Source organism: Kitasatospora sp. GP30, from assembly GCF_029892145.1.
Taxonomy (GTDB): Bacteria; Actinomycetota; Actinomycetes; order Streptomycetales; family Streptomycetaceae; genus Kitasatospora; species Kitasatospora acidiphila.
The window spans coordinates 1-112,587 of record NZ_JARZAH010000018.1; the positions used below are offsets into that span (position 1 = coordinate 1).

106 protein-coding genes, 1 pseudogene and 2 riboswitches (1 of these 109 only partly in view) are annotated in these 112,587 nt (G+C 71.9%); of the genes and pseudogenes, 53 read left to right on the plus strand and 54 right to left on the minus strand.

Going from position 1 to position 112,587, the window contains the following annotated elements; genetic code table 11:
• Positions 1–180 precede the first annotated feature (180 nt).
• Positions 181–1,068 (plus strand): cupin domain-containing protein, encoded by an 888-nt coding sequence (locus tag P3T35_RS23190; protein ID WP_101384190.1) that lies wholly within the window; start codon positions 181–183, stop codon positions 1,066–1,068.
• 74 nt (positions 1,069–1,142) lie between these two features.
• Positions 1,143–1,610 carry a hypothetical protein gene (locus P3T35_RS23195; RefSeq protein WP_101384189.1) on the plus strand — a complete coding sequence of 156 codons (468 nt, stop codon included), beginning with the start codon at positions 1,143–1,145 and terminating at the stop codon, positions 1,608–1,610.
• 199 nt (positions 1,611–1,809) lie between these two features.
• Here P3T35_RS23195 and P3T35_RS23200 read toward each other — a convergent pair whose 3' ends face one another.
• Both P3T35_RS23200 and P3T35_RS23205 read right to left on the minus strand, forming a co-directional pair.
• The gene (locus P3T35_RS23200; RefSeq protein ID WP_180356787.1) at positions 1,810–3,105 is read right to left on the minus strand and encodes a GNAT family N-acetyltransferase; all 1,296 of its coding nucleotides are present in this window, start codon (positions 3,103–3,105) and stop codon (positions 1,810–1,812) included.
• 148 nt (positions 3,106–3,253) lie between these two features.
• A complete protein-coding gene (locus P3T35_RS23205) occupies positions 3,254–3,688 on the minus strand; it encodes a VOC family protein (RefSeq protein WP_101384187.1) in 435 nt (144 codons plus the stop codon).
• 229 nt (positions 3,689–3,917) lie between these two features.
• Here P3T35_RS23205 and P3T35_RS23210 point away from each other — a divergent pair, with 229 nt between their 5' ends.
• Together P3T35_RS23210 and P3T35_RS23215 are read left to right on the plus strand one after the other, a co-directional pair.
• Entirely contained in the window at positions 3,918–4,358 is a 441-nt protein-coding gene (locus P3T35_RS23210) for an AraC family transcriptional regulator (RefSeq protein WP_101384186.1), read from the plus strand.
• A gap of 75 nt (positions 4,359–4,433) precedes the next feature.
• Complete coding sequence (locus P3T35_RS23215; RefSeq protein WP_280707549.1) at positions 4,434–4,865, plus strand: VOC family protein; 432 nt, start codon at positions 4,434–4,436, stop codon at positions 4,863–4,865.
• 51 nt (positions 4,866–4,916) lie between these two features.
• On the opposite strand, the gene P3T35_RS23220 is transcribed toward P3T35_RS23215, so the two are convergent.
• A complete protein-coding gene (locus tag P3T35_RS23220; RefSeq protein ID WP_101384184.1) occupies positions 4,917–5,579 on the minus strand; it encodes an NAD(P)H-binding protein in 663 nt (220 codons plus the stop codon).
• A 128-nt stretch (positions 5,580–5,707) separates the two neighbouring features.
• Here P3T35_RS23220 and P3T35_RS23225 point away from each other — a divergent pair, with 128 nt between their 5' ends.
• Both P3T35_RS23225 and P3T35_RS23230 read left to right on the plus strand, forming a co-directional pair.
• A complete protein-coding gene (locus P3T35_RS23225; RefSeq protein WP_101384183.1) occupies positions 5,708–6,427 on the plus strand; it encodes a Mut7-C RNAse domain-containing protein in 720 nt (239 codons plus the stop codon).
• Between the two features lie 56 nt (positions 6,428–6,483).
• Positions 6,484–7,383 (plus strand): S41 family peptidase, encoded by a 900-nt coding sequence (locus P3T35_RS23230; RefSeq protein ID WP_101384182.1) that lies wholly within the window; start codon positions 6,484–6,486, stop codon positions 7,381–7,383.
• On the opposite strand, the gene P3T35_RS23235 is transcribed toward P3T35_RS23230, so the two are convergent.
• Together P3T35_RS23235 and P3T35_RS23240 are read right to left on the minus strand one after the other, a co-directional pair.
• The gene (locus tag P3T35_RS23235; RefSeq protein WP_101384181.1) at positions 7,380–8,636 is read right to left on the minus strand and encodes a flotillin family protein; all 1,257 of its coding nucleotides are present in this window, start codon (positions 8,634–8,636) and stop codon (positions 7,380–7,382) included. The genes P3T35_RS23230 and P3T35_RS23235 overlap by 4 nt on opposite strands.
• A gap of 10 nt (positions 8,637–8,646) precedes the next feature.
• Positions 8,647–8,871, minus strand: a complete 225-nt coding sequence (locus P3T35_RS23240; RefSeq protein ID WP_101385530.1) for a hypothetical protein — start codon at positions 8,869–8,871, stop codon at positions 8,647–8,649.
• A gap of 216 nt (positions 8,872–9,087) precedes the next feature.
• Here P3T35_RS23240 and P3T35_RS23245 point away from each other — a divergent pair, with 216 nt between their 5' ends.
• Positions 9,088–9,558, plus strand: coding sequence for a VOC family protein (locus P3T35_RS23245; protein ID WP_280707553.1), 471 nt, complete (start codon positions 9,088–9,090; stop codon positions 9,556–9,558).
• Between the two features lie 43 nt (positions 9,559–9,601).
• On the plus strand, positions 9,602–10,081 hold the full coding sequence (locus P3T35_RS23250) for a pyridoxamine 5'-phosphate oxidase family protein (RefSeq protein WP_218976743.1): 480 nt from the start codon (positions 9,602–9,604) through the stop codon (positions 10,079–10,081).
• 280 nt (positions 10,082–10,361) lie between these two features.
• Here P3T35_RS23250 and P3T35_RS23255 read toward each other — a convergent pair whose 3' ends face one another.
• Positions 10,362–12,737 carry a SpoIIE family protein phosphatase gene (locus tag P3T35_RS23255; RefSeq protein WP_101384178.1) on the minus strand — a complete coding sequence of 792 codons (2,376 nt, stop codon included), beginning with the start codon at positions 12,735–12,737 and terminating at the stop codon, positions 10,362–10,364.
• A 125-nt stretch (positions 12,738–12,862) separates the two neighbouring features.
• Positions 12,863–14,509, minus strand: a complete 1,647-nt coding sequence (locus P3T35_RS23260; RefSeq protein ID WP_280707557.1) for an APC family permease — start codon at positions 14,507–14,509, stop codon at positions 12,863–12,865.
• Positions 14,510–14,742: 233 nt separating this feature from the next.
• On the opposite strand from P3T35_RS23260, the gene P3T35_RS23265 reads away from it, so the two are divergent.
• The 3 genes from P3T35_RS23265 to P3T35_RS23275 all read left to right on the plus strand — a co-directional run bounded on the left by P3T35_RS23265 (position 14,743) and on the right by P3T35_RS23275 (position 17,493).
• Complete coding sequence (locus P3T35_RS23265) at positions 14,743–14,868, plus strand: hypothetical protein (RefSeq protein ID WP_280707559.1); 126 nt, start codon at positions 14,743–14,745, stop codon at positions 14,866–14,868.
• Positions 14,869–15,013: 145 nt separating this feature from the next.
• On the plus strand, positions 15,014–16,489 hold the full coding sequence (locus tag P3T35_RS23270) for an AMP-binding protein (protein ID WP_101384176.1): 1,476 nt from the start codon (positions 15,014–15,016) through the stop codon (positions 16,487–16,489).
• On the plus strand, positions 16,486–17,493 hold the full coding sequence (locus P3T35_RS23275; protein WP_101384175.1) for a hypothetical protein: 1,008 nt from the start codon (positions 16,486–16,488) through the stop codon (positions 17,491–17,493). The genes P3T35_RS23270 and P3T35_RS23275 overlap by 4 nt, the downstream gene beginning before the upstream one ends.
• Positions 17,494–17,500: 7 nt before the next feature.
• On the opposite strand, the gene P3T35_RS23280 is transcribed toward P3T35_RS23275, so the two are convergent.
• Positions 17,501–17,923: a MarR family transcriptional regulator gene (locus P3T35_RS23280; protein WP_101384174.1), complete on the minus strand. Its 423-nt coding sequence runs from the start codon at positions 17,921–17,923 to the stop codon at positions 17,501–17,503.
• A 175-nt stretch (positions 17,924–18,098) separates the two neighbouring features.
• Between P3T35_RS23280 and P3T35_RS23285 the strand changes: the two genes are divergently transcribed.
• Positions 18,099–18,545: an SRPBCC family protein gene (locus tag P3T35_RS23285; protein ID WP_180356786.1), complete on the plus strand. Its 447-nt coding sequence runs from the start codon at positions 18,099–18,101 to the stop codon at positions 18,543–18,545.
• A 154-nt stretch (positions 18,546–18,699) separates the two neighbouring features.
• Here the strand turns inward: P3T35_RS23285 and P3T35_RS23290 are convergent, their stop codons facing one another.
• Entirely contained in the window at positions 18,700–19,125 is a 426-nt protein-coding gene (locus P3T35_RS23290; RefSeq protein WP_101384172.1) for a PPOX class F420-dependent oxidoreductase, read from the minus strand.
• Between the two features lie 274 nt (positions 19,126–19,399).
• Positions 19,400–19,562, plus strand: a riboswitch (cyclic di-AMP (ydaO/yuaA leader).
• 6 nt (positions 19,563–19,568) lie between these two features.
• Between P3T35_RS23290 and P3T35_RS23295 the strand changes: the two genes are divergently transcribed.
• The 3 genes from P3T35_RS23295 (at position 19,569) to P3T35_RS23305 (ending at position 21,714) form a co-directional block, all read left to right on the plus strand.
• Complete coding sequence (locus P3T35_RS23295) at positions 19,569–20,654, plus strand: transglycosylase family protein (protein ID WP_101384171.1); 1,086 nt, start codon at positions 19,569–19,571, stop codon at positions 20,652–20,654.
• 108 nt (positions 20,655–20,762) lie between these two features.
• The gene (locus P3T35_RS23300; RefSeq protein ID WP_101384170.1) at positions 20,763–21,182 is read left to right on the plus strand and encodes a YchJ family metal-binding protein; all 420 of its coding nucleotides are present in this window, start codon (positions 20,763–20,765) and stop codon (positions 21,180–21,182) included.
• 28 nt (positions 21,183–21,210) lie between these two features.
• On the plus strand, positions 21,211–21,714 hold the full coding sequence (locus P3T35_RS23305) for an NUDIX hydrolase (protein WP_101384169.1): 504 nt from the start codon (positions 21,211–21,213) through the stop codon (positions 21,712–21,714).
• Between the two features lie 639 nt (positions 21,715–22,353).
• On the opposite strand, the gene def is transcribed toward P3T35_RS23305, so the two are convergent.
• Positions 22,354–23,073, minus strand: a complete 720-nt coding sequence (gene def / locus P3T35_RS23310; RefSeq protein WP_101384168.1) for a peptide deformylase — start codon at positions 23,071–23,073, stop codon at positions 22,354–22,356.
• Positions 23,074–23,183: 110 nt separating this feature from the next.
• Here def and P3T35_RS23315 point away from each other — a divergent pair, with 110 nt between their 5' ends.
• Both P3T35_RS23315 and P3T35_RS23320 read left to right on the plus strand, forming a co-directional pair.
• Positions 23,184–23,741, plus strand: coding sequence for a helix-turn-helix domain-containing protein (locus P3T35_RS23315; RefSeq protein ID WP_101384167.1), 558 nt, complete (start codon positions 23,184–23,186; stop codon positions 23,739–23,741).
• Positions 23,742–23,803: 62 nt separating this feature from the next.
• Positions 23,804–24,706 carry a DMT family transporter gene (locus P3T35_RS23320; protein WP_101384166.1) on the plus strand — a complete coding sequence of 301 codons (903 nt, stop codon included), beginning with the start codon at positions 23,804–23,806 and terminating at the stop codon, positions 24,704–24,706.
• 12 nt (positions 24,707–24,718) lie between these two features.
• On the opposite strand, the gene P3T35_RS23325 is transcribed toward P3T35_RS23320, so the two are convergent.
• Entirely contained in the window at positions 24,719–26,065 is a 1,347-nt protein-coding gene (locus P3T35_RS23325; protein ID WP_101384165.1) for an ADP-ribosylglycohydrolase family protein, read from the minus strand.
• A 41-nt stretch (positions 26,066–26,106) separates the two neighbouring features.
• On the opposite strand from P3T35_RS23325, the gene P3T35_RS23330 reads away from it, so the two are divergent.
• Complete coding sequence (locus tag P3T35_RS23330) at positions 26,107–26,964, plus strand: isocitrate lyase/phosphoenolpyruvate mutase family protein (protein WP_101384164.1); 858 nt, start codon at positions 26,107–26,109, stop codon at positions 26,962–26,964.
• Positions 26,965–27,057: 93 nt separating this feature from the next.
• The gene (locus P3T35_RS23335) at positions 27,058–27,762 is read left to right on the plus strand and encodes a Clp protease N-terminal domain-containing protein (protein ID WP_101384163.1); all 705 of its coding nucleotides are present in this window, start codon (positions 27,058–27,060) and stop codon (positions 27,760–27,762) included.
• Positions 27,763–27,984: 222 nt separating this feature from the next.
• Here P3T35_RS23335 and P3T35_RS23340 read toward each other — a convergent pair whose 3' ends face one another.
• On the minus strand, positions 27,985–28,947 hold the full coding sequence (locus P3T35_RS23340; RefSeq protein WP_101384162.1) for a DMT family transporter: 963 nt from the start codon (positions 28,945–28,947) through the stop codon (positions 27,985–27,987).
• Between the two features lie 96 nt (positions 28,948–29,043).
• A complete protein-coding gene (locus P3T35_RS23345; RefSeq protein ID WP_280707569.1) occupies positions 29,044–29,325 on the minus strand; it encodes a hypothetical protein in 282 nt (93 codons plus the stop codon).
• Between the two features lie 66 nt (positions 29,326–29,391).
• Between P3T35_RS23345 and P3T35_RS23350 the strand changes: the two genes are divergently transcribed.
• Together P3T35_RS23350 and P3T35_RS23355 are read left to right on the plus strand one after the other, a co-directional pair.
• Positions 29,392–29,952: a DinB family protein gene (locus tag P3T35_RS23350; RefSeq protein WP_101384160.1), complete on the plus strand. Its 561-nt coding sequence runs from the start codon at positions 29,392–29,394 to the stop codon at positions 29,950–29,952.
• Between the two features lie 148 nt (positions 29,953–30,100).
• Complete coding sequence (locus P3T35_RS23355; RefSeq protein ID WP_280707572.1) at positions 30,101–30,703, plus strand: hypothetical protein; 603 nt, start codon at positions 30,101–30,103, stop codon at positions 30,701–30,703.
• Between the two features lie 35 nt (positions 30,704–30,738).
• On the opposite strand, the gene P3T35_RS23360 is transcribed toward P3T35_RS23355, so the two are convergent.
• The 4 genes from P3T35_RS23360 to helR all read right to left on the minus strand — a co-directional run bounded on the left by P3T35_RS23360 (position 30,739) and on the right by helR (position 35,693).
• Positions 30,739–30,954 (minus strand): hypothetical protein, encoded by a 216-nt coding sequence (locus P3T35_RS23360; RefSeq protein WP_180356784.1) that lies wholly within the window; start codon positions 30,952–30,954, stop codon positions 30,739–30,741.
• 347 nt (positions 30,955–31,301) lie between these two features.
• The gene (locus P3T35_RS23365) at positions 31,302–32,990 is read right to left on the minus strand and encodes an NRAMP family divalent metal transporter (protein WP_218976742.1); all 1,689 of its coding nucleotides are present in this window, start codon (positions 32,988–32,990) and stop codon (positions 31,302–31,304) included.
• A gap of 334 nt (positions 32,991–33,324) precedes the next feature.
• Positions 33,325–33,450 (minus strand): hypothetical protein, encoded by a 126-nt coding sequence (locus P3T35_RS23370; protein WP_280707575.1) that lies wholly within the window; start codon positions 33,448–33,450, stop codon positions 33,325–33,327.
• Positions 33,451–33,515: 65 nt separating this feature from the next.
• Positions 33,516–35,693 (minus strand): RNA polymerase recycling motor ATPase HelR, encoded by a 2,178-nt coding sequence (helR, locus tag P3T35_RS23375; protein ID WP_101384157.1) that lies wholly within the window; start codon positions 35,691–35,693, stop codon positions 33,516–33,518.
• A 250-nt stretch (positions 35,694–35,943) separates the two neighbouring features.
• Here helR and P3T35_RS23380 point away from each other — a divergent pair, with 250 nt between their 5' ends.
• Positions 35,944–37,290, plus strand: coding sequence for a M48 family metallopeptidase (locus P3T35_RS23380; protein ID WP_143677018.1), 1,347 nt, complete (start codon positions 35,944–35,946; stop codon positions 37,288–37,290).
• 7 nt (positions 37,291–37,297) lie between these two features.
• Here the strand turns inward: P3T35_RS23380 and P3T35_RS23385 are convergent, their stop codons facing one another.
• The gene (locus P3T35_RS23385) at positions 37,298–37,756 is read right to left on the minus strand and encodes a MarR family transcriptional regulator (protein WP_101384155.1); all 459 of its coding nucleotides are present in this window, start codon (positions 37,754–37,756) and stop codon (positions 37,298–37,300) included.
• Positions 37,757–37,882: 126 nt separating this feature from the next.
• On the opposite strand from P3T35_RS23385, the gene P3T35_RS23390 reads away from it, so the two are divergent.
• The 3 genes and pseudogenes from P3T35_RS23390 (at position 37,883) to P3T35_RS23400 (ending at position 40,304) form a co-directional block, all read left to right on the plus strand.
• Positions 37,883–38,770 carry an LLM class flavin-dependent oxidoreductase gene (locus P3T35_RS23390; protein WP_101385529.1) on the plus strand — a complete coding sequence of 296 codons (888 nt, stop codon included), beginning with the start codon at positions 37,883–37,885 and terminating at the stop codon, positions 38,768–38,770.
• Positions 38,771–38,948: 178 nt separating this feature from the next.
• Positions 38,949–39,458 (plus strand): annotated as a pseudogene (locus tag P3T35_RS40445) (class I SAM-dependent methyltransferase); the annotation flags it as partial.
• A 327-nt stretch (positions 39,459–39,785) separates the two neighbouring features.
• On the plus strand, positions 39,786–40,304 hold the full coding sequence (locus P3T35_RS23400; protein ID WP_280707651.1) for a GNAT family N-acetyltransferase: 519 nt from the start codon (positions 39,786–39,788) through the stop codon (positions 40,302–40,304).
• Positions 40,305–40,416: 112 nt separating this feature from the next.
• Here P3T35_RS23400 and pqqB read toward each other — a convergent pair whose 3' ends face one another.
• Positions 40,417–41,313, minus strand: a complete 897-nt coding sequence (pqqB, locus tag P3T35_RS23405; RefSeq protein ID WP_101384154.1) for a pyrroloquinoline quinone biosynthesis protein PqqB — start codon at positions 41,311–41,313, stop codon at positions 40,417–40,419.
• 302 nt (positions 41,314–41,615) lie between these two features.
• Between pqqB and P3T35_RS23410 the strand changes: the two genes are divergently transcribed.
• Genes P3T35_RS23410 through P3T35_RS23420 form a run of 3 tightly spaced genes read left to right on the plus strand, consistent with a single transcriptional unit; the run spans position 41,616 to position 43,787 of the window.
• Positions 41,616–42,878: an MFS transporter gene (locus P3T35_RS23410; RefSeq protein WP_101384153.1), complete on the plus strand. Its 1,263-nt coding sequence runs from the start codon at positions 41,616–41,618 to the stop codon at positions 42,876–42,878.
• A gap of 49 nt (positions 42,879–42,927) precedes the next feature.
• On the plus strand, positions 42,928–43,242 hold the full coding sequence (locus tag P3T35_RS23415) for a DUF6191 domain-containing protein (RefSeq protein ID WP_101384152.1): 315 nt from the start codon (positions 42,928–42,930) through the stop codon (positions 43,240–43,242).
• Between the two features lie 59 nt (positions 43,243–43,301).
• Complete coding sequence (locus P3T35_RS23420; protein ID WP_101384151.1) at positions 43,302–43,787, plus strand: GNAT family N-acetyltransferase; 486 nt, start codon at positions 43,302–43,304, stop codon at positions 43,785–43,787.
• Between the two features lie 13 nt (positions 43,788–43,800).
• Here P3T35_RS23420 and P3T35_RS23425 read toward each other — a convergent pair whose 3' ends face one another.
• Positions 43,801–44,136: a PqqD family peptide modification chaperone gene (locus P3T35_RS23425; RefSeq protein WP_101384150.1), complete on the minus strand. Its 336-nt coding sequence runs from the start codon at positions 44,134–44,136 to the stop codon at positions 43,801–43,803.
• 281 nt (positions 44,137–44,417) lie between these two features.
• Here P3T35_RS23425 and P3T35_RS23430 point away from each other — a divergent pair, with 281 nt between their 5' ends.
• Positions 44,418–46,493 (plus strand): elongation factor G-like protein EF-G2, encoded by a 2,076-nt coding sequence (locus P3T35_RS23430; RefSeq protein WP_101384149.1) that lies wholly within the window; start codon positions 44,418–44,420, stop codon positions 46,491–46,493.
• Here the strand turns inward: P3T35_RS23430 and P3T35_RS23435 are convergent.
• Both P3T35_RS23435 and P3T35_RS23440 read right to left on the minus strand, forming a co-directional pair.
• Positions 46,490–48,127: an AMP-binding protein gene (locus P3T35_RS23435; protein ID WP_101384148.1), complete on the minus strand. Its 1,638-nt coding sequence runs from the start codon at positions 48,125–48,127 to the stop codon at positions 46,490–46,492. The genes P3T35_RS23430 and P3T35_RS23435 overlap by 4 nt on opposite strands.
• Before the next feature lie 81 nt (positions 48,128–48,208).
• Positions 48,209–49,075, minus strand: coding sequence for a DNA-formamidopyrimidine glycosylase family protein (locus tag P3T35_RS23440; RefSeq protein WP_101384147.1), 867 nt, complete (start codon positions 49,073–49,075; stop codon positions 48,209–48,211).
• 79 nt (positions 49,076–49,154) lie between these two features.
• Here P3T35_RS23440 and P3T35_RS23445 point away from each other — a divergent pair, with 79 nt between their 5' ends.
• The 4 genes from P3T35_RS23445 (at position 49,155) to P3T35_RS23460 (ending at position 51,579) form a co-directional block, all read left to right on the plus strand.
• A complete protein-coding gene (locus P3T35_RS23445; protein ID WP_101384146.1) occupies positions 49,155–50,063 on the plus strand; it encodes a glutaminase in 909 nt (302 codons plus the stop codon).
• Positions 50,064–50,154: 91 nt separating this feature from the next.
• Positions 50,155–50,853 (plus strand): transcriptional regulator, encoded by a 699-nt coding sequence (locus tag P3T35_RS23450; RefSeq protein ID WP_101384145.1) that lies wholly within the window; start codon positions 50,155–50,157, stop codon positions 50,851–50,853.
• A 110-nt stretch (positions 50,854–50,963) separates the two neighbouring features.
• Positions 50,964–51,125 (plus strand): hypothetical protein, encoded by a 162-nt coding sequence (locus P3T35_RS23455; protein WP_180356783.1) that lies wholly within the window; start codon positions 50,964–50,966, stop codon positions 51,123–51,125.
• Between the two features lie 4 nt (positions 51,126–51,129).
• Positions 51,130–51,579, plus strand: a complete 450-nt coding sequence (locus P3T35_RS23460) for an SRPBCC family protein (RefSeq protein WP_101384144.1) — start codon at positions 51,130–51,132, stop codon at positions 51,577–51,579.
• Positions 51,580–51,633: 54 nt separating this feature from the next.
• On the opposite strand, the gene P3T35_RS23465 is transcribed toward P3T35_RS23460, so the two are convergent.
• The 3 genes from P3T35_RS23465 to P3T35_RS23475 form a co-directional block, all read right to left on the minus strand.
• Positions 51,634–52,110 (minus strand): hypothetical protein, encoded by a 477-nt coding sequence (locus tag P3T35_RS23465; RefSeq protein ID WP_180356782.1) that lies wholly within the window; start codon positions 52,108–52,110, stop codon positions 51,634–51,636.
• A gap of 126 nt (positions 52,111–52,236) precedes the next feature.
• Entirely contained in the window at positions 52,237–53,076 is an 840-nt protein-coding gene (locus P3T35_RS23470; RefSeq protein WP_101384143.1) for an SAM-dependent methyltransferase, read from the minus strand.
• A 79-nt stretch (positions 53,077–53,155) separates the two neighbouring features.
• Positions 53,156–54,802 carry an APC family permease gene (locus P3T35_RS23475; RefSeq protein WP_101384142.1) on the minus strand — a complete coding sequence of 549 codons (1,647 nt, stop codon included), beginning with the start codon at positions 54,800–54,802 and terminating at the stop codon, positions 53,156–53,158.
• A gap of 518 nt (positions 54,803–55,320) precedes the next feature.
• On the opposite strand from P3T35_RS23475, the gene P3T35_RS23480 reads away from it, so the two are divergent.
• Together P3T35_RS23480 and P3T35_RS23485 are read left to right on the plus strand one after the other, a co-directional pair.
• Positions 55,321–56,205 (plus strand): hypothetical protein, encoded by an 885-nt coding sequence (locus P3T35_RS23480; protein WP_101384141.1) that lies wholly within the window; start codon positions 55,321–55,323, stop codon positions 56,203–56,205.
• A 115-nt stretch (positions 56,206–56,320) separates the two neighbouring features.
• Positions 56,321–57,196: an SGNH/GDSL hydrolase family protein gene (locus P3T35_RS23485; protein WP_101384140.1), complete on the plus strand. Its 876-nt coding sequence runs from the start codon at positions 56,321–56,323 to the stop codon at positions 57,194–57,196.
• 32 nt (positions 57,197–57,228) lie between these two features.
• Here the strand turns inward: P3T35_RS23485 and P3T35_RS23490 are convergent, their stop codons facing one another.
• From P3T35_RS23490 to P3T35_RS23505, 4 genes are all read right to left on the minus strand, one after another.
• The gene (locus tag P3T35_RS23490; protein ID WP_280707597.1) at positions 57,229–58,482 is read right to left on the minus strand and encodes an alanine racemase; all 1,254 of its coding nucleotides are present in this window, start codon (positions 58,480–58,482) and stop codon (positions 57,229–57,231) included.
• 102 nt (positions 58,483–58,584) lie between these two features.
• Positions 58,585–59,220: an acyl-CoA thioesterase gene (locus P3T35_RS23495; protein ID WP_180356781.1), complete on the minus strand. Its 636-nt coding sequence runs from the start codon at positions 59,218–59,220 to the stop codon at positions 58,585–58,587.
• A gap of 20 nt (positions 59,221–59,240) precedes the next feature.
• Complete coding sequence (locus P3T35_RS23500; protein ID WP_141632438.1) at positions 59,241–59,492, minus strand: hypothetical protein; 252 nt, start codon at positions 59,490–59,492, stop codon at positions 59,241–59,243.
• A gap of 246 nt (positions 59,493–59,738) precedes the next feature.
• Positions 59,739–60,215: a GNAT family N-acetyltransferase gene (locus P3T35_RS23505; protein ID WP_101384137.1), complete on the minus strand. Its 477-nt coding sequence runs from the start codon at positions 60,213–60,215 to the stop codon at positions 59,739–59,741.
• Between the two features lie 192 nt (positions 60,216–60,407).
• Between P3T35_RS23505 and P3T35_RS23510 the strand changes: the two genes are divergently transcribed.
• The 3 genes from P3T35_RS23510 (at position 60,408) to P3T35_RS23520 (ending at position 62,814) form a co-directional block, all read left to right on the plus strand.
• Positions 60,408–60,602: a hypothetical protein gene (locus tag P3T35_RS23510; RefSeq protein ID WP_101384136.1), complete on the plus strand. Its 195-nt coding sequence runs from the start codon at positions 60,408–60,410 to the stop codon at positions 60,600–60,602.
• Positions 60,603–60,617: 15 nt separating this feature from the next.
• Positions 60,618–62,186 (plus strand): hypothetical protein, encoded by a 1,569-nt coding sequence (locus P3T35_RS23515; protein ID WP_101384135.1) that lies wholly within the window; start codon positions 60,618–60,620, stop codon positions 62,184–62,186.
• Positions 62,187–62,439: 253 nt separating this feature from the next.
• Entirely contained in the window at positions 62,440–62,814 is a 375-nt protein-coding gene (locus tag P3T35_RS23520; protein WP_101384134.1) for an RNA polymerase-binding protein RbpA, read from the plus strand.
• Positions 62,815–62,976: 162 nt separating this feature from the next.
• On the opposite strand, the gene fxsA is transcribed toward P3T35_RS23520, so the two are convergent.
• The 4 genes from fxsA to P3T35_RS23540 all read right to left on the minus strand — a co-directional run bounded on the left by fxsA (position 62,977) and on the right by P3T35_RS23540 (position 67,588).
• Entirely contained in the window at positions 62,977–63,573 is a 597-nt protein-coding gene (gene fxsA, locus P3T35_RS23525; RefSeq protein WP_280707604.1) for an FxsA family membrane protein, read from the minus strand.
• Positions 63,574–63,721: 148 nt separating this feature from the next.
• The gene (gene lnt, locus P3T35_RS23530) at positions 63,722–65,374 is read right to left on the minus strand and encodes an apolipoprotein N-acyltransferase (protein ID WP_280707653.1); all 1,653 of its coding nucleotides are present in this window, start codon (positions 65,372–65,374) and stop codon (positions 63,722–63,724) included.
• 117 nt (positions 65,375–65,491) lie between these two features.
• Positions 65,492–67,102, minus strand: coding sequence for an amidohydrolase (locus P3T35_RS23535; RefSeq protein ID WP_101384132.1), 1,611 nt, complete (start codon positions 67,100–67,102; stop codon positions 65,492–65,494).
• A 45-nt stretch (positions 67,103–67,147) separates the two neighbouring features.
• A complete protein-coding gene (locus tag P3T35_RS23540; protein ID WP_101384131.1) occupies positions 67,148–67,588 on the minus strand; it encodes an Lrp/AsnC family transcriptional regulator in 441 nt (146 codons plus the stop codon).
• Between the two features lie 204 nt (positions 67,589–67,792).
• Between P3T35_RS23540 and P3T35_RS23545 the strand changes: the two genes are divergently transcribed.
• The 3 genes from P3T35_RS23545 to P3T35_RS23555 all read left to right on the plus strand — a co-directional run bounded on the left by P3T35_RS23545 (position 67,793) and on the right by P3T35_RS23555 (position 71,325).
• Complete coding sequence (locus P3T35_RS23545) at positions 67,793–68,272, plus strand: hypothetical protein (RefSeq protein WP_180356780.1); 480 nt, start codon at positions 67,793–67,795, stop codon at positions 68,270–68,272.
• Between the two features lie 107 nt (positions 68,273–68,379).
• A complete protein-coding gene (locus P3T35_RS23550; RefSeq protein WP_101384130.1) occupies positions 68,380–68,976 on the plus strand; it encodes a hypothetical protein in 597 nt (198 codons plus the stop codon).
• Between the two features lie 384 nt (positions 68,977–69,360).
• Positions 69,361–71,325: an AAA family ATPase gene (locus P3T35_RS23555; protein WP_101385525.1), complete on the plus strand. Its 1,965-nt coding sequence runs from the start codon at positions 69,361–69,363 to the stop codon at positions 71,323–71,325.
• Positions 71,326–71,479: 154 nt separating this feature from the next.
• Here P3T35_RS23555 and P3T35_RS23560 read toward each other — a convergent pair whose 3' ends face one another.
• The 14 genes from P3T35_RS23560 to P3T35_RS23625 all read right to left on the minus strand — a co-directional run bounded on the left by P3T35_RS23560 (position 71,480) and on the right by P3T35_RS23625 (position 85,234).
• Positions 71,480–72,544, minus strand: coding sequence for a hemolysin family protein (locus P3T35_RS23560; protein ID WP_280707607.1), 1,065 nt, complete (start codon positions 72,542–72,544; stop codon positions 71,480–71,482).
• On the minus strand, positions 72,541–73,854 hold the full coding sequence (locus P3T35_RS23565) for a hemolysin family protein (protein ID WP_101384129.1): 1,314 nt from the start codon (positions 73,852–73,854) through the stop codon (positions 72,541–72,543). Before P3T35_RS23565 ends, P3T35_RS23560 begins: the two co-directional genes overlap by 4 nt.
• A gap of 167 nt (positions 73,855–74,021) precedes the next feature.
• The gene (locus P3T35_RS23570) at positions 74,022–74,483 is read right to left on the minus strand and encodes a PH domain-containing protein (protein WP_101384128.1); all 462 of its coding nucleotides are present in this window, start codon (positions 74,481–74,483) and stop codon (positions 74,022–74,024) included.
• Between the two features lie 53 nt (positions 74,484–74,536).
• Positions 74,537–75,382: an ATP phosphoribosyltransferase gene (gene hisG / locus P3T35_RS23575; protein WP_101384127.1), complete on the minus strand. Its 846-nt coding sequence runs from the start codon at positions 75,380–75,382 to the stop codon at positions 74,537–74,539.
• A gap of 58 nt (positions 75,383–75,440) precedes the next feature.
• Positions 75,441–75,713, minus strand: coding sequence for a phosphoribosyl-ATP diphosphatase (locus P3T35_RS23580; protein ID WP_101384126.1), 273 nt, complete (start codon positions 75,711–75,713; stop codon positions 75,441–75,443).
• Positions 75,714–75,828: 115 nt separating this feature from the next.
• Positions 75,829–76,305: a 6,7-dimethyl-8-ribityllumazine synthase gene (gene ribH, locus P3T35_RS23585; RefSeq protein ID WP_101384125.1), complete on the minus strand. Its 477-nt coding sequence runs from the start codon at positions 76,303–76,305 to the stop codon at positions 75,829–75,831.
• A 49-nt stretch (positions 76,306–76,354) separates the two neighbouring features.
• Positions 76,355–77,611: a bifunctional 3,4-dihydroxy-2-butanone-4-phosphate synthase/GTP cyclohydrolase II gene (locus P3T35_RS23590; RefSeq protein WP_101384124.1), complete on the minus strand. Its 1,257-nt coding sequence runs from the start codon at positions 77,609–77,611 to the stop codon at positions 76,355–76,357.
• Entirely contained in the window at positions 77,608–78,246 is a 639-nt protein-coding gene (locus P3T35_RS23595) for a nicotinamide mononucleotide transporter family protein (protein ID WP_101384123.1), read from the minus strand. Before P3T35_RS23595 ends, P3T35_RS23590 begins: the two co-directional genes overlap by 4 nt.
• On the minus strand, positions 78,243–78,890 hold the full coding sequence (locus P3T35_RS23600; RefSeq protein ID WP_101384122.1) for a riboflavin synthase: 648 nt from the start codon (positions 78,888–78,890) through the stop codon (positions 78,243–78,245). Before P3T35_RS23600 ends, P3T35_RS23595 begins: the two co-directional genes overlap by 4 nt.
• Before the next feature lie 172 nt (positions 78,891–79,062).
• Positions 79,063–79,190, minus strand: a riboswitch (FMN riboswitch).
• Positions 79,191–79,385: 195 nt separating this feature from the next.
• Positions 79,386–80,930, minus strand: a complete 1,545-nt coding sequence (locus P3T35_RS23605) for an FAD-dependent oxidoreductase (protein WP_101384121.1) — start codon at positions 80,928–80,930, stop codon at positions 79,386–79,388.
• Position 80,931: 1 nt separating this feature from the next.
• Complete coding sequence (locus P3T35_RS23610; RefSeq protein WP_101384120.1) at positions 80,932–82,125, minus strand: cytochrome P450; 1,194 nt, start codon at positions 82,123–82,125, stop codon at positions 80,932–80,934.
• Between the two features lie 218 nt (positions 82,126–82,343).
• Entirely contained in the window at positions 82,344–83,924 is a 1,581-nt protein-coding gene (locus P3T35_RS23615) for an FAD-dependent monooxygenase (protein WP_280707614.1), read from the minus strand.
• A 40-nt stretch (positions 83,925–83,964) separates the two neighbouring features.
• Positions 83,965–84,312 (minus strand): FAD-dependent oxidoreductase, encoded by a 348-nt coding sequence (locus tag P3T35_RS23620; RefSeq protein ID WP_180356779.1) that lies wholly within the window; start codon positions 84,310–84,312, stop codon positions 83,965–83,967.
• 115 nt (positions 84,313–84,427) lie between these two features.
• Positions 84,428–85,234, minus strand: a complete 807-nt coding sequence (locus P3T35_RS23625; protein ID WP_280707617.1) for a DUF6777 domain-containing protein — start codon at positions 85,232–85,234, stop codon at positions 84,428–84,430.
• A 577-nt stretch (positions 85,235–85,811) separates the two neighbouring features.
• Between P3T35_RS23625 and P3T35_RS23630 the strand changes: the two genes are divergently transcribed.
• Together P3T35_RS23630 and P3T35_RS23635 are read left to right on the plus strand one after the other, a co-directional pair.
• On the plus strand, positions 85,812–87,530 hold the full coding sequence (locus P3T35_RS23630) for a CoA transferase (RefSeq protein ID WP_218976741.1): 1,719 nt from the start codon (positions 85,812–85,814) through the stop codon (positions 87,528–87,530).
• 95 nt (positions 87,531–87,625) lie between these two features.
• The gene (locus tag P3T35_RS23635; RefSeq protein ID WP_101384117.1) at positions 87,626–89,203 is read left to right on the plus strand and encodes a class I adenylate-forming enzyme family protein; all 1,578 of its coding nucleotides are present in this window, start codon (positions 87,626–87,628) and stop codon (positions 89,201–89,203) included.
• A 78-nt stretch (positions 89,204–89,281) separates the two neighbouring features.
• Here the strand turns inward: P3T35_RS23635 and P3T35_RS23640 are convergent, their stop codons facing one another.
• On the minus strand, positions 89,282–90,136 hold the full coding sequence (locus P3T35_RS23640) for a helix-turn-helix transcriptional regulator (RefSeq protein WP_101384116.1): 855 nt from the start codon (positions 90,134–90,136) through the stop codon (positions 89,282–89,284).
• A 174-nt stretch (positions 90,137–90,310) separates the two neighbouring features.
• Here P3T35_RS23640 and P3T35_RS23645 point away from each other — a divergent pair, with 174 nt between their 5' ends.
• Together P3T35_RS23645 and P3T35_RS23650 are read left to right on the plus strand one after the other, a co-directional pair.
• Complete coding sequence (locus P3T35_RS23645) at positions 90,311–91,165, plus strand: NAD(P)-dependent oxidoreductase (protein WP_101384115.1); 855 nt, start codon at positions 90,311–90,313, stop codon at positions 91,163–91,165.
• A 166-nt stretch (positions 91,166–91,331) separates the two neighbouring features.
• Positions 91,332–92,963, plus strand: a complete 1,632-nt coding sequence (locus tag P3T35_RS23650) for a cellulose binding domain-containing protein (RefSeq protein ID WP_101384114.1) — start codon at positions 91,332–91,334, stop codon at positions 92,961–92,963.
• A 49-nt stretch (positions 92,964–93,012) separates the two neighbouring features.
• On the opposite strand, the gene P3T35_RS23655 is transcribed toward P3T35_RS23650, so the two are convergent.
• Together P3T35_RS23655 and P3T35_RS23660 are read right to left on the minus strand one after the other, a co-directional pair.
• A complete protein-coding gene (locus P3T35_RS23655) occupies positions 93,013–94,476 on the minus strand; it encodes a GuaB1 family IMP dehydrogenase-related protein (protein ID WP_101384113.1) in 1,464 nt (487 codons plus the stop codon).
• Between the two features lie 495 nt (positions 94,477–94,971).
• Positions 94,972–95,292, minus strand: a complete 321-nt coding sequence (locus P3T35_RS23660; RefSeq protein WP_101384112.1) for an NUDIX hydrolase — start codon at positions 95,290–95,292, stop codon at positions 94,972–94,974.
• Between the two features lie 238 nt (positions 95,293–95,530).
• On the opposite strand from P3T35_RS23660, the gene P3T35_RS23665 reads away from it, so the two are divergent.
• Positions 95,531–97,387: a hypothetical protein gene (locus tag P3T35_RS23665; RefSeq protein ID WP_143677015.1), complete on the plus strand. Its 1,857-nt coding sequence runs from the start codon at positions 95,531–95,533 to the stop codon at positions 97,385–97,387.
• 352 nt (positions 97,388–97,739) lie between these two features.
• Complete coding sequence (locus P3T35_RS23670) at positions 97,740–98,426, plus strand: hypothetical protein (protein WP_143677014.1); 687 nt, start codon at positions 97,740–97,742, stop codon at positions 98,424–98,426.
• 147 nt (positions 98,427–98,573) lie between these two features.
• On the opposite strand, the gene betA is transcribed toward P3T35_RS23670, so the two are convergent.
• A complete protein-coding gene (betA, locus tag P3T35_RS23675) occupies positions 98,574–100,283 on the minus strand; it encodes a choline dehydrogenase (protein WP_101384108.1) in 1,710 nt (569 codons plus the stop codon).
• Positions 100,284–100,712: 429 nt separating this feature from the next.
• Between betA and P3T35_RS23680 the strand changes: the two genes are divergently transcribed.
• Genes P3T35_RS23680 through P3T35_RS23695 form a run of 4 tightly spaced genes read left to right on the plus strand, consistent with a single transcriptional unit; the run spans position 100,713 to position 105,748 of the window.
• Entirely contained in the window at positions 100,713–101,930 is a 1,218-nt protein-coding gene (locus P3T35_RS23680) for a sarcosine oxidase subunit beta family protein (RefSeq protein ID WP_101384107.1), read from the plus strand.
• Positions 101,931–101,938: 8 nt separating this feature from the next.
• Positions 101,939–102,217 carry a sarcosine oxidase subunit delta gene (locus P3T35_RS23685; RefSeq protein ID WP_101384106.1) on the plus strand — a complete coding sequence of 93 codons (279 nt, stop codon included), beginning with the start codon at positions 101,939–101,941 and terminating at the stop codon, positions 102,215–102,217.
• The gene (locus P3T35_RS23690) at positions 102,214–105,147 is read left to right on the plus strand and encodes a sarcosine oxidase subunit alpha family protein (RefSeq protein ID WP_101384105.1); all 2,934 of its coding nucleotides are present in this window, start codon (positions 102,214–102,216) and stop codon (positions 105,145–105,147) included. The genes P3T35_RS23685 and P3T35_RS23690 overlap by 4 nt, the downstream gene beginning before the upstream one ends.
• A complete protein-coding gene (locus tag P3T35_RS23695) occupies positions 105,137–105,748 on the plus strand; it encodes a sarcosine oxidase subunit gamma family protein (protein ID WP_280707622.1) in 612 nt (203 codons plus the stop codon). The genes P3T35_RS23690 and P3T35_RS23695 overlap by 11 nt, the downstream gene beginning before the upstream one ends.
• 65 nt (positions 105,749–105,813) lie before the next feature.
• On the opposite strand, the gene P3T35_RS23700 is transcribed toward P3T35_RS23695, so the two are convergent.
• The 3 genes from P3T35_RS23700 to P3T35_RS23710 all read right to left on the minus strand — a co-directional run bounded on the left by P3T35_RS23700 (position 105,814) and on the right by P3T35_RS23710 (position 110,647).
• The gene (locus P3T35_RS23700) at positions 105,814–106,899 is read right to left on the minus strand and encodes an S-(hydroxymethyl)mycothiol dehydrogenase (RefSeq protein WP_101384103.1); all 1,086 of its coding nucleotides are present in this window, start codon (positions 106,897–106,899) and stop codon (positions 105,814–105,816) included.
• Between the two features lie 35 nt (positions 106,900–106,934).
• The gene (locus P3T35_RS23705; RefSeq protein WP_101384102.1) at positions 106,935–108,056 is read right to left on the minus strand and encodes an aromatic ring-hydroxylating dioxygenase subunit alpha; all 1,122 of its coding nucleotides are present in this window, start codon (positions 108,054–108,056) and stop codon (positions 106,935–106,937) included.
• Between the two features lie 122 nt (positions 108,057–108,178).
• On the minus strand, positions 108,179–110,647 hold the full coding sequence (locus P3T35_RS23710) for an FAD-dependent oxidoreductase (protein WP_280707626.1): 2,469 nt from the start codon (positions 110,645–110,647) through the stop codon (positions 108,179–108,181).
• 318 nt (positions 110,648–110,965) lie between these two features.
• On the opposite strand from P3T35_RS23710, the gene P3T35_RS23715 reads away from it, so the two are divergent.
• Together P3T35_RS23715 and P3T35_RS23720 are read left to right on the plus strand one after the other, a co-directional pair.
• A complete protein-coding gene (locus P3T35_RS23715; protein ID WP_280707628.1) occupies positions 110,966–112,462 on the plus strand; it encodes an aldehyde dehydrogenase family protein in 1,497 nt (498 codons plus the stop codon).
• An 84-nt stretch (positions 112,463–112,546) separates the two neighbouring features.
• A protein-coding gene (locus P3T35_RS23720; protein ID WP_101384100.1) for an amino acid permease crosses the window boundary here: on the plus strand, positions 112,547–112,587 show its start. The gene runs 1,528 nt beyond the window's last position; the window shows 41 of its 1,569 coding nt (coding positions 1–41); its start codon is at positions 112,547–112,549; the stop codon falls past the right edge of the window.

Here is a 112,587-nt window from a genome sequence, read left to right on the forward strand (position 1 = left end):
CGGCTTCTTCTTCCCCATGCTCTCCATGATGGACATCATCCTTACCGGGGCCGAAGCCCCTGATCAGGGGTGTCCGTCAAAGCGAATCAAGCCCAGGTAGCACCAGCGTGGGGCGCCCCCGCCTGAATCGGGGGCGGCCCACTCCTCGTAGCGTATCCGCTATTCGATCATGGAGCACCCATGAGTCTGTCTCTGCTGCTGGATGACTCGGCGGAAATCCTCACCGCTCTGCCGACCGCACCGAAGCTCTACCACCACGGCCCCGAGCGCTTCCGCCCGCTGCTGACCCGAGAGGAGGTCGACGCGATGATCGACGCGGGCACTCTCCCGATGCGAAACGTCGTCCTGCTCCAGGACGGTACTGCCGTTGACCCGTGCCGCTACGGGAAGGGTGACATGCCCCGCCGGGGCTACATCCGGGGCATGCTGAACGACAAGGCGACGCTGTCCCTCCGAGGGCTGGAGGAGATGAAGCCGCCGCTTGCCGGCCTGGCCAAGTCGATCAGCTGTGAGACCGGCTGCTCGACCCACGTGAACGCGTACTACACCCCGGCCGGCGGCCACGGGCTCAGGTACCACTACGACCGGTACGTGACCCTGATCGTTCAGCTCCACGGCCAGAAGGCCTGGCCGGTGCACCCGCCGTTCGTGGAGAACCCCGTCCAGGACTACGGCAACTTCACCTCACGGGGCTTCACCGAGGAAGAGCGGCGCTTCCTCGAGTTCACTCCCCCGGCTGAGACCTACACCCTGGGCCCTGGCGACGTTCTGTGGCTCCCGCGCGGGTACGTCCACTCCCCGTATACCGTGGGCGATGAGCCTTCGCTTCACATCACCATCGGGTTGAAGGAGCGCACCCCGCAGTGGGTGGCCGCCGAAGTCGCGGGCCACGTCCTGCGGCAGGCCCTGGCCGACCCGGAAATGCGTGCGGGCCTCGCCCCCGCCGACGTGGCCGAACCGGGTGACGCCGTGAAGGAGGCACGGGCGTACTTGATTGGCGCTCTGGCCAAGGCTGACCTGAGCGAGCTGTCCGCGGTTGTCCGACGCGCCGCGTTCCGACCGTCCTGACGGCGTGTCAACCTGCCTTTCTGTGGCAGGGTTCGACCATCAACTCCCGCTCCGAAAGGCGCTGTTGCCGTTCCATGACACCGATCAACTGGCGTGATTATCTGAAGGGTGACCCCATCCCGGGCCTGCACTTCCACGGGTTCCTGTGGAGCGGCCAGGGCGGCCTTCTGGAGAGCTACAAGCAGCAGGCCAACCGAAACCCCGGGACACCGGACTTCATGGCGTCTGACCTGCCCCCGGAAGGTGTCCGGCACTACCTGCTCAAAAGGAACCGGGTAGCCGGGACGTTCGGCTCCGCCAAGGAGGCCGTCGAATGGATGCGCGAGCAGTGGGACACGCAGACTCCCCGGGTCACGCACGAGGACCCGGATAACACTCAGGAGTACCACGAGGTGGTGCTGTCACACGGACGGGAGACCGTCTGGTCATGGTGGCACCCCGAGCCCGGTAGTAGCTACAAGGTGCACGTCGCGGTGGTTCCGTGTCCCTTCAAATGGCAGGACGATCCCGAGCCGATGCCCTGTCCCCAGCCGCCACGTTGACGGTCGAACACGACAAAGACCTCCCCCGGGTGCCAAGCCCGGCAGAGGTCTTCTCGTGCGCCACGACGGGGATCGGCCTCACCCGGCTACTTCGGCGCGGGGTGTCGGAGGCTGGCGGTGCCTTCCATTCCGGGGCATTCCTGCGGGTGGAAAGCAATGGTGATCGCCGGCAGTCGCCAAGCATAACACGACATCTGCCTTAGAAGCCAAAGGAGTTGTGCGGTTCGGTGTCGATGCGGAACAGCCGGGCCAGCTGCCCGATCGCACTGTCGGAGTGCGGGGTGATGTGGCCCGCGTACGCCAGGTCGTGTGCCGAGATGCCGCCGAAGTAGAGCGAGCTGAGCGCTGGAACCGTGATGGTCAGATCTGCTTCCCGGTCGGTGGCAACGCATGTCGCCGAGGCACCGTCTGCGTGGAGAAGCCATGTCCGGTTGTTTGCCGGGCACATTCGGTCGGTCTCGACCGTGAACACCAGTTCGCCAGGCGCGCCGTACGAGCGTTGTGTCAGGGCGAGGGGAACGTCGAGAACGCGGGCCCACAGGTTGTCCGACTGGCGGGTGACGCGCATCGCCCGTGGATTCGCGAGCATCCATCGCAGCGGTTCGTCGCGCGGACGGGCGGGCGCCACGATGGTCTTGGTGAGGTCGAAGTCGACCAGCACGCTCCACAGGGCTCGGTAGGCCGCCGGGTTCGTCGCCTCCAGTGCCTCGACGACGAGCGTTCCCGCGTTTGCCGCTGTCGAGGACCACGGCAGTCGAAAGTTGGCTATGCCGTCCACATCGCCGTGCCGGTCGCGGTGGACGAGGTACCGCAGTGGTCCGTTCGTGCCGTCCGGGTCGTCGGACAGCCTGTCCCAGCGTCCGGGCAATGGGGTGAGCTCGCCGACGCGGTGTGCACGCACCTGCGCGTGCACGGTGGGCCAAGCCTTCCTCGCCTGCGCGGCGTCGACCAGCTCCAGCGAACCCGGATCGGGTGCGGCCGGAAGGAGGGCGGCTTCATGACGGTTCAGCTCCCACCGTGTGCGGTAGGTCGCCGGGGAGTAACCGAACCGGCCGTAGATGCTGCCTTCGCTCGCGCTGAGCATCGCCAGCGGCTCGCCCCGTTCCAGGGCCGCCTCGAACATGGCCTGCATCATCCGCCGTAGGTAGCCGCGTCGGCGGTGTGTGGCGATCACCGCAGTCGAGGTGACGCCGGCCATCTTGACCGTGCCGCCGCCGGGGACGGTCACGTCGAAGGAGATGGTGGCCGATGCGCCCACGCACGCGCCGTCGACGAATGTCGCGACCGGGTGGAAGGACTCGTTCTTGACGTCGGCCTCCGCCCACTCCTCGAGCTGCTCCGCAGTCGCACGCGTGCGCTGCGGAGGCCACGGCTCGGGACCACCGTGCCACGCGGCGTCAGCCGGCTCCCATTGCGGAAGCCCGTTCGCGAACGGCAGGGCCCGGTAGTACGCGTTCATCTCATCTCGCCGTGGCGGGCGCACCTGGGTAACCATGCCGGACATTGCATCCACCACCACCGCCTGCAGACAACCGGTTTTGGATCAGACGGGACCTCTCACCGGGCCGGTGGCAACGTGGACGCCTGGGGCCGGGGACACGCACCGAAGGGTCCACACGGTCCTCGCCCTGCTCGGAGATTGCTCAGTCGATGCAGAACTCGTTGCCCTCGATGTCCGACATCAGGATGCACGACTCGTTTTCCTCATCGGCGTACAGTGTTCGCACGTGCGTCGCACCGAGCGCGACCAGGCGTGCGCACTCGGCTTCGAGCGTGGCGAGGCGCTCGTCGCCCACGAGCCCGGTGCCGACCCGGACGTCGAGATGCACCCGATTCTTGACGATCTTGCCTTCGGGGACACGCTGGAAGTACAGGCGCGGGCCCACGCCTGAGGGGTCACTGCAGGCGAACCATGATCCCTGCCTCTCAGGAGGCAAGGTGCGGTTGAAATCGTCCCAGGTGGTGAACCCCTCCGGTGGCGGCGGTGTGACATACCCCAACACTTCGCACCAGAAGCGAGCGAGGCGCTCGGGTTCTGCGCAGTCAAAGGTGACTTGGAACTTCCTGATCGCTGACATCAGCGCACCGTACCGCGTGCCAGGGGGACCGTGCCGCTCATTTCCCCAGGCGGATCCGCCCGCCACCCGTGGCATCCTGGCCCGCCTTGGACACCAAGTGACCAAACCGGACAGTCCACGAGAACGACGCGACCGTGGCGGCGGAGCGCCCCAACGGTCCCCACGATCCAGTACTGACCAACCACCTTCATGCCAAGATCAGTTGCCGGACAACCCTTAGCCTGGGCCCATGGCAGCTCTCCCGCCCGCCCGCCATCTGCTGCGGGCCAAGGACCTCGCCGACGCCAGGTACGCCGAGCCGCTCACGGTGGCCGATCTGGCGGCGGCCGCGGGCCTCTCCCGGGCACACTTCAGCCGGGCGTTCCGGCGGACCTTCGGCGAGTCCCCGCACGTCTACCTGCTCACCAGGCGCCTGGAACGGGCGGCCCGCCTGCTGCGCACCACCGACCGGCCGATCGCCGAGATCTGCTTCGCCGTGGGCCTGAACAGCCTGGGCTCCTTCACCACCAGCTTCACCAGGATGTACGGGCGCTCGCCGGCCGCCTACCGCGCCGCCTACCCGCCGGCCGCCGACTACGCCCTGGTCCCCGGCTGCGTGCTGCGCGCCTACGGCCGCCCGCAACACCGCACGTTTCGAGAAGACGGCACCGACGGCCCGGCCATAGGTTGACGGTACGTCGTCCGGGCGGGGCGCAGCCCGAAACGCTCGGAGGAACCACCAGGACAGGAAAGGCGGAGAGGACTCATGACCATCAAGATCGCCACCGCGCAGATGTGGGTGCACGACCAGGAGGTCGCCCTGGACTTCTGGACCAACAAGGTGGGCTTCGAGGTCCGCGCCGACGTCACCCTGCCCGAGCTCGGAAACGTCCGCTGGCTCACCGTCGGCCCGGCCGGCCAGGACGACATCTCGGTCTGCCTGATGGCCGTGCCCGGCCAGCCGGTCATGGATGACCAGACCCGCGAGCAGGTGCTCGACGTGGTGGGCAAGGGCTTCGCCAACGCGGTCTTCCTCAGCACCGACGACTGCGACGCCGCCTACGCCGAACTGTCCGGCCGCGGTGTCGAGTTCGTGGACAAGCCGGAGGACCGCCCGTACGGCCGCGACTGCGGCTTCCGGGACCCGTCGGGCAACCAGATCCGGCTGACCCAGCTGGCCGAGCTGCCCAACCAGTAGGCGCCGCACCGCGGGCCGCCGGGAGTGTCGTCAACTCCCGGCGGCCCGGCGTCAGTTGCTCGCCGCCTGGCGCGCCGCGTCAGCCACCGGGACGGGGCCGCCGATCAGCTCCAGGGTCCGCCCGGCCGTCGCCGGCTCGTCCAGCAGCGCGAGCAGCGCCGCGGCCACGTCGTCACGCGAGACCGCGCCCCGCCCGGTCCGCTCGGCGAGGACCACCTGACCGGTGCCGGGTGCGTCGGTCAGCATGCCGGGGCGCAGGATCGTCCAGTCCAGCCGCTCGCGGGCCCGCACGTCGTCGTCCGCCGCGCCCTTGGCCCGCAGGTAGGCGCCGAAGACCGGGTCAGCCCCGTCCGGCGCGGCCGCATCGGCACCCATCGAGGAGACCACCAGGAAGCGCCGCACCCCGGCGGCCTCGGCGGCGTCCGCGAACAGCGCGCAGGCGCCCCGGTCGACCGTGTCCTTGCGGGCCACCCCGCTGCCCGCGCCGGCACCGGCCGCGAACACCGCGGCGTCCGCACCGCGCAGGATGCCCGCGACCTCGTCGACCGAGGCCGCCTCCAGGTCGCAGAGCACCGGCTCGGCGCCCGCCGCCTCCAAGTCCCCGGACTGCTCCGGCTTCCGGATGATCCCGGCGACCTCGTCTCCCCGCGCGCTCAGCAGCCGCTCCAGGCGCCGCGCGATCTGACCGTGTCCACCCGCGATGACAATGCGCATGGTCCGGAGCCTACGCCGCACCCTCCCCGCCCCTTGAGCTGACACCCCGTCAGGAGCGGCAGCTCGGAAACCGTTGGCCGCGCACCGGCCCGCCCTGGCATGCTGGCGGCGTGGAGAAACCGGAGCTCTTGGAGAAGCCGCAGATCACCATCGGCTTCGCCGCCGACCTGCAGGTGTTCCTCGCCGCCGCCCAGCGCCGCGAGCAGTCGGTGGTCAGGGTGGACGGCGTGTCCACGCTCGGCCATGTGGTCGAGTCGCTGGGCGTCCCGCTGACCGAGGTCGGCGAGCTGCTGGTGGACGACCGGCCGGTCCGCCCGGGGCACATCCCGGCGCAGGGCGAGCGGGTCGCCGTGCGCAGCGTCGAGCGGCCGCAGCGGCTGCCCGGCCCGCCCCGCTTCCTGCTCGACGTGCACCTGGGCACGCTGGCCCGCCGGCTGCGCCTGCTCGGCGTGGACGCGGCCTACGAGAACCTCGACATCGGCGACGCCGCGCTGGCCGCCCGGTCGGCCGCCGAGCGGCGGGTGATGCTCTCCCGCGACCGGGGGCTGCTGCGCCGCCGCGAGCTGTGGGCCGGTGCCTACATCTACAGCCACCACCCGGCCGAGCAGCTGCGCGATGTGCTGTCCCGCTTCACGCCCGCCCTCGCCCCGTGGACCAGGTGCACGGCCTGCAACGGCCTGCTGGAGCAGACCGCGAAGGCGGCGGTGCAGGAGCGGCTGGAGCACGGCACCGAGCGCAGCTACGACGCGTTCGCGCAGTGCACCGACTGCGGCCAGGTCTACTGGCGCGGCGCCCACCACGCCCGGCTGGACGCGATCGTCGAGGAAGCCCTGCGCGAGTACGCCTGATCCGGCACGGCTCGCGGGGTTCTCCCCGAAGTGGATCATCGCTACGATCGCCCGCCATGGGCATCACCACTGATCAGATCATCGAAGCCGCGCTGGACCGGCTGACCGCCGAGTACATCTTCGCGGACCAGGCCGAACAGATCGCGGCCCTGGTGCGCGGCCGGCTGGCCGAGGGGGCGTACCAGCGGCTGGCCGGCGAGGCGCTGTGCGAGGCGGTGACCGCGGACCTCCAGCGGACCAACGGCGACAAGCACCTGCGCCTGCTGTGGAGCGAGGAGGCGCAGGAGCTCGACGACGCGGGCGAGGAGGACGAGGACTTCTTCGCCGAGCTGGCCCGCGCCGAGAACCAAGGCATCCGCCGGGTGGAGCGGCTCACGGGCGACATCGGCTACATCGAGACCACCCTGGTGGCCGAGCCCGGCGACGGCGCGCCGATGATCTCCGCGGCGATGGCGCTGATCGCCAACACCAAGGCGCTCATCCTCGACCTGCGGGCCAACCGCGGCGGCTCGACCTACGGCATGGCGTACTGGTGCAGCTACCTGTTCCCGGGCGGCGAGGCGGTACACCTGACCGACGTGCACCGGCGCACCACTGGGCTCACCCAGCAGTTCTGGACCACGCCCTACCTGCCGGGCGAGCGCTACCTCGACCGCCCGGTGTACGTACTGACCGGCCCGGTCACCTTCTCGGGCGCCGAGGACCTGGCGTACAACCTCAAGGCCAGGGGCCGTGCCGTGCTGGTCGGCGAGAGCACCAGGGGCGGGGCGCACCCGACCGGCTACTACCCCCTCAGCGAGCACATCAGCGTGACCGTGCCGTACGCCCGGTCGATCAACCCGGTGACCGGCGGCGACTGGGAGGGCACCGGCGTGGCCCCGGACATCGCCGTGTCCGCCGAGCAGGCGTTCGAGGTGGCCTACCAGGACGCGCTCAAGAAGGTCGCGGACTCCTAACCCGGCTCACCCTCGCTCGCGTCCGGCCTGGCCACCTCGCCGCCGCGCGGGGTGACCTGCTTGAGGGCGTCGAAGATCGCCAGGCCCTGGCCGACGATCCCGGTCGCCACCTGGGCCAGCCCCTCGCTGCCGTTGAGCACCGTGAGGTTGGCGCCCGCCAGGCCGCGGGCGGCGGCGTCCACCAGCGCGGGCAGGTTCTCCACCACCCGGTTGGCCGCGATCAGCTCCTGGGCGCCGCCCCGCAGCGAGTCGGCCCGCGCGTTGTTCGCGGCGGCCTGCGCATCGGCGGTCGTCCGCTCGGCGTAGGCCGCGCCGTCCGCCTGCACCCGCACCGCCTGGGCCTCCGCCGTGGCCAGCGTGGTGCGCCGGTAGGCATCACCCTCGGCCTCGAACTTGGCCCGGTCGCGCTGCGCCTCGGCGAGGGTGCGCTGCTTGTAGGCCTCGGCATCGGCCGGCCGGCGCACCTCGGCCTCCAGCCGCTGGGCGGCCAAGTCGGCCTGACGGCGGGCCAGTTGGGTCTGCTCCTCGATGACCTCCTGGGTGGCCCTGGCCTGGGCCAGTGGCCCGGCCTGCGATGCCGACGCGTTGGCCTGCTCGGTCTCGGCCACGAAGCCGGCCCGCTTGATCGCGGTGTCCCGCTCGTACTGGGCCTTGAGCGCGGCCGCCTCCTGCTCCCGCTGGGCGGCCTCCTGGTCGGCCCGGGCCTGGGCGATCCGCGCCTGGCTGGCGACGGCCGCGGCATGGGGGGCGGCCAGGTTGGTGATGTAGCCGGTGGCGTCCTCGATCTCCTGGATCTGCAAGGCGTCCACCACGATGCCGAGCTTCTCCATCTCGGTGTGGCTGCCGGCCTTGACCTCCTGCGCCACCCGGTCCCGCTCCCGGATGATCTGCTCCACCGTCAACCCGCCGACGATGGACCGCAGATGGCCCGCGAAGATCCGGCCGACCAGCTCCTCCATCCGGGCCTGCTCGGTGAGGAACCGCCGCGCCGCATTGGCGATGGAGAGGTGGTCGTCGCCCACCTTGAACACCGTCACGGCCCGCACCGTGAGCCGGATGCCCTGCTGGGTGACGCAGTCCTCGGCGATCTCCGCCTCGCGCAGCGCCAGCGACAGCATCCGCGCCTTCTGCTTGACGGGCATCACGAAACTGCCGTGCCCGGTGACGATCCGGAACTGGGTGTCCTGGGCCTGCCGTTTGGACCCGGAGATCAGCAACGCCTCATTGGGCGCCGGAACGTGCCAGAACAACATCACGGGCTCCTCACGACTCGGGGAACGGTACGACCACGACGGAGCGCGCCGAAGTGTGCTCCACCACCATCACCAGCGCGTGCCGGGCGATCGGCCGGTCCGCCCAGGCCGCGAACGCCTCGCTGCCGCCGCGCACCGGCACCAGCACCTCGCCGGGCCCGTCCGCCGGGATCGGGACCGTGACCCGGCCGACCGCGCCGACCGGGCTCTCGTCCGCCTCCCTCGGCACACCCATCAGGCTCACCCGCTCTCCGGCCGGCCGCGCTAGCAGGGTCGGTCGTACCTCTGCTGTCCAATCTAACGAGCCCACGGCGCAAAGGAGCCGGTCAAAGCCCCAGCCCCTCACCCGCCCGGCCCAGCCTGCGGCATGCCGCCCGCCCGGGGCACCCCGCGCCGTGCCACGCTGACCGCGATCAGCCGACCGCGCCGCCGAGCGAACCCAGGAGCCCCCGTGTCCAAGGTCCAGCCGATTCCGGACGGCTACCCGCGCCTGTGCCCCTACGTCTTCGTCCGCGGCGCCGCCGAGGCCATCGAGTTCTACACCTCGGTGCTCGGCTTCGAGCAGCGCGGCGACCGGCTGACCGGACCGGACGGGCGGATCGGGCACGCGGAGCTGGCGATCGGCGACTCGGTGCTCATGATCGCCGACGAGCACCCGGAGGTGGGCGCGCGCAGCCCGCAGACGGTCGGCGGCTCACCGGTGCTGCTGAACCTCTACGTGGCGGACGTCGACGCGGTGTGGCCCGCCGCGCTGGCCGCCGGCGCGCTCGAACTGCGGCCGCTGAAGGCCCAGTTCTACGGCGACCGGTCCGGCACCTTCGAGGACCCGTGGGGCCACCGCTGGACGGTGGCCAGCCATGTCGAGGACGTCTCGCCGCAGCAGATGGCGGCCCGCGCGAAGGCCGCGATGGGCGGTAACTGAGGCCGTGGCGAATGATTCTGACATCACCTCAGCGCGCCCTTGGATGCCCGGCTACGGCATCCTGTCGGCCGACCAGGGCACCGGCCTGCTGCCGTGGTTCTGGGCGGAGCGCCGGCTCGCCGACTCGCACGAGTACTGGGTCTGCACGGTGCGCCCTGACCGGCGGCCCCACGCGATGCCGGTCTGGGGCGTCTGGCTGCGGCGGGCCCTCTGGTTCAGCAGCGCCCGCGGGTCCCGCAAGTACCGCAATCTGGCGGCCAACCCGGCGTGCACGGTGACCACCGACGATCCGCATCAGCCGGTCGTGCTGGACGGCGACGCGAGCGTGGTGACCGACCTCGACGAGATCGCCGACTTCCTGGCCGCGCTCAACGCCAAGTACGCGACCGGCTACGGTCCGGACTTCCTCGATCCGGCCGTGAACGCGACCTTCCGGGTCACCCCGGCCTCCGTCTTCGCCCTCGACGACAGCGACTTCACGGGCAGCCCGACCCGCTGGACGTTCCCGTCCCGTGATTCGTAAATTGGCCTCAACTCGCCCGCTCCAAAACGCTCGCGCGGGTCTAGAATGGTTCGTACACCAGACAGCTGGAGAGAGCCGCACCGCCCTCGAAGACGTTCGTAGGCCGTCCGAGCGACTCCTTGTCTAGGGCCTGGCTAGGCCCCCGGCAGGTCCCATTGACAGCGATGCCCTGAGCGACGGCTAGGACGCGCGAAGTCGAAAGAGGATCTACCGGGGACTGACATGTGTCCGGGCACACGGGGACTGACATGTGTCCGGGCACATTCCTGCCGGGTGAGGCTCAGTGCGGCAGCTCCTGCTCCGTCCAGATGGTCTTGCCCGACGCGGTGTACCGGCTCCCCCAGCGGTTGGTCAGCTGCGCCACCAGGTAGAGCCCGCGCCCGCCTTCGTCGGTGAGCCGGGCCCGCCGCATCCGCGGCTGGGTGGCGCTGCCGTCGGAGACCTCGCAGGTCAGCGTGTCGGCCCGGATCAGCCGCACCACCACGGGGCCGCCGCCGTACCGGATCGCGTTGGTGACCAGCTCACTCAGCACCAGCTCGGTGGTGAAGGCGAGTTCGGCCAGTCCCCAGGAGGTCAGCACGGCGGTGGCGTCCTCGCGCACCCGGGCCACCGCGGCCGGGTCCAGCTCGACCGTCCAGACCGCGGTGTCGGCGGGCGGCACCGCCTTGGTGCGGGCCAGCAGCAGCGTCACGTCGTCGCGCAGCCGGGTCGGCGGCAGCCCGGCGATCAGCCGCTCCCCGGCCTCGCGCAGCGGGCAGTCCAGACCGCGCACGCCGCGCAGCCGGTGCAGCAACTCGGCCATCCCGGCGTCGATGTCGCCGTCCCCGCGCTCGATCAGGCCGTCGGTGTAGAGGGCCAGCATGCTGCTTTCGGGCAGCTCGACCCGGGCCGACTCGAAGGGCAACCCGCCGACCCCGAGCGGCGGTCCTGGCGACACGGGCAGCATCTCGGCGGTGCCGTCGGGGTAGGCGACGGCGGGCGGCGGGTGTCCGGCGCTGGCCACGGTGCAGATCCGGGAGACCGGGTCGTAGACGGCGTAGAGGCAGGTGCCGCCGAACGAGCCGGGCTCCGCGGTCTCGTCCTGGCTCCCCGCATCCCGCCCGCGCGGTCCGTCGCCGGCCCCGGAGCTCTCCGCGTCCACGTCCGCGACCAGCGCCGATTCCACCAGCAGTTGGGCCACCAGGTCGTCCAGGTGCACCAGCAGCTCGTCCGGTTCCAGGTCCAGGTCGGCCAGGGTCCGCACGGCGGTGCGCAGCCGGCCCATGGTGGCGGAGGCGTGCAGACCGTGCCCGGTGACGTCGCCGACCACCAGGGCGACCCGGGCCGAGGAGAGCGGGATGACGTCGAACCAGTCACCGCCCACCCCGCCGACCGTGTCGGTGGGCAGGTAGACGCTGGCGGTGGAGACGGCGGCCACCGAGCGGACGGCCGGCGGCAGCAGGCTGCGTTGCAGGCCGATCGCGGCCCGGTGCTCCCGGGTGTAGCGGCGGGCGTTGTCCAGCGCCAGGGCGACCCGCCCGGCGATCTCGCGCATCAGCGCGCGGTCCTCCGCCTCGTAGCGGTCCTGCCGGCGCTCCCGGCGCAGCGTGATCCGGCCGAGCAGCACCCTGCGGGCCACCAGCGGCGCTGTGACCGCCCAGGCCTGGACGGCGGGGTCGGACGGTCCGGTCCGCCCCTCCTCGTCGACCAGCACGGTCTCCCCGATGGCCGGGCGGGACTCGGGCGGTCCGGCGACCGCGACCCGGCGCAGCAGCAGCCGCCCGTCGGGACCGGGTACCGGCTCCTCGCCGGTGGAGATGGGGGTGGCGAGTTCGACGGCGGCGACCTCGGCGAAGTCGGGCACCAAGGCGTCGGCGATCTGCTGCGCGCTGTCCAGGATGGAGAGCGAGTGGGCGGCCGCGGCGGTCACCCGGTGGAGCAGGGCGAGGCGGCGGCGCGACCGGTACTGCTCGGTGATGTCGGTGAAGAGCGCCGTGACGCCGATGACGGTGCCGTCGGTGGCCTGCAGCCGGAAGGCGGAGAGCGCCATCATCCGGCCGCTGCGCGGGTCGACCAGGGTGCGGGCGAGCTCCTCGCCGAACGCCAGCGGCTGCCCGGTCGCCAGCACCTCGCGCAGGTGGACCTCCATGGCGGCGGCGTCCTCGGGCTGCAGGAAGTCGGCGAGCCGACGGCCCGGCAGGGTGCTGGGCACGCCGGTGTAGGGCAGCAGATGGGTGTTGGTGCGGACGATCCGCAGGTCGGTGTCGAACACGGCCAGGCCGACCCGGTCCTGCAGGAAGAGTTCGCGGGTGAAGGCCTGGTCCTGGCGCCAGCGGTCGGCCTCCTGGGCCGGCGCGCCGATCACCATGTAGCGGGCCTCATCGCGCTGCTCGGGGGCCGCGCCACGCAGCGTGAGCACCCGGACCTCCAGCGGCACCGGGCGGCCGTCGCCGGTGCGCACGGTGACGCGCCCGGCCCAGCTGGTGGGGTTGTCGCCCTCCGGGGGCAGGGTTTCGCCGCGCTCCACCACGAGGTCGCGCAGTTTGCGGCCGCGCAGTGCGCGCACCGGCACCACGAGGAGCTGTTCGGCGGCGGCGGTGCAGTCCAGCACCAGGCCGCTGCCGTCGACCAGCACCCCTGCCACGCCGTCGAGGAACGGGAAGCGGGAGTCGTCCAAATCGTCACCTCTCCCGGGACTGCCCTGTCCTCCATCCTGGACCGGGGCGTGGTCGGCGGCACAGCGGCGCTCCGAGCCGGGCTCAACTTCACGACTGATCGTGACGCTCAGTGACCACCCTGAGGTCAGTGGCCGCCCGCGTCGAGCACCTCGACGTCGAGGAAGTTGCGCTCGATCTCCTCCGCGGGCAGTGCGACGGCCAGCGCCCAGTAGTAGATGACCAGGGAGAAGCCGGAGATCAGGGCGATGTCCCACCAGAGCGGAATGCGGCCGGTGGCCCCCTTGCCGAACTGGCCCTGCCAGGACATCAGGCCCATCCCCACCAGGTAGACGGGGAGCCACTGGCCGGCCCGGAAGTCCATCCGCGGCGCCCCCGGCAGGTGTTTGGCACGGGCCCAGGCCGCGTAGCCGCCGAGCAGCAGATAGCCGATCAGGATCGAGGCACCCAGCCGCCACAGGGTGTCCCAGCCGGACCAGTAGATGACCAGGCCGGCGATCACGAAGGCGATCGGCGAGATGATCTCGCCGGCCGGCAGGTGGTAGGAGCGCTCCAGGTCGGGGAAGCGCCGGCGCAGGACGCCGAAGGCGAGCGGCGCGCCCGCATACATCAGCACCACGGCGGAGGTGATGAAGCCGACCAGCCGCTGCCAGCTGGGGAACGGCAGGAAGCACAGCACGCCGGCGACCCAGGCGACCACCAGGCCGAGCCACGGCACCGCGCGCCGGTCGGTGGCCTGGAGCGTCTGCGGGGCATAGCCGTTGCGGCTGAGGCCGTAGCTGATCCGGGAGCTGGAGGTGATGTAGACCAGGCCGGTGCCGGCGGGCGAGATGACCGCGTCGATGTAGAGGATGGTGGCCATCCAGCCGAGTCCGATCAGGGCGGCCAGCCCGGCGAACGGGCCGCTGATGCCCTTGTAGTCGAGGTTGGCCCAGCCGCCGGCGAAGGTGGCGGCGGGCAGCGATCCGATGAAGACCACCTGGAGCATGATGTAGACGACCGAGCCGATCAGCACCGAGCCGATCACGGCACGCGGGATGTCGCGTCGCGGGTTGCTGGACTCCCCGGCCCACTGGATCGCCTGCTCGAAGCCGAGCAGCGCGAAGATCACACCGCTGCCGCTGATCGCGCTGAGCACACCGCGTGCGCCGTAGGGCGCGAAGCCGTGGCTGTGGAAGTTGGCGCTGTGGAACTCGGCGCTGGCGAAGACCAGGATGGTCAGCACCGGGACGGCGACCTTCCAGTAGGTGGCCGCGCTGTTCGTGTTGGCCAGCCATTTGACGCCGAGGAAGTTGATCGCGACGAAGATGGCGAGCAGCGCGGCGGCGACCACGAAGCCGGAGGCGGTGAGGGTCTGGTTGCTCTTCTTGAGCAGACCGTCGGCCCAAGTCCAGTGCTGGGCATAGCCGATCATCGCCTGGACCTCGATGGGGGCGGTGGCGGCGGACTGCAGCCAGGTGAACCAGCCGAAGCTCATGCCGGCGAAGCCGCCGAAGGCGTAGTGCGGATAGCGGGCGGTGCCGCCGGCCACCGGGAACAGGCCGCCGAGCTCGGCGTGCACCAGGGCGAGCAGCACGATGGCGACCGTTCCGACGCCCCAGGAGATCAGGGAAGCGGGCCCGGCTGCCCGGACCGCCTTCTCGGCGCCGAACAGCCAGCCGGATCCGATGATCGCTCCGACCGAGGCCCAGAGCAGGCCGATCATCCCGACCTCGCGGCGCAGGGCGTGGCGCCCGCCGGTCCGTTGGACCGCTCCGGGCATGGATGACGCCATGGCTTCCTCCCCGACTGACGACAGATCGGATCAGACGCTGCCGCAGATCACCCGTCGGGTGAGGGGTGCGCGCCGCTCAGGGGCGGCGACTGTCAGTCGTCCGGCTCAGCGGCATGTGCTGAGATAAATATGAGTCAGTTTTCCGTCCACATCCGTTGCTTTGATCGGGCCGCCCGTGCCAGGCTCGTCCTGCTCGTTCCTGCCAGGCCACGCCGTCCGCGGCCCGCTGGGCCGTGGCCGGCCGCCCGTACACCGCAGGGAGCCCGCTCACCACAGGGAAGGAGACCGCCGTGGTCAAGCACTACCTGAAGTACGCCCTGAGCACCCTCAGCGCCGCGATGTTCCTGCACATGACCTGACCAGGTCGCCGTGCCAGGCCTGGTCGGGCCGCGCGCCACCGCAGGGCACCGGCCCGACCGCTCGGACCGGCCTGGACCGGGTCCCCCGCCCGGCCCAGGCCACCCCGCACCCGGAGGCGAAGAGCAGCTCTGTGGAGAGGACACCGTGTTCGCCAGCGCACTGAGTCAACTGCGGTACGCCGCCGCCGTGTTGCGAAACGGTCCGATCCGACCGCGGGACCTCGACCGGATCGCCCGCGAACTGCTCGCCACCCTCGCCGAGTTCGGCGAACCGGGCGACGACACCGCGCTGCTGCCCGGCCAGCGGGCGGCCGTCGACCCGGCGGTGCGCCGCACCATCACCACCCGCAGTCTGCGGGCCACCGCCCGGGCCGCGGTCCGGCACACCGCCTACTACCGGCAGGTCTTCGACCAGTTGGGGCTCAACCCGGACGCCCTCGACCTGGCCGGCTGGTCCCAGGTGCCGGTGACGCCCAAGCGCGCGCTCCGGTCGCTGCCCGCCGCCTTCGTCTCCACCGCGGCCCGGCCCGCGCTGCTGGCACTCACCACCGGGACTACCGGCGCCCCCACCGGAGTCTGGTTCTCCCGCACCGAGTTGGAACTGCTCACCGCCCTGAGCACCATCTCGGCAGCCATCGGACTCGGTCTGCGGCCCGAGCACACCGTGGCCTACGCGGGCTGCTCGCGCGCCACCCTGGCCCTGCTGAACTCCGAGGAGTCGGTCACCCGGATCGGCGCCGGCTTCGTCCAACTGGGCACCATCGACCCGGAGTCCGCCCTCGACCGGCTGGCCACCCCGCTCGGCCTGCCCGGCAAGGCCCCGCAGATCACCCATCTCACCACCTCCGCCTCCTACTTGGCCGCCCTGGTGGCCCAGGCCGAGCGCGGCGGCTGGCGCAGTGAGGACTTCGGACTGCGGCGGATCAGCATCGGCGGCGAAGTGCTCTCCACGCCGCTGCGGGAGCGGGCCGCCGCCACCCTGGGCGGCCAGGTGGCCAATTCCTATCTGATGACCGAGCTGGTGCCCGCCGGCGCGGCCCCGTGCTCGCAGGGGCATCTGCACCACGGCACCGAGTTCGGCCACCTGGAGGTGCTGGATCCGCAGAGCTGGGAGCCGACCGCGCCCGGCGCCGTCGGCATGGTGGTGCACACGCCGTACGTTCCGTACCGGGAGTGCACCCTGCTGCTGCGCTACGCCACCGGCGACCTGGTCCGGCTGCCCGCCGAGGGGCCCGACTGCGAGCTGGCCGAGCTGCCGGCCACCTCGGACGTCGTCGGCCGCTGGAGTGGCCCGCTCAGTGCCGTCCTGCCCACCCGGGACCTGCTCGACCTGCTGGAGGCCGAACCCGACGTGCCACTGCCCACCAGATACGCACTGACCGACGATCCCGGCGGCGCGGTGCTGCACGTGCTGGTCCGCCGGCTGCCGTCGGCCGCCCTGCTCGGGCGCCTGGAGGACGGCGCCACCGCCGCCGGCCTGCCGCTGGCCGCGATCCGGCTGTACGACGACCGCGAGGCCATGCCGCCCACCGTCCCGCTCCGCGCCGATCTGCGCGAGCACGGCTTCGCGGACCTCGGCCCGTCGCCGAGCCGCCCGACCCGCCTGGCCGGCCGCTCATGAACACCACCGCCCTGGCCGCGCTCAGCGGCGTCACCGCCGTCGCGATCGCCCTCGCCCTGGGCTATCTGGCCCGGATCCGGATCCCCCGACCGCCCGTCGGCGTCTACACGGCCGGGGACGTCGCCGTGGTCTGCGTCGGCGTGGTGCTGGCTCCGCTGCTGGATCTCGCGCTGCCGACTCCCGTGGTGGTGACGGTCTTCGGCGTGGTGCTGGGCACCGCCGTGCAGTTCACCCTCGCCCCGGTGCTCGGCGGCCGCTGGGCCTGGCTGCCGGCCGCCGCCGCGGTCGGCACCACCCTCGCCCTGCACGCCTCCCCCACCGGGGTGCTCGCCGCCACCGACGCGCTGCTGCTGATCGCGGTCGTCGGGGTGGCCAACCTGTGGGTGCAGAGCGGCATGCGGGCCGCCCATGTCGCCGCGCTCGCGGCCGTGTTGGCGGTCTACGACCTGGTGGCCACCACGCTCACCTCGGTCACCCTGCGGTTCGCCGCCGAGGTGCAGGGGCAGCCGTTCGCCCCGCAACTGGCTCTCACCCGCGGCGCGTTGCCGGTCTCGCTGGGCCTGGGAGACCTGCTGCTCCTGGTGCTCTTCCCCCTCGCCGCCGCCAAGGCGTACGGCCGCCGGGCCGCACTGCTGGCCGCCGCGGTGGGGCTGGCCGTGGTCAGCGCGGTCAGCGCGCTCTTCGCAACCCACGTCCTGACCACCGGCTTTCCGCTGCTCGCCGCGCTCGGCCCGCTGATCGTGGCGCAGCAGCTGTACTGGCGGCAGCGCTGCGGGCGGGAGCGCAGCTGGGCCGAGTGGCGGTCCGGCGCCCGCGAGCCCGCCCCGCCGCCGGTCAACCCGGCCGAGGCGGCGCTGCGTGCCACCGGCGCGCCCGGCCTGCCCGAGGACTGCTGGCTGGCGGTGCGCGACGACCGGGTGGTGGGCGTCGGCGCCACCCCGGGCCGGGCCCGCCGCGACGCCCGCCGCCTCGGGCGGACGCCGACGGCGGTGCGCCAGCGATGAGTTGACGTCACGTCAGATTGCGCTCCACCAGGCTCAACAATCGTGCCAGCTCCGCCTGTTCGGCCGCCGAGAGGCCCCCCAGGGTCAACTCCTCCAGCTCGCCCCAGATCTCGCCGACCTGCTCGCACAACGCCTGCGCCGCCGCCGTCGGTGCCACGATGACGGCGCGGCGATCGGTCGCGCTGCGACTGCGGCGCACGAAGCCGGACTGCTCCAGTCGCTGCACCATCCTGGTCACCGTGGAGGCGTCCAGGCCCAGCTGCTCGATCAACTCGCCCTGCGGCAGCGGCCCGCGATCCCAGAGCAGCATCATCAGCAGCTCCTGCCCGGCATGCAGACCGGAGCGGCGCAGCAAGCGCTCGGCCGCGGCGCGATGCAGGCGGGAGACCCGGGCGATCGCATGACTTGTGGTGTCTCGTATGGCAGGCACTTGATGATTGTACGCCCAATCGCCTGATGTGAATCCTTGCTACTCCCCTTGCCAACGCAGAGGCTTGGGGATTTACTTGGCCGTACAAGCAATGGCCGTACAAGCAATGGCCGTACAAGCAATTGGCCGCGAGGGGCCACAAGCCGGACTCCGGCAGACGAAGGGGGAGCCAGTCATGCGCGCCATCAGTGCGAGTGTGCGAGCCAACGACCCGCAGCGCGGCGACCGGATCGCGTTGGACCGAGCGGCGATCTGGGCCGGCCTGGTCCGCAAGGCGGAGAACGCCGTGCCGTTCGTGGCCGCGATGGACGAGTGCCGGGTGCTGGAGCGGACGGCGAACGGCCTGGTCCGCGAGGTGGTCTTCCACGGCGAGCGGGTGCGCGAGACGGTGGTCTTCGAGCCCATGACCCGGGTCAGCTTCTACCGCGACGACGAGCAGGCCCGCTGGGTGATCCACAACGACATCGAGGAAGGCGCCGACGGTGAGCTGCTGCTCACTTTCCGGGCCGAGCTGGACCTCGGCGGCGGCTCCGATGAGGACGCCGCGGCGGACCGGATGCACGCGGGTTATGTGAAGGCGATCGAGACCACGCTCGCCCTCAGCCGCGAGGCGCTGGGCTGAGGGCGGGGGCGCACGAGGCGCTCGGCTGAGCCCTGGGGGCACGAGGCACTCGGGCACGTGGCACTCGGGCACGAGGTGCTCGGCTCCCAGGGCCGCGCGCCGGGGTGCCGCCGTCCGCGCCGGGGGCGGTCGGCGGCACCCCGGTCCGTCAGCGTCAGGGCGTCTGCCCGTAGAGCCGCTCGACCCGCAGCGTCAGCAGCCGGCGGCGCTCCTCGACCATCGCGGCGCGGTACTCCGCCCAGTCGGGGTGCTCACCGCTGCCGGCCCGGTAGTAGTCGACCAGCTGCGCCACCGTGTCGTCATCCGGCGCCTGGGCGACCGGCGTCAGCTCGGCCGTGCCTTCCGCGACCGCCCAGGTGAAGAAGTCCGGGCTGGTCACATGGAGGCTGACGCGCGGGTCACGGGCCGCGTTCTTGGCCTTGGCGCGATCCGCGGTGACCGAGACCCGGATCAAGTCCCGCTCCGGATCGTAGACATAGAAGATATTGGACAACTGCGGGCGCCCGTCCCGCTTGATGGTGACCAGCACACCACGCTTCCCCGATGCGAACAGCTCACGCATCCTGGCTTCGTCGGCCATCAGACCTCTCCTCCGCTCCTAGACATGAACTCGACACAGACTCGACACGAACCGGACAGCAACCAGCGGGTCGACCTCGGGCATCAACGATCCACGCGACCTCCGCCGTCCCAGTACATCCTGCACAGCATGACCAAGACTCCACGTGATGAGCGTGTGATGTCCACGATGCGGGGTTGTTACCACCATGATGATCCGTCTAGTCTGCCTGCCAGCTGGCATCTGCCGGCACCCATGCGCGGCACGCCTAGTCCTGCCCACCGCGCCCGGGATCCTGACCACCACACCACGTCAGGGCAGGAGCGGGGGACCCAGGTTCAGTGCCGTCCCGCGCGGCTAGGGGTGAAGCCGCCCACCGGATCCGTCCGGTCAGGCGGCCGGGCCAACCTCCCGGCCCGAACCCGACAGCTCACCTCGCAGGCGTGCGGAGAGGAAACAGACCCATGGTCTTCACCGGCCCTGGCCGCCATCGCCGCCCGACCCAGACCGAACGGGCCGTCGCGGCGGCCACCGTGGCGGGCGCGGGGCTGGCGCTGCCGCTGCTCGCCGCCACCGGCGCGCACGCCGCCCCGGCCAGCACCTGGGACGCCGTCGCCCAGTGCGAGACCGGCAGCAACTGGACCATGGACACCGGCAACGGCTACTACGGCGGCCTCCACCTCACCCAGCGCCAGTGGGACCACTACGGCGGCGACGAGTACGGCGCTGAGCCCTCGCACGCCACCAGCCAGCAGCAGATCGAGGTGGCCGAGGCGCTGTTCGAGGACCAGGGGCCGGGCACCTGGGGGCAGTGCGCGGTCACGGCCGGTCTGACGACGCCGGGCAACTCGCAGGGCGGGCCTGGCGCGCCCGGTACGCCCGGTACGCCCAGCGCTCCCGGTACGCCCAGCGCGCCGGGTGCTCCGACGACTCCCCCGGCGAGCGCGCCGAGCGCTGCCCCGAGCACGCCCGCCACGCCGGGCACGCCAGGCGCCCCGACATCCCCGGCCGCGCCCGGTCTTCCCGGCCTGCCCGGCGCACCTGCCGCACCTGGTACTTCGGCGGCCCCGCCCGCGTGGACGAACCCCGCAGCGCCCGCGAGCCCGGCCACCCCGGCGCCCGGCGCACCCGGCAACGCCGTCCCGAGCGCCCCGGCAGCCCCGAGCACCCCTGCCACTGCGGGCGCCCCGACGGCCGGCGCCGCCCCCAGCACCCCGGCCCAGGCCGGCACCCCCGCCCCGGCAGCCCCCAGCACCGCCGCGGCGCCCACCGGGCCGTCCGCCGCCGTACCGGCGCCCGCTGTGCCCGCCGCGCCCCCGCAGCAGACCGGCACGCCGCAGCCCGTGCCGCCCGGCACCCAGGCGCCCGGCACGCCCACGACCGCGCAGCCCGCCGCCGGCGGCTACACGGTGCAGCCCGGCGACTGCCTCTCGGAGATCGCCTCCACCCACCACCTGGACGGCTGGCAGCAGTTCTACCAGCACAACGCCGACGTGGTCGGTGCCAACCCGAACCTGATCCTCCCGGGCCAGCACCTCCAGTTCCCCTGATCGGCTTCCTCTGATCACCTTGTTCTGATCACCTTGTTCTGATCATCTGACGGGCCGTGGGCCGTGGGCCGTGCGAGTGCACTCCCCACGGCCCGTCACAATGGAGTCATGTCCCGACGCACCGCCGCGAAGCCAGCCGCTCAGCCCACCACCTGCCCCTGCGGTCTGCCCGCCGCCTACGCCGACTGCTGCGGCAAGCTGCACCGCGGCCTCGCCCAGGCCGCCACCGCCGAGCAGCTGATGCGCTCGCGCTACAGCGCCTTCGCGGTCCGGGACATCGCCTATCTGCTCCGCAGTTGGCACCCCGACACCCGCCCGGCCGAGCTCGACCTCGACCCCGGGCTCAGCTGGGAGCGGCTGGAGATCCTGGGCAGCACCGAGGGCGGCCCGTTCCACACCGCCGGCACAGTGGAGTTCCGCGCCCACTTCCGCGAACGCGGCCGGTCCGGCAGTCTGCACGAGAACAGCCGCTTCGTCCGCCACGACGGCGCCTGGGTCTACCTGGACGGCGACCACTCCGAGGACTGAGCACAGACCACCGCCGAAAGGATCCGCGATGGCCCAACTGCCGCTCGCCGACCATCTGCGTACCCTCCCGCACGGCATCGTGTTCGCCGCCGTGCACTTCACCGACGGCGACGGCCACCCGCTGCTGCTGAAGTCCGTCTACGACCCGGACGTGTGGCAATTCGCCGGGGGCAACCTGGAGTTCGGCAGCGACCCGTGGGACAGCGCCCGCCGGGAGGTCCGCGAGGAGACCGGTCTGCTGCTGCCGGCCCAGCCTGCCCCGCCGCTGCTCGCCCTGCTCTTCGTGGCGGCCGCGGGCGAGTGGCCGTTCAAGGTCGGGGTGGTCTTCGACGGCGGCACCCTCACGGCCGAGCAGTTGGCCGGCCTCGCCCTCGACCCGGCCGAGCACACCGAGTTCGCCGTCCGCCCACTCACCGAGTGGCGCACCGAGCTCACCCCGGCCCGACTCGCCCTGGTCGAGGCCGTCGCCCGCGCCCGGGACACCGGCCGGGCCGCCTACCTGCACCTCCCGCAGCAGCGGACCGGCAACTAGGGCCGCCCCCGCCGGAGCGGACCAGGTGGACGCCCGCCGGCAGCGCGTTGAGCCGGAGCGCCCGGCGCGCGCTGCAACGCCGGCCTGCTGCGCCCGAGCGCCGGCGCGGTGTCCCGCTGCCTGTCTGGCCGTGCTTCCGGCCACACAGGGGTCGGTTCGGGCCGGCTCTGCGGAAACGTGGGTCCCGGCTGCCGGGCCTGGACTTCAGCTGGCACACGTGGCTCCGCCGCTTCCGGGCGAAGGCGCCCGTAAAGGGCACGTGGACGCTGCCCGGGCACGGATGCATGGTCCTGAAACTGGAGAACATCCCTGTTTCCGAGGGTGAGGGCCTGGTCCTCGTGGAGATCCGTGAGAGGTCCCGCGACGGCGACCACGCCGCCGGGTGGCATGACTACAAGCAGTTCAACGAGGACGCCTGGCTCATTCACACCGACGACGGCCAGGTGTCGATCAACGGCGACTTGCGGGTCCACGGAGCGTTCCTCGGGCGACTGACGGCACGGTGCGACGGCCGCCCGGCAAGACCATGGGTCCGACGGGGCGGCCGTCGGCAGGGGGCAGCCACAGGCGGAAGGCAGGGTGGGCACGGAGCGGCGATCGCGACGAGAGTCCGGTGCTCGGGTATCTCGCCGCGCAGCTCTAGCCTGCCTCGCCCGCCCGGTCCCGGCTGCCCATCAGCTTCTCGGTGAGCGCCTGCCGCTTGGCGAACACCTCGGTCCGGCGCTCGGTCATCTGCCTCAGCGCGTCCTTGCGTTCGCGCTTGGCGAGCCGGTCGACGTAGAGCCGGCCTTCGAGGTGGTCGGCCTCGTGCTGCAGGCAGCGCGCGAAGTATCCGAACCCCTCGATGGTGAGCGGCTTTCCGTCCTTGTCGTAGCCGTGCATCACGGTGTGCGCCGGCCTGGCGACGTCCATCGTCGCGCCGGGGACGGAGAGGCAGCCCTCGACGTCTTCGACCAGCCGGCGCCCGCGTGCGGCCGTGTCCTCCTCGATCACCGGGTTGAGGATGTGGCCGACGTGCCGCACGCCGTCCTCGTCCAGGCAGTCGTAGACGAACAGCCGGAGGTCGACGTCCACTTGGTTGGCCGCCAGGCCCGCGCCGGCGGCGATGTACATGGTGGCGAACATGTCGTCGATCAGCCGGGCCAGCTCCGGGGTGCCGAACTCGGCGTCCGCCGGGCCGCACGGCCGGTGCAGGATCTGCTCCCCGATCTCGGTAATCCGCAGCACCGAACCCCGCACGGCCTCCGGCGGCAACACCGGGTACCCGTCCACCGGTTGGCCTTGGAGCCGCACCCGCGCTCCGCCTCCGGACCGCTCGAAGGCCTCCAACACTTGCACATCCTCGGGCGATTCGGACATCGGCGACTCCCTCTCCTCGGCTAACCGGCTTGCTGGCGTGCTTGCTTGCGTGCGTGCTGGCGTGCTGGCGTGCTTGCCAACGGGCTTTGCAAAGTAGCAGACTTTGCAAAGTGACTGAAGATCTCGCAGCTTCCGCTCCCGGCACGGCCTCTGACGGTCTGCCGGACCATGAGGTGCGCACCGCGCTGCTCCAGCTGCTGGCGGCCGAGGGCACCGTGACCGCCACCCTGGCGGCCCAGCGGCTCGGCTACAGCTCCGGCCTCTGCTCGTTCCACCTGCGCCAACTGGCCCGCCACGGTCGGATCGAGCCGGTCCCCACCAGCGGCGGCCGGGCCCGCCCCTGGCGTCTTCGGCAAGCCGCCGGCGACGAGCCGCCAGCGGCTCAGTTCGACCAGCTGGCGCGGCGCCTGGAGGACGAGAGCTACCATCGCTGGCTGGCCCGCCGCGAGCAGGCGGAGCCGCAGTGGCGGCAGGACGAGGCCTTCAGCTCGGTCGTCTATCTGACCCCCGAGGAGCTCGGCCGGGTCGCCGACTCGGTGCGCCGGCTCCTCGCCGAGTTCCAGCACCGCGAGGCCGACCCGGCCAACCGGCCCGCCACCGCCCGGCCGGTCGCCGCCATCACCCGGCTCTTCCCGCTGCTGCCCGAGCCAGCGGAGCAAGCGGACTGAGCGGAACAGGGTCCGCCGAAAACCCCTGTTCAAACGCGCTGGCGCTGGCTAGCTTCACAGCCATGGACCTCCCAACCACCCCCGCAGGCAACCGATTCGACAGACTCGACACCAAGGCGGTGGCCGCGGCCGCCGTCGCCGTGCTGCTCTGGGCCTCCGCCTTCGTGGCGATCCGCACCGCCGCCAAGCACTTCGGCCCCGGCGAACTGGCGCTCGGCAGACTGGTGGTGGGGTCCGTGGCGCTGCTCGCCGTCTGGGCGTTGCGCCGGGAGGGGCTGCCCCGAGGTGGTGCTTGGCCGGGCATCGTGGTGTCCGGGCTGCTCTGGTTCGGGCTCTACATGGTGGCGCTCAACTGGGGTGAACAGAAGGTGGATGCGGGCACCGCCGCGATGGTGGTCAACATCGGCCCGCTGGTGATCGCGCTGCTCGGCGGGCTGGCGCTCAAGGAGGGCTTTCCGCGCGGCCTGCTCGCCGGGATGGCGGTCTCGTTCGCCGGGGCGGTGGTGGTGGGCATATCCAGCAGCGGCAGCGGGCATGGCTCGTCCGTCCTCGGTGTGCTGCTCTGCCTGCTGGCCGCGCTGCTCTACGCCGGTGGTGTGGTGGCCCAGAAGCCCGCGCTCCGGCACGGCACCGCCCTCCAGGTGACCGCCTTCGGCTGCCTGATCGGCACCCTCGCCTGCCTGCCGTTCGCCCCCTCGCTGCTCCACCAGGTGCACCGCGCCCCGCTCTCCGCCGACCTGGACCTGGTCTACCTGGGCCTGTTCCCGACCGCGCTGGCCTTCGGCGTCTGGGCCTACGCCCTGTCCCGGAGCACCGCCGGACGGATGGGCGCGACCACCTACGCCGTGCCGGCCCTGGTGGTGCTGATGTCCTGGGCCGCCCTCGGCGAGGTGCCCGGCTTGCTCACCCTGCTGGGCGGCTGCCTCTGCCTGGGCGGCGTCGCCCTGTCGCGACGCCGCAGTTGAGGCCGTGGCAGGTCAACTCCCGTAGCGCAGCCGCTTGTAGCGCTCCCAGAGCCCTGACCGGTCGCCGTGCCCGAAGTTACCCTCCAACAGCATCTCCAGGAAGACGGCTTCCGCCTCCGCGGTCCCGCCCCGGTAGCGGTCGCGGGCCGACTCCACCCACGCCGCCACCGGCCGGGCGCCGCTCCCGGCCGCCTCGATGTCTACCGTGAAGATGCAATGGCCGGTCCAGCTGCGGCAGATCACCAGCCGGTTGCCGTCGAGGAGCACGTCCCACTTGTCCTCCATGCTCAACGACCGCACGCCGTGCCGGACTCGCTGCCACTGGCCGGGCGTCCACGCCAAGTCCGGCACGGCGAGCGGTTTCGGCTTCAGCATCGGCTTCACCGGGGTCACATCGCCGGGCCCGGTGTCGGCGCCGAGCCGCTCGGGCTCGACCCAGTCGGGCAGTTGCTCGACGGCGGCCAGCCACTCCCCTGGAATGCCCGCAACTCCCAGCCGGGCCGCCAGGATTCCGCCGACGATCGCGCAGGTGGTGTCCACATCGCCACCGGCCGAGGCGGTCGCCCGCAGCCCGGCGGCGAAGTCATCCAGGTGCCGGGCGGCGCACCAGAGCGTGAACGGCACGGTGTCGAATGCGCTGACGTTGCGCCCGTTGCCCAAGCAGTGTGCGACCAGCTCCACATGGGGCTGGGCGGCCAGCTCCAGGGCCTCGCCGATCGCGTCGCGGACCCGGCCCGCCGGGGTCAGCTCGATCACCGGGCGCAGCAGCTCCTCCGGGGCCAGTCGGCGCCCCCGGCTGCCGGCCGCCACCGCTGCCGCGACCGCCACGGCCACCGTGCCGGCGACCGCCTCGGGGTGGGCGTGCGTCACCTCCGCCGAGCGCGCGGCCTGCCAGGCCGCCTCCACCGGGTCGACCGCGAACCAGGCGCCGAGCGGTGCGACCCGCATCGCCGCGCCGTTCCCCCAGGAGCCCTGTCCGTCGAACAGCTCGGCGGCCCGCTCCTGATGCCACCCGCTCTCCCGGCTCTCGCGGAGCAGTTGGTTCATCGCCGCGCCATAGCCGCGGTCGAAGTCGTGGTGCTTGGCGAAGGCGGAGCCCAGTTCCCGCTGGTCGACGGTGCCGCGCAGCCGGAGCGCGGCGAAGACCGAGCAGGCCATCTCGGCGTCGTCGGTCCAGGGCCAGGGGGCGGCGGGCAGGTCACCCGCGCGGAGCACGGCCAGCGTCTCGGGGACGAAGTGCTGGGCGCCGTACGCGTCACCGACGGCCACGCCGTACAGCGAGTCGCGCGCGGCGGCACGATGGTGGAAGGAGCTCCAGGAAGTGGTCGAATCGGTCGAAGAAGAGAAGTGATCAATCATCAGCAGACATAATCTCACCGTCACCTGCGAGAGGAACCACCGTGTCGCTCACCCCCGAGGACCAGCTCCAGCGCGCGCTCGCCTTCCGCGATCTGCATGCAGCGCCGGGCGCCTTCGTCATGCCCAACGTGTGGGACGCCGGCACGGCCAGCCTGCTGACCGGGCTCGGCTACCAGGCGCTGGCCGGCACCAGCGGCGGGCTGGCCAACAGCCTCGGGCGGGCCGACGGGGCCAATCTGGTGCGGCGCGAGGAGACCCTCGCCAACGCGCGGGCGCTGGTGGGCGCCACCCATCTGCCGGTCTCCGCCGACTTGGAGGGCGGCTTCGGGGCCGAGCCCGAGCACGTCGCCGAGACCATCCGGCTCGCCGCTGACGCCGGTCTGGTCGGCGGCTCGATCGAGGACGCGACGGGCGATCCGCAGGCGCCGCTGTACCCGTTCGCCGAGGCGGTGGCGCGGGTGCGGGCGGCGGTGCTGGCGGCGCGCGAGCTCGACTTCCCGTTCACGCTGACCGCCCGCGCGGAGAACTTCCTCTACGGGCAGCCCGATCTGGACGACACCATCCGCCGCCTGCAGGCCTTCGAGGAGGCGGGTGCGGACGTGCTCTTCGCCCCCGGACTGCCCGACGCGGAGTCGGTGCGCGCCGTCTGCGCCGCCGTGTCCCGTCCGGTCAGCGTCCTGGCGGCCGGGCCACTGCTGAAGTTGACGGTGGATCAGCTCGGCGAGCTGGGCGCGCGCCGGATCAGCCTGGGCTCCGGCCTCTCCCGTGTGGCCCTCACCGCCACCCTGCACGCGGCCCGGGACATCCAGCACACCGGCTCCTTCGCCGCCCTCGCCGACGCCCTGTCCTACGCCACCGTCAACGCCCTCCTCAGCGCCCCGGGCCCGGACTGGCCCTGAGCCGGCCGCACCAGGCCCTACAGCCGGGAGCACACCTGGAACAAGCGTCAAGAACAGGTTGACGATGGGCGATCGTCAACTTACTCTTGACGCATGAGCCCACTCGACATCAGCCTCGCCGACCTGATCGCCCGTCTCGACGAGGAGCTCCCCGACGCCAACGAACTGGCCCGCATCAGCGAGGCGCGGCTGCGCGCCCAGACGCTGTCCGATCTCGGTGACCAGCTCATCGACCACTACGTCAGCAAGGCCAAGCAGACCGGCGCCTCTTGGACCGAGATCGGCGACGCCATCGGCGTGTCCAAGCAGGCCGCCCAGCAACGCCACACGCCCGCCGCCTTCGAGCGGTTCACCGACCTGAACCGGCACAGCATCGTGCTGGCGCAGGAGGCCGCCCGAACCCACAAGCACGACTTCATCGGCACCGAACACATGCTGCTCGGCCTGCTCCGCGAACCGCGGGGCCTGGCGTACGAGGTGCTGGTGGCGAAGGCCGGGTCGGAGCAGCGCGTCCGCGACGCGATCGAGGAAGCGCTGCCGCCGGCCGGGGAGAAGGCGCTGCGCGGTCACATCGCGTTCCGGCCGGAGAGCAAGGAGGCCATCGCGCAGGCACGCCGTTCATCTATCGACCTCGGCCACGACTGGGTCGGCACGGAACACACGCTGCTGGGCCTGATCCGCACCGAGGAGAGCCCGGCCGCGCAGATCCTGCGCAGCCTCGGCTTCACGTCAGACGAGTTGCACGAGACGGTGAAGACCGAGATCGCCAAACGGCTCGCCACGCGCGACAAGCAGTAGCGGAACGATCGGCCAACGGGCGGAGCGGTTCGAGACCTGCGAAGCGGTACCGCACTGGGCCTCGGCGCGGATTGACGGCGCCGAGACCCTGGTCCGCCGACCCGAGGCCAACCGGCCCGGGCGGCGGGCCTTCGTCTCCGGCACGAACCCTGGGCGGCGAGAGCCCGATCCGTAACAGCGGGGACTGATACTGCCGCCGGAGCCTTGGCGCGGCTGCCCCGGTCAGGCAGGCTGCGCTGCCGTCTGCTCCTCCGGCGCCGCACTCTCCGCCGGCGGCCGGCCCTGCCGGCCTTCCCGGTGTCGGCGTTCGATGCGCTGACCCCAGCCGGCGCCGACGACGATCAGGACCGCGCCGATGGCGCCGTACAGCCCGAGGTGGTCGCCGCCGAGGAGTACGCCGACCAGCAGCGCCCAGACGGGTTCGGTCCCGAGCAGCAGGCTTACCCGGGAGGGCGAGGTGCTGCGTACGGCCCATGTCTGGACGACGAACGCGAAGACCGTGCAGATCAGCGCGAGGTAGAGCAGATCGGCCCACTGCACGGGCCCGATCCGGGTGGCGAGGGAGACGGCGGAGCCTCCGACCAGTGGGCCGGCCAGGCAGAACAGCGCAGCCGCCGTGGCGAGTTGGATAAAGGTGAGGTTGAGCGAGTCGTACGTCTTCCCGGCGGACCGTCGGTGCATCACGGTCACGTGCACGGCGCGGATGGCCGCAGCAGCCAGGATCAGCCAGTCGCCGAGGGTCGGGGCGTGCAGGCCGGAGCGGGAGGCCAGCAGGCCGACGCCGACCACGGCCATCACCGTGGCGAGGAAGAACCGGGCGGGAAGCCAGGAACGGCTGACGGCGCTCTCCAGCAGCGGGGTCATGACGATGGTGAGGCTGATGATGAGCCCGGCGTTGGTCGCGGTGGTGTGGGCGACGCCGAAGGTCTCGAGCGCGAAGATCACGGCGAGGATCAGGCCGAGCAGCGTCCCGGTGACGAGCTCGCCCCGGCCGGCTCCCCGCAGCCTGCGGAGGGCGAGCGGCAGCATCGCCACCGTGGTGACCACGAACCGCAGGGCGAGGACGGCGACGACGGTGGCGGGCGTGACGAGTTCCTTGACGGCCAGGTAGGTGGAACCCCAGACGGCTGCCACGAGCAGCAGCAGGACGTCGATCAGGCCGGCGCGTGACTGGGTCTCCCGCAAGGGCTGTTCTCTCCTCCGTGCCGATGGGTGTTGCTCCGCCGCGGATGAACGTACCAGTGCGGATCAGCAAAAGGATCTTCGTCACGCCCCCCGGGTTCACAACCCCTGGATGGCCTGGCCAAGTTCGGTGCCGTAGGAGGCCCAGCAGATGATCGAACCATCGTCGTCGAGCTGGCCCATGCACCACTCGCCATCCGCTCGCACCAGGCACAGCCCGTGGAACGAGAGGATGACGTCAGGCTGGAGTGGGACGTAGTCGTGCCGGCCGAACTCCTCGATGACGACGAATCGTTCGAGGGACAGCAGGACCGCTTCGGAGTCCCCCGATTCGGAGCGCACCCGCTCCATCGTCCACCCGTCGGGAAGGCCTGTGTCCACCGCCCCATGGTCGCATGCGATAACTCGGTGGCGCGAACGGGTCGTTGCGTACCAGCATGGCGCAGCATGAGTGACCGAGCCGCGCGCTGGACCCGGGCAACCGTCTACCCCGACATGTGGGCCGATCCGGACGACGACCCCCGCAACAGCGAAGGTCCGGACCCGGAAGGCGAACTGGCCACGCTGCTGGACTACCTGGCGAACTACCGGCTGACCCTGCGGATGAAGTGCGCGGGCCTGAACGCGGAGCAGTTGGCCCGTCGGTCGGTTCCGCCGTCGACGATGTCGCTGCTCGGGCTGGTCCGGCACCTCGCCGAGGTGGAACGGGATTGGCGCAACTGGCTCACCGATGCCGACCCGCTGCCGAAGCTGTACGGCAAGCGCGACGCGGACTTCGACGGAGCCGTCGCCGAGCAGGCCGTGATCGACGCCGCGTACGTCGATCTGGAGCGCGAGCAGGCCGCGACCGACGCCGCGCTGGCCGAGTTCCCGGACCTGGGCGAGCGGGTGGGCAGGGACGGGGTCTCCATTCGGTCACTGATGGTGCACAGGATCGAGGAGTATGCCCGTCACTGCGGGCAGGCCGACCTGTTGCGCGAGTGCATCGACGGGCGGGTGGGCCAGTGACACGGGCCGCCTTGAGGATGACATCGAAACGAGCAGTAGCAGCCGAGCCCGGCGCGGGAGTCGGCTGGGGCGCCCTCGACCAACCCCGCAGCCCCTCACCGCCGCATATCGAGTGGCCCGCCGCGCCGCCCGGCACTACCGTGCGCCCATGGTCGAATCACACCAGGGCGAACCGGCGCCGGGATCCGGGCGCGGGCAGGCCGCGTTGACGCGGTTGTGGGAGCGGCGCTGGCCCGACTGCCCGCCTGTCTCATACCGACTGCGCGGCCCCTACGGGGATGTCTGGGTGCGCTTCCACAGCCTCCCGGAGTCGAAGCGGTATCCGGAGGACGAGGGCGAGTACGCCATCGTGCTTGGGCGCTACAACACCGTTCTCGACGAACTGTTCGCCGGCACCGATGTCTACGTCGTCACGCCGCTCTGGACGAACGACCCCGACGTCCCGCCGCACCAGCCGGAGGACGGGTACTGGCGGAGCGTACTGGCCGAGGACGACGATGATCCGGAGTTCCGCGTCTACTGCCATCTCTTCGCCATCCGCCGCCGCTGGCAGCGGGGTTGCCTCGACGAGCTGCTGCGCGCCGTCGCGGACGACAAGGTGGCGGGCGTGCTGATCACCGACACCGAGCTGCGGCGCATCCACGCCCCCTACGACGGCGGGGCCGATGTGCTCGTCAGCACGCCCGAGGAACGCGACCGACTCCGCGACCGGCACGGCGACTGGCTCTCCAGCCACCCGGCCGGTCTCTGACTGCCGCGTCCACGACCGCAGTCCCGGATGCGGCCTCAGTCCCGGATCCCGGCCGCTCGCAGCCTGCGGCGGACATCCTCCCACTCCGGCGTGATGACCTCCGTGGTGCGGGAGCCCACCCCGCGGTCCTTGGATCCGCTGGAGGTGGCGAGGCACACCACCGGCCCGCCGAAGTCCGCGGCCTCCGCTCCGGCCTCCGCTCCGAGAGCACGCAGGCCCGCGAGCCCGGCGGCGCTGGAAGTTCCGTCCACAGGCCGGCGCGGGCCAGTTCACCGTGGGCGGCCGCGAGTTGCTCGTCGGTGAGTTCGAGGGCCCGGCCGCCACTGTCCCGCACGGCGACCACGCCGCGGTAGCCGCTGACCGGGGAGAACAGCGCGGGGTCGGCCCGGTCGTAGGCGTAGTCGACCTCGACCGGGTAGGAGACGTCATCCGTGCTGGTACGCGGGCAGCCGGCGGTCAGCGGGGGCCAGAGCGGATAACTGATGCCTGGATCCCCCAGCGATCGCTGCGCGGTTGCCAGAGACGCTTCTGCTGCCAACGAGGTGTCTGTAGCCACCCGTTGAGCCTATCCCCCGCCCGCCACGGGCACCTGCGACAGTCATCCGCTCACCAGCTGTACCAGCCTGATCACCAGCACGGCGACGGAGAAGATCAGGTAGCCGCGCAGGGTGAGGAGCCCGGCGCGGCGGCCCGGACTCATGTCGGGGCGCCTCAGGTTGTCGAGGGGCGGGGTGCGCCAGGCGGCGCGGCGTTCGGCGAGTTGTTCGCGCCACTGCTGCCTGTCGACCCCGGCGGGACGGCGGTCGGCGGACGGGCGCGGGCGCGGTCGACGCCACCACAGCACGGCGGCGGTCAGCAGGCCCAGGATCGTGCAGCCGGCAATTCCCAGCAGGATCTGGTGGGTTGTGAGGTCGGGGTAGAAGGTGGTGACGACCGGGGCCAGCGAGAAGGTGGTGACCGCCCAGGCGATCAGCCCGGCCACCGCGTTCTGGCGCGCGGTGTTGACCCAAGGCCCCAGTACCGCCTTGTCGTTGGCGAGGAGCAGCAGGAAGACCACGGCGGATGGCAGCAGTACGCCGTTGAGGGCCTCGATGTAGTCGATGAACGTGCCCATCGCGTCGCCGGCGGTGAGCACCAGCGCGGCGCAGCCGGCGAGCAGGACGGCGTAGCTGCCGTAGAACAGCGGGGCCTGGCGAGGCTTCCAGTGCAGCGAGTGCCGCATGCTCGGGAAGATGTCGCCGAGGGTGTAACTGGTCGTCAGTCCGACCAGATTGGCGCCGATCAGCGAACCGTCGAGGGTGGCCAGGGCGATCAGGGCGCCGATGCCGTGGCCGATGTAGCGGTCCAGGGCGTGGGCGGTGCTGCCGATGGTGTCGAAGTTGCCGAAGGCGTCGGTGTGGGCGAGTCCGAACGCCGTGGCCGCCAGCAGGGCGAGGGCGGCGGCGAGTTCGATCAGGATGCCGGCGCCCAGGTCGATGCGCGCGTAGCGGATCCAGCGCGGGGTGATGCGCTTGTCGACGATGCTGGACTGCTGGAAGAAGAGTTGCCAGGGTTCAACGGTGGTGCCCACGATGGCGATGATGATCAGCAGCAGGGTGCTGTTCACTCCCCCGGGCAGGTTGGGCACGAACCCGGCGGCGGTGGTGGCGGCCGAGGGGTGGACCAGGAACGCCATGGGAAGGGCCGCCAGGTTGACGACCACCAGGAACACCATGAAGCGTTCCCAGATGCGGAAGGTGCCGCCGGCGATGGCCAGCGAGAGCAGCACCACGGACGCCGGGACGGCGAGGTAGTCCGGTATGCCGAAGTAGCCGAGCGCCAGGGAGAGTCCGAGGAAGTCGGCCATCACGGTGGCGGCGTTGATGATCAGCAGGTCGATGACCGAGAAGGTGCCCCAGAACCTGCCGAACCTGGCGAAGATCAGCCTGGCGTGGCCGACGCCGGAGACCGCACCGAGCCGGATCACCATCTCCTGGTTGACGTACAGGATCGGGAAGAGCAGCACCAGGACCCAGAGCAGGCCCATGCCGTAGTTCTGGCCCATCTGCAGGTAGACCTGCACGCCGCCGGCGTCGTTGCCGCCGCCCATCACGATGAGGCCGGGGCCGAGCACGGCCAGCAGCATCCGCAACCGCTTGCGCCGTGAGGGAGTTCGTCCGGTCTCGGCCGACGGGATGCTCCCGAGTGCTCCGATGATGTCGCGGTTCTGACCGTCTGGGGCCGAGGAGTCGAGGGTTCCGGCCGGTGCGCCGGAGGCGGGCAGTCGGCCGGGATCGTCTGTCGTCACGTTGCTCCACTCCAAGGTCAGCGCGACACAAGCTGATTGGGCCCGCGATCGATGCCGGTTGGCGGATCGGTCGCGGCGGAGCCGGGTCTCCGGGAGGGGTGGCCCTGCTCGGGAGAACGAGAAGGGTGGCCCTGCCTGGGAGGACGAGAACCGGCCTGGGTGAAGACGTCAACGGCAGGCAGCACCGGCTTGCGGAAGCGTGCTGCACTCACTCTTGGCGGGGATGGAGTTCATGGTAGGGGCGGGAGAAAACGGCGGTCAACGATGGGGGATTCAGTTGCTTCCCATTGGAATTGGAACCCGGCGCTCCAAACTGCGAACCAGCCCGCAAGGGTCAGGCCAGCGGTGTCAAAGTGCCGTAGGAGTCACCGAGATGGGCCGTGAGGTCGGGGTGGCGCTTGAGCAGGGTGTCGATGTCGTCCCGGGCGCCGGGCGACTGTGCCAGCCGGCTCGGCAGCACCAGTCAGCCGCCCTGTTCGGGCGGGGTGAGCCCGGAGACCAGGGCGCGGCGACGGACCGATGACGTCAGCAGCTGGTGAGGATGACCAGTTGCCGGGTCGCCCGGGTCATCGCGACATAGCGGTCGACGGCCCCTTCGATGCCCTCGCCGAAGGTCTCCGGGTCGATGAGGACGACCAGGTCGAACTCCAGCCCCTTCGACAGCTCCGGGGTCAGCGACCGGACCCGGGAGGTCTCCTGGAACGCGCCGACTCCGTTGTCACCAGTGCCGATCACGCAGGCGACGCCTTCGGCGTGCTCGGCGAGCCAGCTGTCGAGGATCGTGTCCAGCTCCGCAACGGAGCCGTGCCGGACGGGAGTTCCGCTGCGTCGGATCGAGGTCGGCACATTGGCGTCCGGGAGGGCCGCCCGGATGACCGGCTCGGCTTCCGTCATCACCTCTTCCGGCGTGCGGTAGTTGACGCTCAGGGACGCCACGTCGACCCGGTCGAGCCCGATCCGCTCCAGCCGCTCCTGCCACGACTCGGCGAACCCGTGCCTGGCCTGGGCGCGGTCCCCGACAATGGTCAAGCTGCGGGACGGGCAGCGGAGCAGCAGCATCTGCCACTCGGCGTCGGTCAGTTCCTGCGCCTCGTCGACGACGATGTGCCCGAACGGGCCGGCCAGCCGGTCCGGGTCGGCGGTGGGCAGCGCGGTCTCGTCGATCAGCGTGCTCTGCAGGTCGGCCCCGCGGAGCATGGTCACCGCGCCCTCACCGTCGTCGTCGGCCTGGACGATGTGCTCGATGACATCGGCCATCCGTGCGCGTTCGGCGGCGACCGCGGCCTCCTGGCGGCGCTTGCGCCTGACGTCCGCGGGGTCGCCGAGCCGCTGCCGGGCGGCGTCCAGGAGCGGCAGGTCGGACACCGTCCAGGCCTGGCCGTCCGCGCGCCGCAGCTTGCGCACCTCGTCCGGGCTCAGCCAGGGGGCGCACATCCGCAGGTAGGCGGGCACGGTCCACAAGTCCCCGACCAGGTCGGCGGCTTCGAGCAGCGGCCAGGCGCGGTTGAGGGTCGTGACCAACTCGGCGTCGTGCAGCAACGACCTGCGGAACGCGTTGCGCGAGATGTCGCCGTCGTCGTCACCGTGCTTGTCCAGCAGGATCGTGACCAGGGCCTCCCAGATCAGGTCACGCGCTTCGTTGTGCGGGATGCCCGGTTCCGCCGCCTCGAACGCCTCGGCCCAGTCGTCGGGGCCGAGCCAGAGGTCGGACCAGTCGGTGCTGACCGTCATGCCCTCGCTGGGCGGCTCCTCGTAGAACCTGACGGCCTTCTCGATCGCCTTCACCATGTCGGCGGACGCCTTCAGGCGGGCCACCTCCGGGTCGGACTCGATCGCCGCCTTCGCTCCCTCGGTGACCAGGTCGCGCACGGTGCAGGTCTGCACGCCCTCCTCGCCGAGGCTGGGGAGGACGTCGGCCACGTAGGCCAGGTAGGGCTGGTGCGGGCCGACGAACAGCACGCCGCCGCCGCGGTGCTGGTGGCCGAGGCGCGGGTCGGCGTACAACAGGTAGGCGGAGCGGTGCAGGGCGACGACGGTCTTGCCGGTGCCCGGTCCGCCGTCGACGACCAGGGCGCCCCGGGAGCCCGCACGGATGATGGCGTCCTGGTCGGCCTGGATGGTGGCGAGCACATCCCGCATCCGGGCCGAACGGTTGGTGCCCAGGCTGGCGATGAAGGCGGACTGGTCGTCGAGTGCGGCGCGCCCTTCGAGCCCGTCGGCGGTGAACAGCTCGTCCCAGTAGTCCGTGATCCGGCCGCGGGTCCAGCGGTACCGGCGGCGGCTTGCCAGGCCCGTCGGGTTGGCGTGGGTCGCCGCGAAGAACGGCTCGGCCGCCGGTGAGCGCCAGTCGAGCAGCAGCCGCCGGCCGTCGCTGTCGGTGAGGCCGAGTCGCCCGATGTACACGGGCTCGGGGTCGTCCGCGCTGACGATGTGGCCGAGGCACAGGTCCAGGCCGAAGCGGCGCAGGGCGCGCAGGCGGCCGGTCAGCCGGTGGATCTCGGTGTCCCGGTCCATCGCCTCCCGGCCGGCGCCGCCGGGCGCTTTGCGCAGCGCGTCAAGGCGGTCGGACAGTTCGCCGATGGCCTGCTCAAGGCTTTCCGCGATGGCGGCGAAGTGCTTCTCATCGGCGGCGATCAGCGCCGGGTCGGCCTTGGCGGCGAGCCGCTGGGGCAGCTCGAACGCGCTGGTGGTCAGGGGATTCATCGCTGCAGCTCCGCTCATCGGCCGACAAAGGCACAGGTATTCCATGAACCTCGCATTTCTGCAGGTCCACGGCTTGGATCAGCGATTGTGCGCCATGACCGGGGCCTTGCCGCAAGGCCCCCCACACGGTATAAATTAAGAGTGGCGAGGAGTGGGTTGAGCTTTCTTCTCTAGCAACCGCTCTGTTCGCTGGAACCGATGTTCGCAAAGCGGGGGCTCACAGCGCGAACCGGTGGCATGATCTCTCGCCGTGACGGAAACCGTGTCAACGCGCAGCTGCCCACAGTGCGGTGTCGCCTTCGAGTCTGATCCCAGGTACAGCGACTGGTGCCCGAGTTGCGAGTGGAACCTCGCCGAGCCGCCCATCAGCCGGCGCACGGCCCACCGTCGTGCGCGGGAACTGGCGCGGGCCGAGGCGTGGTACGCGCGGTTGGCCAAGCCTGGCTCAGCGGGCCGGATTTCGGGCAGCGACCTGGCCGCGGCGGTGTTGGCGTCACTCGTCCACCTGGTCACGCTGGCGGTCGCGGCCGGCTCGATCTGGCTGCTGCTGACCGGGCAGATCATCCTGATGGTGCTGGGCGTCGTCGGCGCGGGCCTGGTCTGGCTGCTGCGCCCGCGGTTCGGCGGCCTCCGGGAGGACACCGCCCAGGTGACCCGCGAAGAAGCGCCGCAGCTGCATGAGTTGATCGAGCGGATCGCCGACGAGTTGGGCGTGCGGCGACCCGACCGGCTCCGGGTGCAGGCCGGCTACTTGACCACGTACTCCCGTCGGGGAGTCCGTCAAGAAGTGGAGCTCACCATCGGGTTGGCGCTGTGGACGGTACTCACCCCGCAGCAGCGCATCGCCATGCTGGCCCGGGAGCTCGGCCACGGCGCGGTCGGCAGTCCGCGGCACGGGCTGTGGCTGCGGTTGGCGCTGGACACCCTGGATGCCTGGTACGGGCTGCTGATGCCGGGCCATGGCGACGAGTTGATGTCCGCCGGCTTCCGGAGTGCCGGCCTGGCCGGCTATCGGGACGACGTCGTGAGCGCCGCCGCCGTGCAGGTTCAGATCCGCGGCAGTGCACAGCGCGCCCTGATGGACGGGCTGGCCAATCGGCTGCTGCTGCTCGCGGCGCTGCCGGTGCGGTTGGCTCGGTACTGCTTGCACTGGCTGCTGGTGCGCGGCAGTCAGCAGGCGGAGTACGCGGCGGACGACCTGGCGGTCCGCGTCGCCTCCCCCTCGGCCGCCACCGCGATGCTGGACGCACTGTTCCTGGAGGAGCTCGCGGCCGCGTACCTGCGCCGGCAGCGCGCCCTCGTCGGGCACGGCGGGGTGGCGCGCCCGGCGGACATCGCGGAGGCGCTGTGGAGCGGGCTGGCCGACTCGGTGGCGTCCGTCCCGGAGCTGGAACACGAGCGCCGCCGCCGGCTCGCCATCCGCCAGGCCGCCGCCGTCGATGCCTGGCATCCGCCGACGCACCTGCGGATCCGGCGGCAGAGCGAGCGCCCCGAGCAGGCGGCGACCATCCTCGCCGACACGGTCGACTGGACGGTCCTCCACGCCGAGTTGGAGGACTCGCGCTGGCGGACGGCCATTCTGGTACTGGGCATCTGACGTTGTGTCAGCCATCAACTGCGGTGAGTGTCCGCAGTGCTCGCAGCAGCGCCTCGGCCTCTTCCTCCGGCAGCGGCGCCAGAAAGCGGCGTTCGGCTGCCAGCCGCACGTGTTCCGCATCGTTCAGCAGCGTCCGCCCCCGTTCGGTGAGTTGGACGACGTTCTTGCGGCGGTCCAGCGGGCTGCGACGGCGCTCCGCCAGGCCCTTGGCCTCCAGGGCGTCCACCAGCCCGACCATGGTGGTGCGATCGACGCCGAGCCGGCCGGCCGCCTCCAGTTGGGAGAGCGGGACGTCCTCGGCCAGCACGGCGAGAACGGCGAGTTCGCGGCCGTTGAGCCCGAGTGGCGCCAGTGCCTCGGCCGACGCCTCGGCGTACCGCAGGTGGGCGTGCTTGAGGAGGTAGCCGAGGCGGGTCGAGAGCTGGTCGATGCCGTTCGCGGTGGTTTGGGGTGTCTCGCTGGTCATGGCGGTAAGGGTATCGAGCCCTGATCCGCCCGACAGATAGTCAGGAGTACTGACGATTGGCTAAGCTGACGAACCATGAGCCACTCTTCTCACCAACCATTAATGTTCGGCATTAAGACCACCCCCATGCGGGTCCCCTATCAGGAGATCCTCCGCGTCTGGCAGGAGGCCGACGAGCTTCCCGAGATCGCGGATGCCTGGCTGTGGGACCACCTGATGCCCATCGTCGGCCCCAAGGACGGCGACATCCTTGAGGGTTGGACCCTGCTCAGCGCCCTCGCCGCACGAACCGACCGACTTCGCCTGGGGCACCTGGTCACCAGCAACCGGCTCCGGCACCCCGCCCTGCTCGGCAAGATGGCGACCACCCTCGACGTCATCTCCGGCGGACGCCTGATCGTGGGCCTCGGCGTCGGCGGCACCCAGCAGCCGCCCGGATCCGGCGGGATCGCGGGCGAGAACCCCGCAGCCGCCGAGTACGCGGGCTACGGCCTGAGCCTGGTGCCACCCGGCGAGGGCATCGCCCGGCTCGCGGAGACCATCGCGATCCTCCGCGGCATGTGGACCCAGGACGTCTTCGACTTCGACGGCCGCTACAACTCCCTTTCCGGCAACCGCAACCAGCCCAAGCCGGTGCAGCACCCCGGCCCGCCCGTCCTGATCGGCGGCTGGGGAACCCGCCTGCTGCGGCTGGTCGCCGAGCACGCCGACATCTGGAACATCCCCGGGCCGCCGCACAACAGCGTCGAATACCTTCGCGAGCGCAGCCAAGTCCTCGACGCCCACTGCGCCGCCATCGGCCGCGACCCAGGCACCATCACCCGGTCCGTGCAGTACATCGTCTCCTACGACGACCCGGCCGGGGACCGCGCCGCCCTCGCCCAGCTGATCGCCGCCGGCTTCACCCACCTGGTGCTCAGCCTGCGCAGCCCCTATCCCCCGGGCATCGCTCGCCGGCTGGTCGATGAGCTGATCACCCCGCTTCAAGCGGCAGCGGTCGTCCGCCGCCGGTAGGTAGGACTGCGCCACCGCCAAAAGGCCGATCGCCTCGCACTGTTCCAGGAGCCGCCCACCAGGGCATCCGCACCAAGAGCGAGCCCGAGTCACCCCCCCAGCCCCCGCCAGGGAGGCCCGGACCGGTGTGAAGCGAATCCTCTTGCCGAATCCGCACACCGTCCGTCAGGGTTCGATCATGACGAACCTCGATCAGGAAGCCGTCGCCGCTCCGGCCCTCGCACCGGAGATCCTCGGCTACTACCAGCAGGGCCGGGAGGACGGGCGGCTGCGGGCCGGCGCGGGCCTGCTGGAACTGCTGCGCACCCAGGACGTGCTGCGGCGACTGCTGCCGGCCGCGCCGGTCCGGGTGCTGGACGTGGGCGGGGGCAGCGGGGTCCACGCCGAGTGGCTGGCCGCCGCCGGGCACCAGGTGGAGCTGGTCGACCCGGTGCCACTCCATGTCGAGCAGGCCGGCGAGCTCGCGGGGGTGCGCGCACAGCTCGGCGACGCCCGGGCGCTGGCGGCGGCGGACGACTCCTTCGACGTGGTGCTGCTGCTCGGACCGCTCTACCACCTCACGGACGCCGCCGAGCGTGCTCAGGCGCTGGCCGAGGCCCGCCGGGTGCTGCGTCCCGGGGGCCTGCTGGTGGCGGCGACCATCAACCGGTTCGCCGGCCTCCATGACACCCTCAACCAGGGGCGCTGGTTCGACCCGGAGCGCCGCCCCTACATCGAGGCCGCGACCCGGGACGGCCGACTGCGCAGCGAGAATCCGCAGTCCGGCTTCACCACCGCCTACTTCCACCAACCCGCCGAGATCGTCGGCGAGTTCACCACGGCCGGCCTCACGCCGCTCGGTCAGTACGGCGTGGAGGGCGCCGGCTGGCTGATGGGCGCGGTCGCCGACTGGCTGGACGACCCCGCGCACCGGGAGTCGCTCCTGGACGCACTGCGGCTCACCGAGTCGGACCCGGCCCTGCTGGGCGTCAGCGGCCATCTACTCACGGCCGGCCGCAAGCCCGAGGCCGTCGCGATGACCCTGCTCAGCCCCGAACCCATCCACACCGAGCGGCTGACGCTGCTGCCACTGCGCGTCGAGCACGCTGAGGAGATGGCCGCAGTGCTGTCCGATCCGGCGCTGCACACCTACATCGGCGGTGAGCCGGCCACCCCGGCGGCGCTGCGGACCCGCTATGAACGCCTGCTGGCCGGCTCACCGGATCCCGCCGTCGCCTGGTGCAATTGGGTCGTCCAACTGCCGGACCAGGCCTGCCTGGTGGGTACCGTTCAAGCGACGGTCACGCTGGACGAGCGCGAGGAACTCCACGCGGAGGTCGCCTGGGTGGTGGGAACTCCCTGGCAGGGTCAGGGGTTTGCGTGCGAGGCCGCCCAGGGCCTGGTCAACTGGCTTGGTGAGCAGGCCGTGCGGACCGTCATCGCCCACATCCACCCGGATCACCAGGCCTCGGCCCACGTCGCCGCCTCGGCCGGGCTCACCCCCACCGACCAGTGGCACGACGGCGAGATCCGGTGGCAACTGGCGCGCGGTTGACGCGATGCCGGGCCGGCCAGCGCTGAAGCCGACCAGAGCGACTTTTCCGGGCCGGCCGCCACCTCGCCGGAGCCGAGCTGAGCCGAGCTGAGCCGGCCCCGGCGCGGCGGCCTCAGATGACGATCTCCTGGCCGTCCTCCGCCACTTCGGCGCCGCCGGCCGCCAGGGCCGCACGGGCCGGGGTGTCGGGGTCGCTCAGCGGGTTGGTGTTGTTGAGGTGAGTGTAGAGCAGCCTGGTGCCGGGGCGCAGCCGGGCCAGGGTGCCGCCGGGGCCGCTGATCGGCAGGTGGCCCATGGCGGTTGCGGTGCGGCTGCCGGGGTGGATGGCGGCCATCTCGTCCTCGGTCCAGAAGGTGCCGTCGAGCAGGACGCAGTGCGCATCGTCCAGCAGGGCGTCGAGTTCGTCGGGCCAGCGGGCCAGTGACGGCACGTAGACCAGGGTGGCGCCGGTGGCGGTCTCCCGGAGGCGGTAGCCGACCACCCAGGGGCCGGCCACCGTCGACTGCTCGGCGTAGCGCGGCCGCTTGTCGCTGATCGGCACCGCACTGACGGCCAACCGGCCCTCGTCCAGCAGGAGTTCACCGCCCGCTTCCGGCACCGGGTGCCAGCGCACCGTGCCGTACGGGGCGAGCAGCCCGCGCAGCGGGAAGGCGTCGGTGAGGGCAGCGAGCACCGCTTGGGGCGCGTGGATGTCCAGCGCGGCGCCCTCGCGGAGCGCGAACAGGCCTACGGTGTGGTCGAGTTCGCCGTCGGTGAGGAGGACGCCGCGCACCGGGGTCCGCCTGCTGCCGGCGGGTGGGGCGAGGTCGGGGACGGTGAGCAGCTGGCCGCGGGTGTCCGGGGAGGCGTTCACCAGGTACCAGGCATCGTCGGAGACACTGACCGCCAGCGCCTCCTGGCTCCGCCAGGCACTGGGCCCCGCCGCGCGCGCCCGCTCGCACGGGCCGCACCCGCAGTTCCACTGCGGCAGCCCGCCGCCCGCCGCCGTTCCGAGCACCCGAACCCGCACCGTCTACTCCTCCCGCACCGTTCCCTCCCGCCTACCCGGCGCCACGGCACCCCATGCTCCCCAGCCGGACCATGTCATGGTTCGCCCCGATTCGGGCGCATTGGAGCGCCTTCCGCCCGCGCCCTTCACACCGAGTCCAACGGTGGTGGGCCACCGCCCTGTTCCCGTCCCCGATGTGACGTTTCCGCAGCTCGCCAGCGCTTCACCCGACCGTCCTGGCCCCGCAATACTCGCCCGTCGGCAGCCATGCTCGGTTGCCGCTCCCCCCTGCCCACACTCCCCGCGAGGACGGTCGCTCCAGCATGCCCGCGACAAAGACAGCCACATCATCAACTCCTCTGGACCACCGCGCTCCGTGGCTGGTCGCCCGCGGCGTCCTGCTACCGCCCGGGCCGCGCCGGACGCTGGCGAGCGCGACCTTCGTCAACCAGGTCGGTAGTTCGGTGTTCATGCTGAGTTCCACGCTCTTCTTCACCCGCTCGGTGGGGTTGTCCGTGGTGCAGGTGGGGCTCGGCATGGGGATCGGCGCGCTGGTCGGGCTGCTGTCCGGAATACCGGTCGGGCGGCTGGCGGACCGGCGCGGGCCGCGCGAGGTGTACCTGCTGACCCTGCTGGTCCAGGCTGTCGCGATGGCCGCTCTGGTGCTGGCCCGCTCGTTCTGGCTGTTCGTGCTGCTGGTCTGCCTCACCCAGCTGGCGACGTCGGCCAGTTCGGCCGCGCGGGCGCCACTGGTGCGCGGGCTCGCGGGCGAACGGCCGGCCAGGTTCCGGGCGTACCTGCGCGCCACCGTGAACCTCGCGGGCAGCGTCGGTGCGCTGCTCGCCGGTCTGGTCGTGCAGATCGACAGTCGGACCGCCTACCTCTGCCTGGTGCTGGGCAATGCCGCGAGCTTCCTCGCGAGCGCGGCGGTCGTCAGGCGGCTGCCGTCGGTGCCGCCGGTGCCGGCACCGACGGGTGCCGGTCGGCGTACGGCGCTCACCGACCGCCCGTACCTGGCGTTCACCGTGCTGGACGCGATCACCTCGCTGCAGGGCGATGTGCTGCTCTTCGCGACCCCGCTGTGGATCGTCGGGCACACCCACGCACCGCGCTGGTTCGTCGGCGCCGTCGCACTGCTCAACACCGCCCTGGTGGTGGTCCTGCAGGTCAAGGTGGGGCACGGGGTCGAGAACAGTGCGGCGGCCGCTCGCTCCTGGCGGCGCTCGGGGTGGGCGTTCTTCGTCGGACTGGCGCTGGTCGGTCTGGCCACCGGGCTGCCCGGCTGGCTCGCCGCGCTGCTGCTCCTGCTCGGTGCGCTCGCCCACACCATCGGCGAACTCTGGCTGGCAGCAGGCGCCTTCGAGCTCCGCTACCACCTGGCTCCCGCGCACGCGCAGGGCCAGTACGCGGGCGTCTCCCGCCTCGCCAACGGCCTCGTCGACGTACTGGCCCCCACCATCCTGAGCCTGCTGTGCATCGGTTGGGGCACGCCCGGCTGGCTGCTGCTGGGCGGCGTCTTCGTCACCACCGGGCTGCTGATGCCGCCGCTGGTCCGCTGGGCCGACCACAGCCGGGCCGCCGACTGACCTGCGGTCAACCTGGAACATCGGGTCCCCCTGCGACGTTGGCCATGTCATGAGCGCTCTGTTCGGTGTCGCCGGGGGCCTGCTCCTGCCGGCTTTGGTAACCGTGCTGTTCTTCGTCTCCGCCATCGCCCGAAAAGCCCTGATCAGAGCGCACCCGTCGCCGGGCAGCCCGCAGCCGGGCCGGGGCGCCGGGGCTGTCGCGACCGAGGAGCTGCACGCCCTGCTCTATCCGGGCAAGCGGGCCCAACTGGAGCAGCGCCGTGTTGAGTTGGTGCTGCGGGACGACGAGCAGGACGGTGCTCCGCCGCGCACCGGGATCGACCTCACGGCCGGCCGGGCCGTCATCCGCAAGCCCCGCGCCTGAGGCAGCCGGCGCGGCAAACGGGGTGCCGCACCCGGCCTGACCTGGCTACGGTGGCCCGCATGGAGATCCGCGTTGCGTCTGCCGAGGACTGGCCCAGCATCTACCCGTTCTACGCCCTGACCATGGCGGAGGGCCGGACGTATGCCTTCCCCGAGGGCCAGAGCCTGGAGGAGGCGCGGCCGTGGTGGATGGAGCAGCCGCCGGGGCAGACCGTGGTGGCGGTCGAGGACGGCGTGGTGGTGGGCTCGGCGAAGATGGGGCCGAACCGGCCGGGCCGCGGCTCGCACATCGGCACCGCCTCGTTCCTGGTCGATCCGGCGCACCGGGGCAAGGGCGCGGGCCGGGCGCTCGGTGAGTACGTCGTCGAGTGGTGCCGGGCGCAGGGGTTCCACGGGATCCAGTTCAACGCGGTGGTGGAGGTCAACGCACCGGCGGTGCACCTCTGGAAGTCACTGGGGTTCGAGGTCATCGGGACGGTGCCGGAGGCCTTCGACCACCCCGATCACGGCCTGGTCGGCCTGCATGTGATGTTCCATCGGCTCTGAGAGCCACCAGGAGTCAGCAGGAGCCGCCCGGCCCGAGGCAGGTGCCCTCGATCAGGCCCTGTTCGGCCAGGCCGGACAGGAAGGCCAGCACCTGCTCGCCGGCCACCGAGTGGTGCTCGGCGAGCAGCGCGGCGGTGATGTCGGCGGCGCCCCGGCTGCCGTCGCACAGGCGCAGCACGGCGGCGGCAGTCTCGTTGAGCGGCAGGGCGCCCTCGGAGAGGAGCAGGGTCGGCAGCCCTCGCGCCTCGTCCCGCCCCAGCCGCACGCCGATCCCGAGCCGCCAGCCCACCGGGTGGGCCAACGCCCCGCGTCCCACCCAGCCGTCTGCCTGGCCGCACCATTCGCCCATGGGCTACTGCCACCGTTCTCAGGGTGATGAGGATGGAAGAGCTCGGCTCCAAGCCTGAGCCAGGCACGGGGTCGCTCGCAATCGCCGGATCGAGTGAACCCCGGTCATTTGATCAGCGAATCGGACTGACTCGACGAACCTCACCTCTGCTCGTCGGATCCCACCTGCGGCCCGCTCCGGATCCCACCTGCGGCGCGCCCCGATGGCCGCCTCCCGGTGGCGGTGGAAAGCTCGGCGGTGGAACGCCCCACCAACGCCCAGCGCCACCCCGAGGAGCCGCGATGTCCGAGCGCGCCACGTCCCGCACCGGAGCCGCCGCTCAGGCACCGGCCGTGTCGGGGCCGCAGGAGCTGCGCAACGTGGTGCTGGTCGGGGTGAGCGGCTCCGGCAAGACCACGCTCACCGAGTCGCTGGCCCTGGCCGCGGGTGCGCTCACCAGGGCGGGCAAGGTCAGCGAGGGCAGCACCGTCTCGGACTTCGAGGAGATCGAGCATCAGCAGCAGCGCTCGGTGCGGCTCTCGCTGGTCCCGATCGAATGGCGGGGCGTCAAGATCAACCTGCTGGACCCGCCCGGCCACGCCGATTTCGCCGGTGAGCTGCGCGCCGCGCTGCGGGCCGCCGACGCGGCGGTCTTCACCATCTCCGCGACCGACCCGGTGACCGGTCCGGTGCTGGCGCTCTGGCAGGAGTGCGCGCGGGCCGGGCTGCCCCGCGCCATCGCCGTCACCCATATGGATGCGGCCAGGGCCGACTTCGACGAGGTGCTGGCGGCCTGTCAGCAGGCCTTCGCCGACGGGCACCCGGACGCCGTGCAGCCCATGGACCTGCCGGTGCGCAGCGACGGCCGGATGCGCGGCACGGTCGAACTGCTCTCCGGCGAGACGCACGGCCAGGCCGACCCGCTGCCGCCGACCGAGCCGGCCCGGGAGCGGCTGGTGGAGGCGATCGCCGGTGAGGACGACGAGCTGCTGGAGGCCTACCTCGGCGGCGAGCAGCTGGACTCCGGCGCGCTGACCCGGGGCCTGCGCGGGGCGGTGCTGCACGACTCGATCCACCCCGTGCTGCCGCTGACCGAGGACGGCACCGGCGCGGTGGACCTGCTGGACCTGATCGTCTCGACCTTCCCGGCGCCGCCGGACCGCCCGCTGCCCGAACCCCTGCCCGCCGACCAGCGCCCCGACCCGGACGCCCCGCTGGTCGCCCAGGTGATCCAGAACACCGGCGACCCCTATGTCGGCCGGCTCAGCCTGGTCCGGGTCTTCACCGGCACCCTGCACCCGGACGAGGCGCTGCTGGTGGCCGGGCCGGACGGCGAGCCGGTGGAGGAGCGGGCCGCCGGGCTGACCTCCCCGTTCGGCAAGCAGCAGCGCGCCATGGACCGGGCGGTGGCGGGTGATCTGGTCTGCGTCGGCAAGCTGGCCTCGGCCCGGGTGGGCGACACCGTGTCGGATCCGGCGGCGCCGCAGCGGCTGGAGCCGTGGAGCCTGCCCGAGCCGCTGCTGCCGATCGCGATCGAGGCGCACAGCCGCAGCGACGAGGACAAGCTCTCCCAGGGGCTGGCCCGGCTGTCCGCGCAGGATCCGACCGTGCGGGTCGAGCAGAACCCGGCGACCCGTCAACTGGTCCTCTGGTGCACCGGCGAGGCGCACGTGGGCGTGGTGCTGCACCAGCTGGCCGAGCAGCACGGGGTGCAGGTGGCGCAGGTGCCGTACAAGGTGGCGCTGCGGGAGACCTTCGGCGGCACGGCGACCGGGCACGGCCGCCTGGTCAAGCAGTCCGGCGGGCACGGGCAGTATGCGATCTGCGAGCTGCGGGTGGAGCCGCTGCCGGGCGGCACCGGGTTCGAGTTCGTCGACCAGGTGGTGGGCGGCGCGGTGCCGAAGAACTTCATCCCCTCGGTGGAGAAGGGGGTGCGGGCCCAGCTGGAGAAGGGCGTGGGCGACGGCCATCCGCTGGTGGACGTGCGGGTGACGCTGGTGGACGGCAAGGCCCACTCGGTGGATTCCTCGGACGCGGCCTTCCAGTCGGCGGGGGCGCTGGCGCTGCGGGACGCCGCCTCCCGGACCGCGATCCGGCTGCTGGAACCGGTGGCCGAGGTGGCGGTGCTGCTGCCGGACGAGTACCAGGGCCCGGTCTTCAGCGATCTGTCGGTCCGCCGGGCCCGGGTCCTGGGCACCGAGCCGGCCGGCCCGGGCCAGAGCCTGCTGCGGGCCGAGGTGCCCGAGCTGGAGCTGACCCGGTACGCGGTCGATCTGCGGGCGCTGACCCATGGCACCGGCTCGTTCACCCGGAGCCCCCTGCGCTACGAGCCGATGCCGGCCGCGCTGGCCGCCAAGCTGGCGAAGGCCGACGACTAGTCGGTCTGCTCGGCCAGCAGCCGCACCGCCGCCTCGCGCATCTCCACCTTGCGGACCTTGCCGCTGACGGTCATCGGGAAGGCGTCGACCAGGTGCAGATGGCGCGGGATCTTGTAGTGCGCCAACTTGCCGGTGCAGAAGGCGCGCAGGGCGCCCCGAGTGAGCTCGGCGGCACCGGGGCGCAGCCGAACCCAGGCCATCAGCTCCTCGCCGTACTTCTCGTCGGGCACGCCGATCACCTGGGCGTCCAGGATGTCGGGGTGGGTGAGCAGGAACTCCTCGATCTCCCGGGGGTAGATGTTCTCGCCGCCGCGGATCACCATGTCCTTGATCCGCCCGGTGACGGCGAGGAAGCCGTCCTGGTCCATCACCGCGAGGTCGCCGGTGTGCATCCAGCCCTGCGCGTCGACGGCCTCGGCGGTCCGCTCCGGCTCGTTCCAGTAGCCGCGCATCACCGAGTAGCCGCGGGTGCAGAGTTCGCCGACGGCGCCGCGCGGCACGGTGGCACCGCTGACCGGGTCGACGACCTTGACCTCCAGGTGCGGGCCGACCCGTCCGACGGTGCGGATCCGCTGCTCGAAGCTGTCGCCGCTGCGGGTCTGGGTGGAGACCGGGGAGGTCTCCGTCATGCCGTAGCAGATCGACACGTCGCGCATGTGCATCCGCTCGATGACCTGCTTCATCACCTCGGCGGGGCAGGGTGAGCCGGCCATGATGCCGGTGCGCAGGGTGCTCAGGTCGTACTCGGCGAAGCTCGGGTCGTTGAGCTCGGCGATGAACATGGTGGGCACGCCGTAGAGCGAGGTGCAGCGTTCGGCGGCGACGGCGGCCAGGGTGGCGGCCGGGTCGAACGCGGGGGCCGGGATGACCACGCAGGCGCCGTGCGAGGTGGCGGCCAGGTTGGCCATCACCATGCCGAAGCAGTGGTAGAACGGGACCGGCGCGCAGATCCGGTCGGCCTCGGTGTATTCGCACAACTCCCCGACGAAGTAACCGTTGTTGAGGATGTTGCGGTGCGACAGGGTGGCACCCTTCGGGAAGCCGGTGGTGCCCGAGGTGTACTGGATGTTGATCGGGTCGTCGGCGGTCAACTGCTCCGCGATCGCGGCGAGTTCGGCCGGGTCGCGCTGCCGGCCCGCCGTCAGGAGCCGCTCCCAGGAGTCCTCGCCGATCAGCAGCACATCGCGCAGCTCGGGGCAGCCGGGCCGGGCCTCGGCGAGCATCGCGGCGTAGTCGGAGGTCTTGAAGGCGGGCATCGCCACCACGGTGCGCACCCCGGACTGCCGCAGTACGTACTCCAGTTCATGGGTGCGGTAGCTGGGGTTGACGGTGACCAGGACGGCGCCGATCCGCGCGGTGGCGTACTGCAGCAGCACCCACTCGGGGCAGTTGGGCGACCAGATGCCGACCCGGTCGCCGGTCCGCACGCCGAGCGCCAGCAGGCCCAGCGCGACCGTCTCGGTGTCGGCACTGAACTGGCGGTAGGTCCAGCGCCGGCCGCTGGGGACGTCGACCAGTACCTCCCGATCGCCGAACGCGGCCACCGTGCGAGCCAGGTCGGCGCCGATGGTGCCGGTCAGCAGGGGCGGTTCGACGGGGCCGCGGGCGTGGCTGGGCTGGGCGGCGACGGGCATGGTGCTGCTCCGGGGGTGAGGGCTGCTGCTGGCGGTTGCGAGGCTGCCACACCTGACGGACCGTGACCAGTCCCCCACGGATTACTTCAGCAGCTTGGAGAGCCTCCGGTCGGCCAGCGGTTTGCCGCCGGTCTGGCAGGTCGGGCAGTACTGCAGGGAGGAGTCGGCGAAGGAGACCTCGCGGATGGTGTCGCCGCAGACCGGGCAGGGCTGTCCGGTGCGGCCGTGCACCCGCAGGCCGGTCTTCTTCTCGGCCTTCAGCTCACCGGCGGCCAGGCCCCGGGAGCGTTCGACCGCGTCCCGCAGGGTGTCGCCGATCGCCGCGTGGAGGGTGGCGGTCTCCGCCTCGCTGAGCCGGGCGGCCAGTTTGAACGGGGACATCCTGGCGGCGTGCAGGATCTCGTCGGAGTAGGCGTTGCCGATGCCGGCCAGCACGCTCTGGTCCCGCAGCACGCCCTTGAGCTGGCGCTTCTCCCCGGCCAGCAGCTGGTGCAACTCGGCTGCGGTGAACGCCGGGTCGAGGGGGTCGGGGCCGAGCCGGGCGATGCCGGGCACCTGCTCGGGGTCGGTGACGCAGTAGACGGCCAGCCGCTTCTGGGTGCCGGCCTCGGTGAGGTCGAAGCCGGTCGCGGGATCGTCGGCCAGCTGCACCCGCAGGGCCAGCGGGCCCTTGCCCGGGCGGGGCGGGGTGGCGGGCAGCTTCTGTTGCCAGCGCAGCCAGCCGGCCCGGGCCAGGTGCACCACCAGGTGCAGGTCGCCCGCACTGATCACCAGGAACTTGCCGCGCCGCCCCACCGCGTCGACGGTGCGCCCCTGGAGCGCGGTGACGGGCGGGTCGTAGGTCTTCAGCACGTTGATCGCCACCGGGTGGATGCGCCCGATCTCCCGGCCGACCAGGTGCTCGGTGAGGTAGGCGCTCAGCGCCTCGACTTCTGGCAGCTCCGGCACGCCAGCCAGTCTGCCGGGCCATCGCCGCTGGTCAGCGGCGCCACGCCATGAAAGGGTCGGCCATATGTCAGATCAGCAGATGGACTTTCAGCACGAGCTCGAGCTAGCCGTGGAGGCGGCCCGCCCGATGCTGGCCACCGGCCGGGTGGCCGACTACATACCCGCCCTGGGCGCGGCGGACCCGAACGCCTTCGGGCTGGCGCTCGCCACCGTGGACGGCGAGGTGTACGGCGCCGGGGACTGGCAGACCCCGTTCTCCATCCAGTCCATCTCCAAACTGTTCGCCCTGGCCCTGACCCTGGCCACCGGCGACGCCATCTGGCACCGGGTCGGCCGGGAGCCGTCCGGCACGCCGTTCAACTCCCTGGTGCAGTTGGAGTCCGAACACGGCATTCCGCGCAACCCGTTCATCAACGCGGGCGCCATCGTGGTGACCGACCGGCTGCTCAGCCTGACCGGCAACGCGGGCGCCGCGATCCGCGAGTTCCTGCGCGACGAGTCCGGCAACCCGCACCTGGACACCGACCACCTGGTGGCCGCCTCCGAGGCCGAGCACGGCCACCGCAACGCGGCACTCACCCACTTCATCGCCAGCTACGGCAATCTGGAGAACCCGGTCGAGTCCGTGCTCCAGCACTACTACGAGCACTGCGCGATCGCCGCCAGCTGCCGCGACCTGGCCCTGGCCGGCCTCTTCCTGGCCCGGCACGGCGTGCGCGCCGACGGCAGCCGGCTGCTCGCCGCCAGCGACGCCAAGCGGGTGAACGCGGTGCTGCTGACCTGCGGCACCTATGACGCGGCCGGGGACTTCGCCTACCGGGTCGGCCTGCCGGGCAAGAGCGGCGTCGGGGGCGGCATCCTGGCCGTCGTCCCGGGTCGCGGCACGCTCTGCGCCTGGGGCCCGGCCCTCGACCGAGCCGGCAACTCGGTGGGCTCGGTGGCAGCGCTCGAAGCCTTCACCACGGCCACCGGCTGGTCCGTCTTCTGAGCCGCCGACGACACGCCGGGCATTCACGCTGACGCACCGCGACCGGACGGATACCCTGGGTCGGAACGTGCCGACCCAGGAGCTTCCGACGATGATCCAGACGCCCCGCGAGGCCCTGCTGACGATCCGCCAGGAGCTGGCTCCCGCCGAATCGGAGAACCGGCTGGTGCCGCGGATCGACCAGGGCCTGGTGCCGGTCTCACTGATCGCCGAGCTCGCCGCCCAGGAGTACCGGATCATCCGCAGCGACCGCCGCAGCCTGCTGGTGCTCGCCGCCCGCTGCGCGGACACCCCCGCCGGGGCGTACTTCGCCACGCTGGCGGCCGGCGAGGCCCAGGCCCTGGCCGAGCTGCCGCCGCTCGCCGCCGCCTGCGGCCTGGACGAGCCCCAGCTGGCCGACCGCGAGCCGCTGGCCGGCTGCCAGGCCTACCCGGCGCAGCTGGCCTGGTTGGCGCTGAACGGTGAGCCGGTCGCCACGGTGCTCGCGCTCACCGCCAACTTCGACGCCTGGGGCCGCTACTGCGCGATCACCGCGGCGGCGCTGCGCCGGCACTACGGCTTCTCCGACCAGGCCTGCGCGTTCTTCGACTTCTTCGCCACCCCGGCGCCGGAGTTGGAGGAGGAGGCGATCGCGGTGGTGGCCGCGGGCGGCCTGGACGCCGGCAAGCTCGCCGAGGGCCGCCGCTACGGCCGCCTGCTGCAGTCCTACGAGCTGCTCTTCTGGAACACCCTGGCCGGCCTCTCCCCCACCGCCGAACCGACGGTCGACTCCGGACTGGGCCTGGCCTGAGGCCTGGCCCAGGGGCAGCGGCTCTGGTTGCCCGGGTCGCGTCACCGGGCGCAGGCTGGAGGTGTCGCGGCGGACCGTCCCGGTCGGCCGCCGGAACCGCGGAGGTTCTGATGCCCACCGTCAGTCCGGAGCGGCCTGGTGAGGACGCCACTCCGGCGAAGGAGAAGGAGCAGGAGGACACCACTCTGCTGGAGGGTGTCACCTCCGAGCAGGTGAAGCACGCGCAGGACGAGTCCCGCGCGGAAGGCGACCCCTTCGAGTACCCGGAGTGATCGGATGCACACGCTGGAAGAGCAGATCGACCTAGACGTCCCGATGCAGGTGGCCTGGGAGCAGCTGCACCGGGTGCACCAGTACCCGGACTTCGTCGACGGCGTGAAGCACGCCCACGCCCACGGCAACCACCGGGCCCACCTCGAAACCGAGGTGCGCGGCCAGGAGCGGGCCTTCGAGACCGAGATCACCGACCGCGGCGGCGACCAGGTGATGAACTGGCGCACCATGGACGGCGCCCATCTGAACGGCACGGTGGTGCTGCGGCAGCTGGACGCCGGCTCGACCCAGATGCAGGTGCGGCTCGAGTACGAGCCGGATGCCGTGCACCAGACCTATGGCGGCCCGCGCGGCTTCGCCCAGTCCGGCGCGATCGAGCGGACCGTGCGCGGCGACCTCGAGCACTTCAAGCAGCTGGTCGAGTCCGACCGCCCGATCCCGGGCGGCCCCTGACCGACGCCGGCCACCAGGTCGAGCGGTCCCCCGCCGGGGACCGCTCGACGTGTGTCAGCCCAGGTGCTCCAGCAGCGCGGCCAGGAACTCCGCGGGCTGCTCCAGCTTCACGGCCAGCAGGTAGGCCTGCCCGCTCGCGGGCACACCGGCGGCCTGCAGCGGGGCGATCAGCGAACCGGCGTCGATCGGCCTGGATGCCGCCGCCGTCGGCGTAGAAGCCCTGACCGCCGTAGTGCGTGGTGTGCCAGTCCTGCTGGGTCTGGTCGATGCCGAAGGTGCCGTCCCAGCGGGCCAGCATCTGCCGCCGGCCCGGGTAGTCGTCCCTTGCTCCAGCCGATCAGGTCCACCTGGGTGGAACCCGGTGGTGGTGTCGAGATAGCGCTCGACGTGGTCCCAACCGTTGGCCACCGTCGTGTAGTTGGCCTCCATGGTCGGGTAGGAGGGTGTGGCGGCCGCTGCCGGGCGGGCCAGCCCGACCGCACCGAGCAGCACCGGCACCACCACCGTGAGCACTCGCTGTCGTACCCGCACGCCGCGTCAACTCCCTTCGCCCGGGGCCCCGTCGGCCCGCGCCCCGACACGTTAGGCGCGGGCCGCTCGGGCCCCCGTGTGGGCGGCCACACCGGGCGGGCGGCTCGCTGTGTGCCCGGCCGCCACCTACCTCTCGGCGGTGACGAAGCTGCGCTGCGAGGTGACGTAGTCGGCGCCGCGGCCCACGGCGACCGCGACGTCGGCGCGGTCGTTGCGCCTGGCCCGCCAGCCGTGCCGGTCCAGCCAGGCGACCGGGTCCTCGTTCAGGCCGCCGCGCCAGAGGGCCACCACGGCGGTGAGTTCGGCGGCGGCGTGCTCGGGGGCGTGCGGTTCGGGGGCCTGCCGCCGGCCCCGGTTGCCGAGGCCGTGGGTGAGGGCCAGCCGGCTGCCCGGGGCGCTGAGTCCGGTGACGGTGGTGAGGATCGCCTCGACGTCGTCGGAGTCCAGGTAGACCAGCAGGCCCTCCAGCAGCCAGACGGTCGGCGCGGTCGGATCGAAGCCGGCGCTGGTCAGCGCGGTGGCCCAGTCCTCGCGCAGGTCGATCGCGATCACGGTGCGCGGGCCGGCCGGCTGGGCGCCCTGCTCGGCGAGCACCCGCTCCTTGAAGGCCAGCACGGCGGGCATGTCGAGTTCGAAGAACCGGGTGCCGGCGGGCCAGTCGAGCCGGAAGGCCCGGGTGTCCAGGCCGGCCGCCGGCACCACCACCTGGCGGCAGCCGGACTCGGCCGCGGCCAGCAGGTAGTCGTCGAAGAAGCGGGTGCGCAGCACCAGATGGCGGACCATCGCGATCAGCCCCGGCGACGGCTTGGCGGTGACGGCCAGGTCGCGGCGGCCGTCGGCGACGACGAAGGCGGCCGCGTAGGGGTCGTTGAAGAGGCGGTCCCGACGGGTGCTCTCGTGGGCCCGCACCCGGGCCACGCCGATCGCGGTACGGCCGACCCCGTCGGGGATCTGTTCCTTACTCATGCGGCGGATGCTAACGCGGCCGGCGCCGAACTCGGACGTGAGTTCGGCGCCGGCGGCTGTCAGCTGAGCGGACGGTGTGTCAGTGACCGCCCTCGTCGACCACCTCGACGTCGGAGATGTTGCGGTCGATCTCCTCGGCGGGCAGCGCCACGGCGCGGGCCCAGTAGTAGATGGCGAGGGAGAAGACCGTGACGATCGCCATGTCGACCCAGAGCGGGATGATGTTCTTCGCGCTGGGGCCGAAGCCGCCCAGGTAGGAGATGACGCCCAGGCCGATCAGGTAGGCCGGCAGCCACTGCGCGGCCTTGAAGGCCAGGCGCGGCGCGTTCGGCAGCTGCTTGGTGGTCGCGTACCAGGCGTAGCCGCCGAGCAGCAGGTAGCCGAAGACGATCGCCAGGCCCAGGCGCCACAGGGTGTCCCAGCCGGACCAGTAGATGATGAGGCTGGCGACCACGAAGGAGAGCGGGGCGATGACCTCACCGGCCGGCAGGCGGTACGGGCGGTGCATGTCCGGCTTGCGGACCCGCAGCGCGCCGAAGGCCAGCGGGGCGCCGGCGTACATCAGCACGCTGGCCGAGGTGATGAAGCTGACCAGCTGCTGCCAGCTCGGGAAGGGCGCGAAGCAGACGACGCCGGTGACGAAGGAGATCGCCAGGCCGAACCACGGCACACCCCGGCTGTCGGTGCGCTGGAAGAGCTCCGGGGCGTAGCCGTTCTTGCTGAGGCCGTAGGAGATCCGGGAGGTGGAGGTGGTGTAGATCAGGCCGGTTCCAGCGGGCGAGATCACCGCGTCGACGTACAGCACCCAGGCCAGCCAGCCGAGACCGATCACGGTGGCCAGGCCGGCGAACGGGCCGCTGATGCCCGCGTAGTCGAGGTTGGCCCAGCCCTTGACGATGCTGGCGCCCGGGATGGCACCGATGTAGACCACCTGCAGCAGCGTGTAGATGACCGCGCCGATGGCGACCGAGCCGAGCACCGCGCGGGGGATGTCGCGCTTGGGGTTCTTGCTCTCACCGGAGAGCTGGATCGCCTGCTCGAAGCCGAGCAGAGCGAAGATGATGCCGCTGGTGCTGATCGCGCCGAGCACGCCCTTCGCGCCGAACGGCATGAAGCCGTGCGAGGTGAAGTTGGACGCGTGGAAGTGGGTGAACGCCAGCACGAAGATGGCCAGCAGCGGGATGAAGATCTTCCACCAGGTGGCGGCGCTGTTGGTGTGGGCGAGCACCCGCACGCCGAGGAAGTTGACGGCGACGAAGACCGCCATCAGCACGGCGGCGACGGCGAAGCCGGTGGGCGTCAGCGTGCCGTTGGTGTTCTGGAGGTCCTGGAAGAACTTCCCGAAGTGGCTGGAGTAGCCGATCATGGCCTCGACCTCGATCGGCGCCACGGTGGCCGCCTGCAGCCAGGAGAACCAGCCGAAGCTCATGCCGGCCAGGCCACCGAAGACGTAGTGCGGGTAGCGCGCCGTGCCGCCGGCGACCGGGAACATCCCGCCCAGCTCGGCGTGGACCAGCGCGAGCAGAACGATGGCGACGGCCCCGATCCCCCACGAGATGACGGCCGCGGGACCGGCGACCACCACTGCGTTCTTCGCGCCGTACAGCCAGCCGGAGCCGATGATCGAGCCGACCGAGGCCCAGAGCAGCCCGATCAGGCCGATGTCCCGGCGGAGTTTGTTACCGGTGCCAGTACCGGACGACGCTATTTTGTCAACAACTGCCATGTGTGGGGACCCTCTTCAATGATGGCGGGTGAGAGTGCGGTGAACGCTAGCGGTCGATTAGGGATCTGCAAAGACCCGTGTTCCGAATAGTTATGTTCCGGGGGGTCGCTAGCACGGGAATTGGGTAATCGCATCAGCTGTCCAGCTGCTGAGATCACCGCAGGTCAGCGCCGCCAAGGCAGTTGACCACTTACACACCCGCAGAATCCGCCTGAATATCTGAGGATCCCCTGAGGATCCACCCAGCTTTCGGTTGAGCTTCTTTTGAGCTTTCCACTCCCCCCGGTCGTGATGCGTTCTCCGGGGGTGTCGTCCCCTTCATATCGTCTGCTTACTGAGGCGTAGGCCTTCGAATATCGGACACCGATGTCCGGTGGCACTGGTCGGATCGTCACCCGAACGGCGGCGTGTCCGGCCCCACAGCGGTGCCCCTCTTGCCCCGGCCCGCCGGGCTGCGGCAGGCTCAGGCCGAGGGGGCACATCGGCGTGCCCCCGCGAGCGGAGAAGGACGAGCCCCGATGACGACCCCTCAGGCCTCCCCGAGCGTGATCCCGCCGCTCTTCGCGGGGCTCTGCGACGACGCGGCGATCTTCCCGCCCGGCGACCTCCCGCTCTCCGAGGCCGTGCCCGCCCACCGGGCCCACCGCACCGCGTGGTACGCCGACCTGGTGGGCCCGTTCCTGTGCGGCGCGGGGCGGATCGGGGCGCTCGGCGCGGAGCTGGGCGACGGCGGGCTGGCCGTCGGGCTGATCGTGCCGGACGGCAGCGCGGGCCTGGAGCCGGCACTGCGGGCCGTGGCGGCCGACCCGCGGCTGCGGATCGCCGGCATCGAGGTGCCGGCCGACCGGGACGTGCCGGCCCCCGAGGGGGTGCGCCGGGTGCGCGCCGCGCTCGAACGGCTGCTGCCCGAGTACGCGCCCGTCGCGCCGACCGCGATCGAGCTCCCCCGCGGCGACGAACTGCTGCTGGCGCTGGACGAGCTGGAGGGCGGCCCGTACCGGGCCAAGTTCCGCACCGGCGGCACGGCGGCCACCGCCTTCCCCGGCGAGCTGGAGCTGGCCTCCTTCCTCTACGGCGCCGTCTACCGCAAGGTGGCCGTCAAGTTCACCGCCGGCCTGCACCACGCGCTGCGGCACGACGACCCGGACACCGGCTTCGCGCACCACGGCTTCCTCAACCTGCTGCTGGCCACCCACGCGGCACTCGGCGGCGCCGAGCACCCGGAGCTGGCGGCGCTGCTGGCACGGCGGGACGGGGACGGCATCGCGGCCGAGCTGACCGAGCTGACCGGCGACCAGGTGGCGGCGGTCCGCGCCGTGTTCACCTCCTTCGGCACCTGCAGCGTCGCCGAGCCGCTGGCCGACCTGGCGGCGCTCCAACTGGTGGCCATCCCGCAGAGCTGACCGCCGCGACCACTGGTGCCCCGACTGTTCACATGACCTCTACCAGTTAGTAACCTCACCGGGTCCCACTCACGCGCGACCACCCGGGTCACGCGCGAGTGCCCTGGGAGGGTTCATGCGCATATCCGCAGTCAGCCGCCGCCTGCGCGCGGCAACCGGCGTCGCCGTGCTCGGCGCCGCCCTGCTCGGCCTGGCGGCCGGGCCGGCCTCGGCGAACGAGGCCAAGCACACCTACTACCTGGCGCTCGGCGACTCGCTGGCCGCCGGCTACCAGACGCTGCCCGGCGGCGGCAACGAGGTCGGCCACGGCTACGCCCAGGACATCGCCCGCACCCTGGAGCAGCGGGCCACCGCCGCGGGCCGCGACTTCTCGTTCACCGACCTGGGCTGCCCGGGCGAGACCACCGGTTCGATGCTGAACGGCGGCTGCCCCTACCCGCACACCTTCCAGGGCGCCCAGATCGACGCCGCCGTCAGCTACCTGAAGGCCCACCACGGCGACGACCTGGTGGTCACGCTGGACATCGGCGCCAACAACGTGGACGGCTGCGCCGAGGGCGGCTCGCTGAACGCCGGCTGCGCCGCCACCGGCATCGCCACCGCCGGCCGCGACCTGGGCACCATCCTGAACCGCCTCAAGGCCGCCGCCGGCCCGCACACCCGGTTCGTCGGGATGAACCTCTACGACCCGTTCCTGGCCGCCTGGATGACCGGCAACCAGGGCAAGGTGCTGGCCACCGTGTCGGTGCCGCTGGCCGACACCCTCAACGCCGCCCTGGAGCTCCAGGACTGGGCGCACGGGGTGCCGACCGCGGACGTGGCGGGGGCGTTCAGCACCAACTCCTTCCTGCCGCTGGTCGACCTGGGCGGACAGCAGGTGCCGCTGAACGTGGCCCGGATCATGGAGTGGACCAACATGTCGCGCGGCGACATCCACGCCAACGACACCGGCTACCAGGTGATGGCGGACGCCTTCCTGGCGAAGTTCTGACCCGCTGGCCCCGCACCGCGCGGGGCCGGCCCTCAGAAGAACGTCCGCACCAGGTCGACCACGCGCGGGTCCGGCGCGTCGGCGTCGTCGACGACCGGGATCATGGTCCACCGGTCGAAGGCGGTACAGGGGTGCGACAGGCCCAGCCGGACCACCTCGCCGATCCGGGCGGTGCTGCCGCGCAGATAGGCGTGCTGGTCGTTGAGCCCGGTCACGGTACCGGTCAACGGCCGCCCGGCGCGGGTGCGTTGCACGGTCGGCAGGCCCTCGTCGAACGGGAAGTCCCGCTTGCCGCCGTCCAGCAGGACCAGGTCGGGCTCGGGATGCGAGAGCACCCTGGCCCAGCCGTGCATCGCGGCTCGCAGCGGCCTGCCGCCGGCGCCCCGGGCGAGCGGCGACAGGCCGTGGTAGAGGCCGTCGTCGTGGATCAGGTAGGCCCCGGAGCGCAGCACAAGGCGGGTGCCGGGGACGGCACCGAGCAGCTCCACCACCTGGTCGAAGTAGCTGCTGCCGCCGGCGCTCAGCAGCACCTGCTCGGCCTGGTCGAGGAGTTGCTCGTCGCGCAGCCGGGTGTGCAGCTCCCGCACGGCCAGCAGGTAGCGCTCCACCTTTGCCAGCGCGGCCGGTTCGGCGTCATGGGCGAGCACCCCCTCGTAACCGCCCAGTCCGGTCAGCCGCAGCGTCGGGGCGGCTGCCGCGGCGCGCGCGACGGCGACCCCGGTGTCCAGGTCGCGGACGCCGGTGCGGCCACCCGGTCCGCCGACCTCGACCAGGACGTCCACCGGGCGCTGCGCACCGGCGGCCCGCAGCGCGCGGTCCATCTGCTCGACGGCGGCCACCGAGTCCACCCAGCAGACGAACCAGAACTCCGGATCGTTGTCCAACTCGCTTGCCAGCCAGGCGAGTCCGTGCGGATCCAGCAGGGTGTTGGCGAGCACCAGCCGGCGTACGCCGAAGGCTCGGGCAACGTGCAGCTGGGAGAGGTTGGCCAGGGTGATGGCCCAGGCGCCGGCGTCCAGTTGGGCCTGCCAGAGTGCCGGGGCCATGGTGGTCTTGCCGTGCGGGGCCAGCCATGCGCCGGCCTGGGTGCTCCAGTTGGCCATGGTCCGCAGGTTGTGGTCGAGCGCGCCCTGGTCCAGGGTCAGCAGCGGGGTGCCGAAGTCGTCCAGGGTCGGCCCGCCGGCCAGGTACTCCGCGACCGTGCGGCCCCAGGCGGAGGAGGGCAGCGCCTTGAAGCGCCAGTCGATCCGCTCCGCCGCCAGCTCCGCCACTTTCGCCCGGTCCACCCTGACACCTCCCGGTCCACCCGCATCTTGAAGCCACAGTTGTAGCACGCGTCGGCGGGCCGGGTCGGGGGCGCCGAGGCCGGCACCCCCGGGGCGCGCGGGTCAGATCCGGCAGAGTCCGCGGCTGCCCGACCGGGGAGCGGGCACCTTGCGCGACTGGCCGCGCGGCTGACCGCCGCTCTGATGAACGGTCAGCTGACGGTCAGCCGGCTGGTCGGGCTGGCGCTGCGGCATCGCGTTGGGCGTGATCCTGGGCGGTGCGGTCCGCTCGATCGCGGCGAGGTGAACCTCCGTCATGTACTGGGCTAGGAAGAGGCGTTCGGCCGGGGTGAGCCGGCGCGACCGCCCGGAGTCGCGGTCCCGGGCCACCACGACGGTACGGGCCGTCATGTAGGTGAACGGGTCCCGGCACACATCCACCCGCACGTGTGCCGAGCTGCGGCCGAGCCGCTCCACCGTGAGCCGCACCAGCAGCGGTTCGGGCCGGTGGTGCAGCTGCTCCAGGTAGTCGATCTCATGCCGGGCGATCAGGAAGCCGGCCGGGAAGAGCGACTCCCGCACGGCTTGGGCATGGTGGTGGAAGAGGTCGTAGATGCCCTCCTGGATGTAGCCGACCAGCCGGGCGTTGTTGATGTGCCCGTTCTCGTCGACGTCGCTCCACCGGGTCGGGCAGCACAGCACATGGGCGCTGCGGTGAGCGGTCCCGGCGGGCCGCTGCTCCGCGGTCATCGTGGTCATCGTCATCATCACGGTCGCCACTAGGCCAGGGCGAGGGCGCGCTGCAGCCGGGCGTGGTAGGCGGGGGCGGCCTCACGCATGTGGCCGCTGGTCCAGCCCTCCTCGGCCGCCTCGGCCGCCATCCGGACCACCAGCGAGTCCAGCGCCCGGTCCACCGCCTCGCACAGCTCGACCACCACGCTGATCCGCCCGGCCACGTTCGCCGCGCCGGCGCAGGCGGAGAAAGCGTCGAGCGCGCCGACCGCGAGCCGCAGACTGTCGGCGGCGACCACGCTGCATTCCGGCGGGCAATTGTCGTGCACAGGGTTCTCCTGGGGGGAAATGGCGGTTAGCAGGGAAGGGCGGCGCCCGAATGCCCGGGTGCCGCCAGCGGGCACGACGCTAACCCAGCCCGAGTGCCCGATTCGCCGTTCATCCACCCAGGGGTGACATGACCCCACGTCCGGAGTACGGATAATTCACCGTCGTCAGTCAAGTGACCAGCCGATCGGCGGACTGTCAGCATTTCAGTGTTGACTTCAGTCCCCGAGTTCCTTGCCGAGGTGAATGCTCTCGGGCGCGTCCCGGTAGACGCCGAACTTGGTGATCGGGAGATAGCCCTCGGAGTGGTAGAGGGCCACCGCCTCGGGCTGCTCGGTGCCGGTCTCCAGCACCACCCGGCGCCGACCGGCCGCGACCGCGCTCTCCTCCAGGTGCCGCAGCAGCGCTCGGGCCAGGCCCCGGCCGCGGGCCCCGGGGACCACGAACATCCGCTTGAGCTCGGCATCGCCGTCCCGCAGATGCGGGTAGTCGCCGTCCTTCGCCCGCCAACCGCCGCAGGCGACCGGCGCGCCGTCCAGATATCCGACCACGAACACGCCGAGCGGCGCGGTGAAGTGCTCGGCCTTCATCTCGGTGGTGTCGATCCCGCCGTAACGGGCGATGTACTCCTGCTGGACCGCCTCCGTCAGAGTGACGGCGTCGGGGTGGTCGTAGCCGGTGATGCGAAGCTCCATGGCCGCCAAGCATACGGCGAGCCACTCATCTGATGATCAGTTTCATGCGGTCCCCGCCTTCGGCGGATGGAGCGGGCCAGAATCACCCGTTTGCCTCATTCCGTCATCTATTACTTTTTGTCACGATGTTGGAACGATCCGTCACATCATCACCACAGTGACACCCGGCCCGCCGCACCGAGGAGCAGTCCCGTGATCCTGAACATCTCCAGCATCGTCCTGTTCGGCACCATCGCCGTCGTCTTCTTCAGACGGGGCGGGCTCAAGGTCTCGCACGCCTTGGTCTGCTCCCTCTTCGGCTTCTACCTGGCGGGCACCGCGATCGCGCCGAGCATCCAGGCCGGCGGCGCCAGCCTGGCGGGCCTGCTCGGCGGCATCAAGTTCTGAGGGCCCCGTCCGACCATGTCCGTCACCCGTCATCTGACCCGCGGTCGGGACTTCGCCCGCACCGCCGGAGACCACGCCGCCGACATGTTCGCCCCGCTCACCCTGATCGGGCGGGGCCTGCGGCGGCACGCCGGCTGGACCGCCGCCCGCTGGCAGGCCACCCCCAGGGACAAGCGCGGGCCCACCGCGCTGCTCGCCGTCGCGGCGCTGGTCGGCGTCGTGCTGCTGCCGCACGGGCCGATCCTGGCGGTGGCCGCGCTGATCGGCAGTGCCGCCTGGAACGGGCGGCATCCCAGTGCGCCGGCCGAACCGGCACCTGACCCCGCCGAGGTCAAGCTGCCCGCGCTCTACGCCGCGCTCACCCCGTACCTGGCCGCCCCCGACGACCTCTCCCCGCTCTACCGCCCCGACGGCGGCTACCGGGACGCCTTCGACGGCTGGTCCTTCGACGCCGACGGCCGGCTCAGCACCCTGGAGATCGGCTACCCCGCCTACTTCACCGACACCGAGTCCGCCGCCCGGTCCCGGATCGAACAAGTGGTGCAGGGCAAGGCCGGACGGGCCCGGGAGTACCGCTTCGACTGGGACCAGGAGTGCAGCACCCTGCGGGTCACCGCGCTGGCCCCGCTGCCGATCGAGGTGCCGGCCCAGTCCTGGGTGACCGCGCCCGGCGAGATCGTGCTGGGCTTCACCGACCCGGACGCCACCCAGCGCCGGATCCCGGTCACCCACGGCGACCAGCCCGGCCACCGGCCGCCGGTGGTCTGGCGCACCGGCCCGCGCTCCGCCGAGCCGCACCTGCTGGCGCTCGGCAGCGCCCGCTCCGGGACCTCCACGCTGCTGCGCACCATCGCCCTGCAGGCGCTGACCCACGGCGAGCTGCTGGTGATCGACGGCGCCGGCACCGGGGACCACGCCTGCCTGGTCAACCGGCCCGGCGTGCACACCGTGGAGACCAGCCTGCACGGCGCGGTGGCCGCATTGGAGTGGGCGGCCCAGGAGACCGAGTGGCGGCTGGCCGCGCTGAACGCCGCCCGCCACCGCGGCGACCCGGCGCCCGTCGAGGCGCTGCGCCCGCTGTGGCTGCTGCTCGACCACCCCACCGAGCTGTCCGAGCTGGCCCAGGCGGAGGGCCGACCGGATCCGCAGGGGCTGCTGGAGGTGCCGCTGCGGCACGGCCGGGCCGCCCGGGTCACGGTGGTGACCGTCGAGACGGTCGAGGCCGCCGGCCGGCTGTCGCCGACGCTGCGGGCCGCCACCCGGGCCCGGGTGGTGCTGGGCGACCACCCGGCGTCCGAACTGGCCGCGGCGCTCGGCATGCCGCTGGACATCGCGCCCGCCGCGCAGGCCCCGCCCGGCCGCGGGTACGCCCGGATCGGCAACCAAGCCCCGGTCCGGCTGCAGGTTCCGGCGACGGTGGACCCGCTGGACGAGGAGGCGCCGGCCCGGCTGCGGGACGCGGTGATCGCCCTGCTGCCGTACCACGACAGCCGGATCGAGGCGGCCGCCCCGCCGCTGCCCGAGCACCAGTCGGCCGCTCCGGTCGATCTGCGGAAGGCGGCCCGTCCTGCCCCGCTGCGGTGAACGCACGCTCAGCACTCGGACAAATGGGCAGCGCGAAAAGCCGATTCCGTCACGCGGTGCGAATTTCACAACACTGAGGGTGATATCCCACTCTAGATGTGACAAATCGGACGGAGATGGGTACAAACAGGGGCGGCACGACAGACGAGCACGTCCCGGACGGGAATCTTCGTCGACGGCCGAGCGTTGACCGAACGACGAAGACAGCGACCCCAACTAGTCCTGTGGGCCATAAGCCCTGGAGGCACGATTCATGAGCGAGCGAGCTCTCCGAGGCACGCGACTCGGCGCCACTAGCTACGAGACCGACCGTGGCATTGATCTGGCCCCGCGCCAGACCGTCGAGTACGCATGTCAGAACGGACACCGGTTCGAGGTGCCCTTCTCCGTCGAGGCGGAGATCCCCTCGGTGTGGGAGTGCCGCTTCTGCGGCACCGAGGCCGTCCTGCTCGACGGCGACGAGCCGGAAGAGAAGAAGACCAAGCCGACCCGGACCCATTGGGACATGCTGATGGAGCGCCGGACGCGGGAGGAGCTGGAGGAGGTGCTGGCCGAGCGGCTGGCTGTGCTCCGCTCCGGCGGTATGAACCTCGCGGTGCACCCGCGGGACACGCGCAAGAGCGCCTGACCCAGGCGAACCACGAAGCCCTGGGGCCCGATCCGGTGATCGGGCTCCAGGGCTTCGTGCTGCTCGGCTTCGGCTAGGCGCTGCTCGGCTGCGCTTCGCGATGCCGCTCGGCAGCGCTTGGCGCTGCCTCGGCTGTGCGTGCGCTGCCGAACTGACGGTGGTTCAGCGGGACAGCGGCGGGCGCGGCCCCTGGTCATCGGTACGGGGGCCGGGAGCGGGCTCGGCCGGGTCGACCACCTCGCCCTGCACCACCTTGCCGTCCGGCCGGTGGATCCGGAACTGCTGCTGCATCCGCAGCGCGTCCGACAGCGGATCGCCGGCCGGGCCGGTGCGGACCAGGCTGCGGGCGGCCCGGCGGCCGACCATCCGCCACAGCGCCCTGGTCGGCGGGAAGAGCAGGGTGAGCGCCACCGCGTCGGACAGGAAGCCGGGCAGGATCAGCAGCAGGCCGGCCAGCACGGTCAGGCTGGTGCCGGTCTCGGCGGAGCCGGGCTCCGGCAGCCGGCCCTGTTCGAAGGCGGTGGAGGCGTTGCGCAGCGCGCGCAGCCCGGCCCGCTTGATCAGCCGGGAGCCCACCACCGCGCTCACGATCAGCAGCAGCACCACCAGCAGCCCGCCGATGACCGAGGCCACCTGGATCATCAGCCAGATCTCCAGCAGCAGCCAGACGACCACCAGGATCGGGAGCACTCGTCGCAGCCGGCTGCGACGGCCGGACGGGCGGCCGGGGGCACGGGTCGGGTCAACGTGCTGGGTCACGGTACGAATCCACTCCATGGCGGGCGCCGATCGGCGCCGTCCGGGCCTGCCCCGCACGGTCGCGGGCGCCACCGTGGACAACGGTTCGGCCCGGCCGGGTGTTCCGGGCCGGGCCGAACAGTTGCCAGGTCAGAGTGGTGCGGCAGGTTCAGGCGGCGGTGCGGTGGCGGCGGCGGCCGATCAGCACCGCTCCCCCGCAGGCCAGCAGCCCGACCCCGGCGAGCGCCCACTCCGGGCCTGCCCCGACCCGGTCGGCCAGGGTGCGCCCGTCACGCAGCGGCACGTTCGCGCTCAGCTCGGCGGGGACGAGCTCCTGGGTGCGGCTCTCGATGGTGCCGTCGGGTCGGATCACGGCGCTGATCCCGCTGGTGGCCGCGATCAGCACGGCCCGGCCGTGCTCGACGGCGCGCAGCCTGGACATCGCCAGCTGCTGCTCGGGCTGGCCGCTCTTGGCGTAGGTGGCGTTGTTGGTCTGCACCACCAGTACCCGGCCGCCGGCGTTGACGGTGTCGCGCGGGATCTCGTCGTAGGCGACCTCGAAGCAGATCACGTCGCCGATCCGGGCCGGGCCGAGCTGCATCACACCGTTGCCCTTGCCCGGGTAGAAGTCGTGGGCGACCCGCTGCAACCGGGTGATCACCTTCATCAGCACCGAGCGGAACGGCACGTACTCGCCGAACGGCACCGGGTGCTGCTTGGTGTAGTGGGCGCCCGGGCCGCTGATCGGGTCCCAGACGATGCCCTCGTTCTGCACGTGCTGCGCGTCCGGGCCGTTGACCAGCGCGCCGACCAGGGTGGGCACGCCGATCGAGCGGACCGCCTCGGTGATCTTGGCGTAGGCGGCCGGGTCGCTGTACGGGTCCAGGTCGGAGGAGTTCTCCGGCCAGATCACCACGTCGGGCTGCTGCTCCTGGCCGGCCGCGATCCGCTGGGCCAGTGCCTCGGTCTCGGCGGCGTGGTTGTTCAGCACCTGCATCGGGCGGCCCAGGAAGTCGATCCCTGGCTGCTGCACATTGCCCTGGATCAGGGCGACGCGCACCGTGGAGTCACCCTTGGTGGGGATCGGGACCAGCAGCCCGCCGCTGATGGCCAGCGCCGCGCAGAGCACCGCGGCGGTCGGCTTCAGCCAGCCCGTCGCCCCGGTCGGCGCCTTGCCACGGCGGGCGAAGCGCAGCACCAGGTAGCCCAGCAGCGAGCCGGTGAGCGCCACCGCGAAGGTGACCAGCGGGGCGCCGCCGAGCGCGGCCAGCGGGGTGAACGGGCTGGCGGTGTTGGCGAACGCCAGCCGGCCCCAAGGGAATCCGCCCAGCGGCTGCCGGTCGCGGACCAGTTCCTCGGCCACCCAGAGGCAGGCTCCCCAGAGCGGCCAGCCGCGCAGCCGCGAGGTCAGTGCCAGGGCACCGCCGAGCGCCCAGAGGAAGAGCGCCTCGGCCAGCGAGAGGCCGAACCAGGCGTCCCAGCCGATCACCCGGATCCAGTCCAGCAGCCAGAGGAAGAACGGCAGGCCGAAGGCGAAGCCGGTCCAGGCGCCCTGCCGGACCGTGCGGCCGTGGGTGAGCAGCGCCAGCGCCGCCACCGCGACGATGGACAGCGGCCACAGGTCGTACGGCGGGAACGCGGCGGCCAGAGCCAGCCCGGCGGCGACGGCCAGGGCGGTTTGCCTCCCCCAGCCTCCGGCCGGGGGGACCCCCATCCCGGCGCCGGCCCAGGCGCGCAGCCGGGCCAGCCGGCCGGCGCGCCCCTTGCCCGTCGGGACCTCGGGGGTCGGGTCGTCGGCTCGGGGCGCCGCGTCGACGGGCACTGCCACCTGGCCACCATCTTTCTGGGCATAGCTCACCTGCCCGTCGGCAGGTGTCGCCCGACGGTACCTCTGCGGGGCGGTCCGTTGAAAACGAATCCCGAAAGAGAACCCCGCAGGTCAGCCGGTGGTCGTAGCCTGGAAGATCGTCCGGCCGCGGACCACGGTGCGCAGGCAGCCGGGCAGCTCGCTGCCGGGGGTGAGGTCGGGCAGGCCGGGGGTGCCGGAGCGGGGGTCGGTGGACCAGCCGGCCACCCGGGAGTCGGGGGCCTGGACCACCAGCTCGCCGGTCTGCCAGACGGCGTACGTGGCGGTGGCGCCCGGGATCAGCACGCCCTCCTGGTCGCGGCCGAGGGCCCGCCAGCCACCGCGGGTGTGCGCGGCGAACGCGGCGCGCACCGAGATCCGGTGCTCGGGTGTCCGGTGGAAGGCGGCGGCGCGCACCGTGCCCCACGGGTCCAGCGGGGTGACCGGGGCGTCCGAGCCGAAGGCCAGCGGGACGCCGGCGCGCAGCAGCGCGGCGAACGGGTTGAGCGCGCCGGCCCGTTCGGCGCCCAACCGGGCCACGTACATGCCGTCCGGGCCGCCCCAGGCGGCGTCGAAGGCGGGCTGCACGGAGGCCACCAGGCCCAGTTCGGCGAAACCGGCGATCGCCTTGTCGTCCAGGGCCTCGGCATGCTCCACGCGGTGGCGCAGCGCCTTGACGGCGGCCAGGCCGACCCGGTCGGCGGCCGCCCGGACGCCGGTGAGCACGGCGTCGACCGCGGCGTCGCCGATCGCGTGGAAACCCGCCTGCAGGCCGGCCTCGGTGCAGGCCGCGACGTGGTCGGCGATCTGATCGGCCGTCAGATAGGCGGTTCCGGTGTGGTCGGCGTCCTGGTAGGCGCGGTGCAGGCAGGCGGTGTGCGAGCCGAGCGCGCCGTCGACGAAGAGGTCGCCGCCGACGCCCACCGCGCCGAGCTCGCGAGCGGTGGCCACGCCGCCGAGCTCGCCCCAGTAGCCGTAGACCTCGGGGCCGTCCTCGGTGGCGGCCAGCTCCAGCAGTCGGGCCAGATCGTGCGCGGAGGAGATCTCCGGGCCCGCGCACTCGTGCAGCGCGCCGATGCCGAGCGCCGCGGCCCGCTGCCGGGTGGCGCGCTGGGCGGCGCGGCGCTGCTCGTCGGTGAGGTGGGCCAGGGCGGCCTGGCGGACCGCGTGGTGGGCGTCGCGGGTGAGCGGCGCGGTGGGGTGGTGGCCGGGCAGCTCGGCGAGGTGCGGGGTGAGGTCGCGCAGGGCGGTGGTGGCCAGCGCGGAGTGCACGTCGGTGCGGGAGAGGTAGAGCGGGGCGCCGCCGGCCGCCTGGTCGAGCTCGGCGAGGGTGGGCGAGCGGCCCTCGGGCCAGCCGGTCTCGTCCCAGCCGTGGCCGATCAGCACGCCGGGCCGCCCGGCCGCGTGGGCACCGATCCGGGTCAGTGCCTCGGCGAGTGAGCTGCAGCCGGTCAGGTCGAGGCCGGTGAGTGCCAGGCCGGTGGCGGTGGCGTGCACATGGGCGTCGACGAAGGCGGGGGTGACCAGCGCACCGTCCAGCTGGACCACCTCGTCGGCGACGCTCGCGTAGGCATCGGCGGCACCTTCGCTGCCGACCCAGGCGATCTGCTCGCCCTCGATCAGCATCGCGGTGGCGAAGGGGTCGGCCGGGCTGTAGACGTTGCCGCCGCGCAGCAGCACGGTGCGGGAGGTGCGTTCGGTCATGAGGGACAGTCTGCACCCGGGTTGTCCCGGTATGTGCGGCAGCCCCTACAGCTTGGGCGGGCGGGCCTCGTAGGGAGTGGAGAGGACCACCGTGGTGCGGGTGGAGACTCCGGCCGCGCTGCGGATCCGGGCGAGCAGGTCCTCCAGGTCGCCGGGGGCGCCGACCCGCACCTTGAGGATGTAGTTCTCGTCGCCGGCGACGCTGTGACAGGCCTCGATCTCCGGCAGCGGGGCGAGCCGCTCGGGCACGTCGTCGGGAGCGCTGGGGTCGAACGGCTTGACCGAGATGAAGGCCGTCAGGGCCAGGTTGACGGCGTCCGGGTCGACGATCGCCGAGTAGCCGCGGATCACCCCGCGTTGCTCCAGCCGTCGAACCCGCTGGTGGACGGCCGAGGTGGACAGGCCGGTGGCCTTGCCCAGGTCGGTGTAGCTCATCCGCCCGTCCTGGACGAGCAGCTGGACGATGCGCTGGTCGAGATCCTCCACAGCAGAAACCTACCCGACCGGCGGAGTGGCGGATGCCGCACGGTTGGCGGAGCTCGCCATCGGCATATGCCTCGGGAATGTGGCGAAGGACACACTCGACCGCATCACCCTGCCACGACCTGCAGGGTTATGAGGCCGCGTCAGCGGGAAGTGCTGGTGATGGCCCCGGCCGAGTTGGCCCGGCCCGATCCATAGGGGGATCACATGCCTTCAGCTGAGGAGCGCGCCCTGCGCGCCGATGCCGCCCTGCCCGCCACGGAGGACTTCGACGGCGACTCGCCGGCCTTCGACCTCGCGCCCGGCGCCGACCCGGGCGAGCCGGAGAGCTGGGAGATCGTCCGGGTGCTCTGCCCGGAGTGCCAGCGTGCCATCGCCCTGATCGGCGACGAGGAGCAGCTGCCGCAGCACGCGGTGGTGCAGCAGCCCTGGCACCCGTTCGAGCCGGCGCTCTGCACCGGCTCCGGGCTGGCCACCGAGCAACTGCCGGTGGTGGCACCGGAGCCCGGCGAGGAGCACGCCGACACACTGGCCGCGCTGCTCACCCTGCCGGCCGAACTGGACTGGCGCACCCAGCCGTTCTCGCACGCGCAGGACGTCCGGGCGGCCGCGTCGGGCGCCGCGGCCGGCGCGCACCGGGTGCCGCCGATGCGGCAGGCGCCGAGCGGACGGCTGGTCCGCCGCTAGCCAGCGGGAGTTGAGGAAGCGTCAGCAGTGCGCCGCCCGGGCAGTCGGGCGGCGCACTGCTCGCCGTCGGGCAGCGCCGCTGGTCGCGCCGCGTAGAGTTACCGGCCATGCTCCGCCCCGACCATCCCAGCCAGTCCGACGAGCTCGGCCGACTGGCCACGCGCCTGCGCGCACTGCCGCCGTCCCTCGGCCCGGTGCGGCTGGTGGCGGTGGACGGACACGCCGGCTCGGGCAAGACCACCTTCGCCGAACGGCTGGCCGCCGCGCTGGGCGGCGCACCCGTGGTGCACCTGGACGACCTGGCGACCCATCAGGAGTTCTTCGAGTGGGTCGACCGACTGCGCGCCTGGGTCCTGGAGCCACTGGGGCGGGGTGAGACGGCCGACTTCTCCGGTTACGACTGGGTCGCCCGGGATTTTCGGGGGGCGCGCAAGATCGCACCCGCGCCGGTAGTTCTCCTGGAGGGTGTCGGTGCCGGCCGGCGGGCGCTGCGGCCACTGCTGGCCGCCCTGATCTGGATGGAGCTGCCGGCCGCCGAGGCCCGCGCCCGCGGCCTGCGCCGGGACGGTCCGGAGCTGGCCGCCTTCTGGGAGCACTGGTCGGCCGCCGAGGCCGCACACTTCGCCGCCGACCCCAGCCGCCCGTTCGCCCAGCTCAGAGTGGACGGCCGAACCGGTCGCGTGGTGGCGAACCGAGGCAACTAAGCGGTCGCTTGACCGGGAGGCGGACAGGAACTAAATTTTCCTCTCAGCGGGAGTAGTTGAGCCCGCAACTAGACGCGGCGCCTCCGGCTCGTTCCCCCGTGAGCCGGAGGCGCCGTTCTTCGCGGGAAAGCTCGCCGAACGGGCCGTCAGCATGCCAACGGTCTTGAGGCGATGGCGATTTGGCACCGTCCGGCACGCTTCCGGATCAGCCACACCCGGGTACGATTCCGAGCAGGCGCGAAGGCGTCCCGGGTGCACGGCGCTGACCGTCCCCAACCTCCGGCCGGGTGGGGGCACCTCCCGGCCGAAGGCTGGGGGCGTACCCCCAGCAAGCGACGGCCTCGGTGCACATCACGGGGGGCGTGAGTGATCATCGGTGACAACATGGGCACCGGCCCGCACGGGCCGGCCGACCGCGCCTGGCTGCGCGCCATGGACGCCTACACGGCCGGCGCCTATGCCCGGGCCGAGGAGGAGTTCCGCACCGCGGTGCGCCTCGACCCCGGCATGGCCGACGCCTGGCTGGGTCTGCACGCGCTGCGCTGCGACACCTCCGGCGCACTACTGGCCATGCACCGCAGCAAGAAACGTTTCGGCGAGCAGCGCCGCCGGCACGGCCGCCCGCTCAGCTCCTGGTACTGGCTGGGCTGGTGGGTCCAGCCAGTACTGGAGGACGAGCGCGACCTCGCACTGGCGCACGCCTCGCACTGGCTCGACGGCCGCCACCTCACCGAGCTGGACCGGGCGATGGCCCAGTGCCCGCCCCCCGAGCAGGACCCGTCGGTGCGCTTCCTGCGCGCCTGCCGCTCCTACCTGCTGAAGGACTGGGAGCAGCTGATCCGGGACACCGACGCGCTGCTGGACGACGCACTGCTCGGCATCGAGGCGGGCCTGTTCGGCGGCATGGCCCGGGTCCGGCTGGACATGTGTGCCCAGGCCCAGGCCCCGCTGGCCGCATCCCTGGCCCGCTGCCGCTCCGAGCAGCCGCAGCGCAAGGAGCTGCGCTACTGGCTGGCCCGCGCCTATGAGGGCGCCGGGCGCAGCGCCGCCGCCCTCCCGCTCTACCGCTCGGTGCACCGCGCCGACCCGGCGTTCATGGACACCGCTGCCCGGCTCGCCGCGATCGCCGCCGAAGACGGCCTGGGCCTGCTGGAGGAGCTGCCGCCCTTCACGGAGAGCATCATCGGCCCGACGGAGTCGGCCGACGCCGTCGCCCTGGATCTGATCAGCGGCCTCGGGCCGGTGCCGGCCGGGGACGCCGGCCCGACGGGTGCCGACGCGCCGCCCGTCGGCGAGCCCAGCCCTCTGCCGCAGGCCGAGCGCTCCAGCGGCGGTCCGCGAGACGGTGACACCGGCGGCCCGAGCGACGGCGGCCCGCGGGACGCCGACGCCACCCGGGGTGCCCTCGGTGAGCCGACCGGCACCACTCCCCCGCCGGCCACCGTCCGCCGGCAGCCGGACGCCCCGCGCACCGCCTCCGAACCGACCGCCGCCCAGCAGCGCTTGGACGCCGCCCTGGAGGCCCTGGAGCAGATGGTCGGCCTGGACCCGGTCAAGCGCCAAGTCCGGGCGCTCTCCGCGCAGTTGCGCATGGCCGGGTTGCGTGCCGAGCAGGGCCTGCCGGTGCAGCCGCCCAAGCGGCACTTCGTCTTCTCCGGCCCGTCCGGGACCGGCAAGACCACCGTCGCCCGCATCCTCGGCCAGGTCTTCCACGCCCTCGGCCTGCTCTCCGGCGACCACCTGGTGGAGGCCCAACGGGCCGACCTGGTCGGCGAGTTCCTCGGCCAGACCGCGGTCAAGGCCAATGAGCTGATCGACTCGGCGCTGGACGGCGTGCTCTTCATCGACGAGGCGTACAGCCTCGCCAACTCCGGCTACAGCAAGGGTGATGCCTACGGTGACGAGGCGCTGCAGGTGCTACTGAAGCGGGCCGAGGACAACCGGGACCGCCTGGTGGTGATCCTGGCCGGCTACCCGGAGGGGATGAACCGGCTGCTGGCCGCCAACCCGGGGCTCAACTCCCGCTTCACCACCCGGGTCGACTTCCCCAGCTACCGCCCCGCCGAACTGACCGCGATCGGCAGCGCGCTGGCCGCCCGGGACGGCGACGCCTGGGACGAGGACGCCGCCGACGAGCTGGCCAGCATCTGCGCGCACGTGGTCGCCGAGGGCTGGATCGACGAGCTGGGCAACGGGCGGTTCATCCGGACCCTCTACGAGAAGTCCTGCGCCTACCGGGACTTGCGGCTCACCCAGTCCCGCGAACTGCCCAGCCGGGAGGACCTGGCCACGCTGCGACTGCCCGACCTGGTCCAGGCCTACGGCGAACTGATCGACGGCCGGGGCTGAACTCCGGCCCCGAGCCAAAGGGCCCGCCGGTGTCGACAGTGCTCGACCAGCCGCTCCGCGGCGGGGACGAGCGACAAGCGACCGAGGAGCGCGGGAGCGCGGGAGCGCGGGAGCACCTCCCAGCCGCCAGGCCGGGGAGAGTGTCGACACCGGGTCAAGAGGGCCCGGCGGCGAGCGGGCGAGTAGCAGCCCGGTGATCCGGGTCGTGCATCTCGCCGACCAGCTCCTCCAGGACGTCCTCCAGGGTGACCACGCCCAGCGCGCGGCCGTCCGCGTCGGTGACCGCCGCCAGGTGTGCGGTGGCCCGGCGCATCGCGGTGAGCGCGTCGTCCATCGGCAGCGACTCGGCGACCGCGATGACCGGGCGCCACAGCCGCATCGGCAGCGGGGCGTCCGGGTCCTCGACCTCCAGCACGTCCTTGAGGTGCAGGTAGCCGACGATCGCGCCGCTGGCGTCGACCACCGGGAAGCGGGAGTAGCCGGTGGCCGCCGCCCGCTCCTCCACCTCGCGGGCGGTCACCGAGGCGTCCACCGTGACCAGGCCCGCCATCGGCAGCAGCACCTCGCGGACCGGTCGGCGGCCCAGTTCGAGGGCGTCCTCCAGCCGCTCCTGCTCGGCCTCGGCCAGCAGTCCGGCGGCCCTGGACTCGGCCAGGATCCACAGGAGTTGCTCGGCGTCGAAGACCGACTCCACCTCGTCCTTGGGCGCTACCTTGAACAGCCGCAGCACCAGGTTGGCGAAGGCGTTCAGGAACCGGATCACCGGGCGCAGCCAGCGGGCCAGCCGGTCCAGCGGCGGGCCCAGCCAGAGCGCGGCCCGCAGCGGCGAGGCCAGCGACACGTTCTTGGGCACCATCTCGCCGATCACCATGTGCAGCACCACCACCAGGGCCAGTGCCAGCAGGTAGGAGGTCAGATGGCTGGCCGCGCCGGAGAGCCCGATCGCGTGGAACGGGCCGGACAGCAGCTCGGCCACGGTCGGCTCGGCCAGCGCGCCGAGCAGCAGCGAGCAGACCGTGATGCCCAGTTGGGCGGCGGCCAGCAGCGCCGAGACCTCGCCCATGGCACGCAGCATGGTGGCGGCCCGGCGGTTGCCCTCCTCGGCCAGCGGCTCGACCTGGCTGCGGCGCACCGAGATCACCGCGAACTCGGCGGCGACGAAGAAGGCGTTCCCGAGCAGCAGCAGGAGCGCGGCGAAGAGTTGGACGACGACGATCATGCCGACGCCCCCAGGTGCAGCAGCCGGACCCGGGTGGTGCGGTGCCGGTCGACGCCCTGCACGGTCAGCTCCCAGCCGGGCAGTTCAGCAGTGTCACCGCGCACCGGGATCCGGCCGAGCAGGTCGGCGAGCAGACCGGCGAGCGTCTCGTACGGTCCGTGCGGGGCGTGCAGGCCGATCTCCTCCAACTGGTCGAGCCGGGCCCGGCCGTCGGCCAGCCAGGCCGGGTGCCCGGCGACCGGCGGGATCGCGAGCAGGTCCGGGGTCTCGCCCGGGTCGTGCTCGTCGCGGACCTCGCCCACGATCTCCTCGACGATGTCCTCCAGCGTGGCCACGCCGGCCGTGCCGCCGTACTCGTCGATCACGATGGCCATCGGCTGCCGGCGGCGCAGCTGCTCCAGCAGGCGCTCGGCGGGCAGTGTCTCGGGGACCAGCAGTGGGGCGCCGGCCAGTTGATCCACCGTCACCTCGGTGCGGCGCTCGGGGCGGACCGCTATGGCGTCCTTGAGGGTGACGGTGCCGGTGATGTCGTCCAGGCTGTCCCGGTAGACCGGGAAGCGGGAGAAGCCGGTGGCCCGGGTCAGGTTGACCACGTCGGCGGCGGTGGCGTCGTGCCGCAGCGCCGAGACGTCGACCCGGGGGGTCATCACGCTCTCGGCGGTCAGCTCGCCCAGGCCCAGGGTGCGCACGAAGAGCTGCGCGGCGTCCTCCTCCAGGGCGCCGGCCCGGGCCGAGTGCTGGGCCAGCACGGCGAGTTCGCCGGGGGTGCGGGCGTGCGCCAGCTCCTCGGCCGGCTCCATCCCGAGGGCTCGCACCAGCCGGTTGGCACCGCCGTTGAGGGCGCTGATCAGCGGGCGGCAGGCGGCGCTGAACAGCCGCTGCGGCGCGGCGACCGCGCGGGCCACCTGGAGCGGGCGGGAGATCGCCCAGTTCTTCGGCACCAGTTCGCCGATCACCATCTGCAGCACGGTGGCCAGCACCATGCCGATCACCGTGGCCGCGCCCCTGGCGACACCGGAGGGCAGGCCGAGGCCGGTGAGCGGCGGGCCGAGCAGGGTGGAGAGCGCCGGCTCGGCGAGCATGCCGACCACCAGCGAGGTGACGGTGATGCCCAGCTGGGCGCCGGAGAGTTCGAAGGAGAGCGTGTGCAGGGCCTTGCGCAAGCCCTCCGCGCGCCGGTCGCCGGCCCGCGCGGCCCGGTCCACCGCACCGCGGTCCACGGTGACGAAGGAGAACTCGGCGGCGACGAAGAGGCCGTTGGCGAGAATCAGCAGGAAGGCGGCTGCCAGCAGCAGCCAGGCGGTGATCACTGCGCCGCCCGCCCGGTGGTCGAAGGGGGCAGGGCGGCGTCGGTACTACCGGACGGATCGTCCATCGCGGGGAGGTGTCACTCCTCAGGTCACGGGTCGGATGGCTCGGGGCTTTGCCCGAGCTTTACCAGCCTAGCCGATCCCCATACGGAGGTATGTGGCGACGGTTACGCGTTGGCGGGCTCGGGGGCGGCGCCCCGGGACTCGACCAGGTCGCGCAGCTGGAGCGCGGCCCGCACCGCCTGGTCGCGGCCACCGCTGGGCTGGATGCCCATGGCGGCCAGCGAGGTGCCGTCGGCCAGGTCCAGGGTGACCCACGGGTCGCCCTGCTTGAGGTTGACCCGCAGGATCTCGGCCCAGTGCAGGCGGCGCGAGCGGACCAGGTTGACCACCAGCACGCCGTCGGCGTCGGCGTCCACCCGGGGGCGGGCCAGCATCAGGCCGACCCCGGAGAAGACCAGCCCGAGGAAGACCAGCATGACCCGGTCGTTCAGCTGCCAGCTGGGCGGGAGGATCAGCGCCATGACCACGAACACCGTCGCCAGCAGCCCGCTCGCCGTCAGCAGCACCGCGCGAGTGCGGCGGGGCAGCCAGGTGACGGGCAGGTCGGGCAGGGCGGTGCTGGTCATGGCGCTGGTACTCCGGAGGGGAACGGGTCAGAGGGTCCGAACTGTCGGACCCGCTACAGGCGGCAGGCGTGGATGTTGGTCACCAGGACGCCGCGGGCGCCGATGGCCCACAGGTCGTCCATGATCCGCTGGGCCTCCTTGCGCAGCACCATGGCCCGGACCGCGACCCAGCCCTCGGTGTGCAGCGGGGAGACGGTGGGCGACTCCAGGCCCGGAGTCAGGGCGACCGCGTCGGCGACCTTCTCGGCCCTGATGTCGTAGTCCATCAGGACGTAGCGGCGGGCCACCAGGACGCCCTGCAGTCGGCGCAGGAACTGCTCGACCCCCGCGGCCTCACCGGCGCCCTTGGGCCGGATCACCACCGCGTCGGAGATCAGGATCGGCTCGCCGAAGACCTCAAGGCCGGCGTTGCGCAGGCTGGTGCCGGTCTCCACCACATCGGCGATCACGTCGGCGACGCCCAGCTGGACCGCGGTCTCCACCGCGCCGTCCAGCTTGGTGACGGTGGCCTGCACACCGTGCTCGGCGAGGTGCTGGGAGACCAGGCCGGTGTAGGAGGTGGCGATCCGCAGGCCCTGCAGGCCCTGCACGTCCTTGGGCGAGCCGGCCGGGCCGGCGAACCGGAAGGTCGAGCCGGCGAAGCCGAGCGCGAGCACCTCCTCGGCGTCGGCGCCGGAGTCCAGCAGCAGGTCACGGCCGGTGATGCCGATGTCGAGCCGGCCGGAGCCGACGTAGACCGCGATGTCGCGCGGGCGCAGGAAGAAGAACTCCACCTGGTTCTCGGGGTCGACCAGGACCAGTTCCTTGGGGTCCTTGCGCTGGCGGTAGCCGGCCTCATGGAGCATCTCCGCCGCGGGACCCGAGAGTGAACCCTTGTTGGGGAGGGCGATGCGCAGCATGAACGGATGTTCCTTCGTTACTAGCCGTTACGGGGGGCGTGGAGCTGAGGACCGGTGGTCAGAGGTAGGCGTAGACGTCGTCGAGGGTGAGCCCGCGGGCGACCATCATCACCTGGAGGTGGTAGAGCAGCTGGGAGATCTCCTCGGCCGTCTGCTCCTTGGTCTGGAACTCCGCGGCCATCCAGACCTCGGCCGCCTCCTCGACCACCTTCTTGCCGATGGCATGGACGCCCTGCTGGACGAGCTGCGCGGTACGGGAGGTCTCGGGGTCGCCGGTGGCGGCCTTCTGCTGGAGCTCGGTGAAGAGCTCCTCGAATGTCTTGGAAGCCATGATGGGAACCACCTTACGGGGTCCGGGCATCGGCTTGGTCAACGGCTCGGCCTGTGGACGGTCCGCTGATTTTCCCGGGGCCGGTTGTCCGGATCCGGCCCCGGGTGGCAGGGTGTCAGGCCGCCAGCGCGCGCAGCGTGACGGCGGTGGCGACGGCGGCGCTGACCGCCTCGTGGCCCTTGTCCTCGGCGGAGCCGGGCAGGCCCGCGCGGTCGATCGCCTGCTCCTCGTTGTCGCAGGTGAGCACGCCGAAGCCGACCGGCACGCCGGTGCGCACGCTGACCTCGGTGAGGCCGGCGGTGGCCGCCTGGCAGACGTAGTCGAAGTGCGGGGTGCCGCCGCGGATGACGACCCCGAGGGCCACCACCGCGTCATAGCCGCGCTCGGCCAACCGCTGGGCTGCGACCGGCAGTTCGAAGGTTCCGGGGACTCGCACCACGGTCGGCTCGGCTACCCCGAGCTCCTTGAGGGCGCGCTCGGCGCCGTTCAGCAGGCCGTCCATCACCTGGGTGTGCCACTGGGCCGCGACCACCGCGACCCGCAGGTCGGCGGCGTTCTCGACGGTCAGTACGGGGGCTCCGTGACCAGCCACAATCGTTCTCCTAAGGTTCGTGCGGGATTTCAGTCGGCGACGGACGGCTTCAGCCGACCAGCCACGGCAGGTCGTGGCCCATCCGGTCGCGCTTGGTGAGCAGGTAGGCCAGGTTGTGCCGACTCGCCTGCACCGGTATCGGTGCCCGGTCCTTGACCTTGAGTCCGTGGTCCAGCAGCGCGGTCTGCTTGTCCGGGTTGTTGGTGAGCAGGGTGAGCGAGCGCACCCCGAGATCGGTGAGCATCTGGGCCCCGAGGCTGTAGTCGCGGGCGTCGGCGGGCAGGCCGAGCTCCAGGTTGGCGTCCACGGTGTCCCGGCCCTGCTCCTGCAGCTGGTAGGCGCGCAGCTTGTGGCCCAGGCCGATGCCGCGCCCCTCGTGGCCGCGCAGGTAGAGCACCACGCCGCGGCCGGCCTCGGCGACCTTGGCCAGCGAGGCCTCCAGCTGCGGGCCGCAGTCGCAGCGCAGCGAGCCGAAGACGTCTCCGGTCAGGCACTCGGAGTGGACCCGGACCAGCACGTCCTCGCCGTCAGGCAGCCGCCCGTCGGCGTCCAGGCCGCCGGCAACCAGGGCGATGTGCTCGGTGCCGTCCAGGGTGCCGCGGTAGCCGACCGCGGTGAAGTCGCCGTGCACGGTGGGCAGGGCGGTCACGGCGACCCGCTCGACCTGGGACTCGGTGCGACGGCGGTAGGCGATCAGGTCCTCGATGGAGATGATCGACAGGCCGTGCTCGCGGGCGAAGGCCACCAGTTCGGGCAGTCGGGCCATGGTGCCGTCGTCGTTGACCACCTCGCAGATCGCGGCCGCCGGGGGCAGCCCGGCAAGCCGGGCCAGGTCCACGCCGGCCTCGGTGTGGCCCGGCCGGGCCAGCACCCCGCCGTCCACCGCGCGCAGCGGGAAGACATGGCCGGGGCGGGTGAAGTCACGGGCGGTGGATGCGGGTTCACCCAGCAGGCGGATGGTCAGCGCCCGGTCCACCGCGGAGATCCCGGTGGCCTCCACCTCGCGGGCGTCCACCGAGACGGTGTAGGCGGTGCCCTTGCGGTCCTCGTTGACCCGGGTCATCGGGGGCAGGCCGAGCCGGTCGGCGTCCGCCTGGGTGACGGGGACGCAGACCACTCCGGAGGTGTAGCGGATGGTGAAGGCGAGCAGCTCCGGGGTGGCCGCGGTGGCGGCGAAGATCAGGTCGCCCTCGTTCTCCCGGTCCTCGTCGTCCACCACGATCACGGCGCGGCCGGCCGCGATGTCGGCGATGGCCCGCTCGACCGGGTCGAGGCTCAGGTCGAGGTCGTTCGCGTAGGCGTTCATGCCGGGACTCCCTGCAGGGTGGGGGCGGGCTGCGGCAGCCGGGTGCGCAGCCACCAGGAGCGCAGGCCCAGCATCACCAGGACGAAGTAGACGAGGTAGACCAGGCCGGAGAAGGGCAGGCCGCTGGAGAAGGCGAGCGGGACGCCGACCACGTCGACCGCTATCCAGGCGAACCAGAACTCCACCCAGCCGCGGGCCTGGGCGACCATCGCCGCCAGCGTGCCGGTGAAGATGTAGGCGTCCGCCCACGGGGACCAGGAGAGGTTCCAGTGCTGGAACACCAGCGCCACCGCCACGGTGGCCACGGCGGTGCCGGCGACCAGCAGGGCGCGTTCGGTCCAGGTGGCGAACCGGATCCGGATGTCGCCGTCCTGACTGCGACCGCGCTGCCACTGGTACCAGCCCCAGATCGAGGTGGCGATCACCACCAGCTGCTTGCCCACCCCGCCGGACAGGTGCGCGGAGAGGTTGGCGCTGATCAGCACCAGGCCGGAGAGCAGCTGCACCGGCCAGCTCAGCACCGAGCGGCGCCAGCCGTAGGCCAGACCGATCAGGCCGAGGGTGTTGCCGACCACGTCGTTCCACTTGAAGTGCTCGCCGAACAGGGTGAAGGCGACGGTGTTGAGCGAGTTCACGAGGCGTCCCCCAGGGCGCGGGAGGCGAGCAGCCGCTCGACGTACTTGGCGAGGACGTCCACCTCGAGGTTGACCGGCTCGCCGACCGCCCTGGCACCCAGCGTGGTCAGCGCCAGGGTCGCGGGGATCAGACTCACCGTGAACCAGTCGTCGCCCGCCTCGACCACGGTCAGGCTGACGCCGTCCACCGTGATCGAGCCCTTGTCCACCAGGTAGCGGGCGATGCTCTGCGGCAGCGAGAAGCGCAGCACCTCCCAGCGCGGCTTGCCGCTCGCGTCCAGCTCGCCCGGGGAGCGGTCCAGCAGGGTGCCGGTGGCGTCCACATGGCCCTGGACGAGGTGGCCGCCGAGCCGGGCGCCGAGCGCCATGGCGCGCTCCAGGTTCACCCGGGAGCCGGGGACGAGCGCCCCCAGACTGGTCCGGTGCAGCGTCTCGGCCATCACGTCGGCGCTGAACTCGCCGCTGCTGTCAGCCAGTTGTTCGGGGGTGTCGACCACGGTCAGGCAGACGCCGCTGACCGCGATGGAGTCGCCGTGCCGGGCCCCCTCGATCACCTGGGGACCGCGCAGGCGGATGCGCGAGGAATCTCCGTACTCCTCGATGGAGACGACCTCGCCGACCTCTTCGATGATGCCGGTGAACACCCGGGTTCTCCTCGCGCTTTGAGCGCGGACTCCGGGGCGGCAGACATGGGAAGCCGACTACGGGCCCGTCAAGCAGCGATACTTCGAGGGACGACGGGTGGGCAGAGCCCTACCGCCGAACCGGACACGGCTCCCCGGGAGGAGGCCGCGGTATCGCCGTGACAAAACCCGTCGCGCACGCCTCCCATCCGGACTTTAACCGTCGGTCCAGGAGTTTCACCTGGTCAACCGGCCGCTGGCTGCGGACGGGTCGCGGACTGTAACCGCCGGTTCGGAGTTTCACCGACCCCGGAGTGCGCTGAACGTCACTGCTTACTGCATTGCGGTCATTGTGCCATGATCCGCAACCGGCAGGGGAGGGGGTGCGACTGTGCTCTCTTTCACGCCGGGGGCGGGAATGCCCGCGCCTGCGCGGGGGGCGGGAGCACGAGGCACGAGGCACGAGGCACGGGGACGCGGGGGCACGGGGGCACGGGGGCACGGGGCGACTGACTGTCAGATTCTGCGGAACCACCGGCCGAGGTATGCGGCGACCTCCTCCGGATGGCGGGCGGTCAGCGCGATGTGGCGGTCGGGGCGGACCAGCACCAGCGCGCCCGGCGGCAGCAGGCGCTCCTCCCCCGGGGCGGGCTCGACGGCGCGCACCACGATCGGCAGCGGGTAGCGGGCCAGCAGACGCGCCAGGTGCGGATCGCCGAGTGCCGAGCCGGACACCCGCAGCAGGGTCCAGTGCCGGTAGTCCAGCAGCTCGTGCAGCGCCCGCCAGTGGCCCTCGGTCCAGACCGGCAGGTCCGGTATCCGGTCCCCGGCCCGCTCCCCCACCGACAGGGCGCTCTCCCGGTGGTGCATGTCGAGGTCGCTGAGCCGGCTGCGGATCCGGTCGGCGGCCCGCCGGCTGCGCAGCAGACGCGGACCGAGCAGCCGCATGGAGAGCAGGGTGAGCGCGGTGCCGGGCAGTTCCATCCGGTCCCGGGCGGTCTTCCGCAACACCCGGAGCGCGGTCAGCCGCTGCTCACTGGAGTAGGTGTCCAGCAACTCCGGCTCGGACCAGCCGAGTTGCACGCTGGCCAGCTTCCAGGCCAGGTTGTGCGCACCGCGCAACGCGGTGTTGAGGCCGTGCGCGGCCACCGGCGCCCAGACGTGGGCACTGTCCCCGGCGAGCAGTCCCCGCCCGGAGCGCAGGGTGCGGGTGAACCGGTCCTGGAACCTGGCCCGGTTGGTCCAGAGCGGGTCGGTGGCGGAGAGCTTCACGCTGGGGTCGTGCGCCGCCCTGGCGACGAACGCGCTCATCTCGTCCAGGCTGGGCGGGGTGAGTTCGCGCTGGTCCGGGTCTGCGGTGAAGCCGTAGAAGCGGTAGCCGCCGCCGGGTCGGGGCGCAGCACCGACCGAGATGCCGTGCGACAGGAACATGTAGGTGTGCCCGGGGCGGGCCGGGTACGACCAGTCGGCGATCGCGTTGAACTGCACCACCTGCAGGTTCTCCCGCGGCCCGCCCTCGAAGGGCAGCCCGAGCGCCTTGCGGACCATGCTGTGCGCGCCCTCGCAGCCGACCACCCAGGAGCAGCGCAGGGTGCGCTGCCGGCCGTCCGGCCCGCGGACGTCGACCTCGGCGGCGTCGGCTCCGACGCGGACCGCCACCGCCTCGCTGGACCACTCGACCTTGCCGCCGACCTCCAACAGCCGCTCGCCCAGTAGGCGTTCCATGGCGTCCTGCTCGATGCAGAGCGGATGCGGGAACCGGGTGCCGGAAGCGGCCATCGCGACCTCGCCGAGTGAGCGGCCCGCCACCACCAGCTCGGAGGTGCGCAGCGCCACGCCGTTGGCCAGGAACCGCTCGGCGCAGCCGAGATCGTCCAGCACCTCCAATGCCCGCTGCCAGACCACCCCGGCCCGGGCCTGCCGCTTGCCGCTGTCCTCCCGCTCCAGCACCGCGACGTCCAGGCCGTACTGCCGCAGCCCGATCGCCAGGGCCAGACCGGTGGGCCCCGCGCCGACCACCACCACGTCGACCAGGGTGGGTGGATGCTTCTCCGACGTCATGTCAGCCACCTTGGACCAACAGCTGGGACGGGCCGTGGAAGACCAAGTCCTGGGTGTAGCGCACCGGTTCGGCCGCCTGCTCGGCAACTGCCAAGTGGGGGAACCTGGTGAGCAGCATCGTGAGCCCGATCTCCGCCTCGGCCCGGGCCAGCGGCGCGCCGACGCAGTAGTGGATGCCGGTTCCGAAGCCGCAGTGGCGGTGGGTGTCGCGGCTCAGGTCGAGCCGGTCCGGCTGCCGGAACCGGGCAGGGTCGCGGTTGGCGGAGCCGAGCACCAGCACCACCTTGCTGCCGGCCGGCACGATGCGGTCGCCGAACCGGTCGTCCTGCCGCGCGAGGCGGCTGATCATCTGGACGGGCGCGTCATAGCGGATCAGCTCGTCGACGGCGGCCGCGGCGAGCAGCGGGCCCGAGCGGAGGGCGGCCAGTTGGTCGGGGTGGGCGAGCAGCGCGAGCAGGCCCTTGGCCAGCAGGTTGGTGGTGGTCTCGTGGCCGGCCGTCAGCAGATGGATACAGGTGCCGACCAGGGTGTCCTCGGGCAGCGCGGAGCCGTGTCGGAGCATCAGGCCGATCAGGTCGTCGCGGTCCCGGCGGCCGGGGCGACGCAGTTCGGCCCGGAAGTAGGCGTCCAGCTCGCCGGCGGCCGCCTCGGCCAGCTGGAAGGCATCGGCCCGGCGGCCGGTGCGTGCGCTGGTGGCCAGTTCCAGGTCCAGGGCCTGGGCGCGGAACCAGGCGCGATCGTGCTCCGGCACCCCGAGCAGTTCGCTGATCACCAGCACCGGGAGCGGCGCGGCGAATCGCTCGACCAGGTCGGCCACGCCGTGCGCGGCCAGTTCGTCGGCCAGGCCGTCGGTCAGCCGGGCGGTGATCCGGCGGATCCGCGGCCGCAGCGCCTGCACCACCCGCGGCGTGAAGCTGCGGGCCACCAGGGCCCGCACCCGGGTGTGTGCGGGCGGGTCCATGAAGACCATCCAGTTGGCCACGGTGCGCTGCAGGTGCGGGCAACCTGCCGGGAACCGGGCCGGCGCGGGGCCGCGGCAGTAGTCCCGGCGGCCGGAGAGCACCTGGGCGACGGCCGCGTGTCCGAACAGGTACCAACTGCCGTCGTCGGCCAGGTGGACCGGGTCGCTCTCGCGGTAGCGGCGGTAGAGCGGGTAGGGGTCGGGCAGGTGAACTTCGGCCGGGCGGAAGCTCATTGGTCCACCTCGCAACGCTCGAAACGGCGGTTGGTCATCGGCCACCGCCCGCTATGGCGCGGCACACGGCAGGCCGGATCGTCGTAGGCCCACCCGCAACGGCGCGGCCTATGGCAGGTCGGAGCATCATCGGGCACCACCCGCAACGGCGCGGCGCACAGCAGGCCGGATCGTCGTAGGTCCACCCGCAACGGCGCGGCCTATGGCAGGTCGGAGCATCATCGGGCACCACCGCGCACGGTGTCGGCGAGCGCCCCGGGGTCGGCGGGCAACTCATCGGCGTGCCAGGCGACATGGCCGTCCGGGCGGACCAGCACGAAGCGGCTCCGGTAGACGTCCGCCCCGACCACCCCGAACGGGATCCTCCGATCGCTGAACGCCCGCTCCACGCCGTCGAGTTCGGTGACTGCCGTGACCAGCCGGAAGCCCGGCCCGTAGCTGTCGAGCACGCTGGCGCCGCCGGGCAGCCAGGCGTGCGGGGCGCGGTGGCCGGCCGCCGGCTCGGTGCGCCAGTCGGGCTCGGCCAGGCCGTCCGGGACGATCAGCGGCGACTGGTAGCGGTAGCCGAAGTGCACGTCGGGAGCCTCGAATTCGCGGCGCACCCCGCCATTCTGGAGACCGCGGGCCAGCTCCTGCCGAGCCCGCTCGCCGACCGGCGAGTCGAGCATCAGCTCCATCGGCAGTTGACGCCCCAAGGCACGCTGGAGGTTGCGGTTGGCCTCGGTGAGACTCAGCTCGGCGACCGGCCGCCGCTCGGTGTCATAGCAATCCAGCAGCCCGGGACCGGCCCAACCGGCCAGCTCGGCGGCGAGCTTCCAGCCGAGGTCGGCGGCGTCGGCCAGCCCGGTGTTCATCCCGAAGCCGCCGGAGGGCGAGAGGGTGTGAGCGGCGTCGCCGAGCAGCAGCACCCGGCCCTGGCGGAAGTGCTCGGCGACCCGGTGGGTGAGGTGCCAGACGTTCTCGGAGAGCAGCTCCACCGGTGTGTCCAGCGCGATCGCCGAGCGGATCAGGCCGAGCGCGTCCTGCTCGCTGTCCTGGGCCACCGTCAGCCGGTAGAGCTCGCGGCCGTCCATCGAGCGCAGCGGGTAGCGCAGGCCGGGCGGCTGGGTGAGGAAGTACACCAAGGCGTTGCGGGGGCCGAGTTGCTCGCGCAGCCGGGGCGCCCGGAACAGGATGTTGCGGAACACCCGGGTGTCGAAGTACTGCGGTGCGTCGACGCCGACGAGTTTGCGCACCGTGGAGGAGGCGCCGTCGCTGCCGACCAGGTAGCGGGCGGTGAACTCCAGGGTGCTGCCGTCGCGCAGGTCGGTGGCGGTGGCGCGAACCTGGTCGCCGTCCTGAGTGAAGGACTCCAACCGGGTCTGCCGGCGCAGCGGGCCGTCCGGGTGCACACCGACGGCCTCGCCGAGCAGCGGCATCAGCCAGTGTTGCGGGCAGACCTGCTCCGGCTCGGGGGTGTAGCTGAGCGACGGCCGGGTGTCGGCGGTACCGAAGTCCAGCCGGTGGATCTCGTGGCCGCCGAGCGCGGTGACCCAGGCGATGTCCAGCGGGTGGTCACCGGGCCAGCCGGCCGCGCGGACCCGGTCGGCCAGGCCCCAGCGGCGCATCAGCTCCATGGAGCGCGGCCCGACGGTGCCGACCTTGGGATGCTCCACCACACCGTCGGAGGCGTCCAGGACGACGCAGCGGACGCCGCGGGAGCGGAGGTCCAGTGCCAGCGCCAGCCCCACCGGGCCGCCACCGACGATCAGCACATCGGTCTCGTGAGTCTGGGCCTTGTTCGTCATCTGATTGCTCATCACACCACCCGGGTTCGGCGGAAGGAGTCGGCACGGCAGGTCATCGGCTCGGGCGCTGCGTCCGGCTCGGCGGGCAGCGGCCGCCAGGTGGTCGAAGCGCAGCACCGGGATTCGGGGGCCATGTGCTGGATTCCGGCAGTCGATCACCGAGGCGCAGCTGTTCGATACGCGCCAGGGTTTGACGGTGGTGTTCGGAAATACGCATCGCACCGCTTTTCACCGACAGTGTGTCGGACCCGGGATGGAAGCGGCAGGTCGGAATGCGCCCGCCAATACGATGATCTGCTTCAAGGATTTCCACCTGACAGCCGTGACACTCCAGTTCAGCGGCTGTGACCAGGCCGGCCGTTCCGGTGCCGATCACGGTGACCTGGCGGCCAGCGCGCATGGCGGCACCCTCCTGGAATCGACTCCAGTAGATCCTGGAGTTCGGATGCGGTGGAATTGCCGACAGTATTTCAAGGGTGGGGTCTGATAAAACCTGATGGCCCGCGAACACCGGTTCACGGGGTCCTGGCGTCCGCCCCCGAATGCTCGGGGGCGCCGGGGGCGGACGCCGGGGGTGGCGGAGGCGCAGTCGACCGGTCATCGGCCCCCGCGGTACCCACCGGACGGGTGAATCGCCCGCCGCCGGCCGGGTCCACCAGCACCAGCGCGCTGATCGCGGTCGGCGCCGGGCTCACCGACACCACCCGGTCCGCACGGAACCCGGGCCAGGAATCGCCGTCGAACTGCGGCGCGCTGGTATCCGCCACGGGCAGGGTCAACGGGTTGCCGCAGGCACACCGCGCCCTGGGCACCCCGCGGTCGTCGACCAGCACGGCGCTGCCCGCCTGCAGGACGGACTGGAACGTCGTCGGCAGCCCGTCCGCGAAGCCGTGGCTGGTCACCCTGGTATCCGCCCGCAGCAGGACGGACGTGAGCGAATGCAGATAGTCCGGGAGTGCGCCCTGTTCGACTCCCGCCGTGTCGGCCCACGCCTTTCCCCGGTCGGCGTGCGCGGCGAGGAAGCCGGCCAGCTGTCCGACGTCGCAGCTGGCGGAGTGCTCGGTACCGCCGTAGAGGCCGGGGGTGCCGCCGTTCACCGTTCCGGCGGGCAGGGTGGCCGCGCTGCCGGCGGGGGTCGGAGGAGCGGCCGTGCTGCCGGCGGGGGTCATAGGCAGGGTGGCGACCACCGAGGGGGTGTAAGGGTCACGGCCGAAGGAGCCGGCGGCCTGCCGGGTGACCTCGGTGGATCCGGTGTTGACGGTGGCGGTGCCTTCGGACGGCTGGCGCTCGATCAGGAGTGCGGCCAGTCCTGCGACCACCACCACCCCGGCTCCTGCCGCCACCAGGGCACGCGAGCGCTGCCACCAGGGTCGACGGGGGCCACCACCTGCGGGGCCGACCGTGGTGCGCGGGGGCGACGGCGGGGTGGGCGCTTCCCCGAGGGGCGCGGACTCTGCGGCGGCCGGCTGACCGGGCGCTTGCTCGGGGCCGGCCGCCGGCCCACTCGATGACTCGGTGGGCTGCTCCGAATCTGACGGCTCTTCAGCGCTCACGCCCCATTCTCCCCGTGCGCTCCGACGCCCTCGCAACCGCTGCTGCGTTGAACGGGCCACCAGGCGCACCCACGTGGGCACGAAGGGCGCCAGCCCCCTCGCGTCTTCGTGGTGATCGCCCGGCTCGACGGCTCTGTCGACTGCGTCCATTGCATTCATCGCATTCATCGCGGCTGCATTCATTGCGTCGATCGGCTGGGTCGATCAGCTGCGCCGATTGCGTCGATCAAGGTCGTCACCTGTCGTGATAGTGTCGTCACACAGAGCACAGGGACCACTTCTGCCCCTTGTGCCTCAGGGCCTTCTGCCACCCAAGACACACCTTCAGTCGCCAGGACGAGAATCGATGCGCGAGGACACGCTGCTCCGCCCCGCCACGACCGGCACCACCGCACCGCTGACCGGAGTCGCCCTGACGGCCACCGGTCGCGGCTTCCCCCTTCAGCTGGCGATCCACCAGCTCCGGCTGCTCGGTGCCGAGTTGACTGAACATCATAAGTCTTCCGCGCCAGCAAGATTGACCTTGGGCGTCGGCTCGGGCACCGTCACCTGTGCGCTCGACTGGGCCGGGCCGGTGGCGATGCCGCTGGCGAGTGAGGCGGACGTGCAGGCGGCCTGCGGGTTGGCCGCCGTGCACGGGCGGCGGTACGGCACGCCGCAGCCGCTGGGCATCGAGTACGCGAGTGCGGTGGCCGGAGTGCTGGCCGTGCAGGGCCTGTTGGCCGCTCGCCTCGCTGTTCTGCGCGGCGGCTCGGCACGCCGGGTGCGCACCTCGGTGGCGGGTGCGGCGTTACTCGCGGTCGGCCAGTACCTGGCGGCGGCGACGGCGGACGATCCGCCCGAGCCGACCCGGGCCGACGCCGGACCTCCGCCGTTCACCAGCGCCGACGGGGTGCGGTTCGAGATCGAGGCGCTGGACCCCGGGCAGTGGCTGGCGTTCTGGAGCGGGCTCGGGGTGGCCCGTCCGGTGGTCGGGCAAGGCTGGCCGCCGTTCCAACTCCGTTTCGCCACCGGGAGTTGCGCACTTCCGGTGGAACTCGACCTGGCCACCCGGCAGCTGAGCTACCGCCAACTGACCGATGCGGCCGTCTCGGTCGGGGTGTCGATCGTCCCCGTCCGCGCCCAGGGGCCGAGCGGCTACCGGCTGCCGCCGTGGCGGATCGAGAGCGTCCCCGGTCCCGGTTCGCCACTGCCGCCGGCGCCGGCCGGTGCCGGCCCGCTGGCCGGGCTGGTGGTGGTCGAGATGACCCGGAGGCTTCAAGGTCCGTTGGCCGGGCACCTGCTGGCACTGCTCGGTGCCGAGGTGATCCGCGTCGAGCCGCTCGGCGGGGACCCGCTGCGCGGGGTACCGCCGATGGTGGGCGAGGTATCGGCCCGGTTCCATGCGCTCAACCGGAACAAGCGGGTGTTCGAGGCCGACCCGCGCTCCCCCGCCGGCCGCCGGGCGATCCGTGAACTGATCGGCGGCGCCGAGGTGTTCCTGCACAACCTGGCCCCTGGCAAGGCGGAGTCCTTCGGGCTCGACCCCGGGCAGCTACTGACCGAGCAGCCGGGCCTGGTGCACGCCTGGGCATCGGGCTGGGGTGAACTCTTCAACGCCGACGGCAACGCCTTGGACGGCAGCACCATGAGCGGCGGCATGCGTGGCGGCACCTTGAGCGGCAGCACCTTGAGCGGCAGCACCTTGAGCGGCGGCTTTCTGCCGGTGGGCACCGACTACCTGGTGCAGGCGCACAGCGGACTGGCGGCGTTGGTGACGCCGCCCGGACGGCCGGTGGCCCCCGCCCTGCTGACCATCACCGACATCTTCGGCGGCCTGGTCAGCGCGACCGGAGTGCTGGCCGCCCTGGTGGCCCGGGCCGGCAGCGGCTTCGGGCAGCGGGTCGACTCATCCCTATTCTCCGCCGCCGTCACCCTGCTGGACATGGCGTCCCCGCCCGACGTTCCCCCAGCCCGCTTCCCTGCCGTCGCCCCCGAGGAGTTGGCCGCCGACCCCCGGTTCGCCGCCGCCCTCCAGCACGACAGCTGCGTACTGCCCCGGGCGCCCTGGCAGTTCGACGCCTGACCGGCCTGCCACGGCACTTCGCGCACTTCGACACCTGGCAGGTCCGGCAGTTCGACGACTGACCGGGTCCCGCACATCCGACCCACGGAGCCCCCATGAGCTGGACCTCCCGCCAAGGCATCACCCTCGCCGACCGCATCCCGACTGCCCTGCGCCGCGCCTGGTCGGCGGACGGCCACTACCTGGACAGCGGCATCTACCAGCTGTTCCGGCAGCGCGTTCTCGCCCACCCCGACCGGGATGCGGTGATCCACGGCGACACTGCGGTCAGCTATGCCCAACTCGACCACTGGGTTGGACGGTTCACCGGCGCGCTGACGGCGGCCGGGGTGCGTGACCGGGAGATCGTGGCCGTCCGGCTGCCGAACGGGTGGCCGGCGCTGGCCGCCGAACTGGCCGCCGCCCGCCTCGGATCGGTGGCGCTGACCTTCCCGGACGGCCCGGGCAGCAGCGAGGCCCGCTCCCTGCTGGCTCGCTCCCGAGCCACCGCGCTGGTCACCACCAGGCCGCTCGACATCACCGATCTGCCCCACCTCAAGGCAGTTCTGACGCCCGAGCAGCTGATCGCATGGCAGGAGAGCGCCGCCCCCGCGCCGTCGGCTGACCCCGATGCGCCGGCCCGCATCCTGGTCTCCTCCGGCTCCGAGGCCGAGCCGAAGATGATCGCCTACTCGCACAATGCCATGGGCGGCGGCCGAGGCAACTACCTGCGGGCCATCTACGACGGCGAACCGGCGCCCCGCTCCCTGATCCTGGTGCCGCTGTCGGCTTCCTACGGCTCGCTCGGCACCGTCTCGCTCTACCGCCACGGTGCCACCCTGGTGCTCCTCGACCGCTTCGACCCGGTCGCCGCGTTGCGGACGATCGCCGAGCACCGGGTGACGCACCTCTTCGCGGTGGCCACCATCCTGCGCCGTATGACCGCCCAACCACCGTTGAACGGAAAGGACTTGAGTAGTCTGCAAGCGGTGATCGCCAGCTGCGACGGGCTGCCGGCCGGGGTGCTCGCCGCCGCCCTGGAGCGGTTCGGCCGCCCGGTGAGCAACGTCTACGGCTCCTCGGACGGCGTCAACTGCCGTGGCGAATACCGCATCACAGGCGCCGAGACCACGGTGCTGGGCCGCCCGGACCCGGCGGTCTGCGACTTCGAGGTCCGCGACGAGCAGGGCTGCCCGCTCCCGGCCGGCACCGCCGGGGAGTTGTGGGCGCGCGGGCCGATGACCCCGCTCTGCTATGTCGGCGCACCGGAGTTGGACGCCCGCAGCCGGGACGCCACCGGCTGGGTGCGGACCGGCGACCACGGGCTGGTCGACCGGCACGGCAGGCTTCAACTACTGCGGCGCAACAGCCAGTTGATCAAGCGCGGCGGGTACTCGATCAGCCCGGCCGAGGTGGAGCGGCACGCCGGTGCGCACCCGGCGCTGGCCGAGGCGATCTGCGTGCCGGTGCCGGACGCTGACCTGGGCGAGCGGCTCTGCGTCTGCGTGGTGCCGCACCAGGACCACCCCACCCCGACCCTCGCCGAGCTCAACCACTTCCTGGAGGAGCAGCGCGGGTTGGAGCGCCGCAAACTGCCCGAGCAGCTGGTGGCGCTGACCACCCTGCCGCTGGGCAGCACCGGCAAGCTCTCCCGCACCGAACTCTCCCGGATGGCACGGGAGATCCTCGCATAGCGGGGGCTGCCGGAGCCGGCTCCACAATGAAGGAACCGGCTTCACGTCACCTGCTGCCCACGTCACCTACTGTCCAGGTCACCTACTGGGAGTCTCCGTCATCTGCTGCGAGCCGAGCACCCGCAGCAGTTCCATGCGGCCGGCCGACTCGCTGCCCGGTCGGGCCGTGTAGACCAGCAGCAGCTGGCCGTCCCGCGCGCCGCAGAGCACCTCGCAGTCCACTTCGATCGGCCCGACCACCGGGTGCAGCACGGTCTTGCGCCCGCTGCGCCGGGTGGCCACGTCGTGCCGGGCCCACAGCTCGGCGAACTCCTCGCTGGTGGCCAGCAGTTCGTCGACCAGTTCGGCGGCCTCGGCGTCGTCCGGCTGAGCCGCGCGCACCGCCCGCAGGTTGGCCACATGGCTGCGGGCCAGCTCCTCGTGCTCGGCCGCCGGAAACCGCTCGCGGCTGGCCGGGTCGGTGAACCACGCCCACATCACGTTGCGTTCACGCGGCGGCAGTTGGGAGCGGTCGCCGAGCAGCGCGATCGCCATCCGGTTCTGCGCCAGCACATCGCCGAGCTTGGAGACCACCTGCGCCGGGGTGTCGTGCAGGCGGTCCAGGATCAGCAGCAGGGCGGGCTGGAGGTGGGTCAGCGTGCGCCGGGTGCGCGGCGGTTCATGGCCGGCCAGGTGGAACAGGTGGTTGCGCTCGTCCTCGGTGAGCCGCAGCGCGCGGGCCAGCGCGACGAGCAGCTGCGGTGAGGGCTGCGGGCCGCGAGCCTGCTCCAGGCGGGCGTAGTAGTCCACCGAGAGGCCGGCCAGTTGGGCCACCTCCTCGCGGCGCAGTCCGGGGGTGCGGCGCCGGGCGCCGGGCGGCAGCCCCACGTCGGCGGGCGCCAGCCGGGCGCGGCAGCGGCTGAGGAAGTCGGCGAGTTCCGTGCGGTCCGTCATGATCCCAGGATGCCGGTCGGCCGTCCGGCCGATCCAGGGCGGGTCTATCCAGGGATTGCCGGTCCCTGGTTGGGCGAGCCGCTGCTCAAGAGGTCTCTCCCGCTCCCCGAGCGGCGTCGGCAGGCTGGTTGTCGAGCCGGCGGACGGCGCCGGACGACGATTCAGGGAGAGACCATGGCGAGGATTCTGGTGACCGGTGCGACGGGTCAGGTCGGTCAGCGGTTCGTGCCGCGGCTGGTGCACTGGGCCGGCACCGACACGGTGCGAGTCCTGGTGCGCGACGCTGCCCGGGCCGAGGCGCTGGCCCGGCTGGGCGTCGAGGTGGTGGAGGGCGACCTGCGGGACGCCGACGACCGGGCGAAGGCGCTGGTCGGGGCCGACGCGGTGGTGAACGTGGCCGCCGCCTTCCGTGATGTGCCGAACGAGGAGGCCTTCGAGGTGAACCGTGACGCGGCCGTGGAGCTGGCCCTGCAGGCGCTGGCGGCGGGAGTGACCCGGTTCGTGCAGACCAGCACCAATCTGGTGTACGCCGGGGGCCTGGGCCGGCCCGCGGAGGAGGACGACGAGCTGGCGCCGGGTCCGCTGTTCGGCGCCTACGCCGAGTCCAAGGCGCAGGCCGAGCTGGCGATGCGGGAGTTGGACCCGGCGTTGGGCCTGACCGTGGTGCGGCTGGCCTTCGTCTACGGCGAGGGCGACAGCCACCTGCGGGACGTGGTGCAGCGGGTGGCGAGCTGGCCGGCGCACAAGCGGCTGGCCGTGGTGCACCACGCGGATGCGAGCCTGGCGCTCTGGCGGGCGCTGAGCACGCCGGGTGCGGCCGGGCGGGCCTACAACGTGACGGGCGACGCGCCGATTTCGGCCGTCGAGCTGCACCAGCTGCACGGCGTGCCGCTGCCGGCTGACGCGGCCGGCCGGGTGGACGAGGACCCGTGGCACGGCTTGGTCTCCACCGCCCGGATCCGGGCGGAGCTCGGCTGGCGTCCGCTCTTCCCGTCGGTCTGGACGGCCCAGGACGCCGGGGCGCTCTGAACCTGCCACGCTGTCCGGTGCGGTGACGGGAAATCAGGCCTACTTAAGGATCGCCTTATTGACGCACCACATTGGTCTCGACCAATGTGGTGCTGTCGCCGGCACGCCCCCACCGTCCCCGGCAGCGCACCCCCGTGCCCTGCCCCGCCCCGAGGAGGACCCGCCCATGAGGCGCGTCACCCTGCCCGCCTTCGTGACCACCGCCCTGCTGGCCGGAGCCGTACTGCCGCTCTCCCTGCCGGCGGCCGCCGCCCAGACCGATGCCGGCGTCTCCGGGCTGGTCGCCACCGCCTCGTCGCCGCAAAGCTGGTCGAGCGGCTTCGAGTTGGACTTCACCGTCACCAACCACACCAACACCACGGTGAATTCCTGGTCCATCACCTTCGACCTGCCAAGCGGTGAGACCATCGGCGGCAGCGCCTGGAACGGCACGCTGACCAGCAGCAACGGCCACTACACGATCACCTCGCCGAGTTGGGCCTCGCCGCTCGCCCCGGGCGCCTCGGCGCCCGGGGTCGGGATGGACGTGAGCGGCAGCGGCACCCCGGTGCTGCCGGTCAACTGCCTGATCAACAACCAGTCCTGTGCCGGCGGCCCGGTGGACACCACCCCGCCCAGCGTGCCGACCGGCGTCGCGGTCTCCGGAACCGGCCCGGGTGCCGTTACCTTGAGCTGGCAGCCGTCGACCGACAACGTCGGCGTGGCCGGCTACCGGGTCCATGAGGGAAGCGCGGTGGTCGCGTCGACCACGACGGGCACCAGCGCCACGGTGTACGGGCTACTGGCGGGCAGCAGCCACACCTTCACCGTCACCGCCTATGACGCGGCCGGCAACAAGTCCGCGCAGTCGGCCGCCGTCACCGGGATCGCCGGCAGCGGCAGCACGGCCGGCGTGGCCGCGCCCTTCGTCGACCTGGGTGCCTACCCCACGCCCAGTCTCACTCGGATCGCGGCCACCACCGGCCTCAAGCAGTTCTCACTGGGCTTCATCGTCAACGGCACCAGCGCCTGCACGGCCAGCTGGTTCAACGCCTACGATCCCGGAACCGCCTGGGACAAGGCCGACTTCGACGCCTTCCGGGCCACCGGCGGCGACATCCGCCCGTCCTTCGGTGGCGCCAACGGCACCGAACTGGCCCACTCCTGCGCCGATGTGGCGAGCCTGACCGCCCAGTACCAGAAGGTCGTCGACGCCTACGGGTTGGACCGGATCGACTTCGACATCGAGGGCGCGGCGGTCTCCGACCACGCCTCGATCGACCGCCGCTCGGCCGCGATCGCCGCCGTGCAGGCCGCCCAGCGGGCCAAGGGCCGCGACCTCAAGGTCTCGTTGACCCTGCCGGTCCTGCCCAGCGGCCTGACCAGCGACGGTGTCTACGTGCTGCAGTCCGCCAAGGCGGCCGGCGTGGCGGTGGACGCGGTCAATGTGATGGCAATGGACTTCGGCGACACCGAGGCCCCCAACCCGGCTGGCCAGATGGGAAGTTACGCGATCCAGTCGGCCCAGTCGACCCGGTCCCAGATCGCCCGGGTCTGGCCGAACCTGACCACTGCGCAGACCTGGGCGATGGTCGGCGTCACCCCGATGCTGGGCCAGAACGACAACGCCGACGAGGTGTTCGGCACCGCCGACGCACAGCAGTTGCTGACCTTCGCGCAGCAGAACCACCTCGGCGAGCTCTCCTTCTGGGAGGTCACCCGGGATGGCAACGCCTGCACCGGTGCGCTGTTCAAGTGCACCAACATCCCGCAGACGCCGTACCAGTTCTCCAAGCTGTGGGCGGGCTACACCGGTTGAGGCTCGTTTCGCCGGTCGGCCCCGGCTCTTAGCCGGGGCCGACCCCGTCTCACGCCCAGCTGGAGTGCAGCGGCTTGCCCTCGGCGTAGCCGGCCGCGCTCTGCACGCCGATGATCGCCTTCTCGTGGAACTCCTCGAGGGATCCGGCACCGGCGTAGGTGCAGGAGCTGCGCACACCGGCCACGATCGAGTCGATCAGGTCCTCGACGCCCGGGCGGGCCGGGTCGAGGAACATCCGCGAGGTGGAGATGCCCTCCTCGAAGAGCCCCTTGCGCGCCCGGTCGTAACCGGACTCGTCGGCCGTCCGGTTGCGCACCGCGCGGGCCGAGGCCATGCCGAAGCTCTCCTTGTACTGCCGGCCGTCGGGCGCGGTCTGCAGGTCCCCCGGCGACTCGTAGGTCCCGGCGAACCAGGAGCCGATCATCACATTGGAGGCGCCGGCGGCCAGCGCCATCGCCACGTCACGCGGGTGCCGCACCCCGCCGTCCGCCCAGACGTGCTTGCCGAGCCGACGCGCCTCGTCGGCGCACTCCAGCACCGCGGAGAACTGCGGCCGACCGACGCCCGTCATCATCCGGGTGGTGCACATCGCGCCCGGGCCGACGCCGACCTTGAGGATGTCCGCGCCCGCCTCGACCAGGTCACGCACACCCGCCGCCGACACCACGTTGCCGGCCACGATCGGCACCTGCGGATCCAGCGCCCGCACCGAGCGCAGCGCGTTGATCATCGTCTCCTGGTGCCCGTGCGCGGTGTCCACCACCAGCACGTCCGCACCCGCCTCGATCAGCGCCTTGGCCTTGCCGGCCACATCCCCGTTGATCCCGACGGTGGCGGCGACCCGCAGCTTGCCGGCCGCGTCCACGGCCGGGGTGTAGAGGGTGGCCCGCAGCGCACCCTTGCGGGTCAGGATCCCGACCAGCTGCCCGTCCGCGTCCACCACCGGAGCCAGCTTGCGGTGGCCCTCGCCGAGCGCCTCGAACGCGGCGCGCGGGTCCACGCTCTCCTCGAGCACCGTCAGGTCGCGCGACATCACCTCGGACAGGCTGGTGAACCGGTCCACGCCCTGGCAGTCACCCTCGGTCACCACGCCGACCGGCCTGCCGTCCTCGACCACCACCAGCGCCCCGTGCGCCCGCTTGGGCAGCAGCGCCAGCGCATCCGCCACGGTGGCCCCCGGGGTCAGCGTGACGGGCGTGTCGAACACCAGGTGCCGCTGCTTCACCCACCCGATGACCTCCGCGATCACCTCGGTCGGCAGATCCTGCGGAATCGCCACCAGCCCACCCCGCCGGGCCACCGTCTCCGCCATCCGTCGCCCCGCGATGGCGGTCATATTGGCTACCACCAGCGGAATCGTGGTCCCCGTCCCATCGTGCGAAGCCAGATCCACCCCCTGCCGGGACCTCACCGCAGAGCGGCTGGGGACCATGAAGACGTCGTCGTACGTGAGGTCGTACGGTCCCGAATAACGGTCGTCGATCGTGCCGGTCTGGGAGTTCAAGAAACGCATGGGAGCGGGCTCTCTGCCTTCGGGAGGGTAGACCTCGGGTGCAATAGGGGGCCGGCCGGCCGAGCGCACTCGGGCGCCCCGCACCCAACCGACGAGTCTCATGGATACCCGGATCGAAAGCCAGTTCACACCCGAACGTTGAAGATCCGCACAACGAAGATCACCAATCCGGTTCGGCGCTTCATAGGAACATCCAACGCCAGCCGGGGTCGCCTCCACTCGGCGAGTGGTGCAGCACTGCACCGAGCCTGATGTGCGGAATAAGATCTCCGCCTACCTGTTCCTGTGGCCACACCCATACCCCGAACAAGCGATCGCCCGCACTACCGTCCGACCTTCGCCATGCTGCTGTTCGGCGTCGGCGCATTCTCGCTGCTGGCGTGGGCGCGCGTCGGGTCTCGGCCAGGCGCACGGTGGAGTCGCCGAACTGCAGCACGGCGGCGAAGTCGGAGTCCGCCACAGTGCCGCGTTGAGTACGGGTCCGGGCACGACGGATCAGTCGGCTCCGAGCTGGTCGTACCAGCGGGCGATGGAGTCCTTGTAGCCCTGCGGCATGACCAGGTCAGCGATCTGATTCTTCGCGAAGAGGCCGACCTCCTTGTGCTCGTTGCTCACCACCGGGGCCTGCTCCGGGCCGAGGAGCCGGCAGCCGTAGGTGACGATGAAGACGTGCCGGTCGGGGATCGGCTGGTACATCCAGACGTCCAGGAGCGGGCCGGCGGCCACGTCCCAGCCGCTCTCCTCCTGGACCTCGCGGGCCGCGCAGTCCGCAGGTTCCTCGCCGAGTTCGAGCTTGCCGCCGGGCTGCGATGCCACTCGGTCACCGTCACCGTCACCGTCGAGGCGGGCAGCAACTGACGCCCGTGCCCGCCTCAGCACGGCTGACAAGAAGATCAGGAATCGTTCATGAAGAGCCGACCGTGCCGGGCACGGTGGGATGGTTGAGCAGCAACGAACCGGCGGACCGTGCCCCGGGAACAATGGACTCGACAGCGCCCGCCCCAGCCTGTCACGATGCGCCTATGACCTACGGAATCGAGTTCAACTCCGCCCGGTGAGCGCCCAGGACGAGCGCGAGGCGCTCACCAGCTCACCCGCCCTCTACGACCGGGCCCGCCGCTTGCTGCGCGAGTCGCCCGACCGGTTGCCGCCCGAGCGCGACTACCACTTCCCCACCCTGCCCGGCAGCGACGGGTCGGAGGAACCCGACGAGCCCGTGCTCACCCGGGCCGCCGCCGAGGCCGCCGTCCGGGCCGCGCTGACCCCGCTCCCATCCGACGTTGCCACGTTGCACCACCGGCTGGTCCACCTCGTCCTGCCCAAGCGGCAGCTCTGGGTGATCCGGTCCGCCGTCCAGGCGCTGCCGCTACCCGGCGCGGACCAGGAAGCCGCCCGCGCTCTGGCCCGGGAACTGGTCCGCACCGGCACCACCGTGACCGCCGTCAGCGTGGGCATAGCCCTGCTCGGCCGGGTCGGCGAGCCAAAGGACGAACCGCCGCTCTCGCTGCTCGGCGTCTTCCCCCAGTTCTCCGGGCTCGCAGTGGCAGCCCTCGACCGGATCGACCGCTCGAGCGCTGCCGCAACCTGGCTCGCCGCGACCCGCCATCGGCCGCAGTTGCGTCCGCTGATCCGCGCGGTGCGGTTGGGCGGGCCGGACGCCGTGCGGGCGGAGCTGCTCGCCCTCACGGTCACGCCTCGCCTCATCGGCAGTGAGACCGCCCACCGGATCGCAGCCGCCGCCCGACTGCCCGAACTGCTCGACCGGTACCCCGACGACACCGAGCTCCTCGCCCGGGCCGCCCGCCTGCTGGTCCGGATGGGCTGCACCCGCGACTACTGGGCCGACCTGGCCGCCTACCCCGACGCCCGGGCCCTCTACGAGCGCGTCGTCCCCCGGGCCCGACTGCTGCCCGCCACCGTCGCCCACCACGCCACCCTGCTCGCGCTTGCCCTCGACCTCGGCAGCGGGCCTGGGGTGCTGCTGGACTGGACACTCGGCGAGCGCGAAGCGCTGCTCCAGGGGCTCGGCTCGCTGCTCGCCGAACCCCGGTGGGCCGACGCGGTCGAGACGGGCGCGGGCAGTGCCGTCCCGGAACAGCGGCTGCAGGCCGGCTGGATCCGGCGCACCGGGTGGCGACCCTTCGAACTGCCGTCTCCCGCAGAGCGGTTGCGGTTCGAGGTGGTGGTGGGCGAGCCCGTGGACCGGGAGCCGGTCGAGGTCCGGATCCTGCTCGACGGGCGTCCGCTGGTGCCCGCAGCCTTCGGCCTCGGGCCCGCCAACTCCCCCGAGTACCTTCTGGACCAGGGCCGGCTCCAGGCGGGGCCCGAGCCGCGCGAAGTCCAACTCGCCGAGGCTTACTGCACCGAGGGCTGCTGCGGTGCGCTCCATGTCACCATCCGCCGCGAGGGCGACGAGGTGGTGTGGGACAACTGGCGCAGGCCCGCGCGGCATCCGCTTCTCTCCTCCACCGCAGACGAGCTGCCCGCCTACCGGTTCGATGCCGCCGCCTACGACGCCGAACTCGCCCGGGTCACGGCTGATCGCTCCTGGTCCTGGCCCGCCCGGACCACAGCCCGACTGATCAGGTCAGGGCTGACCGAGCGCCCGGAACTGCTGCTGCGCTGGGAGGCGCGAGCCGGCTGGGTGACCAGCGGTCACGAGGACCCGAACACAGTCGTGGTGACCTTCTGGCACCTGCCGGGACTGGTCGCCGGTGACCGGCGCCTGCTCAGTGACGGGTTGCAGTTCTGGTGGGAGGTGCCGGACGACGGCCGCCCGCCCGAGGAGCAGGCGGCCGAGGTCCTGAGCCGGCTGGCCGGGGAGGACCCGAGGAACTACGCGAAGTTCTGCGGCGGCAACGGCGCGCTGGCCAAGGAACTGGGGTACTTCTGGCCACCGCGTAACCCCTGACGGTCCACCAGCGAGACGCCGTCCGTCACATCGCGCGCAGTGTGACGGTCCGCCACCGATCACGAGTACGCCGCCCAGCCCGACGCAGCACCAGCCCGACGCAGCACCAGGCCGTGCTGCTGGGCCGGGCGGCTGCCGTCGAACACGACGTCGCGCTTGGCAGCCCGACACCGCCCGCGGTACCCGAACGGGTTGGCCGAGGGGGTGCGTCTACGACCTGACCGTCAGCGACCTGCACGTTCTGCCCGAAGGTCGACACCGTGGCGAACGACTGGATCGCCACGGTGCCTGCACGCGAAGATGCCCACCGGTGAAGAGGTCTCCCCCATCGGAGTAGAAGAGAGTGTCGGTCGTGATCATCCTGGTCTTCGGAATCCCTCTTGTGTGCTGGGCGCTGGCGGCCCGAACGTTCAGGGGAGGCTGGATCATCGGGACCGTGCTCGGGCTCTGCGTGATGGCCGAGATCGCGCTGGCGGAGGAGTGGATCCTCGCCGGCGCGAAGGTCACGCTGCTGCTGGTGTTCGCGTTGGCGACCGTGGCGGTCCTCATCACGGGCATCGTTGTCGAGGGGCGTCGCGTCGGGGTGCGCAAGCTGAGATCGTCCGGGGTTCGGGGAGTCCTCGGCCTGATCCTCTCGGGCCTCTACTGCGTCATCGGCCTCGGCTACATCCTGATGACCGCCTTCCTGCTTGTGGTCAATGGGCCGTTGGCCTCCACTCCTTCCAGCGCGGAGGTACTGCCCCTGCCCGCCGGGCTGGCCGTCGCGGAAAACCGCGAGGGCTGCGGCTCCGGTTCGCAGACGATCTGCTCGCGGGAGATCCAGGTGCGGAGCACGACAGGACTTCCTGATGACGCGGTGGTCCGACAGCTCCGAGACCACTTGACGCAGACAGGCTGGCAGTTGGCCCCGGATACGAACGGCAGCTGGGGCGGCTGCCGCGCCGAAGGCCGGCTGCTTGACCGGCAGCAGGTGTGCGTCGACGTTCAGGATGATCAGGGCCGGGTGATCGCGCTCGTGGAGACCACCGATTCCTGGTAGACGCCCGGCCCGGAACAGTGCGAGGCCCGGTCGGCGACCGGGCCTCGCACTGTTCCGGGCCGGGGTCAGGGAGTAGGGGCGGGCTCGGCCTGCGGGGGCAGGAGGGAGGGCCGTAGATCCATCGCCACCACCATGTCTGACGTGCAGTCAGATCTGGCGGTGGCGATGGCGGTAGAACTCGGCGGTGTCGGGCTCCAGCGGGGTGTTGCCCAGGAGGAGGTCGGCGGCCTTCTCTGCGAGCATCATCACGGGGGCGTAGATGTTGCCGTTGGTCACGTACGGCATCGAGGACGCGTCGACCACGTGCAACCCCTCAAGCCCGTGCACCGCCAGGGTGGCCGGGTCGAGCACCGACATCTCGTCGGTGCCCATCTTGGCGGTGCACGAGGGGTGCAGCGCGGTCTCGCCGTCCTTGGCCACCCACTCCAGGATCTGCTCGTCGGTCTCGACGCCCGGTCCGGGCGAGATCTCTCCGTCGCTGAATTCGGCGAAGGCGTCCTGGCCGAGGATCTTGCGGGTGACCCGGATCGCCTCGACCCATTCCCGGCGGTCCTGGTCGGTGGAGAGGTAGTTGAACCTCAGTGCGGGGTGCTCGCGCGGATCCTTCGACTTGATCTTCACCGAGCCGCGGGCGTCGGAGTACATGGGTCCGATGTGCACCTGGTACCCGTGCCCACCCGCCGGCGCGGAGCCGTCGTAGCGCACTGCAAGGGGCAGGAAATGGAACATCAGATTGGGGTAGGCGACGTCGTCGTTGCTGCGGACGAAGCCGCCGCCCTCGAAGTGGTTGGTCGCTCCGGGACCCTTGCGCAGGAAGAGCCACTCGGCGCCGATGAAGGGGCGCCGCCACATCTTCATGGCCGGCTGCATCGACACCGGCTGCTTGCACGCGTGCTGCACGTACACCTCCAGGTGGTCCTGGAGGTTCTCGCCGACGCCGGGCAGGTGCTGGACGGTCCTGATGCCGAGTGCGTCCAGCTCCGCGGCGTTGCCCACCCCGGAGAGCTGGAGCAGCTGCGGGGAGTTGATGGCACCGCCGGAGAGGATCACCTTGCCACCGCTCACCCGGTGCAGCGTGCCGCCCTGACCGTACTCCACGCCGACTGCGCGCTTGCCGTCGAAGAGGACGCGGGTGACCAGGGCGCGGGTCTGCACGTCGAGGTTGGGGCGGTCCTTGACCGGGTGCAGGTAGGCGCGGGCGGCGCTGAGGCGGCGGCCGCGGCGCAGGTTGCGGTCGAACGCGGCGAAGCCCTCCTGGCGGTAGCCGTTCACGTCGTCGGTCAGCGGGTAGCCTGCCTGCTGGACGGCCTCGAAGAACGCCGAGAACAGCGGATTGGAGACCGGTCCGCGCTCCAGGACAAGGGGACCCTGGTGTCCGCGGAAGTGACGATCTGGGGGCACCCCCGGCCGGAGGCTGGGGGAGGCTCCGCCGCGGGCGCCCTCCTGGTCGGCGAGACAGTTCTCCATCCGCTTGAAGTAGGGGAGGCAGTGGGCGTAGTCCCAGTCCTTCATGCCGGGGTCGGCGGCCCAGCGCTCGTAGTCGAGCGGGTTGCCGCGCTGGAAGATCATGCCGTTGATGCTGCTGGAGCCGCCGAGGACTTTGCCGCGGGCGTGGTAGATCTTGCGCCCGTTCATGAACGGTTCCGGCTCGGACTGGTACTTCCAGTCGTAGAAGCGGCTGCCGATCGGGAAGGTCAGGGCGGCCGGCATGTGGATGAAGACGTCCCACAGGTAGTCCGGCCGGCCGGCCTCCAGCACCAGCACGCGGTTGGCGGGGTCGGCGCTGAGCCGGGCCGCGAGCGCGCAGCCGGCAGAACCTCCGCCGACGATGATGAAGTCGTACTGCTGCAAGGTCATGGGTGTTCCTGCCGTTGCTCTCGGCACCTGGGAGGGTGCGGTACCAAACCGGGCGGTGGTCGGGCGATAGCGAGGCCATGGGGGGGGCTCACCCGGGGAGAGGTGACGCCGATTCTGCGAGTCTGGCGGGGTGGCGAGTTCAGCTCTGGAGGTCGAGCGTTTCTCCAGTCGAGCGTTTCCCTAAGTGAGACTGCGTTCAGATTGCGCAACAGTCTCCGGATCGATCCAAGGCTCGTCAAGGCTCTCCACCTCCTCTTGTCATCCTGTTGTGCTTTACGCAACAGCGTGCGTAGTCTGAAACAGCTTTGAGGAGGTGATTCGCATTGGCTCACGCCGTGCAGTGGCACGTGGAACGCCTGGTCCCGCTCAACGGCGTCCGCACAGTCGTCTTCCACTGACACCGACGCCGCACCTTTCCAGGAGTCCGCGATGTCCCACCGGTTGCCCGAACACCCCGACTGGCTGTGGCGCACCCCCGACCCCAAGCGCTCCTACGACGTGATCATCGTCGGCGCGGGAGGCCACGGGCTCGCCACCGCCTACTACTTGGCCCGCAACCACGGCATCACCAACGTCGCCGTCCTCGATCGCGGTTGGCTGGCCGGCGGCAACATGGCCCGGAACACCACCATCATCCGGTCGAACTACCTGTGCGAGGAGAGCGCAGCGCTCTACGAGCACGCGTTGAAGCTCTGGGAGGTGCTGCCCCAGGAGTTGGAGTACGACTTCCTGTTCAGCCAGCGCGGCGTGCTCAACCTGGCCCACACCTTGCAGGACGTCCGCGAGGGCACCCGCCGGGTGAACGCCAACCGGCTCGGCGGGGTCGACGCCGAGTGGCTGGACACCGACCAGGTCCGTGACTTCTGTCCGATCGTCAACACCTCTCCCGACGTGCGCTACCCGGTGCTCGGCGCGACCTTGCAGCCGCGGGCCGGCATCGCCAAGCACGACCATGTCGCCTGGGCACTGGCGCGCAGGGCGGACGAGTACGGCGTCGACCTGATCCAGGACTGCGAGGTCACCGGATTCCTGCGCGACGGCGACCGCGTGATCGGCGTGCGGACCAACCGGGGGCCGATCAACGCGGGGAGGGTCGCGCTGGCCGCCGCCGGGCACAGCAGCGTCCTCGCCGACCTGGCCGGACTGCGGCTCCCCGTTCAGAGCCATCCCTTGCAGGCCCTCGTCTCCGAACTGCTGGAACCCGTACACCCGACCGTCGTGATGTCCAACCATGTGCACGTGTACGTGAGCCAGGCGCACAAGGGCGAGCTGGTGATGGGCGCGGGCGTGGACTCCTACAACGGCTACGGGCAGCGCGGGTCGTTCCACATGATCGAGCATCAGATGGCCGCCGCGCTCGAACTGTTCCCGATCTTCGCACGGGCGCACGTCCTGCGGACCTGGGGCGGCATCGTCGACGTCACCCCCGACGCCTCGCCGATCATCGGCCCGACGCCGATCGAGAACCTCTACCTCAACTGCGGGTGGGGCACCGGCGGGTTCAAGGCGACGCCCTCCTCCGGGTGGGTGTACGCGCACACCATCGCCACCGGCGAGCCGCACCCGCTGGCCGAGCCCTTCGCGCTGGAACGGTTCACCACCGGCGCGCTCATCGACGAGCACGGCGCCGCCGCCGTCGCGCACTAGGAGTCAGAATGCTGCTGATCGCCTGTCCCTGGTGCGGCGAACGAGAAGAGCTCGAGTTCCACTACGGCGGCCAGGCCCATGTCGCCTACCCGGCGAACCCCGAGGGCCTGTCCGACAGCGAGTGGGCCGAGTACCTCTTCGTCCGTGACAACCCCAAGGGCCCCTTCGCGGAGCGCTGGTCACACGCCGCCGGATGCCGGCGCTGGTTCAACCTGATCCGACACACCGTCACCCACGAGATCCTGGCCGTGTACCCGGCCGGTCAGCCGAAGCCGGTGATCCCATGACCAATCCGCCGACCGACCCACCGACCCATCCGCCGACCGACCCGCGCCGCCTCCCGCACGGCGGACGGGTCGACCGCTCCGCTCCCCTGCGCTTCACCTTCGACGGCGTGGAGTACACCGGACTGCGAGGCGACACCCTCGCCTCCGCCCTAATCGCCAACGGCGTGCTGCACACCGCGCCCAGCCTCCACCGCGGGCGGCCACGCGGCATCGCCACGGCCGGAGTCGAGGAGCCCAACGCCCTGGTCCAGATCGACGGGCCCTGTTCGGAGCCGATGCGGCTCGCGACGACGGTCGAACTGTACGAGGGCCTCTCGGCGACCAGCCTGCGCGGCCTCGGCCGCCTCGACCCGGCGCCCGACGAAGCCGTCTACGACAAGATGCACGTCCACACCGACGTCCTGGTCGTCGGCGGCGGCCCGGCCGGCCTGGCCGCCGCCCTCGCCGCCGGACGCTCCGGCGCCCGGGTCGTCCTGGTCGACGACCAGCCGGAACTCGGCGGGTCCCTGCTCGCCGGGCGGGAGAAGATCGACGGTCGTCCGGCGCTCGACTGGGTGGAGGACGTCCGTGCGGAGTTGGCCGCACAGGCCGACACTCGGATCCTCACCAGGTCGACGGCGACCGGCTACTACGACCACAACTACCTGCTCGTCGCCGAGCACCGCACCGACCACCTCGGCCCGCACCCGGTCCCCGGCATCTCCCGGCAGCGGCTGTGGCACATCCGGGCCCGGCGGGTGGTCCTGGCGACCGGCTCCCACGAGCGGCCGATGGTCTTCGCAGGCAACGACCTGCCAGGCGTGATGTCTGCCGCCGCCGTGCGCGCGTACGTGAACCGGTACGCCGTGCTCCCCGGCTACCGCACCGTCGTCCTCACCACCAACGACCACGCCTACGCCACCGCGCTCGACCTGGTCGCGGCCGGCGCGGAGGTGGCAGCGCTGGTCGACACCCGGCCCCAGCCGCCCGCCGACCTGGTGGACTCCGCGCGCCGCACCGGAATCGAGGTCATCGTCGGATCGGCCGTGGTCGGCGCCCGGGGCGAAGCGCGCGTGGCGGCGGTGCGGATCGCCGCTCTCGATACCGACGATGCGATCAGCAGCCCCGTCCGCGAGATGGCGTGCGACCTGCTCGCCGTCTCGGGGGGCTGGAGCCCGGCCGTTCAGCTGTGGAGCCAGTCCCAGGGCAGCCTGCGGTACGACGAGGAACTGGCCGCATTCGTCCCCGCAGAGGCAGCGCAGCATGTCGACTGCGTCGGCGCCGCGCGCGGCATCCTCGACCTGGCCGGGTGCCTCGACGACGGGTTCGCCGCCGGGGCCGGAGCGGCCGGACTGGCCGGCTTCCCGGTCGCCGTGCCCTCCCCCGGCCTTCGGCCGGGCGGACCCCCGTACCCGCCCGACTCCGGTGGCGGCCGGCCCTCTCGGCCACGACCGGTGTGGGTGGTACCCGGCGAGGACGGCGACCCGTCCGAATGGAGCGACCACTTCGTCGACCTCCAGCGAGACGCGACGGTCGCGGACGTGCAGCGCGCGATCCGGGCCGGGATGCGCTCGGTCGAGCACATCAAGCGGTACACCACCATCGGCACCGCGCACGACCAGGGCAAGGCGTCCGGGGTGAGCGCCACCGGCGTCATCGCCCGGCTGCTCGGCGCCCGCTCGCCGGGCGAGGTCGGCACGACCACCTTCCGCGGCCCGTACGTACCGGTCTCCTTCGCGCTGCTCGCCGGCCGCGAACGCGGTGCCCTCTTCGATCCGGTGCGCACCACCGCGATCCATCCCTGGCACGTCCAGCACGGCGCCGTCTTCGAGAACGTCGGCCAGTGGAAGCGCCCCTGGTACTACCCGCAGCCCGGGGAGTCGATGGAGGCGGCCGTCCTGCGCGAGTGCAGCGCGGCCCGCGAGGGCGTCGGCGTGATGGACGCCACCACCCTCGGCAAGATCGAGGTCATCGGCCCCGACGCCGGCGAGTTCCTGAACCGGGTCTACACCAACGCCTTCGCCAAGCTGGCCGTCAACTCCGCGCGGTACGGCGTGATGTGCCGCGCCGACGGCATGGTCTTCGACGACGGCGTGACCGTACGCCTGGCCGACGACCGCTACGTCATGACGACCACGACCGGGAACGCCGCAGGCGTCCTCGACTGGCTGGAGGAGTGGCTGCAGACCGAATGGCCCGGGCTGCGCGTGCGGTTCACCTCGGTGACCGAGCAGTGGGCCACGGTCGCGGTGGTCGGCCCCGGATCCCGCGAGGTCGTCGCCGCCCTCGCCCCGGATCTGGACGTGTCGAACGACGCCTTCCCCTTCATGACGGCACGTCAGACACGCCTGGCCAACGGCGTCTCGGCGCGGATCTGCCGGATCTCCTTCTCCGGCGAACTGGCCTTCGAGATCAACGTCGCGAGCTGGTACGGCCTCGCCACCTGGGAGTCGGTGATCCAGGCCGGCAAACCCCTGGGCATCACCCCTTACGGCACCGAGACCATGCACGTACTACGCGCCGAGAAGGGCTACCCCATCGTCGGCCAGGACACCGACGGCACGGTCACCCCACAGGATCTCGGCATGGAGTGGGTCGTCTCCCGGCAGAAGGACTTCATCGGCAAGCGCTCCTTCGGCCGCGCGGACACCGCACGCACCGACCGCAGGCAGCTGGTCGGCCTGCTGCCGGTGGACCCCGCCGTGCTGCTGCCGGAAGGCGCGCAACTCGTGGCGGATGCCGAAGTCGCTCCGCCCACGCGGGCGCTGGGACACGTCACCTCCAGCTACCGCAGCGCGGCGCTCGGCCGCACCTTCGCCCTGGCACTCGTCGCGGGAGGGCGGGAGCGGCTGGGCGAGACGGTGTACGCGCCGCTGCCCGGCGGCGTGATCGCCGCCACCATCACCGACACCGTTCTCTACGATCCGAAGGGAACCCGCCGTGACGGCTGACACCACCCTGCGACGCAGCCCGCTCGGGCACCTCGCCGACGTCTTCGCTGAGCACTCGACCACCGGTGAGCGGAGTGTGCGGCTGCGCGAGGTGCCCTTCCTGGCCCAGCTCGACCTCCAGCTCTACCCACGCAGCGCGGCTGTTGAGCGGATCGCATCGGCACTGGGCGAGCCGCTGCCGACCGCCCCGGACACCGCCGTCCAGGCGGGCGACCTGCGGGTGCTCTGGCTGGGCCCGCAGCAGTGGCTGCTCATCGGCCCGGACGGCTCCGCGCCCGCGACGGCGGACCTGCTGAACGCGGCGCTGGAGAGCGAGCCCGGATCGGTGGTGGACGTCTCCGCCAACCGCACCACGCTCGAACTGGCCGGCCCCGCAGCCCGCCAGGTGCTGGAGAAGGGCTGTGCCTTGGACCTGCACCCGCGCACCTTCGGTCCGGGCCGCTGCGCTCAGACCCTGCTCTCGAAGGTCAACGTGATCCTCCACCAGGTCGATGCGGAGCCGACCTACCGGCTGCTGGTACGCGGGTCCTTCGCGCAGTACCTGGCGGACTGGCTGCTCGACGCGATGGAGGAATACCGGCAACCGCCGCTCGCGCCCTGACGAGGTCGTTCTTTGAGCCCCGCAGCGCACGCTGCGGGGCTCAAAGAACGATGTGTGCCCTGAACTCAGAACACGACCACCGAGCGCAGCACGTCGCCCTTGTGCATGCGGACGAAGGCGTCCTCGACGCTGTCCAGCGCGATGGTCTCGCTGACGAAGGCGTCCAGGTCGAGCCGGCCCTGCAGGTGGAGGTCGATCAGCATCGGGAAGTCGCGGCTGGGCAGGCAGTCGCCGTACCAGGAGGACTTCAGTGCGCCGCCGCGCCCGAAGACGTCCAGCAGCGGCAGCTCCAAGGTCATCTCCGGGGTGGGCACGCCGACCAGCACCACGGTGCCGGCCAGGTCGCGGGCGTAGAACGCCTGCTTGTACGTCTCGGGGCGGCCGACCGCCTCGATCACCACATCGGCGCCGTTGCCGCCGGTCAGCGCGCGGATCTTCTCCACGGCGTCCCCGGCGGCGGAGTTGACGGTGTGGGTGGCCCCAAGCTTCAGTGCCGTGGCGAGCTTGCGGTCGTCGATGTCCACCGCGATGATCTTCGCCGCGCCGGCCAGCCGCGCTCCCGTGATCGCGGCACCGCCGACACCCCCGCAGCCGATCACCGCGACGCTGTCACCGCGGCCCACACCACCGGTGTTGATCGCCGCGCCCAGCCCCGCCATCACCCCGCAGCCCAGCAAGCCGGCCACCGCCGGAGCAGCCGCCGGATCCACCTTGGTGCACTGCCCGGCCGCGACCAGCGTCTTCTCCGCGAACGCGCCGATACCCAGCGCCGGCGAGAGTTCGGTACCGTCCAGCAGCGTCATCCGCTGCTTGGCGTTGTGCGTGTTGAAACAGTACTTCGGCCGCCCGCGCCGGCAGGAGCGGCATTGCCCGCACACCGCACGCCAGTTGAGGATCACGAAGTCGCCTGGCGCGACCTCGGTCACCCCCTCCCCCACCGCCTCCACCACGCCGGCCGCCTCGTGCCCCAGCAGGAACGGGAACTCGTCGTTGATCCCGCCCTCCCGGTAGTGCAGATCGGTGTGGCAGACCCCGCAGGCCTGGACCTTCACCACCGCATCCCCCGGCCCCGGATCGGGCACGACGATCGCCTCGACCCGCACCGCCTGACCCTTGCCACCTGCGACAACACCCTTGACCTGCTGGGACATCGAACTCAGCCTTCCTGTAGGCGGAAAAGGACCCGTCAGCTGCGCAGCCGGTCGGTGACCCACTCGTGGAACGCCGCGATGTGGTGCTCGCTCGGGACCAGCACGCCGCCGGCCCGGTAGGCGCGCGAGTCCATGGCGGGCTGGCAGCGCTCGCAGGCGTCGAAGTCCTGCACGTTTACCCGGTGGAACAGCTCCACCGAGCGGGAGACGTCGCGGCCCGTCTCGACCACGTCCTTGAGGAAGAGCCAGTCGCACTCCACGACGGTGTGGTCTGCGGCGAGCGGGTACATCCGGTGCACGATGACGTGGTCGGGCACCAGGTTGACGAAGACCTGCGGCTTCATCGTGATCGCGTAGTACCTGCGGTCCTGGTCCTCGGAGACGGTCGGGATCCGGTCCACGCCCGCGCTGCCGTCGACGGTGAATCCCTGGACCTCACCGGCGAACTCCGCACCGTGCCCGACGTAGTACTGCGCGGCGTATCCGTCGGCGAACTCCGGTAGCACCTCGGTCAGTTCGGGGTGGATGGTCGCGCAGTGATAGCACTCCATGAAGTTCTCGATGATCAACTTCCAGTTGGCACGCACCTCGTAGCGAATCCGGCGGCCGACCGAGAGTTCGTGGGTCTGGTAGCGGTCGATGGCGGCCGGATCGCCGAGCCGCTCGGTCGCCGCGCCGATGATGTCCGCCTCGAAGGAGGGCGGTTCCTCGGCCAGGCACACCCACACGTAGCCGAGCCATTGGCGCACGTGCACCGGGGCCAGGCCGTAGGTGGTGCGGTCCACGTCCGGCATGCCGGTCAGGTTGGGCGCGGCGATCAGCTTGCCGTCCAGGCCGTAGGTCCAGGCGTGGTAGGGGCACTGGAAGGCCCTCTTGACCTCGCCGGTCTCCTCCGTGCACAGTCGCGCGCCACGGTGGCGGCAGATGTTGAGGAACGCCTTGACGCTGTTGTCCCGGGCCCGGGTCACCAGCACGCTCTCCCGGCCGACCTGCACGGTCTGGAACTTGCCCGGCTTGTCGAGGTCACCCGCCCGCACGGCGCAGAACCACATCTGCTCGAAAATCTTCTCCTGTTCCAGCGCGAAGACCTGCGGGTCGGTGTAGGAGGAGCCGGGGAGGGTGGGGAGCAGGCTCGGCGGGAGTTCGGTCGCGGCCACGGCGGTGTGCCTTTCGTCAGGGTCGGCTGCGGGCTTTCAATGACCGGGCTGTCAACAGCGGTGCTGCCAACGGCGGTGCCGTCAAAGGCCGGTGCCAGCGGCCGACGTCAACGGCCGTGCTGTCAACGGCGGATGCGGGCCATCTTCGGGTCGAACAGCGGCTCCTCGGTGATGGTCGCGGGCAGCTGCTCGCCGAAGTACTCCACGGTCACCCGGGTGGCGGGGCCGGCAGCAGCCCGAGGCAGCCAGGCGTAGGCGAGGGAGGCGCCGATGCTGTACCCGTAGGCGGCGCTGGTGACGTACCCGGCGGGGACGCCATCCACGTACACCGGCTCCTTGCCCATGACCACGGCCTGTGGATCGTCGAGCAGCAGGCAGACCAGCCGGCGCGAGACCGTCTCCTCGGTGATGCCCAGCAGTGCCTGCCGCCCGAGGAAGTCGCCCTTGTCCATCCGGACGGCGAAGCCGAGTCCCGCCTCGAAGGGGTTGTGCTCCGCGGTCAGGTCCGTGCCCCAGGAGCGGTAACCCTTTTCCAGGCGCAGGCTGTTGAAGGCACTGCGGCCGGCGGCGAGGACGTCGAGCGACTGCCCGGCGGCCCAGAGGGTGTCCCACAGCTTGGGGCCGCAGTCGGCGGTGGTGTACAGCTCCCAGCCGAGTTCGCCGACGTAGGACAGCCGCATCGCGGTGACCGGCACGTTGCCGAGGTAGGCCTGCTTCGCCTTGAAGTAGCCGAAGGCCTGGTGCGAGAAGTCCGTCTCGGTGAGCGGCTGGACCAGGTCGCGGGCGCGCGGGCCCCAGAGGCCGATGCAGCAGGTGCCGGCGGTGATGTCGCGGACCTGGACCGAACCGTCGTCGGGCAGGTGGCGGGTCAGCCAGTCGAGGTCGAGGTTACCGTTGGCGCCGACCTGCCAGCGTTCACCAGAACCGTGGCCCGGGCCGAGCCGGGCCACCGTCAGGTCGCTGCGTACGCCGCCGGTCTCGTCCAGCAGCAGGGTGTAGGTGACGGAGCCGACCGGCTTGTCGAGCTGATTGGTGGTCAGGTACTGCAGGAAGGCGAGCGAGCCGGGGCCGGTGACTTCCAGCCGCTTGAGCGGGGTCATGTCGTACATCGCCACGCGCTCGCGGGTGGCCAGCGCCTCGGCGCCCGCGATCGGAGACCAGTAGCGCGAGGCCCAGGCACCCCGGCCGGGGATCGAAGCCACCTCGGCCAGACCGGCGTTGGCCTCGTACCAGTGCGGCCGCTCCCAGCCGGCGGCCTCAAGGAAGTGGGCGCCGAGTTCGCGCTGGCGGGCGTGGAAGGGGCTGACCCGCAGCGGGCGCGGCTCCTCCATGGGCTGCAAGGGGTGGATGATGTCGTAGACCTCGACGAAGTTCTGGCAGCTGCGCTGATGCACGTAGGAGGGGGCGAGCTGGACTGGCTCGAAGCGGTTCAGGTCGCACTCGTGCACGTCGGTGCGCGGCGTGCCCTCGACCAGCCACTCGGCCATCGCCTTGGCCACGCCTGCCGAGTGGGTCACCCATACCGCCTCCGCGACCCAGAAGCCGCGCAGCTGCGGCGACTCGCCCATCAGCGGGAAGCCGTCGGCAGTGAAGGAGAAGATGCCGTTGAAGCCCTCCTCCACCTTGGTCCGGGCGAGCGCGGGCAGCAGTTCCTGCGAGTCGGCCCAGGCCTGCTCGAAATCCGCTGCGGTGAACGGCAGCATCGAGGGCATCGAGGGCGCGCCGGCACTCGGGTGCGCGACGTCGTCGAGGTCGACGGGCAGCGGGCGGTGGGCGTAGGAGCCGATGCCGATCCGGTCGCCGTGCTCGCGGTAGTAGAGGTCGCGGTCCTGGTGGCGCAGGATCGGCTTGGAGGCTTCCAGCGCCTCGCTGTTGTGGCCGGCCAGCGCGGGGACCGGGGTGGTCCTGGCGTACTGGTGGGCCAGCGGCACCAACGGGACGGTGAGCCCGGCCATCCGGCCGATCTTCGGCCCCCAGAACCCGGCGCAGGAGACGACCACGTCGGCTGGGAAACCGCCCCGGTCGGTGGCGACGGCGGTGACCCTACCGCCCGCCGACTCGATCCCGGTGACGGTGTGGTGGGGCAGGAAGCGGGCACCGCGCTCGATCGCCCGCCGGGCCTGTGCCTCGCCGGCGCGCACGGCCTTGGCCAGTCCGTCGGTGGGCACGTGCAGACCGCCGAGCACCTGGCCCGCGTCGAGCAGCGGGTGCAGAGCGGCGCACTGCTCGGGGTCGAGCAGCGCACCCGCCACCCCCCAGGAGGCGGCCAGCCCGTGCTTGCGGTTCAGCTCGGCGAGCCGCTGCGCGGTGGTGGCCACCTCAAGCCCGCCGACCTGTCGGAAGCACCACTGGCCGTCGAGGGTCAGCGCCGCGTACTTCCGGACGGTGTAGGAGGCGAACTCCGTCATGGTCTTGGAGGAATTGGTCTGGAACACCAGACCGGGTGCGTGCGAACTCGACCCGCCGGTGGCGAAGAGGGGGCCCTGCTCCAGCACGGTGACGTCGGTCCAGCCGCGTGCGGTGAGTTCGTCGCTCAGCGCGCAGCCGACGATCCCGGCACCGACGATCACGACTTTCGGTTGGACTGTCAAGGCATCCATCCCCTCGGGAGGTAGCTGCGGCGGGCTGGGGGTCGGCCGGCGTCCCGAACAGCGGGGACGGCCCGACGTCCCGAACGGCTAGGACAGCAGGGGAGTTGCATATTGCGCAGCTGGCTGCGCAATAAGAAACAGACTCGGCCTCACAGTGTGAGCTGTCAAGAGCCCGCCGTCAGCAGCCGCCAGGGGTCCACGGCGGCACTCGGGGAACCGCCCTCTTGACAGGGATTTGAGGCCCTTCCATACTCGCCGCAAAGTTGCGCATGAAGACAGACGTCTCGTATCGCGCAACTCATCGAGAGGTGGCAGCCTGTGCCCCTGACCAGTGACCCCGCCTGTCTGCTGATCGACGGCGGCTGGACGACAGCCGAGGACGGCCGGCAGCGAGCCATCGTCAATCCGTTCGACGCGTCCGCGCTGGCGTTGGTCGCCGAAGCGTCAGCCGTCGACGCGGACCGGGCCGTACGCGCCGCGCGGGCGGCCTTCGACGAGGGCTCCTGGGCCCACGCCCCGGCCGCTCGCCGCGCGGGCGTCCTGACGGTCACCGCCGACGCACTCCAGGAGCACCGCGAGGAACTGGCCCTGCTGGAGACGCTCGACACCGGCAAGACCCTGTCGGAGAGCCGCGCCGACGTCGACGACGCCACGGCCGTACTCCGCTACTACGCGGCACTGTCGGCCTCCGACGCGGGCCGCACGGTCGAGACCGGACGGCCCGACGCGATCAGCCGCGTGGTGTACGAACCGGTGGGCGTCTGCGCGCTGATCACGCCGTGGAACTACCCGCTGCTGCAGATCTGTTGGAAGCTCGCCCCGGCCCTGGTGGCTGGCAACACCGTGGTGGCCAAGCCCAGCGAGCTCACCCCGATGACCACGATCCGCCTCTTCCGGCTGCTCCAGGAGCAGTTGGAGCAGGCCGGCGCGCCCAGCGGCACCGCCAACCTGGTCCTGGGCGGCGGCGCCGTCGGCGCCGCCCTGGCCGAACACCCCGAGGTCGACCTGGTCTCCTTCACCGGCGGTCTCGCCACCGGCCGCTCGGTGATGCGGGCGGCGGCCGACACGGTCAAGAAGGTCGCCCTGGAACTCGGCGGCAAGAACCCCAACATCGTCTTCGCCGACGCCGACCTGGACGCCGCGGTCGACTTCGCGCTCACCGCCGCCTTCCTGCACTCCGGCCAGGTCTGCTCCGCCGGCTCACGACTGCTGCTGCACCGAAGCCTGCATGCCGACTTCACCGCCGAGCTGGCCCGCCGCGCCGACCTCATCCGGCTCGGCAACGGGCTGGAGAAGGGCACCGAGACCGGCCCACTGGTCTCCGCGGAACACCGGGAGAAGGTCGAGCGCCTGCTCGCGGGCGCACTCGCCGAGGGCGCGGTGCTCCGAGCCGGCGGCGGCCGGCCCACCGAGCCGGAGCTCCAGGCAGGCTTCTTCCTGCGACCCACCGTGCTCGACAGTTGCCACGCCGGCATGACGGTGGTGCGCGAGGAGGTGTTCGGCCCCGTCCTCACGGTCGAACTCTTCGACGAGGAGGACGAGGTGGTGGCCCTGGCCAACGACACCCCCTACGGTCTGGCCGGCGCCGTGTGGACCCAGGACGCCGGACGAGGCGAGCGGGTCGCGGCCCGGCTCCGCCTCGGCACCGTCTGGATCAACGACTACCACCCCTACGTGCCGCAGGCCGAATGGGGTGGGTTCAAGCAGTCCGGCACCGGCCGCGAACTCGGGCCGTCCGGGCTTCGCGAGTACCAGGAGACCAAGCACGTCTGGCGCACCGTCATCCCCGTGGCCCAGCACTGGTTCGGCGGCTGACGCAGCATCACTTCGCCCTGGGTCCACCGGTCCTCGCAGCACGCACCTCCCCCACACCCCTGCCTGCATGCCTCTGGAGCGATCTTGAGCAATCCAGGAACCACCAGCGGGACCAGCACGGCTCC

Coding starts and splice junctions, on each gene's coding strand:
- P3T35_RS23190 (WP_101384190.1), top strand. CDS start 181: ATGAGTCTGTCTCTGCTGCTGGATGACTCGGCGGAAATCCTCACCGCT.
- P3T35_RS23195 (WP_101384189.1), top strand. CDS start 1,143: ATGACACCGATCAACTGGCGTGATTATCTGAAGGGTGACCCCATCCCG.
- P3T35_RS23200 (WP_180356787.1), bottom strand. CDS start 3,105: ATGGTTACCCAGGTGCGCCCGCCACGGCGAGATGAGATGAACGCGTAC.
- P3T35_RS23205 (WP_101384187.1), bottom strand. CDS start 3,688: ATGTCAGCGATCAGGAAGTTCCAAGTCACCTTTGACTGCGCAGAACCC.
- P3T35_RS23210 (WP_101384186.1), top strand. CDS start 3,918: ATGGCAGCTCTCCCGCCCGCCCGCCATCTGCTGCGGGCCAAGGACCTC.
- P3T35_RS23215 (WP_280707549.1), top strand. CDS start 4,434: ATGACCATCAAGATCGCCACCGCGCAGATGTGGGTGCACGACCAGGAG.
- P3T35_RS23220 (WP_101384184.1), bottom strand. CDS start 5,579: ATGCGCATTGTCATCGCGGGTGGACACGGTCAGATCGCGCGGCGCCTG.
- P3T35_RS23230 (WP_101384182.1), top strand. CDS start 6,484: ATGGGCATCACCACTGATCAGATCATCGAAGCCGCGCTGGACCGGCTG.
- P3T35_RS23235 (WP_101384181.1), bottom strand. CDS start 8,636: ATGTTGTTCTGGCACGTTCCGGCGCCCAATGAGGCGTTGCTGATCTCC.
- P3T35_RS23240 (WP_101385530.1), bottom strand. CDS start 8,871: ATGGGTGTGCCGAGGGAGGCGGACGAGAGCCCGGTCGGCGCGGTCGGC.
- P3T35_RS23250 (WP_218976743.1), top strand. CDS start 9,602: ATGCCCGGCTACGGCATCCTGTCGGCCGACCAGGGCACCGGCCTGCTG.
- P3T35_RS23260 (WP_280707557.1), bottom strand. CDS start 14,509: ATGGCGTCATCCATGCCCGGAGCGGTCCAACGGACCGGCGGGCGCCAC.
- P3T35_RS23275 (WP_101384175.1), top strand. CDS start 16,486: ATGAACACCACCGCCCTGGCCGCGCTCAGCGGCGTCACCGCCGTCGCG.
- P3T35_RS23285 (WP_180356786.1), top strand. CDS start 18,099: ATGCGCGCCATCAGTGCGAGTGTGCGAGCCAACGACCCGCAGCGCGGC.
- P3T35_RS23290 (WP_101384172.1), bottom strand. CDS start 19,125: ATGGCCGACGAAGCCAGGATGCGTGAGCTGTTCGCATCGGGGAAGCGT.
- P3T35_RS23295 (WP_101384171.1), top strand. CDS start 19,569: ATGGTCTTCACCGGCCCTGGCCGCCATCGCCGCCCGACCCAGACCGAA.
- P3T35_RS23300 (WP_101384170.1), top strand. CDS start 20,763: ATGTCCCGACGCACCGCCGCGAAGCCAGCCGCTCAGCCCACCACCTGC.
- P3T35_RS23305 (WP_101384169.1), top strand. CDS start 21,211: ATGGCCCAACTGCCGCTCGCCGACCATCTGCGTACCCTCCCGCACGGC.
- def (WP_101384168.1), bottom strand. CDS start 23,073: ATGTCCGAATCGCCCGAGGATGTGCAAGTGTTGGAGGCCTTCGAGCGG.
- P3T35_RS23320 (WP_101384166.1), top strand. CDS start 23,804: ATGGACCTCCCAACCACCCCCGCAGGCAACCGATTCGACAGACTCGAC.
- P3T35_RS23325 (WP_101384165.1), bottom strand. CDS start 26,065: ATGATTGATCACTTCTCTTCTTCGACCGATTCGACCACTTCCTGGAGC.
- P3T35_RS23335 (WP_101384163.1), top strand. CDS start 27,058: ATGAGCCCACTCGACATCAGCCTCGCCGACCTGATCGCCCGTCTCGAC.
- P3T35_RS23350 (WP_101384160.1), top strand. CDS start 29,392: ATGAGTGACCGAGCCGCGCGCTGGACCCGGGCAACCGTCTACCCCGAC.
- P3T35_RS23355 (WP_280707572.1), top strand. CDS start 30,101: ATGGTCGAATCACACCAGGGCGAACCGGCGCCGGGATCCGGGCGCGGG.
- helR (WP_101384157.1), bottom strand. CDS start 35,693: ATGAATCCCCTGACCACCAGCGCGTTCGAGCTGCCCCAGCGGCTCGCC.
- P3T35_RS23385 (WP_101384155.1), bottom strand. CDS start 37,756: ATGACCAGCGAGACACCCCAAACCACCGCGAACGGCATCGACCAGCTC.
- P3T35_RS23390 (WP_101385529.1), top strand. CDS start 37,883: ATGCGGGTCCCCTATCAGGAGATCCTCCGCGTCTGGCAGGAGGCCGAC.
- P3T35_RS23400 (WP_280707651.1), top strand. CDS start 39,786: ATGACCCTGCTCAGCCCCGAACCCATCCACACCGAGCGGCTGACGCTG.
- P3T35_RS23410 (WP_101384153.1), top strand. CDS start 41,616: ATGCCCGCGACAAAGACAGCCACATCATCAACTCCTCTGGACCACCGC.
- P3T35_RS23415 (WP_101384152.1), top strand. CDS start 42,928: ATGAGCGCTCTGTTCGGTGTCGCCGGGGGCCTGCTCCTGCCGGCTTTG.
- P3T35_RS23420 (WP_101384151.1), top strand. CDS start 43,302: ATGGAGATCCGCGTTGCGTCTGCCGAGGACTGGCCCAGCATCTACCCG.
- P3T35_RS23425 (WP_101384150.1), bottom strand. CDS start 44,136: ATGGGCGAATGGTGCGGCCAGGCAGACGGCTGGGTGGGACGCGGGGCG.
- P3T35_RS23430 (WP_101384149.1), top strand. CDS start 44,418: ATGTCCGAGCGCGCCACGTCCCGCACCGGAGCCGCCGCTCAGGCACCG.
- P3T35_RS23435 (WP_101384148.1), bottom strand. CDS start 48,127: ATGCCCGTCGCCGCCCAGCCCAGCCACGCCCGCGGCCCCGTCGAACCG.
- P3T35_RS23445 (WP_101384146.1), top strand. CDS start 49,155: ATGGACTTTCAGCACGAGCTCGAGCTAGCCGTGGAGGCGGCCCGCCCG.
- P3T35_RS23450 (WP_101384145.1), top strand. CDS start 50,155: ATGATCCAGACGCCCCGCGAGGCCCTGCTGACGATCCGCCAGGAGCTG.
- P3T35_RS23455 (WP_180356783.1), top strand. CDS start 50,964: ATGCCCACCGTCAGTCCGGAGCGGCCTGGTGAGGACGCCACTCCGGCG.
- P3T35_RS23460 (WP_101384144.1), top strand. CDS start 51,130: ATGCACACGCTGGAAGAGCAGATCGACCTAGACGTCCCGATGCAGGTG.
- P3T35_RS23470 (WP_101384143.1), bottom strand. CDS start 53,076: ATGAGTAAGGAACAGATCCCCGACGGGGTCGGCCGTACCGCGATCGGC.
- P3T35_RS23475 (WP_101384142.1), bottom strand. CDS start 54,802: ATGGCAGTTGTTGACAAAATAGCGTCGTCCGGTACTGGCACCGGTAAC.
- P3T35_RS23480 (WP_101384141.1), top strand. CDS start 55,321: ATGACGACCCCTCAGGCCTCCCCGAGCGTGATCCCGCCGCTCTTCGCG.
- P3T35_RS23485 (WP_101384140.1), top strand. CDS start 56,321: ATGCGCATATCCGCAGTCAGCCGCCGCCTGCGCGCGGCAACCGGCGTC.
- P3T35_RS23495 (WP_180356781.1), bottom strand. CDS start 59,220: ATGACCACGATGACCGCGGAGCAGCGGCCCGCCGGGACCGCTCACCGC.
- P3T35_RS23505 (WP_101384137.1), bottom strand. CDS start 60,215: ATGGAGCTTCGCATCACCGGCTACGACCACCCCGACGCCGTCACTCTG.
- P3T35_RS23515 (WP_101384135.1), top strand. CDS start 60,618: ATGTCCGTCACCCGTCATCTGACCCGCGGTCGGGACTTCGCCCGCACC.
- P3T35_RS23520 (WP_101384134.1), top strand. CDS start 62,440: ATGAGCGAGCGAGCTCTCCGAGGCACGCGACTCGGCGCCACTAGCTAC.
- P3T35_RS23535 (WP_101384132.1), bottom strand. CDS start 67,102: ATGACCGAACGCACCTCCCGCACCGTGCTGCTGCGCGGCGGCAACGTC.
- P3T35_RS23545 (WP_180356780.1), top strand. CDS start 67,793: ATGCCTTCAGCTGAGGAGCGCGCCCTGCGCGCCGATGCCGCCCTGCCC.
- P3T35_RS23550 (WP_101384130.1), top strand. CDS start 68,380: ATGCTCCGCCCCGACCATCCCAGCCAGTCCGACGAGCTCGGCCGACTG.
- P3T35_RS23555 (WP_101385525.1), top strand. CDS start 69,361: ATGGGCACCGGCCCGCACGGGCCGGCCGACCGCGCCTGGCTGCGCGCC.
- P3T35_RS23560 (WP_280707607.1), bottom strand. CDS start 72,544: ATGATCGTCGTCGTCCAACTCTTCGCCGCGCTCCTGCTGCTGCTCGGG.
- P3T35_RS23570 (WP_101384128.1), bottom strand. CDS start 74,483: ATGACCAGCACCGCCCTGCCCGACCTGCCCGTCACCTGGCTGCCCCGC.
- hisG (WP_101384127.1), bottom strand. CDS start 75,382: ATGCTGCGCATCGCCCTCCCCAACAAGGGTTCACTCTCGGGTCCCGCG.
- P3T35_RS23580 (WP_101384126.1), bottom strand. CDS start 75,713: ATGGCTTCCAAGACATTCGAGGAGCTCTTCACCGAGCTCCAGCAGAAG.
- P3T35_RS23590 (WP_101384124.1), bottom strand. CDS start 77,611: ATGAACGCCTACGCGAACGACCTCGACCTGAGCCTCGACCCGGTCGAG.
- P3T35_RS23605 (WP_101384121.1), bottom strand. CDS start 80,930: ATGACGTCGGAGAAGCATCCACCCACCCTGGTCGACGTGGTGGTGGTC.
- P3T35_RS23610 (WP_101384120.1), bottom strand. CDS start 82,125: ATGAGCTTCCGCCCGGCCGAAGTTCACCTGCCCGACCCCTACCCGCTC.
- P3T35_RS23615 (WP_280707614.1), bottom strand. CDS start 83,924: ATGAGCAATCAGATGACGAACAAGGCCCAGACTCACGAGACCGATGTG.
- P3T35_RS23620 (WP_180356779.1), bottom strand. CDS start 84,312: ATGCGCGCTGGCCGCCAGGTCACCGTGATCGGCACCGGAACGGCCGGC.
- P3T35_RS23630 (WP_218976741.1), top strand. CDS start 85,812: ATGCGCGAGGACACGCTGCTCCGCCCCGCCACGACCGGCACCACCGCA.
- P3T35_RS23635 (WP_101384117.1), top strand. CDS start 87,626: ATGAGCTGGACCTCCCGCCAAGGCATCACCCTCGCCGACCGCATCCCG.
- P3T35_RS23640 (WP_101384116.1), bottom strand. CDS start 90,136: ATGACGGACCGCACGGAACTCGCCGACTTCCTCAGCCGCTGCCGCGCC.
- P3T35_RS23645 (WP_101384115.1), top strand. CDS start 90,311: ATGGCGAGGATTCTGGTGACCGGTGCGACGGGTCAGGTCGGTCAGCGG.
- P3T35_RS23650 (WP_101384114.1), top strand. CDS start 91,332: ATGAGGCGCGTCACCCTGCCCGCCTTCGTGACCACCGCCCTGCTGGCC.
- P3T35_RS23655 (WP_101384113.1), bottom strand. CDS start 94,476: ATGCGTTTCTTGAACTCCCAGACCGGCACGATCGACGACCGTTATTCG.
- betA (WP_101384108.1), bottom strand. CDS start 100,283: ATGACCTTGCAGCAGTACGACTTCATCATCGTCGGCGGAGGTTCTGCC.
- P3T35_RS23680 (WP_101384107.1), top strand. CDS start 100,713: ATGTCCCACCGGTTGCCCGAACACCCCGACTGGCTGTGGCGCACCCCC.
- P3T35_RS23685 (WP_101384106.1), top strand. CDS start 101,939: ATGCTGCTGATCGCCTGTCCCTGGTGCGGCGAACGAGAAGAGCTCGAG.
- P3T35_RS23690 (WP_101384105.1), top strand. CDS start 102,214: ATGACCAATCCGCCGACCGACCCACCGACCCATCCGCCGACCGACCCG.
- P3T35_RS23700 (WP_101384103.1), bottom strand. CDS start 106,899: ATGTCCCAGCAGGTCAAGGGTGTTGTCGCAGGTGGCAAGGGTCAGGCG.